The organism is Limosilactobacillus balticus, from assembly GCF_014145615.1.
Lineage (GTDB): Bacteria > Bacillota > Bacilli > Lactobacillales > Lactobacillaceae > Limosilactobacillus > Limosilactobacillus balticus.
This window is the reverse complement of the sequence record NZ_JACIVH010000076.1, coordinates 1-115,343: the sequence shown is the minus strand read 5'-3', so window position 1 is coordinate 115,343 and position 115,343 is coordinate 1. Positions and strand designations below refer to the sequence as shown.

The window sequence follows — 115,343 nt, the reverse complement described above, 5'->3', positions numbered from 1 at the left end:
GGGGTTCGTCATGCTAATGAAGGTGAAAAGTTTGTTACATTAGATGGGGATGAACAAACCTTAAAAGCAAATGATATTGTTGTAACTGTCGATGACCAACCAGTTGCTCTTGCGGGAACGATGGGTGGAGAAGGAACTGCAGTAAGTGATGATACGACAACTGTTGCCCTTGAAGCAGCCATTTTTGATCCAGTAATGGTCCGGAAGCAAGCACGGCGCTTAGATCTTCATAGTGAATCTTCAATGCGATTTGAACGAGGAATCAATTCAGCAACAGTTGAAACCGCATTGAATGAAGCAGCTGAGATGATTAAGGAGCTTGCTGGTGGCACGATTACAGCAGGAATTGTAACTGGTAGTGAAGCGCCAGCAGTTGATACCCCAATCAAACTATCCCTTGCGAAGATTAATCATGTTCTGGGCACTTCATTAACCATGGAACAAGTTACTAATATTTTTGATCGCTTGGCATTTGCTTACACTGTTGATGGTGACGATCAATTAACAGTGATTGCCCCAGCACGGCGGTGGGATATTAGCCTTGCAGCTGACCTTTATGAAGAAATTGCGCGGATTTACGGTTATGATAACTTACCATCTACTTTACCAACGATGACACGTAACCGGGGAGGACTTACGCCACGTCAACGGTTTATTCGGGCAAGTCGTCATGACCTCGAAGGAATGGGCTTAACCCAAGCAATTAGCTATTCCTTAACAACTGTTGAGAAGGCTAAGCAGTTCCAAATTAAGCCACTTGCTGAACCAATGAAACTTGATTTCCCAATGAGTTCTGATCATGTCGCTACCCGGATGAATATTATTAGCGGCTTGCTTAATGATATTGCTTATAACGTGGCGCGAAATGTTGATAACGTAGCGCTATATGAAGAAGGTCGGGTCTTCTTGCCAATGGGGGATGAACGTCCGGTAGAACAAGAACACCTTGCAGCTGCGGTTACTGGCCAAATGGTAGCTAATAGTTGGAATAAGAAAGATCAACCGGTTGATTTCTTCCAACTAAAGGGGATCGTTGAACGTTACCTTAAGAATATGGGGATTGCTGGTAAGGTTTCTTATGTCCCAACTAGTGATCGACCAGAAATGCATCCAGGACGAACCGCTGATATTATGGTTGATGACCAATTAGTTGGTTTTATTGGTCAAGTTCACCCACAAACTGCTAAGGAATATAAGATTCCCGAAACATATGTATTTGAATTAAATCTCGAATTATTACTGGCTGCACCAAAGATTGAAAATGAATATACACCTATTAGTAAGTATCCTTCAATCACTCGCGATATTGCCCTCTTGGTTGATGATGGGGTTGAAAATGCAACGATTGTCGAGGTTATTAAGCAAAAGGGTGGTGCTTACCTTAAAGATATTCACTTATTTGATGTTTATGCTGGTTCGCACCTTCCTGCCGGTAAGAAGTCATTAGCTTACACCTTAACTTATCAAGATGATAAAGGAACATTGACTGAAGACCAAGTAAACGCGGCCTTTGATAAAGTTACTGCTTACTTGCAAGATAAGGTTGATGCAGAAATTCGTTAAAAATTAAAAGGCTGGATTTTTTCGGCCTTTTTTTAGTGCAAATAATTATTTTTTACGTATTTATATTATAGGGCCAATCACTAAAGTAATAATTAGTGGTTGAAGGGCTAAAAATTTTCTGCTATTTTATTAATAGTTTGATAATAAAATAATGATATTTAATATAAAGAGGGATAAACGAAATAATGAAATCAACAACAAAGAAAATTCTTGCATCGTCGTTAGGGGTAGCTGGCGCAATGGCAATGGGCACGGTAACTGCTAAGGCTGATACAACTATTACCGTCAATGCTGGCGATAATTTGAATGGGATTGCTCAAAAGTATAATGTTAGTGCTGATGATATTGCTACTGCTAATCACCTGCAAAATAAAGAATTGATTTTTGCTGGACAAAAGCTGACAATTCCAACCAAGGATAAAAATGAAACACCTGCTAATAACGCAGAGAAAAAGGGGCAAGCTAATAAGAACAGTCAAAGTCTACAAGATTCTGTTAACAAGGCAATGTCTTATTTAGGAACCCCTTATGTTTGGGGCGGTAATAAGCCAGGTGGATTTGATTGTTCTGGTTTGGTTCAATATTGCTACGGTATTCCTCAACGAACGACGTATGAACAGCAAGCTTTAGGACCACATATTCACGATAATGTCTTAAACGCGCCATACGGGGCCCTCGTTTTTTATGGTTCTGATGATGCGCCATACCACGTCGCTATTTCACTAGGGGATGGTCGGATTATCCAAGCTCCAAATGAAAATGAAACAGTTAAAATTACTGACCAACAATACTTCCCTGGAAATTACTATGTTGTTATGCATTAATATTCACTTTTTACCTCGCCTTTAATAATTTAAATTAGTAATTATCTTGCGCATCACAAAAGAGTGCTATATACTATTTCAGATTAGAAAGTTTAATGAGGGAGACAAATTGATGAGTATTCAACAGAATAAGCGTCCAGTAGTTATTGGTGTTACAGGTGGTTCCGGTAGTGGAAAGACAACGGTAAGTAATAAAATCTATGACCAATTGCATGGGCAAGCGATCCAGATTATTAACCAAGATACTTACTATAATGATCAGTCAGATATGACAATGGATGAACGTAAAGCAGTAAATTATGATCATCCGCTTGCATTTGATACAGATTTTTTGATTAAACAGTTAACGGATTTGCGGAGTAATAAGGCTATTGAGATGCCGGTGTACGACTATACACAATATACGCGTTCTGACAAAACCGTTCATGTAGAACCGACTGATGTCATTATTTTAGAAGGAATCTTAATTCTTGATGATGAACGTTTACGGGATTTAATGGATATTAAAGTTTATGTTGATACAGATGATGATATTCGGATTATTCGTCGAATTCAACGTGATATGGTAGAGCGTGGACGGTCCCTTGATTCAATTATTACTCAGTACCTGGCTACGGTAAAACCAATGTACCATCAATTTGTTGAACCAACTAAACGCTATGCTGACATTATTGTGCCAGAAGGTGGCGAAAACCAAGTTGCAATCGACCTATTATCGACAAAAATCCGCGATATTTTAGTAAAACGTGGACACACCGAATTGCGATAGGTATTTACAAGCTGAAGTAGAAATGGTAATGTTGCACTGGATAAATTATGAGGAGTGTTTATAATGGCTGAAGAAAAAACTTTTCCAATGACCCTTGAAGGGAAGAAAAAGCTTGAAGATGAACTTGAAGAATACCGCTTGAAGCGTCGACCAGAAGTTATTAAGCGGATAAAGATTGCTCGTAGTTATGGTGATTTATCTGAAAATTCAGAATATGAATCAGCAAAAGATGAACAAGCAATGGTTGAAAGTCGAATTGCTCAAATTGAAAATATGCTTCAATATGCTGAAATTATCGATAATGAAGATGTTGATAAGGATGAAGTATCTATGGGGCGGACAATTACTATTCAAGAATTGCCAGATGAAGAACCAGAAGAATACCAAATTGTCGGTGAATCAGAATCTGATCCATTTAACGGTAAGATTTCTAATGAATCTCCAATGGCAAAAGGATTACTTGGTCACAAAGTTGGCGAAGTAGTTGAAGTTGAAGTTCCTAATGGGACAATCAAGCTAAAGATTGTCAAGGTTGATTAATTAAAATAAGAAAAGCGAGGTCGAGGAATGTGGTGAATTCCTCAATCTCGCTTTTCTTATTGGTATTATCTTTCTCCTATGCTATAGTAAAGTGTATGAAAGCGATGTCAACAAACGTAGGAGGGAAGAAAAATGAAATTGATTATTTCTGATGCTGCCAGTCAATGGTTTCGTGACGAAATGGGACTAAAACCAGGGAATGGAATAAAGTTTTACGGTAAAACTTATGGCCAAACTGAAGTCCATCATGGCTTTTCACAAGGATTTACTCGTGAAGATAAACCAGTTGAGCCGATTTTAGAGGTAAAAAAGGATGGTATTAATTACCACATTGATTCACTAGATGAATGGTTTTTTAAGGACCTTATCACTACTGTTGACTATGATTCGCAAGCAGATGGACCAGTATTTCATTTTCAACATGAAGATGGCGATATACCTGACGTAGCTGGATTTGTTAATGACGCTGATGATCATTCCGATAATAAGGCTGATGCCTCTACTGGAGCATCGCAGCATTAATTTTTTATATAGTGAAAAAGCTCTTTAGCATGCACTATCCAATGATAGTATGCTAAAGAGCTTTATTGCTAATCAAACATTGTCTTTATTTGGTGTTCTTTCTTAACCCACCACCCAGTTAAGCCGAGACTTAGAACTGTAATTATAAGTCCAAGAATGAGGAATGGTGGTCGGTAATAAAATTCAACCCGATGCTTTCCGGGACTCATTGGGATAGCCATAAACGTATTAAGTACGGTCTGGGGAGTAGTAGACTTACCATCTACCTTAACATGCCAGCCTTTAGCAGCAGGAATAGTGGTCATCAATACTCGCTGATTACGCTGGAGATTGACTGTTCCAACTATCCGATTACTACGGTATGAACTAATCTTTAATGGTGAGGCTTGAAGAGTCTTTAAACTTGCCATGAATGGTCGTTGCTTTAATTGATAGATACTAACATTTTGCATCCACAGCGTCGCCTTCTTTAGTTGCAAATTAACGATGATTTTTTGTCCTTTTTGGTCATGGGCAACGTTGATCACCACTGTATTACGGAAAGTATCATATTGGGTGAACTTCTTATTATTCATCGTAATTGTAGCATTGTCCTCAACATTTGGTCCGAGTGTTAAGTAGTAAGAGTCATTAGTTGGCGGAATAAATTCTAACTGAACGGAGGCAGGTTTAAGCAAGTTCTGCTTCCTAAAAATTGTGCCAGTAATTTGCTTAGCACTTTGAACATTATTGAATTTGACGGAATTAAAGTTTTGAACGGCAAATAATGAATGAAATGTTGGGCGTCCGGCAAGTGTTTGGAAAATCTGTGACTGATAATTTAACGGATCCATTGTAGTGCGTTGAAGGTGGAGGATGGCGGCATTAACTCCAAAGGCAATTGGAAGGGCATGTGAATTTTCCCGAAGACTAACTGCAGAAGTTGCTCCTACTAATGGATAACTATACCAATCGGGACGAAAGCCGGATAGGGGTAATGCTTGTCCGGCTGAGGTATTTCGAGCATTCATAGTATATTTGTAACCAAGAAGCGCATCGCTCACTTGGGTTCCATTAGTATAAGTAACAAAACCATCCCCATCTGGCTGCCCAATTGCGCCCATAAAGGCTGGGATTGGCGGCTCTAAGGTCGAACCAAAATGGTCACCAGAATTGAAGTCTGCTTGGAAGGGATCATCCTTCGTTCTCATGAAAGTTTTTGCAACGCGGTAGAAACCCGGGTCATGCTTCTTTAATTTTTCAACACTTTTATCAAGAGCAATAGTGTAGTTGCCAAATTCCGGTTGTGAAACATAAGAGATCTTATTAAGCGCCGTGTACCCACTCATGGAAATATCACAGACGGCAAGGAGAACAAGTAGCGCATCGTATAAGCGCGGTGAATTTGTTCGGGGAATACAAAGACAGCTAACAGCGATCAGCGCAAAGCATAAGCCAATATTTCGTTGATTGCTATTAATATACGATAAGTTAAGCGTACCAACATACCAATAAATTGCGATAATAAGTAGCGTCAGGATAATTGCACTGCGCTTTTTTATTTTGAAATCAGGTTGAAGTACTTTAGCAGCAAGATAGATGCACCAGAAGGAAAAGAGGTACGAAAAACGATAAGGGTACCAAACTGGAAACTGTCCGGCATGCCATAAAAGATCCAATGGCTCGTAACAGAATGAGAAAATAAAGAAAATTGAAATGGCTGCCCCAATCAAACGACGACGAAGGTCAAAGCGATTATTGAAAAAGTAGAGACAAGCGCCGAGCATTAATAGCATTCCAATATAAATATTGGGCTGACCACTTGGCATTTGATTAAAATTAAATGATCCAGGAACAAGCTTTCCAAGCATTTTAGGCGCAAAGTACTCAAAACGGCTGTGAATCTTGGTTTCAGTATACGTTCCCTTGCTTTGCATTAAGGCATAGAAAGTTGGCAATAAAATGACTGCTGAAATGCCCGCCGCAAGCAGCGAACTGCCGAGATATCGGAGAAAAATTACTCCCCGTTGTCGCCATGACGCCAACGCTGGTGTTTGCCAGAGGAGAAATAGGAAAGTAAAGATGGCAATCATCCAGCCCATGTAATAATTATCAATCAACATTACGGCTAGCCAAGAGATGTAAGTTCCAACACGATTTTGATAGATAAGTTTGAGAAGTCCCCAAATAATTAATGGCAAAAGGATTAAGGCGTCTTGCCAAATCATGTTCAATTGGTTGGCAATCATCCAGCCGTTCATTGAGTAGACGGTACTGAATGCTAAAATTCGCCACCCCTGTTGTAGCTCAGTTTTTTGCATCAACCAGGCAAAACTCAATCCTGCTAGGCCATAGCGGACAAGCGTAACGATGGTTATTCCAGTTGCGAGGTGCTGGGCGGGGAAAAATAATAAAATTAAGTTTAATGGACTTAGCAAATAATATGCATTAGTCCCAAACATTTCGCCACCCAGCCCTTTGCTAAACGAATAAAAGAAACTGCTAGGATGGTGGAGAATAGTATTTCTAAGGTAACTGAAAAAATCGACATATTGTTGACCGAGATCAACGGTTAATAAGCTGCTTTTACCAAAGGGGGTCATTTGACGGTACGCAAAATAGCAAGCCATCAAAATAACTGGTAACAGGAAACTTGCAATCAAAATTTTGTGTCGATATAAACGATGATGTTGATATAAAAACACAGCAAAATTCTCCTTCTCTCAATTAAATAGACACATCCACATTATCATATCCTTTTTTAAAATGATATTCATTACTATTGTTCATTAAATTTCATTAAATCATTGGAATAAATTCTTCATTTCTTATAAAATAAAGAGTATTATTTTCACGTTAGTAGTGGTAACTATCTGTTAAAGCAGGTATTTTTTGTTAAAATAGATTCACTACGATGAAGGAGAATTATAAAACTGTGAAATTCTTTGATCGAATAATGAACTTATTTGGTTCACGTACCAAAAAGCGTCAAAATGCGCAGTCGATTATTCCATTCCGGCTGAACATGCTATTATGGATTGTTGGTATTTTGCTATTAGCGTTAACTATTCGACTGTTTTACCTTCAAGTTCTGCAAGGAACATCATTTAAAGCGGAAGTAAAGCGATCAGATACGACAACGCAGACGAATAATGTACAACGGGGGATGATTTATGATTCGCAAGGAAATGTCCTTGTTGGTAATCAAACTCATCAAGCCATTACCTATACTAAAGGAGCCAATGTAACTACTGATCAGCTTTACCAGATTGCTAATCGTTTAGGGAAATATGTTTCTGTTTCTAACAAGAATTCGCGTTTAACTGATCGAAATGAAGAAGATTATTACTTGGCTGATAAAGAGCGACTTAAGAGTGTTTTGAAACATGTCAAGACTTCAGATGCAGATTCTGAAGATACTAAATATGACAAAGCTCTTGAATATCTGAGCAAACATCCTGATTCGTGGGAGCTTACGGATCAGCAAAAAAATAATGCCCGAATCTATGCGGCAATGAGTGGAGCATATTCCCTTTCGACGACTTATATTAAAGAAACGGGTGTTAGTGCTAAAGAGCTTGCAGCAGTGGGTGAACACCTGAATGAAATGCCAGGGGTAAAGATCGGAACATCTTGGACTCGTAATTACCCACAAGGTACAGATATTCAATCGTTAACAGGAACTGTCTCAACTACTGGTTTACCAAGTGATGAAGTTAACTCATTACTTGCTCAAGGATATTCTCGGAACGATAGCGTTGGACAAAGTTATCTTGAAAAGCAGTTCCAATCAACTTTAGCCGGTTCGAAGTCACAAACTGAAGTTACTACTAACGGAAATGATGTAACTAAAGAAAAGACTAAGTACCCTGGTAAGAAGGGTGATAATTTAGTTTTAACGATTAATGCTAAGTTTCAAAAGAAAGTTCAATCAATTCTAAAAAATAATTACTCCGCTGCCGGAAATCAATACTCGACGGGAGTGTACGCAGTTGTTATGAACCCTAATACTGGTGCAATCTATGCGATGGCCGGAATTGATCGTGATCCAGAAACCGGTAAAGAAACCCCAGATGAAATTGGGGCTATTAACCACCCGATTACGATGGGGTCTGTTGTAAAGCCGGCAATGGTCATGGGGGCATTAATGGATGGTGTAATTACGCCAACAAATAATACCTTAACCGATATGCCAATTAAGCTTGCTGGAACTTCATCTAAGGGATCATGGTTTAACCATGGTGGCTCAGCCAATATGGCAATTAATGCAGCAACGGCGCTCGAAGTTTCTTCCAACTCTTACATGATGCAACTACTCATGAAAGAAGCAGGAATGAAATATACACCTAATGCGCAAATTACGATGAAACCAAGCATTTTTGCTAAAGCGCGGGGTTACTTCAACATGTTTGGACTAGGGGTTAAAACTGGAATCGACTTACCTGGTGAAACAAGCGGTTATACCGGACCTGCTGACCAAAAACATATCGGTTCTGCCCTTGACTTGTCATACGGTAACTATGATGGTTATACTTTGATTCAACTTGCTCAATATATGTCGACGATTGCTAACGGTGGTAACCGGATGCGCCCATACATTGTTAAAGAAATCCGTGGTACAAAATCTAATGGTCAACTTGGGGCTGTCGAATATACAACTAAACCACAAGTTCAATTGACCATTCCTGCTTCTAAAGCTGACTTTGATGTTGTTAAGCAAGGGCTTTACCAAGTGGTCCATGGTTCTAACCGTTATGTTACTGGTAAAGCATTGGCATCTGTTAAGCCATCGGTATCTGGAAAGACGGGGACAGCTGAAACCTACTACAAGTCGCACTCAACAACTACTTTAAGTTTTGCGGGATTTGCTCCATCTGATAATCCACAAGTTGTAGTTGCCTTGGCTATTCCAGGAGCTTCAAATTCTGATGGTGGTGCTAACCTTACAATGGCAAAACAAATTTTTGAAGCATATTGGAAGACTGTTCAGAGTTCAAAGGGTTTTGGTGATTAATTAAACTGTCAAGGAAATTTCCTTAACAAACTTTGATAAATTACTAGCCAAATAGAAAAATAAATGATATAGTTGTACAAGTTAGGGTTACGATAAATAACCACGTTAAATAAAAGAAATAGTTTGGAGGTCAAAATAATGCGTGTCAACATTACACTTGAATGTACTTCATGCCACGAACGGACTTACTTAACTAGCAAGAACCGTCGTCATAACCCAGATCGTCTTGAATTAAACAAGTACTGTCCACGGGAACAAAAGGTTACATTACATCGGGAAACTAAGTAATGACCATATAAGGGAGCTGGGAGACCGGCTCTTTTTATTTATTTTTATAAAAAAACGCTTGCATAAATTCCCTCAAGCGGTGATAATAAAATTTGATACCGTTTGTTACTTCACTATAAAGGAGCGGTCATAACATAATGGCTTATTCAAAGAAAGAGTTACGACAAGCATATATTGCGCGCCTTCAACAATTAGATTTAAACACCCGTCTTTACGAAGAGAGAAAATTAGCATCTTTGCTATATGATCAACCCGAATGGACAGGAGCTAAGACAATTGCTGTTACTTTAAGTCAATCTTTTGAAATTGATACTGCACCTATTATCCTTCATGCGCGTCATAAGGGCCAACAGATTGTTGTTCCACGGACGTTGCCACATCGGAAAATGGAATTTGTTGAATTAAATGAGGATACTGATTTCGATGAGTCGTCTTTTGGTGTCTTGGAACCACATGATGGCAAAGTTTATTCTCCAGATGAGATTGATTTGATGGTTGTTCCTGGAGTAGCCTTTACCGCATCTGGTAATAGATTGGGCTTTGGTGGCGGTTATTATGATCGTTACCTAAAAAAATATAAGGGTCCTAAAATTTCAATGGCATTGACGACACAACTGGCTGAAGATAACGAATGGGAACCAGAAGAATTCGATCAGCGGATAGATAAAGTGTTGTATTTACCGGAGATATAAAAGATGCGGACACAGGGACTAAGATTAGCGCCCGTGACGCTTACCTTAATAGTTTTTCAGGTATTAGTTTATTGCTGGTTGGTTTATGCAGGTGGCTCAACTAATACAGTAACTCTCCTTAAGATGGGGGCTCGTAGTACGTCCTTAATTAAGGAGGGCGAATGGTGGCGTTTAGTATCACCTGTGTTCCTCCATGTTGGTTTATCACACTTAGTAGTCAATAGCGTTACGCTTTTATATATCGGTCGTTATATTGAAGAGTTTTTCGGTCATTGGCGAATGGTAGTTATATACTTCATCAGTGCGATTTTTGGTAATCTTGCTAGTGCTGTCTTTATGCCATCGACAATTTCGGCTGGTGCTAGTACTGCTATTTTTGGCTTGTTTGGTGCGTTTTTAATGTTAGGTGTATGCTTTCACCGTAACATTGTTGTTCGCGTCTTAAGTCGTACTTTTTTGCTATTTGTTATTATTAATATTGTGATGGATTTTTTTCTATCAGGAGTTGATCTGGTAGGACACATTGGCGGTCTATTTGGTGGTTTTTTCATTGCATTTATTGTTGGTGCTCCCATGCTAGGAACTGTTGACCGCCTAAAACGGTTTTTAAGTGGAGCTGTCTTAACGGTAAGTTTGGTAATTTTGACTCTAGAATTGAAGTGATAATTTATGGCGATCGCCTCAAGAAACTACCGCACATTATACGATGTTCAGCAATTATTAAAAGAATTCAACGTATTTGTATATGTTGGTAAGCGACTGTATGATATTGAGTTAATGGCCATTGAGCTTGATAACCTCTATCAATCAGGAGTTGTAGATAATTCAACTTATACAAAAGCAAAGATTGTTTTACGTAAAGAACATCGTGAAGAACAAACGAGAATTAAAAGGGGTAAACTGTATTAAACCTTACCCAGGAAAGGAATCATTATGGCTAAGAAATTAATTGGTGTTGACCTTGGTGGTACTACTATCAAGTTTGCAATTTTAACGGAGAACGGTGAGATTCAACAAAAGTGGTCTTTACGGACTAACATTTTGGATGAGGGTTCACACATTGTGCCAGATATCATTAACTCAATTAATCACCACCTTGATTTATACAAAATGTCTCGAGACCAATTTATTGGAATCGGAATGGGAACTCCCGGAACAATTGACCGTGAAAAGGGAACTGTTATTGGGGCCTACAACTTAAACTGGAAGACAACTCAAAACGTTAAAGAAGAGATTGAACAAGGTACTGGGATGCAATTTGCTCTTGATAACGATGCCAACGTTGCCGCACTTGGTGAACGTTGGAAGGGTGCTGGTAATGAAGGTGACGATGTTGCATTTATTACTTTAGGTACTGGTGTTGGTGGTGGACTTATCTCTAACGGTAAGCTTATCCACGGTGTTGTTGGTGCCGGTGGTGAAGTCGGTCACATGATTGTTAAGCCAGATGGATACCTTTGTACTTGTGGAAACCATGGATGTCTTGAACAATATGCATCTGCTACTGGAATTGTTCATATCGCTCAAGATAAGGCGGAAGAATATGAAGGCAACAGTCGCTTGAAGGCAATGATCGATAACGGTGACGAAATTACAGCCAAGATTGTCTTTGACCTTGCTAAGGAAAACGACTACCTTGCTAATACTGTTGTTGATGAAGTTTGCTTCTACCTTGGCTTAGCAACTGCCAACTTAAGCAACGCATTAAACCCTGAATACCTTGTTATCGGTGGTGGAGTTTCCGCAGCTGGTGAATTCCTTTTGAAGCGGGTAAAGCAAAACTTTGAAAAATTTGCCTTTCCAACCGTTCGGACTTCAACACAATTGAAGTTAGCTGAATTAGGTAATGATGCTGGTGTTATCGGCGCTGCTTCATTAGCTCGTCAGTTTGTAAACGAAGATTAATTTGTAAGGGGAAATGATCGTGGTACTTGGAGTTAGCTCTGGCTTGATGATTCTTAATGCTGTCATTATAATCATCTTGTTAGTATGGATTTTTAGCTGGGCATTTCAGACCTATCGTCGAAAGAGATATGCAACTGTCCTTAGTCAAGATGACTTTAAAAAGGGAATGCGAAAAGCACAGGTTATTGACTTGCGACAAGAAAATGACTTTAAACAAGGCCATATCCTTGGTGCACGTAACTTGCCTTATCCATATCTTCGTCAGCAATATGGCGAATTGCGGAAGGACTTGCCGGTTTACTTATATGATGAAGGCATGACATTAAGTACCCAGGCCGCTGCATTTTTAGGTAAGCATGGATACGACCATCTTTATATCTTAAAGGATGGCTATCGTGCATGGGACGGTAAGACTAAAAAGTCCAAGTATTAAGAAAAGTATCTTACATGCTTTTTATCGGGATGGTTAAGGATTCTAAACAATCATTTGTTAATGTTTGGAATCTAGCCTCTTGTAAAATTTAACCAATAAAAAAGAGGCTGGGAGAAAACTATGTTTTCTTCCAGCCTCAACTATTTTTGCGAACAATAGTAAGAAAACGCGGAACTAGCTTTGCATCGCCACAAAGCTAGTTTCCACTCCTTATTTTTGGATCTTAAATGAAATTAAAGTTGGTGTGCTGAGCGACCCTTACGGATAGCAGCGCGACGGTTTTGATCAAACTTTTCTTCTTCTTCTTCCGCTGGTTTAATAACAGTTTTATGGAAAGTAAGAACCCCGCTAGCGATGGCAGCAACTGTTGCTAAACTACCAACTAAAATACCCTTTGCTAATTGTTTCATAACATAAAACCTCCTCGAATTTCTAGGTTACCTCCATTATGCAAGAATTAATGGCGTTTTACCAGTGAGAAGGACAAGTTTTAGCATAAAATTTATAAAAATTGGAGAGTTAAGATGAATAAAGTAATTGCAATTGTCGGCCCAACCGCCGTAGGAAAAACTGCGCTATCAATAAAACTGGCACATGAATTTGACGGAGAGATAATTTCTGGTGATTCGATGCAAGTTTATCGCCATCTTGATATTGGAACGGCAAAAGTTACTCCCGAGGAAATGGGGGATGTACCGCACCATCTCATTGATACCTGCAATATTGAAGAGCGTTTTTCTGCAGCCCGTTTTAAAAAACTTGCAGACCAAAAAATAGACGAAATAGCTCAACGTAATCATTTGCCGATTATTGCAGGTGGAACTGGATTTTATCTTCAAACCTTAACTGATAATCTAGCATTGGGAAGTGACCAGTTTGATCAACAAACGCTTGAAATTCGTAACCACTGGAAAAAAGTTGCTGAAGAAAAAGGAGCTGAGTACGTTTGGGAACGATTAAACAAGTTGGATCCAGTGGCCAGTGCTCGGATCCCCAAGTCTAATACTCGCCGGGTTATCCGTGCTTTAGAGGTAATTCAAAAAACAGGTCAATTATTTTCTAACCAACCACAGTTCAAAGCAACAAATGATTTCCTCTTAATTGGCTTGACTACTGATCGCCCTGTTTTATATGACCGGATTAATAAACGAGTTGATTTGATGATTCAAAAAGGCTTATTAGAAGAAGCAAAATGGTTATTTGATCAAGGGGGAGAGGATCTGCCAGCTGGTAAGGGGATTGGGTACCATGAATTATTTCCTTATTTTCGTGGCGAGATTAGCCTTAATGAGGCGGTTGAAAAAATTAAGCAGGATTCTCGCCATTATGCTAAGCGTCAGTTAACGTGGTTTAGAAATAAAGCTGATACTCACTGGTTTGATATTTTGCGTTATCCCAATTATATTAATCAAATTAAGCAATTTATAAATGATTGGTTAAAAAAATAAAGTACGGTGAGGCAGATTTTTTTAATTAAAATAAAGCTCTTAAATAGAATTGACTTATGGCCTGTCTATTGTTATTCTAAGTCACAGTGTTAAGGAGAGAAGCAGATTTTAGATGGATTGGTATGGTCATCTATTTCTGTGGAGATTGTATGAAAGGGAATGAAATTTTATGGGTAAACACGTATTTACAAAAGATGAAGTTCGCCAAATGGTAAAGGATGAAGATATCCATTTCTTACGGGTTATGTTTACTGACTTATTAGGAACGATTAAGAGCGTTGACCTACCAGTTAGTCAGTTAGATAAATTGATGGATAACAAAATTATGTTTGACGGTTCTTCAATTGATGGATTTGTTCGGATTGAAGAAAGTGATATGTATCTTTATCCAGATATGTCCACTTGGCTTGCATTCCCTTGGGGTGCTGAACACGGTAAGGTTGCGCGGGTAATCTGCAGTGTTTACAAGACTGATGGTACTCCATTTGAAGGTGACCCACGTAATAACTTAAAGCGGGTACTTGAAGATATGCGGAAGATGGGCTTTAAAGACTTTAACATTGGGCCTGAACCAGAATTCTTCCTCTTCAAGACGGATGAAAAGGGTAACCCAACTACCAATCTTAATGATAAGGAAAATTACTTTGACATGGAACCAGCAGATCCTGGTGAAGATTGTCGTCGTGATATCGTCTTAGCGCTTGAAAAGATGGGCTTCGATGTTGAAGCAGCTCACCATGAAGTTGCTCCTGGTCAGCATGAAGTTGACTTTAAGTACTCAGATGCTTTAGAAGCGGCTGATAACATTCAAACATTTAAGTTCGTTGTTAAAACAATTGCTAAGAAGTATGGTTTCCATGCCACCTTTATGCCTAAGCCACTTTCTGGGATTAACGGTTCGGGAATGCACCTCAACATGTCATTGTTTAGTCAAGATGGTAGCAATGCTTTCTTTGATGAAAATGATAAAGACAAGCTTTCCGCAACTGCTTACCATTTCTTGGGTGGTTTGATGAAGCATGCACGAAGCTATACTGCAATTTGCAATCCAATCGTTAACTCCTATAAGCGTTTAGTTCCTGGCTATGAAGCACCAGTTTATGTTGCTTGGTCAACTTCTAACCGGTCACCACTTGTTCGAATTCCAAGTGATCGTGGAATGGGAACCCGGCTTGAATTACGGTCAGCAGATCCATCAGCTAACCCATACCTTGCAATCGCTGCTGTTCTTGAAGCTGGTTTAGACGGTTTACGAAATAACTTGCCACCAATTCATAATGTTGATGAAAACATCTATACGATGACGAAGGGCGAACGAGCTGAAAAAGATATTCGTGATTTACCAGATACTTTACACAACGCATTAAAGTCTTTAGCTGCAGATGAAGTTATCAAGAGTTCAATGGGTGAACACCTCTACAATAGCTTTATGGAAGCCAAGACACGTGAATATGCTTCATATCGTCAACACGTTTCTGACTGGGAACGTCAACACTACTTAGAACAATACTAATTAATACAATAAGTTAATAATCAATGAGAAACACTTATGCAGGATTACTTGCTAAGTGTTTTTCATGCAAAATTGACTAGTTAATTGACAAATATGCTGTTTCATATACAATTATATTTGTTGCAATAAAAGCGTGTTATTATAATATGTGTAGTACGTTTTTAAGGACTGCTAGTCGATCTAGCAACCAATTTTAAATCGGAATTATATTTCGATTAGTTACTAAAGGAGAGTCTTAGATAATGGATCAAAAGGTCAGAGTTCGGTATGCACCTAGCCCAACAGGTTTCTTGCATATCGGAAATGCTCAATCAGCATTATTTAATTATTTATTTGCACGTCACTTCGATGGAACGATGGTATTACGGATTGAAGATACCGACACTAAACGGAACGTTGAAGATGGTGAAGCTAGCCAACGTGAAAATCTTCATTGGTTAGGAATTGACTGGGATGAAGGTCCAAATAAGCCAAATCCAAAGTATGCCCCTTACCGTCAAAGTGAACGGAATAAAGAAGGTATTTACCACAAATACATTCAAGAATTATTAGACAAGGGGATTGCATACAAGGATTACTCAACAGAGGAAGAGTTAGCCGAGATGCGTGAACGGCAAAAGGCTAACAATGAACCACCTCATTATGATGGTCGTTGGTATGGTAAGAGTGAAGAAGAACAAAAGGCGGCTGAAGCAAAGGGCTTGAAGCCAACTATTCGTTTCCACTTCCCTAAAGACCATGATTACGAATGGGACGATATTGCACGTGGTCATGTTTCATTTAACTCTGACAACCTTGGTGGTGACTTCATCATTGAAAAGAGTGATGGAATGCCAACATACAACTTTGCCGTCGTAGTTGATGACCACACTATGGACATTACTCATGTTTTGCGTGGTGCTGATCACATTTCAAACACACCAAAGCAAATTGCTATCTATGAAGCATTAGGCTGGGAGCACCCAACTTTCTGTCACATTCCATTGATCTTTAATCCAAAGACTCGCAAGAAGTTAAGTAAGCGTGATAAAGATACCCTTCAATTCATTAGTGAATACAAGAAACACGGTTACCTTCATGAAGCAATCTTTAACTTTATCGCATTCTTAGGCTGGTCTCCAGTTGGTGAACGTGAAATTTACTCTAAAGAAGAGTTGATTAAGGTTTACGATCCAAAGCGGATGTCAAAGGCACCAGCATACTTTGATCAAAAGAAACTTGATTGGATGAATGCTCAATACATTAAGAGTATGTCGATTGATGAATTAACTGATCGGACAATGGAATTAATTAAAGAAGGCGAAACTGAAGAAGCTAAGCGCCTTCAAAGTATTCCAGAAGAACAATTGACTGAATTGCTTAAGAAGACAATTAAGGTTCACCAGCGGGATGTTAATAAGCTTCTTGAAGTTATTCAATATGCATGGTCATACTACACAGTTCTTGACCAATCATTCAACTATGACTTGCTTAAGGACAACGAAGACTTCGCTAATGAAGATATTTTAGCTGTTCTCAAGGGCTTAAAGGCAAAACTTGAAAACGGTGACGATGACCTTGATTACAGTCAAGCTATTAAGGAAGTAGGTAAGGACACTGGCATTAAGGGTCGCGGTTTATACTTCCCATTAAACCTTGCCTTTACTGGTTCAACTTCTGCACCACAAATCTATGAGATCATGGATATCTATTCTCGTGATACAGATATTGAATTGCTTGATCGGATGATTAAAGCATTCGAAAACTAATTTTATCAAGTTGAGCATAGGACAACAGTTAATCGATGTTGTTCTATGCTTTTTCTTTTAAACTGTCATATAATAAAATATGTAGTTAGTAAAAAAGGGGATCTTAAGTAAAATGGTTGAAATGAGTGAACATATGCGGAAGATCTTAAATGATGTTCCGACGTTGAAAGTATTTGATTTTTCTCAGTACGTTTCAAAAATTCCAGGAATTATTAAGTTTACAATTGGTGAACCTGATTTTGATACACCAGAATATATTAAGAGGGCCGGAATAGAGAGTATTGAAAACAATCGGACGCACTATGCTCCCCAACGTGGTACAGTGGGATTACGTCAAGCAATTGCCGATACATTGGCTAATAAATATGGCCTTCAGTATGATCCTACAACAGAGATTCTTGTTACAAACGGCGTAACGGAAGGGATTTCTGTTGCAATTACTGCAATTACTAATCCCGGAGATATAATTTTAGTTCCAACGCCTACTTTTTCAATCTACACGCCTGATGTAATGATTGCTGGAGGGACGCCAGTAGAAGTAGATACATCCAAGACTGGTTTTAAACTAACGCCCGCCCTTCTTAAACATTATCTAGATAAATATGGTGATCGAGTAAAGGGAGTTGTTTTCGTTAATCCTTCTAACCCGACTGGAATTGCCTATACTCAAGCAGAAATGAATGAGTTGGCAGCCTTAATTAAGGACAAGCCGATTTTTGCAATCTGTGATGAAATTTATAGTGAACTAAACTATGACGGTGAATACTCAAGCATGGCTAAAATTATGCCAGATCAGACAATCTTAGCAAATGGATTTTCTAAGTCCTATGCAATGACTGGTTGGCGAATTGGTTACCTTTGTGCACCAGCTAAAGTGACCGATCTGCTGTTCAAGGTTCATGCATTTGCTGTAACGGATATCGCGACATTTGTTCAGGACGCTGCAGAGGCCGCTCTAAAGGCTGGGGATGAAGCAACAAAGGAAATGGACGCTCAATATATTAAACGGCGTGACTATATGTATAAGCGGCTTACAGAGATGGGCTTTGAATGTAGTCAACCAATGGGTGCATTTTATATTTTTGCCAAGATTCCGTCATTCCTTAATCAGGATGATAATAAGTTAATTTATCAACTTGCCAATGAAGCCAAGGTTGCTGTAACAGCTGGATCAAACTTTGGTAAGGGTGGAGAAGGATATCTTCGCTTTAGTTATGCTACAAGTCTTGAGCAGATTAAAGAGGGGATGGACCGTCTCACAGAGTTTTGTAAGCAAGCAAAAAATAATGCCTAAAAGAAAAGAGACAGGGGTGTTAATACATCTCTGTCTCTTTAAATGTATAAGTGAATTGCTTCAAAAGAGTTATTCGCTCAGTTTCTTGGCGTCAGCATCAATCTTTGCAAAACCAGAACCATCTGGCTTCTTGCTGCCACGCTTTTCCATAGCTTTACGAGCCATTTCCTTACGTTCTTGCTTACTAAGTGCCATAAATAACTTCGCCTCTTTTTCTGAAACGCTTCAACAATAACAGTTATTAACAAAAATAAAATAACTGTTACTAATATTATAGTTCAGTCTATCAAAAATGCAATTATCATAATTGTGTACAGGAAAACTTCTAGAAAGATATTGACTTATGTAGCGTCTGTTGTTAGTATAATTAAAAATAAATTAAAATTACGTTAGAAAAGATGAGTAATTATTTTACGACCAATACAGAGAGCCATAGGAGCTGAGAAATGGCAGGAAACGAAATAATGAAGATGGTCTTTGGTTAATTGAGAGGATGAACTTAGTTTAAAAGCAAATTCTCTACGGGGTAGCAGCCGTTATCTATGCTTCTAATTTCAAGCTGAGATTAGAATTGAGGGTACTTTTGTACTGAAGACAGGGTGGTAACACGTTATTAACGTCCCTAAGAACATGATTGAGTTGTTCTTAGGGACGTTTTTCTTTTCTGGCAAAGGAGGAAGAAAATGAAACGCAAGAGAAGAACAGGATTGATTATTTTTAGTATTTTAGTAATTATTGTGGTGGTTGGGATTGGTAGTATTATTCACCAACACTTGGATAAAACTTCAACCAAAACTGTTCGTTTAGGCTTAGTAGGAACAGATTCGGAACCAGTCTGGGATAATGTTCGTAAAAGATTGAAGAAACAAGGAATCAATATTGAGTATGTTGTTTTCGATGATTATGTTCAACCAGACGTTGCGTTAAAGGAAGGTAAAATTGACATGCACTCATGTTTAACGCGTTATTATTTTGAATCATATAATAAAGAGCAAAACGCACATTTAACATCAATTGGAAATACTGTGATTTCACCATTAGGAATCTATTCCCAAAAGTATCAAAAAATTCAAGATCTTCCTGAGGGAGCAACAATTGCAATTCCTAATGAACCAACAACGCTTGGACGAGGCTTAAATGTCTTGCAGTCGGCGGGCTTGATAAGAGTAAAGAAAGGAAGTGGAATTAAGCCATCTTTAAAAGATATTGTAAGTAATCCTAAACATTTACAATTTAAAGAGGTTGATCCGGCAACGACCGCGCGAGCATTAAGTTCGGTTGATGCCTCAATTATAAATGGAAATTATGCAGTAGCAGCAAAGTTGAACCCGAAGAAGGATTCAATTTATCTTGAACCAGTTAATAAAGCTGCAAAACCATATGTTAATATTATTGCGGTTCAAGAAAAGAATAAGGATAATAAAGTATATAAGGAAATTGTAAAAGCATATCAGACGGAGCAAACTGAAAAAGCTATTAACAAGACATATAAGGGTGCACAAGAAGCAGCATGGCCAATCTATGGTCGTAATTAAGAAAGGATGATATATATGAGTTTAGACACAGCGATATTTGCAGGAGGTTGCTTTTGGTGCATGGTCCAGCCGTTTGATACTTATCCGGGAATTGAGAAAGTTGAATCAGGTTACACTGGTGGCCATGTTGTCAATCCAACCTACAAGCAGGTATGTTCTGGAACAACAGGCCATACAGAAGCAGTAAAGATTACTTTTGATCCTGATAAAATTTCATACAAAGACTTAGTAGAGATTTATTGGCACCAAACTGATCCGACTGATGCAAGTGGCCAATTCCAAGATCGGGGAGATAATTATCGTCCTGTAATTTTCGTTAAAAATGATGAGCAGCGTAAAACTGCAGAGGAATCGAAAAAGGCTTTACAGGAAAGCAGCCGTTTTGGCGATGCGAAGATTGTAACAACAATTGAAGATGCACAACCTTTCTATCCAGCAGAAGATTATCATCAAGACTTTTATAAAAAAGATCCGCAACGTTTTGCCTTAGAAGAAGCTGGTGGCCGGCAACAATTTATTGATAGGTATTGGAAATAGATAATTTGTAATAATTTATTATTTAAATGATAAATTATTATTGAAAGAAGCTGAAAAGTATAATATAATAATCGCAAATATAAAACACGAAAGCATTTCAAGTAGATCATTCAGAGAAACAACGGGTGGTGTGAGTTGTTGATCGAAACTCCGGTGCTTATAAATGTGGGTGGGTAATTCCACACGGTAGTAACCGTTATCTACTAAGAGTGTAGTAATTTATTTTGCTAAACTTGGGTGGTACCGCGGAACAAGAGCCATTTCGTCCCAAAATATTTGAGGATGAAATGGCTCTTTTGTGTAGGAGGTATTATCAGATGTTAGATATTAAAAAGATTCGTAAAGATCCTGGCTTTTTTAAGGAAAAGTTAGCTACTCGTGGAGTCAAGCCTGAGGAAATTGATGAAGTATTGAGTTTAGATGCAGTTCGACGTGAATTACTTCAACAAACAGAGAACTTAAAAGCAAAGCGTAATGAAGCCTCAGACCAAATTGGAAATGCTAAAAAAGCAAATGAAGATGCAACTGAAGCCATTGCTAAGGTTCGAGAAATTAATAACGAAATCAAAGAATTAGACGAGAAATTAGCAAAAAATGAAGAGGAATTTCATGATAAAATGTCTCGTTTACCTAACATTCCGCATGAAGGAGTCCCAGTTAGTTTAACTGAAGACGGAGCGACGGAGCTACGTAAGGTTGGAGAAATTCGTCATTTTGATTTTGAACCTAAACATCACTGGGATATTGGAGAAAACCTTGGAATTTTAGACTTTGATCGTGCAGCTAAAGTTTCAGGTGCGCGGTTTGTATACTATCTTGGAATGGGTGCACAACTAGAAAGAGCAGTTTATAACTTCATGTTAGATGAACATATGAAGGATGGATATACAGAAGTGATACCTCCATATATTGTCAAGGCTTCTGCTATGTATGGAACGGGCCAATATCCTAAATTCCGTGAAAGTGTATATAGAGTAAATGGAGAAGATATGACTCTTATTCCAACTGCAGAAGTTCCATTAACCAATTATTATTCAGGAGAAGTGATCCCTGCTAAGGAACTTCCAGTATACGTGACTGCATTAACACCATGTTATCGTTCAGAGGCGGGAGCTGCTGGGCGTGATACACGTGGACTAATTCGTATGCATCAATTTAATAAAGTTGAAATGGTTAAGTATACTCGTCCAGAAGATTCTTGGGATGAATTAGAGAGGATGACAGCTAATGGGGAAAATATCCTTAAAAAGCTTAATATACCTTATCATGTAATAACGTTAACTACAGGTGATATGAGCTTTACAGCTTCAATGACACATGATATTGAGCTTTGGATGCCGGCACAAAATAAGTATCGTGAAGTATCAAGTTGTTCTAACTGTCTTGATTTCCAAGCTCGGCGAATGCACACTCAGTTCCGTGATGAAAATGGAAAATTACAATATGTTCATACCTTAAATGGATCTGGGCTCGCTGTTGGACGTACAGTAGCTGCTATTCTTGAAAATTATCAAAATGAAGATGGTTCAGTTACAATTCCTGAAATTTTAGTTCCATACATGCATGGAGTCACAAAAATTACTAAAGAAAATGCGGTTCCATTCCGTAATAAATAGTTAAGTATTTAAATATTCTCATATTAAAAAGGCCTAGTTTTTATTAACTAGGCCTTTTTTGATAAAAAAATATCGTGATGACATTTTTTTATCGAGCTGATATAGTTATATGTGTAGTTTATAAATTTATTTGACTCAGGAGGGATAAGAATGAAAAATAACCATCGGAAGGTTGTTTTAATCGGTGATGGTGCTGTGGGGTCTTCATTCGCTTATGCATTACTTCATCAAGGAATAGTGGGAGAGTTAGCAATAATAAATCATACTTTGTCGAAAGCAGAAGGAGATGCCCTAGATTTAGAAGATGCGATTCCATACTTAGAAAACATAAAGATTTATTCTGCTGCAACCTATAATACATGTAAAGATGCCGATATAGTAGTTATCTGTGCGGGAGCGCCACAAAAGCCAGGTGAAAGTAGGTTGCAACTTGTTACTAAAAATTTTAAGATCATTACTTCTATTACAGATAAAGTAATTGCAAGTGGATTTGATGGTATTTTTATTGTAGCTGCTAATCCCGTCGATATTATGTCTTATGCTGTTTTGAAGCAATCAGGTTTTACTCCAGAACGAGTTATAGGAACAGGAACTTCTTTAGATTCAGCTAGATTAAAAATCGCATTATCAAAAAAATTTGAAATAAATCCTAAGAATGTAGATATTAATATTTTAGGAGAGCATGGTGATTCTGAATTTGCTGCTTATTCAGCTGCTAAGATTGGAGGTATACCTTTATTAAAGCTAATTTCACAAAATGGATTGACTTTAACAGACTTATACAATATTGAAAAATCTGTTAGGGATAAAGCATATCAAATTATAGATAAAAAAGGTGCTACTTATTATGGCGTTGCAACGGCAATTATGAAAATAGTTAAAGCTATTTTAAGAAATGAACATGAAATGATAACAGTTGGGTGTTATTTAAATGGACAATATGGTTATAATGATGTTTTTGTTGGAACACCAGCCATTATGGGTACTAATGGTATAGAAAGGGTTATAGAAGTACCCTTAAATAGTACTGAGAAAAACGCAATGAGAAAAACTGTTGGCACCCTTAAAAAGACTACATTGAATGCACTGAATGATTTGAATCTGGATACTAAATAAAAAAGCTTCCTAAAATGATATACCCTTAAAGTTGAAACTTGTATATTCTTACTTTGAAATTGAATAAATCTTTTTCTAGGCAACTAGATTCTGCTCATATTACAGTGGAGTTTAGTTGCCTAGTTTTATCTGAATATGGCGTTCATTATAAAAGTGAATCCGTTTGTTAATTGCTTGGCTTAATTCCTCTTGACTTATGTGACATACTTTATTAACTTATCCTTTTTGAAGCAGCTTTCGCCAAGCTCGATGTTGAGAATGCCATTCTCGATCAGTGTGAAGATGATAACCAGTAGATGTAACTATTTAGCTAATTGCTGAAGTGAGTTTAAATCAAGTTGAGCGATTCCATATTTAATTCTTATAGCAGCTAAGCTAGCTGTCCCGTCGGCATACTCTTCAACAGCTTTAATCTTAGTATTAACACTAATTTTGGTCATAAAATACCCTCAGAGCTGATTTTCAACTCTGGGAATACGGTTAAATAGAAGCTTTTTTATTTAGTGCTTGATTGTTTTACTTTATTTAAATAACGATAAATTGTTGGTATTGAACTATCAAGATATTCGGCAATGACTTTAATAGAGTCTTTTAGTAAGAAATAGCCTTCTTCATATAAATCTTTAATAAGTTCAATCTTTTGTTCTTGTTGAAAATATTTAACAGTGATACCAAGTTCTTTTTCTTTTCTTTGCACAGCATTATTAGCTAAAGAATTTACAGAATTATTGAAGTTTTCAGAGACAGTAGTTGGCTGTGGATTATTTGAATTATGATTTTTAAATTCTCCAATAGGTGCTGTCTTAACTTCAAATAATTTTCTGAACTCATCTATTTGCTTAGCGAGCTTTTCTAAAGGTTCTTGATCAATATTTATACAAAGCATCCCTACAACTTTTTTTTGCTTTCTAATAAAGAAAGTAGAAGCTCTTATATGAGGATGAATTTTAGATTTGCCAGAATAATTAGCAATATAATTTGTGTCATCACCAATTCCGTCTTTCATTATTTTTAAAACGAAATTTGAAGCAGGATCTCCAATTTTACGATTAGTTATTGTTGGGTTCTTAATATAGACAACTGCGTGATCTAAATCAGTGACATCATTTAAAACGACCTCACTATTGGGACCCAATATATCAGCTATAAAATCAGCTAGTGGAATATATCTTTTTATATAGTCTTTAATCTTCTCGTTCGACATGATTGATACTTCTTTCTTTAAATTAAAAAATATTTTATGATTAACAACTTAAAAATGATGGGGGGGGGGGAGCCATCATCCTATCTGACAAAAAATATATTAATATATGAAATTAAATTAATTAATTTTAGCTCTTTTTAATAAAAAAAGCAATTTCTATAACTGAAAATTATCACTTCGATAAATCGTTATGGATAATAAAAAATTATTTGAAAAAACTTTAACAAGAAAATGTTTATTGCCTCAAATACGATGTATTGCACGATATTAAGCTATTATCATGTGTGAGAATAAAAATTATATGTGATTAAATTTTATTAACAGCGTTTACAAGTTCACAACAACACGATATACTATTATCGTAATAATAATTTATTATCATTCTGGATTGAGACGTCACCGGTAATTAATTATTAATAAAAAATAAAGAAGGTTAAGCATATGTTATCTATTCTTATAGGTGTTGTAATGCTCTTCCTGGTTATTGCTGCAATGAGTTTGTTTACGTTTAAGGCTCCTCACGGTAAACAATCAGTAAGTGCATTATCAGGTGCTGCATGTGCCACATTCTTGCCACAAGCATTTCTTAGTTACGCAATTGGTGAGGTCTTCCATGTTCAATTTGCTGAACAAGTTGGTAATATCATGGGATCGATGGGTGGCTTGGCTGCTGGAGCGTTAGTACCATTAGCTTTTGGTATTAGTCCCGTTTTTTCAATGATTATTGGTATTTCTTTAATTAAATTTAAATTACTTCCTGCATTTATTGCTGCATATTTGATTTCTTTTCTTGTTAAAGAAATCGAAAAACGTGTTACCGGTGGACTTGATTTGATTGTAGTTATCTTAATTGCTCCATTACTTGCTAATGGAATTGCAATTTTAATTCAACCAGGAGTTATGGCAATTCTGCAAGTAATCGGAGGATCAATAAAACAAGCAGAAAACAGTAATCCATGGGTAATGGGAGCTATCTTAGGAGGAATCATTCCGTTAGTCGGAATGACTCCATTATCTTCGATGGTATTGACTAGCTTGATTAATTTACTAGGTGTTCCAATGGCTATTGGGGCTTTGGGATGTACAGGTAATTCATTCTTGAATTTCTCATTTTTCAGATTGATGAAATTTGGTGATAGAGCGACTACAATTGCTGTCACTATTGAACCTTTAACACAATTAGATATAATTTCTGCTAATCCAATTCCGATTTTTCTAACTAATTTGGTTGCAGGAGCAGTTAATGGAATTATAGTCACGGCCTTTGGATTAGTAGTTCGAGTTACTGGAATGGCTACCCCTTGGGCTGGACTAATTGTTGTGTTTGGAATGAACCCATGGTTGAAGACATTAGAAGCAGTAATTTTAATTCTTATAAATAGTACTATTTGGGCTTATATCGGTCACTGGGTATTTAGAAACTTCAAAATTCATACCGTTTCTGAAATTCGTAAAGGTGACATTGTTAAAGAAAGATAATGCTTTTATTACTGATTGTTTTAGATGATAGAAAAGAGGACTAAAAAATGAGTGCAAATTATAGAAGCGTTTTTGATATTATTGGCCCTATTATGATCGGACCATCTAGTTCACATACAGCGGGAGCTGTAGCAATTGGTCAAGCAGGAAATAAATTGTTTGGGGAAACTCCTAAGAAAGTTACTGTTCATTATTATGGATCATTTGCTCAAACTCATAGAGGACATGGTACAGATTATGCCATTGCAGCCGGAGTAATGGGCTTTGCTACAGACGATCCACGTGTGCCTAATGCTCCTGAAATTGCTAAAGAAAATGGAATAGATATTCGGTTTGTTGAAGAACCTGGAGAAAGTCCTATCCATCACCCTAATACAGCAGTCTTAGAGATGAGTGCACCGGGTAAAAAGGCTAGAATTTCAGGATGCTCAATTGGTGGTGGTGCAATCGAAATTAGAGATTTTGTATTACATGATGTTGAAGTTAAACCATCTGGTCCATTGCCGATTATTATTTTTGTAGATAAAGAAAAGAAACATGAGAATGCTATTCCTGTTACTACTGAACTTGAAAAGGTTGCTCCATTTAGTCGTAAACAAGTGTTACAGGGAGAAGACTGTGATATATATGAATACGATATAAAAAACTATATACAAGATAAAGTAGTTAAAGAATTAAAAGAAAAATTTGAAAATATTATTTGCTTATAAGGTTAATTGGGGAGTGTTCACGATGTATGACAGTATCAAAGAGATTGTAAAAGATTCAATGGACTCAGGAAAACCTATTTCGGAATTAATCATTGAGCAAGAATGTAATTTATCAGGTTTGCCACGTCATGAAGTTTGGGATAAAATGAAGCGTAATTTACAAACGATGCGTGCTGCTGTAAAAAAAGGCTCAGAAGGGGAGGGAGTATTTTCAAAAACAGGATTAACGGGAGGAGAAGCCGTTAAAATTAAAGAGTATCGCAAAAAACATCGTTCGCTTTCTGGTGATTCCATGATGGAAGCAATTCAAGATGCTATTGCTACAAATGAAGTCAATGCATCTATGGGCATAGTCTGTGCTACACCAACAGCCGGCTCTGCAGGAACTTTACCTGGTATTATTTTCATGCTTGAAAATCGATTGAAATTAGATGAAGAACAAATGGTTCGGTTTTTATTTACTGCAGGTGGCCTAGGTATGGTAATAGCAAATCACGCTGGGATAGCCGGTGCGACTGGTGGATGTCAGGCAGAAGTTGGAAGTGCTTCTGCGATGGGTGCAGCCGCGGCGGTAGAAGTTGCTGGTGGCACAGCGGAGCAAAGTTCTCAAGCGCTTGCTATGGCGATTGCAAATCTCCTAGGATTAGTTTGTGATCCCATTGCAGGGCTTGTTGAAGTTCCTTGTGTTAAGCGAAATGCAATTGGTGCAGGTAATGCATTGCTTTCTGCAGATATGGCATTAGCAGGTTGCGTAAGCGTTATTCCAGCTGATGAATGTATTGAAGCGTTAGATAAAGTAGGTCATGGACTTCCGGAAACATTAAGGGAGACAGGACTTGGCGGCTTAGCGGGAACTCCTACAGGCCAAGCAATACGTGCAAAAATATTTGGTGATAATGCTTAATTTAAGTAGGTAAGACTTATGAGAGACAAACAATCAATTAAAGATGATATTGTCCAACAATTAGCAACAGTCATTGATCCCGAACTTCATATTGATATTGTTAATTTGGGTCTTGTTTATACAATTGATCTCGATAATGATGGAATATGTTTGATTGAAATGACGCTAACGACAATGGGATGCCCGTTAACAAATGTGTTGGCTGAGATGGTAGTTAAAGCGGTAAAAGAGGTTCCAGAGGTAAAAAATGTTGATGTAGAATTTGTCTGGGAACCTGCTTGGACGATTGACCGCATGAGCCGCTTTGCTAAATTGTCGTTAGGGGTTCATTAATATTTAGATAATTGGATATGGGAAAAATAAAGGCTTTTCATAACGGAAAGTCTTTTATTTTTGCCTTTGTAAAACCAGATTCGTGCAAAAAATATAAAGTTTTTGAAAAAAATTTAAAAAGAGTGGAAAAAAGGTAGTAAAGTTATTTATTATAATAGGTAGTTATTTAGACAAGGAGCATGCTTATGGCGAGTGTAGAAACTAATAGTGATTCACTTGATGTTACTCAAGTCATCAATCAACAAATTATTACGAAAATAAAGTATTTGCGACGCTTTAATGATGCGATCTCAAACCATCGTGATCGGGAAATTTACCAATTGCTAGATAACCAGCGCTATGCTAAAGAGATTGAACATCGGGAACAACAACCAAATGATAAAGGTGTAATGAACCTAGTCGATGATTTGGCTGATCAATTAAGTAATTACCTTAGTGAAAACTTAATTAAATATTTGGGTAAAACCTACCCCTTCTTTTATTATGAAGAATACCAAACTGGCCACTACCGGATTTATTTTGGTAACTGGTGGGATCGACGTCAATTTGGTGAATTAGACGTTTTAAATGTCCGCTTTTCTTTTGACCAAACGGAATATGATAAATTACGGACAGCTTTTGAACTGGCACGTGACAATAAACGTTACAATAGTGAGCGTATTAGTAAAATTTCTAGTGAAAATGACCGTCTTCAAGATTTAATTGATCATCAACGAGAACGTGAGGAGCGAAAGGAAGCTCTTCAAGAACAGTTAAAAGAGATTAGTTCACGTTCTGGTATTTGGGAATCAAGCCGGAACAAGGAGAGTCGCCAGGAACTGGTTGAACAATTACAAAAGTTAGAGGATCAAGAAGAAGAGTCTCGTAATGCAGCCCAAACTATTAAGGATAATGAACGGGTTGTCTTGTCCTTATCAAAAGAGAATACAATTTTGAGTTACGAACAAAAGAGTATTATCGATACTTTTGGCAGCTTTGAAGATTTCGAATTAGCTAATCGCAATTTATATGCTAATTATTTAGCTAGTTTAAATGAATCAGAAGGAAAGCAGGTGGACGACGATGAGCAATAATCGAATCGTGACTTCTCCTAGTGAACGGGTCCAGGCTCTTTCTGATTCATTTAAAGATGTTTTAAGTCTTGGACAAAAGTATGTTGACCTCCTAGATCAGTTAGCTCAGACCAAGGATGCTAAGAATTTGCTATCAGCCACTAATAAACTAGCAAAAATGGATTTGGCGAACGCGTTTATTAATTTTCCACCACACTATAAAGCGGCTGATTATTATCTGATTTTTATGGATCGCCTATTAAAAATGCATGGTGATGTAGCTGTTAATGTTGCAGAAAATGAATTAAGCCATGAGTTTGAAGCAACTGTTGCGGCTATTGGCAGTGAAGCTGTTTTTAAATTTGAGGTCGATAGTCGTGGTGAGGCTGCTTTTACAGAGCAAAGTCAGCATGAACCACTTTTCTACCTAAGTTTAGAAGATAAATTAATGCAATTTAATAACCGCGCATTGGTAAATTATTTTATCGTTTATGCGCTTAAACATCATACTGACCTTGAATTACGTGATGCGGTTAAACCTTTGATTGATTTTGCTAAATACTTGCAAAAAGATCTTGATTTCACGATTGATCTAGGTATTTTAGCAACTGCTAATGATCGTCGCTTCATGTTGAATAAGCCTGAACTTCCATTAACAGTAATTGACCGCTTATTTGTTGCAACTGCTGATGAAGATTACATGTTGATAAATTTGCCACGGAACAATGGGGCTGAGTTACTATTAGATCAGGGTACAAAACTTGACATTGCTTTTGATCCGGATGATTATAGTCAAGAGTGGGCCTTCTTAGTTAAAGATTCTGATGAGCAAATTTCATTCTTTGATGTATTGCTTCATTACGACCTAGTTCGCGAATGGTATTTAGCAAACCGTTCTGCCCTGGCCGTGAGAACAGATCATATGGAGATTATTGATGAAGAATCACAAGCCACAGCAGAGATAGCAGAAGTTGACTCTCCAGAAGAAGCATCATCGACTGAATCATCAGAAGATCCAACTTCAAATGAGGAAGAATAAGTAGCAGATTTTATTGTGGAGGCATAGCAATGTTAGATATTACTAAAATGCTTCATCAAATTATCGATTTGGAATTAAAAATTGATGATGAAAAGGAATTAATGATTGGGCCAGAAACAAGAAAGCAAACAATTTTTGTTGACCTTGATATTTCGTTATCAAATATGGCTGAAGCAGCAGGGTGGTATAAGGTAGTTAATCCTAGTGAAGCAGACAAAGAAGATTTGCTAAAATCATATGTTGAATCAGTAGCGCTACTCTTATTGTATAGTGCAAAGATGCAATGGACACACTTGGTTGTACTCGATGATCAAGCCTGGCAACGGATTACGGAGGCGAAAAGATCTACAAAGTTAGCAGACCTTAATAAATCGTATTTGGCAATCAAACACTTTTTGAGTAATGCCTATTTTAATCATCAACAGGAAAGTTTCCGGCACGCTTGGCATCTTTTGCTAAAAATGGGAATTAGCGATTGGCAATTAACGCCTGATCAGATTTCCGATGCTTACCAAGCAATGATTGATCAATATTAGAATAAAAAAAGCGAGAGGTCGAGGAATTTTTCCTCGGCCTCTCGTGTTGAACGGAATATAAGATTAAGCTTTTCGATCTCGTAGGCGATTGGTAGTTGCACTATGTTTTCCAGTTTCTTGGTTACTAAGACTGCCAAACATAAATTCACCAATTACCGACGCAACCAAAATTAAAACAATAATAAAAAATGGTAGCATAATAATCACCTCAAAAAGCAATCTCTATATTCATTATTATGAAAAATGTTTATTTTTGCAACAAAAGTGTAACATATGAGGGTGTATTTAAGAAATACTTAAAAAATGAAAGTGAAAGATTAGAAAATTATCTGTAAGTTTATATTTGAGTAACTAAAAAGAGGATAGGAAACAAAAGTGTTTCCTATCCTCTTTTTACAAATAACGTTTATATGGAGCGAGCGAGACTTGAACTCGCAACCCTCGGTTTAGAAGACCGATGCTCTATCCAGTTGAGCTACCGCTCCAAACAGATTTAAGTATATAATTTTCACTACAAAGTTGTCAATGGTAATAATCTAATATAATTATTTTATTAAGATAAAACCGGCACTTTCGTTGACAAAACGCTTTCATGGCAACTATACTTTAAAACAGTAGAAGTACGAAAGTAGAAAGGACTTAAGCTGTATGATGGAAGGATGATGGTTAAATGGCTGCTAATAAGACAGACCCGCGTGTAATTAAAACACGTAATAGTCTGCGTAAAGCTCTTGTATATCTGATGAGACGTGAAAAGCTTGAAGATATTAGCGTCCAAAAGATTACTGAAACTGCCAACATCACCCGGGGAACTTTCTATCTTCACTATAAGGATAAACAAGATTTTATTCAGTCAGCAATCCAAGAGATTATTGACGATTTCTTTAACCAAGTAATGATTGATAGTAATTTTTCGAAAGAACGGACGGTAAAGGTGTTTTCACTCCGCAAAGCGTTTCAGTATATCGAAAATAACGCCGATATTTTTGATGTTCTATTAAATAATGAAAAGAATAACTTCTTTTATGAACAACTTTACAATCGGTTAGCAAATGAGATGACACACTTTAATGAGCAAGTGAACAAGAACCAACAGTTGAAAGTCCCGCTTAATTTGCAGATTTCCTTTATTGATTCAGCATTTCTTGGCTTGGTAAGTCGATGGCTAGAAGATGGCATGATTTATACTCCACGTTACATGACACAAAGCGTGGCAAAAATGTTGGATCATTTTAGTGGCGAAAATGTTTCTTTGGTTAATTTTTTTGATGGTGAATTAGAAGGAACTTTAGAAAAAATTTAGTAGCTACTACAAGATAAAGAGGCTTTGAAAAATTATCTTTTCAGAGTCTCTTTTTAGTTATAAAAGTATAGATTGTGGTTGACGAAGAGGATAATATTTGATATTATACAAACGTTGTATTTGTGAACCAACAACTACAACCGCACGTTATTAAGTCTAAAGCTTATTTAGCTGCTTAGTACGGCGAGTCTGAGATATTAAGGAGGTGCACAAAGTATGTACGCAATTATCGTTACTGGTGGTAAGCAATACAAGGTAGAAGAAGGTGCTTCTATCTATGTTGAAAAGCTTGATGCTAAGGAAGGTGACAAGGTAACTTTTGACCAAGTTATCTTTGTCGGTGGAGACGACACAAAGATCGGTACTCCTGTAGTTGATGGTGCTTCTGTTGAAGGTACTGTTGACAAGCAAGGTAAGGAAAAGAAGGTTGTTACCTTTAAGTACAAGCCTAAGAAGCACACTCACACTAAGCAAGGTCACCGTCAACCTTACACTAAGGTTACTATCAACAAGATCAACGCTTAATGTGGAGGTGAGATCATGATTCGAGCACAGTTTACTTTAGATTCGAATCAGCGGATCACTTCTTTTAAAATGACTGGGCATGCTGACTCTGGTCCATATGGGCAAGATATTGTTTGTGCTGCAGTTTCTGCATTATCTATTTCAACGGTGAACGGACTTGAACAAGTTGTTCATACGAAGCCTCATCTTAAACAAGATAATGCTAATGGTGGCTTTCTTGAAGTTACAGAATTGGATCTTGGTCATGATAGTCAGATTCTTCTCAAAACTTTGTTAAATGGATTATGTGATATCCAGGAAAGTTATCCACAAAACATTGAAGTAAAAATGTTTGATTAAAGTTCATTGCTGGAGGTGAACAACTATGATTATGGATTTGCAATTCTTCTCCCACCACAAGGGGGGTGGTTCCACTGCTAACGGTCGGAACTCAGCTGGTCGTCGTCTTGGTACTAAGGCTGCTGATGGTTCAATCGTAACTGCTGGATCAATCATCTACCGTCAACGTGGTACTCACATCAACCCAGGTGAAAACGTGGGTCGTGGTGGAGACGATACATTATACGCTAAGGTAGCCGGTGTTGTTAAGTTTGAACGCATGGGTCGCAGTAAGCGTAAGGTATCAGTTTACCCAATCGCTGAATAGTAATAAAAAGACTACTTTTCTACATGAAATAGTAGTCTTTTTATTTTTTAAATAATTTTTCGTGCTTCATTGTATGTTAATCTATAATATAAGAATATAATTAACTGATATGTTGAAGGGAGTATAACGTTTAATGACGATTGTTGATAAAGCTAAAGAAGTCCAAGAAAAAATTATTGCTGCATGCAAGCGAAGCGGTCGAGACCCTCAAGGCGTTCAATTGTTACCAGTTAGCAAAAATCATCCAGCAGCAGATATTGCAGAGCTTCACAAAGCAGGATGGGACAATTTTGGTGAGAATTATGTTCAAGAATTGGATAAAAAGCATGGTGGATTACCAGCAGACATTAACTGGTATATGATTGGCCACCTTCAACGTAATAAGGTTAAATACATTGCTAATTACGTTACAATGATTCAATCGGTTGACTCCCTTAAATTAATGAATACGATCGAAAAAGAAGGAAGAAAGCACGATCGAATAATCCCGATTTTAATTGAAGTTAATGTTGGGGAAGAAGAGAGTAAATTTGGGGTTAAGCCAACTTTGCAAGATTGCATGGAATTAGCTGAGGCAAGTCTTAAATTGCCACATATAAAGTTACGGGGCTTAATGACTAGTGCTCCTTATTATGATGATCCAGAAAAAACACGGCCGATTTTTCGCCGATTACGCGAATTGCGGGATGAGATGAATAAGCAAAATGATCAATTAAAGTTAGATGTCCTTAGCATGGGGATGACCCATGATTATGAGATAGCGGTAGAAGAAGGTTCAACTTGTGTGCGAGTTGGGACAGCTATCTTTGGTCCTCGTGATTACTCTAACCGCCAGTATTAAAGGAAATATGCTATGTCTAGAATTAAACGTCTACAGAAAAAATTTGAAAAATTATATATCGATGCATTTTTGGTAACGAATGAAAAAAATATTTATTATCTTACTGGCTTTAATCTTATGGAAGGTGATGGATGCCTCTTAATAACAAAAGATAATGCGATTATTATTACTGATGACCGGTACCAACTTGCATTAGAAGAATTTGAAAATGATGAGGTTGTGGGAATGATTACCCGTGACTATTACGGTTCACTCAATAAAATATGTCAGGGGATGAAAGTGACTGTTCTTGGATATGAAGATACAGTTACTTACGCCTTATTTGATGTGCTTGATGAGCAGATGACGACAGATCTCGTTCCTTTTCACCAACAAATTGAACGGATGCGAATGATTAAAGATAGTGATGAAGTAAATGCCTTGCGTGCTTCTGCGGACCTCCATTCAGCAGGATACCAGTATCTTTTAGAAAATGTTCATGCCGGGATGACAGAGCGCCATGTTGCGAACTTGCTTGATTTTTGGATGAAGGAGCATGGAGCAAGCGGGGCCTCTTTTCCAACAATTATTGCTAGTGGTAAAAATGCAGCCAAACCGCATGCTACAGTTTCAAAAAAAGTGATTGAAGATGGCGATGTTGTTACTGTAGATTTTGGTTACTATGTTAATGGCTATACGGCCGACATGACCAGAACGTTTGCAGTTGGTTCGATTGATCCAGAATTACGTGATGTTTATCAGATCGTCAATGAGGCTCGTGAAGCTGTAATTCAAGCTGCTCATGTTGGTCAACGAGGAGACCAACTTGACTTTGCAGGACGACAAATAATTGAAACAGCAGGTTATGGCGATGAATTCAATCATGGAATGGGGCATGGAATAGGCTTATCGGTTCATGAATTACCTGCTAGCTATGGTCCTAGTACTAAAAATGTTAAATTACGAAATAATGAAGTTATCACTGTTGAACCTGGTATCTATATTCCTGAAATTGGCGGAGTCCGGATAGAAGATGATATCTTGATTACTCACGGTGGAGTCAAGGTATTGACGAAGGCGCCTACTGACCTAATAATTGTTGGAAAATAAGATGCAACTAGCGACTCTGTATAATAATATTAATCAACAGGGGATGTCGGCAATTAGAAGTCATCAAGAACAGCTAGATAGTAACTTACTAAATCCTGATAAAGATATGCGGCGAGGACTGACGCTTACTGCTTCACTTCCTGCGCATGTTAGCCGTAATATTATGTTTTGCCTGCAAAAATTGGCTGCAATTGAACCTAACCAATATTTCTATCCTCCTGCTGACCTGCATATTACGATTATTGACCTTATTGCAGCCAGTTCAGATTTTTCGCTCTCAACATTTGAAGAGGAAAAATATAAAAACGTAGTAGGGCAGATTATTTCACAAGTAGGGCCGATTCACTGGCAGTTGGCAGGAATGATCACTAGTTCAGGAGCGCTTCTTGTAAAAGGGTATTATTCAGCCGAATTATCAACTTTACGGGAGACACTTAGGAAAGAACTGCCGTTACATGACTTGTTGCTAAAAGAACGATATCCAACAATTTCAGGACATGTGACGGTTGCACGGTATACTAGTCCTATTCAGCAGGCAGACCGTTTCTTGAAGACGTTGGAAGAATTTAAATCAATTAATTTCGGACAATTTACCGCATCTAGTCTCGATTTAGTCGTTCATGATTGGTATAATCATAATTCGCAGTTAATTTCTAAATTGTCGCTACGTTCCTAATTGACCAAGTTGTTGCAATTTGTTCGAACATAGTGCAGAATAGAAATGATTACTATAATTAAGAGAAGAAATAAATTGGAGGGCTGACGATGGCTGAAGAATCAAAGATTGTTTTAAGTAGTGAAGACAAGTCACTCGGGACAATTCAAATTTCGCCACGAGTTTTAGAAATTATTGCGGGGATTGCCGCAAGTGAAATCGATGGTGTTTCAAAGATGTATGGTTCATTTGCAAATAGCGTAAGTGAACTTTTGGGACGCTCTGATCGCCGGCGTGGGGTAAAGCTTTCCAGCAATGATGAAAAATTATCACTTGATGTGGATGTTTATGTTGAATATGGTGTCTCTGTTCCTAAAGTAGCGGCAATGATTCAAGATAAGGTCAAACAACAAATCACATTAATGACTGACCTAAAAGTAAAAGAGGTTAATGTTCATATTAAGGGAATCGTAACATCTAAAGAAGACCAACAAGTAGACCCTGATGACTTGTTTGGCGAACATCTTAATGACGAGGCTGGTGAATAAAATGAGTTTGAACCGACACATGATTCGTGAGGAGGCTTTCCAAGTTCTCTTTGCTTTGCAATCAGATCCTGAAGCTGATATTCAAACCGTGTATGAGGCAATTCCTCATCATGACGAAAAGCAAATTCCTCCTTATTTACTGACTTTGGTAAATGGGGTGCGGGAACATCAAGATCAGCTTGACGAACAAATCAATGATCTTTTGGCAAGCGGATGGACCATCAACCGTTTAGCAAAACCAGATCTAGTGATTTTGCGGCTTGCTTTATTTGAAATTCAATACGCTGAAAATGTTCCAACAGTAGTAGCGATTAACGAAGCATTGGAACTTACGAAAACATTCAGCAGCGATAAGTCACGTAAATTTATCAATGGAGCCCTTGGTAAATTTGAAAAACAAGTCAACGAAAATAATTAATCTTACTGTTAACAATAATTCTGGGGTGGAAAAGATGAAGCGATAAACTTCTGATTCCACTCCTTTTTTGCTTAGGCGCAATATTATTATGGTAGAATATAAAATGGAAATTTAACGAGGAGGAATCATTGTGACAACAATTATTGATGGTAAGGCCCTTGCTAAAAAAATCAATGCCCAGACCCAAGAACTGGTAGCACAGTTAAGAGAAAAGCAAAATATAATCCCGGGAATTGCAGTCGTAATTGCTGGTGATGATGCAGCGAGTTTAATCTATACCCGAAATAAACATAATAAGGCTATTAAGTTAGGAATCAATTCAATTTTAAAAAAATTCCCTGCTAATGTTAGCCAGGATGAGCTGCTTACTGAAATTGAAAAGTTGAATAATGATGACACAATTGATGCCATCCTTGTTCAACAACCTCTTCCTCCTCAATTGGATCCAGAAGTAATTACTAATGCTATCGTACCAGCGAAGGATGTTGATGGTCTTAATCCCTTAAACTTAGGAAAATTATTTGCTAATCAGCATGGTAATTATCCCGTAGCTTGTACACCTCGCGGAATCATGCGAATGTTAGCAGAATATAATATTGATTTACAAGGGAAAAATGCGGTCATTGTTGGCCGGAGTATTTTAGTTGGCAAGCCTCTTTTAGCTCTTTTAAATAATGCTAACGCAACTGTGACGATGGCTGGCAGAAATACTCGTGATCTTTCTGCTTTAACGAAAACAGCAGATATTTTAATTGTGGCTACTGGTGTGCCTCACCTTATCAAGGCGACAGATGTAAAACCAGGAGCAGTAGTAATCGATGTGGGGATTAATCGTTTAAGTGATGGTAAATTGACAGGGGATGTTGACTTTGAAGCGGTAAAGGCAAAAGCTCAGGCAATCACTCCTGTTCCAGGTGGCGTAGGACCGATGACAATTGCAACGTTGATGGAGCAAACAGTTGATTTAGCGCAGTGGAGGCATCATGGATAGAAGCCAGTATTTAACAGTTAGTGAATTAACTAAGTATTTGAAAATGAAATTTGACCGGGATCCCTACTTACATACGGTCTATTTAACCGGTGAGCTTTCTAATTTTCGTTTACGGCAAAAGCATCAGTATTTTAGTTTAAAAGACGATAATGCCGTGATTGATGCTGTAATGTTTGAACATCAATTTCGGAAAATTAAATTTACTCCCGAACAGGGGATGAAGGTTTGTGTAGTCGGTCATGTAAGCTTATATGAAAAAAGTGGTCGCTACCAGATTTATATTGACCGGATGGAGCCAGATGGTCTGGGATCTTTATACTTAGCTTTTGAGCAACTAAAAAAGAAATTGAGCGCTGAAGGCTTATTTAACTTGCCTAAAAAACAGATTCCAATGTTTCCGAAACGAATTGCAGTTGTTACTAGTATTGATGGGGCGGTTATCCGGGATATTAATACGACTGTTCGACGACGTTATCCAATTGCCCAAGTTGTTTTATACCCCACTGTTGTTCAAGGGGATAAGGCAGCAGCAGATATTGCTAGGCAAATTAACCGTGCCAATGACCGCGGGGATTTTGACACCCTTATTATCGGTCGTGGTGGGGGATCAATGGAAGACTTATGGCCTTTTAATGAAGAAGTGGTTGCCCGTGCAATTGCCAATAGCAAAATTCCGGTAATTTCATCTGTTGGTCACGAGACAGATACAACAATTGCCGACCTTGTAGCCGATCAACGCGCTGCCACCCCCACTGCCGCTGCTGAGTTAGCAACACCGGTAAAATTAAACGATGTGTTACTGACAATTAAAGATGATCAGAATCGGTTATTAAATACGATGCGGACCAAAATTAATTTTGACCGCCAACAATTGAATAAGCAGTTGCAAAGCTATATTTTTCAGCAACCGACAAGACTATATGAAAACTATGCACAAAAGGTTGACCAATTAACTCAACAGCTTGGTCAAACAGCGCAAAATAAAATGCAAGAAATGCGGATGAATGTAGAAAGGTTAAGCGGGCGTTTAATGGCGGCGTCTCCACTGCACCGGGTTCAACAACAAGAACAGTTAGTTAAGCAGTTACAAAAACAATTAGTTACAGCCTCACTTGCAAACCAAAATGAGAAGAAACAACAAGTGACAAGTCTTATTAAACAATTAGATTCGCTGAGCCCCCTTAAAATTATGAGTCGGGGATATACGTATGTAACAAGTGATGAAAAAGTTGTTAATCATGCCAGTCAATTAACTGTTGGGCAAAATGTTCACCTGCATTTTGATGACGGGGAAGTTCAAGCAGAAATAAAAAAGGTAAAGGAGCACTAAGATGGCAACAGAAAAACTAACATTTGAAGAACAACTAGCGCAACTACAACAGATCGTTAACCGCCTTGAACAAGGGAACGTTCCACTAGAAGAAGCCCTTCAACAATTTCAAGAAGGGATCAAGCTTTCTAAGGAATTACAAACGAAACTAACAAATGCCGAAAAGACACTTGGTCATCTAATTGACGATAATGGTGATGAAAAAGTCTACGAAAAACAAACTGATGACCCAAGTAACAACGGTGGCGGTAACCGTGGATTTGGTAGCGCTGACGAACAATAAGCAACGGAGTAAAAAAGATGAGTACACCACTGCCGATTTTGAAAGAACAGATTGAAGATTATCTCAGCCAGTCATTGGCTGCAGATGTTGATCAAGCAACATTAAAAAATTCAATGACTTATTCCCTAATGGCTGGCGGTAAGCGGCTGCGTCCGGCATTGACGCTTGCAACGATTGAGATGCTAGGGGGCACGCTTAATGATGATATGCTTCGCGCAGCATCTGCGTTGGAATTGCTTCATACATATTCATTAATTCACGATGACCTTCCAGCAATGGACAATGATGATCTACGCCGTGGAAAGCCAACTAATCACTGTAAATTTGGCGCGGGAATGGCAACTTTAGCAGGAGATGGATTATTGACGTTGGCCTTTCAGTGGGTTACCGATAACCGTCTTCCAGCTAATGTTCGGAGCCGGTTGACCCTTGAACTTGCAAAAGCTGCGGGACCCTCTGGAATGGTTGCCGGCCAAGCACGGGATATTGAAGGTGAACACCAACATTTGAATTTAAACCAGTTAAGGTATTTACACCGCCAAAAAACGGGGGCATTAATTCGCTATGCTGTTTTGGCAGGTGGGATTATGATGGATCAATCTGCTGAAATTAAACAAGAACTAGCAACATTTGGTGAAAATTATGGGTTAGCATTTCAGATCTATGATGACTTAATGGATGTCCTCAGTACTACTGAAGAGATGGGGAAAGTTGTCCATAAAGATGCTGATGAGCAGAAGAATACTTATCCAGGATTACTTGGCGTAGATGGCGCAAAGGAGCAGTTACAGATAGCTTTAACGGCTGCTGGTCAAAATCAAAAGAATCTTGAAAAACTTACTGGTAAGTCATTTGCTGGCTATGATGACTTTTTAGCATATTTTAAATAAGGAAAGAGCTTATGAAAAAAGAACGTGTAGATGTATTATTAGTTCAACAAGGGCTGTTTGACTCTCGCGAACAAGCAAAGCGGGCAGTGATGGCAGGAGAAATTCTTGGTAAAAATAATGAACGATTAGATAAACCGGGACAAAAAATTCCGATTACCACAACCCTTCACATGAAAGGTCATAAAATGCCATACGTTAGTCGCGGCGGTTTGAAACTAGCGAAAGCATTAAAGGTTTTTGATATTTCAGTTAAGGATAAAACGGTTTTAGATATTGGATCATCAACTGGTGGCTTTACTGATGTAATGTTACAAAATGGAGCGAAGTTAAGCTATGCGCTTGATGTGGGAACTAATCAATTAGTTTGGCAATTACGGGAAGATCCCCGGGTAGTTGTTATGGAGCAAACTAATTTCCGTTATAGTAAGTTAGCAGACTTTACCAGTGGTCAACCAGAATTTGCTTCGATTGATGTTTCGTTTATTTCCCTTCGTTTAATCTTGCCACCATTGGCCCAGATATTGAAAATGGGTGGTGAAGTAGTAGCTCTAATTAAGCCACAATTCGAAGCTGGGAAAGAACATGTTGGCAAAAATGGAATAATCCATGACCACAAAGTCCATCGGGCAGTTTTGGAAGAAGTGCTAACGTTTGCCCGGGAAGATCATTTTGACATCCTTGGATTAGACTACTCACCAATCAAAGGGGGACAAGGAAATATGGAATTCTTGGTTCACCTGCGCTTAAGTGAAAATCCTGGTACTCTTGCTAAAGAAGTAGATATCGATAAGGTTATTGCAGCCGCTGATAGTGATTTAAATCATAAGGAATAAATAAAGGTGACTTAATTCATGAAAAAAGCAGAACGACAACAAAAAATTCGGGAAATCATTACTAATGAGAGCATTGAGCGGCAGGAAGATCTTGTTGAGCGCCTGCGTGAAATGGGATTGACAGTTACTCAAGCGACTATTTCGCGAGACATTAAAGAAATGCAACTGATAAAGATTCCTGCTGATAATGGAGGCTATCGTTATGGCTTGCCGGCATATCATCATCAAGGACATGAAAATCAATTAGCCCAGACCCTTCAAGATAGCTTGGAACAATTAAAACGCAATGACTGTTTCTTAGCATTAACAGTTCATCCCGGGAATGGTCCGGTAGTAGCTACTTTAATTCGCAAGATGGATTTTCCAGCGGTTTTCACGACAATTGGTGATGATGGGAATGTTCTTGTAGTCTGTATGTCTCCAGAAGCGGCAATTAAATTAGAAGAAAAGCTTAATGCAATGCTCGACTAGGCGAGGTGAAAATTTTTGTTACAAGAATTGACAATTGATAATTTAGCAATTATTAAGCACTTAACCTTAACTTTTGCTGATCAAATGACTGTTCTAACGGGGGAAACTGGTGCCGGAAAGTCAATTATTATTGATGCAGTTGGCTTATTAGCCGGTGGTCGTGGTTCTCAGGAATTTATTCGTCGTGGAGAAGAAAAATTAAGTCTTCAGGGGCAATTTGCGATTCCTGCTGATCTTGAATTTGATAAACTACTTGAATCACTAGGAATTGATCATGAAGATGGTATTTTAATCGTCTCCCGTGAAATTCATCGTAATGGTCGCAATATTATTCGTGTCAATGGCCAACTAATTAATACGGCAACTCTTCGTAAAATTGGTGCAGGATTAGTTGATATTCAAGGACAAAATGAGCATCAACAATTAATGCAGCCCGAGACTCATTTAGGGATGCTTGACCAATTTGCGGCTAAAGAAGTTCAGCCGTTACTTCAAAAATACCAGGAAGAATATCAAGCCTATTCTAAACTAAAAGCTGCGGTAAATAAGAAGCAAGCGAATGAGCAACAATGGGCGCAGCGATTGGACATGCTTCGGTACCAAGTTAATGAAATTGCAGAAGCTAATCTGAAAGAAAATGAAGAAGATGAATTAATTAGTGAACGTGATCGATTGGAACACTTTCAACAAATTAATAATGCTCTTCAACTAGCTGTAACGACCTTTAATGAAGGTGAGCAGACGCCAGTTTTAGATCAAGTTGCCACGGTGATGGACTCGATTAATGCAATTGCTGAATTTGATGATGCTTATGATAACCTTAGCAAGGCTCTTAATGATGCTTATTATGCACTTCAAGATGTGGCGAATGAAGCTAGTCAGCAATTAGACATGCTTGAGTTTGATGATGAACGGTTGGCCCAAATTGAGCAACGGTTAACTACTATTGGTGATCTTGAACATAAGTATGGCGATACGTTGACAGATGTTTTGAAGTATTATGAAAAAATCAAAAAAGAGCTCGATTCGATGGAAGCCGCGGCTGATTCCAGCAGTGATTTAGAACAGCGATTAGCAGAAGCCGAAAATAGGATTCGGGAAACCGGTCGTAAGTTGAGTCAGGTAAGGCAAAAAGCTGCTCATGAACTCGGAAAAAAAGTTCATCAGCAGCTTAAAGAGCTTTACATGGAAAAAGCAGAATTTGAAGTGCACTTTGCCAATCAAAGTCGGGAACAGTTTATGCCGACGGGAATTGATCAGGTTGAATTTTATATTCGGACTAATCCAGGAGAAGCGATGGGACCATTAGCAAAGATTGCTTCTGGTGGTGAATTATCACGGGTAATGTTGGCCTTGAAGACAATCTTTGCGCAAAAGGAAGGCGTTACTAGTATCATTTTTGATGAAGTTGATACTGGAGTGAGCGGACGAGTTGCCCAAGCGATTGCTGATAAGATTCGCTTGATTGCTCAACATTCGCAGGTTTTATGTATCACGCACTTGCCACAAGTTGCAGCAGTTGCGCAACATCATTTTCTGATTAAAAAATCTGTTCATGATGATCGAACAACTACCAGAGTTACACCATTAAAAGAAGACGACCGAGTCGAAGAACTTGCGCGAATGCTCTCGGGTGAAAAGATTACTCAATTGACAAAAGAGCATGCCCAAGAATTACTTAAGATGGCAAAATAAAAAAGGAAAGTGGAAATAACCTTCTCGACAAGGCAGTTGGCTAAGCTAGAACGATAGTTAGCGTTCTATTTTAGAATCGAGCCTTGTGGTGACGCGAAGCTAGTTCCACGTTATCTTGCTACTATTCGGTAAATAAAGAGAGGATGAGGAAAAACAAAAGTTTTTTCTCATCCTCTCTTTAAATCGAATCTAATATTATAAATTTGCAATGTACCTAATTTGATCAAAGTTAACAACATAACTCACGTTTTGATTCGTAATAAGGTATCGATTACTATTTGCCAACTGAGCAATGTTACCAGTAACATTTACGGGATAGCCATCATTGTTGATCGGCATTAGCTGAAACGTTGCTTTAATCTTATCTTTGATGGCTCGTTTTAAAAATAATTGTCGTTGTTTAGCGGGTTGGGGAGTGAGCAACCCTGCTTGCTGATCGTCAGCAGGTGCTTCTTCGAAAAGATGACGAAGTTTATCACTAATAATTTGTGGCGTAAATTTAAAAATAGACTTTTGTTCAATTTGCATAATCGCGCCTCCGAACATTCGTTTGATTATAGTATACGAACATACATTCAGAAATGCAAGCAAAAAGCTCAATAATTTTTTGTTATTTAGGTGCTTGATTTCAGTGCTAATCTAGTGCATTATAGTATTAATACGATTAAATAAATAGGAGCGTTATAATGGCAAATCGTGGAATGTTAATTGTTCTTTCAGGTCCTTCCGGGGTTGGGAAGGGAACTGTTCGAAAAGCTATCTTTGATTCAAATGATAATGATTTTCAATATTCAATTTCGATGACGACTCGAAAGCCCCGTCCTGGAGAAGTTAATGGTGTTGATTATTTCTTTGTAAGCAAAGAAGAATTTGAACACCAAATTCAAACTGGTGGGATGTTAGAATATGCTAAGTATGTTGACAACTATTACGGTACCCCATTAAAATATGTTAATGAGACCTTGGATTCAGGGAAAGATGTTTTCCTTGAGATTGAAGTTAACGGAGCAATGCAAGTACGGTCTAAGTGCCCAGATGGTGTGTTTATTTTCTTAACCCCTCCTGATTTGGATGAATTAAAACAACGGTTGATTCACCGGGGAACTGATAGTATGGAAGTCATTAATAAGCGAATTCATAAAGCATTCGGCGAAATTCAAATGATGCAAAACTATGATTATGCAGTGGTTAATGACGAAGTACCAAATGCAGTTGAGAAGATTAAAGATATTATTCGTACTGAACGGCTTCGTGTTACCCGCGTAATGCCACGTTATCTTGAAATGTTAGGAGATGCCGAAAAATGATCCTTTTTCCATCAGTTGATGAATTATTAAAACATATTGATTCTCGTTATTCCTTGGTTATGCTTGCTAGTAAGCGTGCCAACGAATTAGATGCAGGCGCTGCCCCCTTGCTTGAGCATTATGATTCAAGCAAGTCAGTTGGGAAGGCCCTTGAAGAGATTTTGGCTGGAAAAGTTACGATTGATCCTGATCATACTGAAGACTTACAGGATTAAAAATAAGGTTGATAAAAATATAAGGGACTAGGGCATGATTGTCACTGGCCCCTTTTTTGCTTCTAAAAATGCTATAATCAATTAAGAAAAAACAAGTTGAGGTGACATAATGACACGAATTGCAGTGTATCTTACAGGCAGTATCGCTGCTTACAAAGGGATTGAAGTAGTACGTGGGCTGCAAAAAATGGGGCATGAGGTTCGCGTAGGAATGACTGAAGCAGCTACTAAGTTAGTCACTCCTACTACTCCCTTTGCCTTGACGAAAGTACCTGTTCTTACTGACCTATGGGACGAGCATTCAACGCCTATTCCTCATATTGAGTTAGCTGACTGGTCAGAACTGGCAGTTGTGGTACCAGCATCAGCAGATATAATTGCTAAAATGGCAACGGGGCTGGCTGATGATGCTGTTTCTACTACTTTATTAGCTACTGGTGCCCCTAAAATTGTAGTTCCGGCAATGAATAGTCATATGTGGTTGGCACCGGCAACTCAACGAAACATTACTCAGCTTGAACAAGACGGGGTTAATATTATGCCACCAGTTAACGGCAGATTAGCTGAAGGATATGCTGGGCGTGGGCGTTTGCCAGAACCAACAGCGATTTGCCAATATATAGAAGACTTTTTAGCTAGCAGTCAAGCTTTAAAGGGCCAACATGTGATTGTTACTGCTGGTGGAACACGTGAAAATATTGACCCAGTTCGTTTTATTGGTAACCGATCTTCTGGTAAAATGGGGATTGCACTTGCCAACGCCGCGGTTCATGCAGGCGCTAAGGTAACCTTGATTGCTGGTCAAGTCACCGTTCCACTTCCACAATCACCAGCGATTGAAGTTGTACGAGTAACCACAACTGAAGATTTATATACCAGTTTAAAAGAACGCTTTTCGCAAGCAAATGTTTTGTTCATGGCAGCTGCGGTTGCTGACTATCGACCAGTTGAGATAGTTGGTCATAAGATTAAGAAAAAAGATAGTGACCCACATCTTACCATTGCGCTTACTGAAACTATTGATATTTTAAAGAATATTGCAAAGATTAAGCAAAACGGTCAATATATTGTTGGATTTGCGGCAGAGACAAATGACCTCTTAGAAAATGCCAACCGCAAACTTGCTAGTAAAAATGCGGATATGATCATTGCAAACAGTGTGGCAGGAGCTACGGGGGCATTTGGTAGTGACCAGAATCAAGTGACAATCTTACAAAAAGATCAAACGCCAATTAAATTAGCTCGGCAATCTAAAACTAAAATTGCAAACGAGATTATTGAGCTAGTTAGCGCAAAATTAAAGTCAGGTGATTAAATGCCAGAGTTGGCACAGGTAGTTGTTGATGTTCCAACAATGCAAACAAATCAACCATATACTTATCAGATTCCGCCAAAGCTTGAAAAACAAATTCAGGTTGGGGTAAGGGTGATTGTACCTTTTGGAAAAGGAAAGCGGACTGTTCAAGGTTTCGTTGTTGCCTTTGACAAAGCGTCCCAGTATGAGGGAGAACTCAAACCAATTCAAGCAGTAATGGATCTTCAACCAGTAATTAATTCCGAATTAATGAATCTTAGCAAGTGGTTAGCTGATACCACTTATTCTTTTTGGATTTCTTGCTTATATACGATGTTGCCTAACTTATTAAAGGCTAAAACCACCAGAATTATTCGAATTGTGGATGAAGTAGATGAGCATATTGCTTTTGATATTTTTCATGGTCGAGACGAATTAGAGATGGCGGAGGTACAAGATAAACCTGCAATCTTAAGTGAATTGTTCAAACTGCAAAAGGAAGGAAAGATAACGATTGAATACCAAGTGGAGGATCGGGCCAAAGCTAAAACTGTAACTGGTATTCGTGCCTTACTTAATTTTGAACAACTAGAAGATGAGCGCGCATCCCTTCATGCCAATGCTCATGCTCAAAACCGTCTTCTTTCATATTTACAATCAATTGGCAGTCAAGTTGTTAAGCAAAAGGATGCTGAACATAAAACTGGTTTAAAAGCAGCCACCTTCAATCAGGGACAACAGAAGGGATGGCTAGAAAAAACACCTGTTGAAGTATATCGACAACCCTTAGCTATGCAGGGCCCTCCTGATGATGCTCATTTAGCAGCCCCCCTGCAGCTCAATGCTGATCAACAAAATGCTGTTAATCAGATTAATCAAGCAATCGACAACCATGACCCTAAAGTTTTTCTCTTGCAAGGAGTTACGGGGAGTGGCAAGACAGAAGTATACCTGCAGTCGATTGCTAATGCTCTTCACCAGGGAAAGACAGCATTAATGCTTGTGCCTGAGATTTCATTAACGCCTCAGATTGTTAACCGTGTTCGGCGACGATTTGGCTCCAAGGTTGCCGTTTTACATAGTAGCTTATCGAATGGGGAACGATATGATGAATGGCGACGGATAGAACGTGGAGAAGCGCAAGTAGTTGTTGGCGCCCGTTCAGCAATCTTTGCTCCGTTGACTAATTTAGGGTTAATCATTCTTGATGAAGAACATGAATCTAGTTATAAACAAGATGAATCACCCCGTTATCAAGCGCGGGAAGTAGCTAAATGGCGGGGAAAATATAATCAAGCACCGGTAGTCCTCGGATCAGCTACTCCTAGTCTGGAGAGTCGTGCACGAGCAGTGAAAAACGTTTATCACTTGTTGCGTCTTCCCCACCGGGTAAACAAACAGGAACTGCCGCCAATTGAAGTGGTTGATATGCGGGACGAAATTAAAAAGTACGGGGAGAGTAACTTTTCCCAGAAACTATTAACCGAATTAAACGACCGCCTACAAAAGAACGAACAAAGTATTTTAATGCTAAATCGACGGGGATTTTCATCATTTATGATGTGCCGTGATTGTGGAAATGTTTTAAAATGTCCTAATTGTGATATTTCCTTGACGCTCCACATGGATACGCGGACGATGAAATGTCACTATTGTGGTCATGAAGAACCAATCCCCCGTGAATGTCCGAATTGCCATAGCCATCAGATTCGCTATTATGGAACTGGAACGGAGAAAGTTGAACAGGAATTACATCAGTTATTGCCCCAGGCCCGAATCATTCGTATGGACGTTGATACAACCCGACGGAAGGGAATGCATGCAAAGCTATTACGACAGTTTGGTCAACACCAAGCGGATATCTTATTGGGGACCCAGATGATCGCAAAGGGGCTTGATTTTCCAAATGTTACCTTAGTAGGAGTGTTAAATGCTGATACTGGGCTGGGCTTACCAGATTTTCGTGCTAGTGAACGGACCTTTGATTTGCTAAGTCAAGTTAGCGGTCGGGCTGGTCGGGCAAATAAGCAGGGAAAAGTTATTATCCAGACATATAACCCTGACCATTATGCTATTCAAGATGCAAAAACACATGATTATGAAAAATTCTTTGACCAAGAAATGATGTTGCGAAGGCAAGCCAGTTATCCGCCATACTATTACACGGTTCGTTTGATGGCTAGCCACCCTGAAGAAGCCAAAGCAGCCCGGGCAATGGCAGATATCTATGGTCGCCTAAAACAGGGGTTATTATCTTCAACAGTCATTCTTGGCCCCACTCCCCGCGCAATTGCCCGGATGAAGCGGCGTTACTATTACCAAATTGTAATCAAATATAAAAAGGATCCGTACTTACATCAGTTGTTGTTTGATATTCTCCAAGATACGCAAAGCCGCGGTTTTAAGGATGTCCAAGTCAGTATTGATCCTGATCCACAGTATTTTATGTAAAAGAAAGGATGTTATTAATGTCAACATCAGTCGTTTTTATGGGAACACCAGAGTTTGCTGTTCCGATTTTACAAAGTTTAATTGATAATCCAGAATACGATGTTCAAGCAGTTCTTACCCAGCCGGACCACCATATCGGCCGAAAGCGTACTCTTCATAAATCGCCAGTTAAAGAGTTAGCTGAACAATACAACATTGAAGTCTTACAACCAGCTAAACTCAGCAAAAGTCCTGAAATGGAGAAAATTATTAGTTTACAGCCTGACTTAATGATTACTGCTGCCTATGGGCAATTCCTTCCAACAAAGTTATTGGCAGCTGCTAAGATTGCAGCAATCAATGTCCACGGTTCATTACTGCCAAAGTATCGTGGAGGGGCTCCAATTCAATATTCCATTATTAATGGTGACAAAGAAACCGGCGTCTCCATTATGTACATGGTTAAGAAGATGGATGCGGGAGATATTATTTCACAAAGGTCTATTCCGATTGAAGATACTGATGATAGTGGCACTATGTTTAAAAAGCTTAGTTTGTTAGGAAGAGACTTACTTTCAGAAACGTTGCCTAAGCTTATTAGCGGGGATGTTAATCCAGTTGCTCAAGATCCTGATAAAGTAGTCTTTTCTCCCAATATTACTAGTGAACAAGAACAGATTGATTTCCACCTTCCAGCACGTTTAATTGATGCTAAGGTGCGAGGATTGCGGCCAGCTCCTCTTGGTAACATGATTATTGATGGATTACGGACAAAAATTTATGATGTGACCCCATTAGAAGAAAAAACAGCCCTTGAACCAGGAAAAGTGGTACGGGTTACAAAGCATCAATTAGTAATTGCTGCTGGAGATGGAACAACATACCAGATTAATAAGTTAAAGCCGGCAGGGAAAAAGGCAATGGATATTACTTCTTACCTTAATGGACATAAAAATATTACAGAGGGAGGCCAAGTTGTAAGTGAAGACTAAATTTCAACCGCAAAATGCACGTGAATTAGCTTTAGTGGCGCTTGAAGGGGTTGTCGAAAATGGTGCATACTCAAACTTGCAGGTTGACCAGTTATTAAAAAAGTACCCGTTGGCAGATAAAGATCGCCGTTTGGCAACTAATATTATTTATGGTGTTTTGCAGCATAAACTTACCCTTGAGTATTGGTTAAATTCGTTTGTGCAGGGGAAACGGCTTGATCCTTGGGTAAAGACACTTCTCCTATCTGCACTTTACCAGTATCATTATTTAGAACGAGTTCCAGATTGGGCTGTAACTGACGAAAGCATTGAAATAGCTAAACGCCGGGGAAATCCAGGTATTCGAAAGTTTGTTACTGGTGTTTTACATGCCGTTTTGCGGAAAGGATTACCTGACTTGCATCAAATAAATGAACGTGATTTACGGCTGAGTATCGAAAACAGTGTGCCGCGGTGGCTGGTCAATGAGCTAACTGCCGAATATGGTGAAGGAGATACTGAAAAAATACTTCAATCAATTAATGAGCCGGCTCATCAGGTAATTAGAGTTAACACCGTCAAAACTGACCTTCAGACCGTCAAACAAACTTTGGATGCTGCTGGAATTGAATATCAAGAAAGCCGTGTTGCTCAAAATGCTTTAGTAATTACTAAAGGTGAAATTATCAGTTCCGATCTCTTCAAAAATGGCGAAATTACTATTCAAGACGAAAGTGCCATGTTAGCCGTGGAAAGTATGCATGTTGAGCCGGGAGATAAAGTACTTGACGCTTGTGCAGCTCCGGGTGGAAAGACTGTTCAAATAGCAGAAACCCTCACTAATGAAGACGGCCATGTTGATGCACTTGATATTCACCAACATAAGGTTAAATTGATTGAAAAAAATGCCCGTCGACTAGGAGTTGAAAAGCGCGTTACTGCTCATGCCCTTGATGCACGGGAAGTTGATCAACTTTTTGATGATGAAAGTTTTGACAAGGTTTTAGTTGACGCACCTTGTAGTGGGATCGGGCTTTTACGCCGGAAACCAGAGATTCGTTATACAAAGACGCTAAGTGGTAGCAAACAATTACATAAGATTCAATTAGCAATTTTAAATGCGGTTGCCGCGAAAGTTAAAAAAGGCGGTATAATCACATACAGCACGTGCACAATTTTACGACAAGAAAATGATGATACTGTTCAAGCATTTCTAGCTGAACATCCAGAATTTGCGTTAGTAAAAACAAAAACTGCACGAAAAGTTAAGGATAGTCGTCACTCACCAACCTTAACTATTTTACCGAGTGACTTTGATTCTGATGGCTTCTTCATCAGTAGCCTTAAGAAGGGAATATAGTAAATTAATGAAAGTTGCTTATCAAACAGATATCGGCCACCAACGAAAGCAAAACCAAGACCGAGTTGCTGTGTTTGCTAATAAACTAGGTAATCAATTAATGGTGATTGCTGATGGAATTGGTGGCAATCGTAGTGGAGATATCGCTGCAGAGCAAACCGTTGCCACTTTGGGGAGCCAGTTTAAAAAACGGCCCCCGCAAACTTCGATGGAAGGAATCCGCTGGTTTACTCGTGAAACTCAATTAATCAATAATAAAATCTTAGCGCAATCCCAACGTAACCTTCGTTTGCAGGGGATGGGAACAACAATGGTCGCTGCTATTACATTTAAAGATGCAGTCGTGGTTGCTAATATTGGCGATAGTCGAGGATATATCCTTCATCAAAACCTGTTAACGCAGATTACAGTAGACCATTCATTAGTTAATGAATTGGTCAAAACCGGAGATATATCAGAAGATGAAGCACTGAAGTTACCCCAGAGCAATATAATTACAAGAGCAATTGGAATCTCACCGGATGCACAAGTTGATGTAAATCGCTTTGAATTAAATGAGGGTGATCAACTGTTAATGTGTTCTGATGGCTTGTTTAAGACTGTTTCTAAGGAGCGGATCATCAAGGTGCTTGAATTGCAGATTCCGCTAGAAGAGAAATGTGCTCAACTTATAAAAATGGCAAATGATGCAGGCGGACCAGATAATATTACCGTTTTAATTGGGATTAATAGTAACCAGGAGGGATAGAAAATGAATCCTGGATATGAAATTGGTCACCGATATCGGATAATTCGGTCACTTGGTGAAGGTGGAATGGCCAATGTTTACTTGGCACATGATATAGTTCTTGATCGGGACGTTTCTGTTAAACTCTTGCGTCTTGACTTGCGGGACGATCCAAATACTAAACGACGATTTCATCGGGAAGCAATGGCCGCGACGCAGTTAAATGATCCTCACATTGTTGGTATTTATGATGTTGGCGAGGATCATGGTCTGCAATATATGGTAATGCAATATGTAAAGGGAACAGACCTTAAAGCATATATAAAAAAGCACTATCCAATTCCACTTCCACAAGTTATTGATATTATGGAACAGGTGCTTTCGGCAGTTGCGACCGCCCATGCTCATGGGATTATCCATCGGGACTTAAAACCACAAAATATCTTAATTGATGAAAATAAAAATGTTAAAATTACTGATTTTGGAATTGCAGTTGCTGTATCGCAAGACTCATTAACGCAAACTAATACCTTGATGGGTTCAGTCCACTACCTATCTCCAGAACAAGCGCGAGGAAGCATTGCTACTAAGCAATCGGACATCTATTCACTAGGAATTATCTTGTTTGAACTTTTAACAGGAAAGGTTCCATTTGAAGGAGAAACAGCTGTCTCAATTGCATTAAAGCATTTCCGTGAAGAAATTCCTTCTGTCCGTAAACAGAATAAAGAAATTCCTCAAGCACTCGAAAACGTAATAATTAAAGCGACGGCAAAGGAACCAGCCGAGCGGTATAATTCAGTTAATGAAATGGCGGCTGATTTAAAAACTGTCCTTGATCCACAAAGAGCTAATGAGCCGCGGTTAAAGATCCAACAAGATGATAATGGAGAAACTAAGGTGTTAGATATTAAACACTTAAAAGCTGATGATTACCAATCAAAGAAGTCAACTGATTCGCAAACCGTTGAGTCATCAGCCAAACCGCAAAAGTGGAAAAAATATGGGATTATTAGCGGTACGCTTGGTATAATTACACTGATTGCAGTCTGTAGCTGGTGGTTCTTGATCCGTCAAGTAATCATCCCTGATGTAGAAGGAATGACGGTACTAAAGGCAGAACAACGATTGCACCAGCAAAATTTGCGGATCGGTAAGATTACTCGGGTAAATAGTCAGGCAGTGGATAAAAATCGAATTGTTTCAACCAATCCTGACGTCAGCCATAAGATCCGTGTTAGTACTCCCGTCAATTTAATGGTTAGTACAGGAGTTAAGCAATTGCAAATGGCTGATTACGTTGGTGAAGACTACTCTTCAGTAGCGGCCAACCTTCGTCGCAAGGGATTTCAAGTTCATCAAGAACAAGTGTATTCGGATGATATCGATAAGGGACAGATTATCAGGCAAAACCACAAAAAAGGTACGATTGTTAAGCCTGCTACTAACACAATTATTTTTCGGGTAAGTGCAGGGAAAGAACCAATCAAGATTCCAAACTTTAAGAATCAGGATATTAGTGCTGTTCAACAGTTTGCAAATAAAAATAATTTACAATTGACAACTCAAGAGAAAAAATCAAAAATAATTGCGACTAACCATGTGATTAATCAGACGCCACGAGCTGGTTCGACATTAAATCATGGTGATACGTTAACGGTTTCCATTGCTAATTCTGGTAACCAAACGAAGACGACAAATATTCAGATTAACATTCCATTTGATGGAAATGGTGGACAACGTGAAAACCGGGTGCAGGTATATATTAGAGATGCTAACCATAATTTAACGATGGAGTATCAAGATATTACAATTAACCAAGAGACAACAATTAATGTACCGTTTACCCTTAAACAAGGACAAACAGGTGCATATCGCGTTGTTCGCAATGGCCGAACGATTATGAGTGCAACAAATATTACTGGATAATGGAGGTGCAGTTTGAAAACAGGAATAATCCAACAATCATTAAGTGGCTTTTATGATGTAATTGCAGATGAAAAGATTTATCGGACAAGAGCACGGGGAAACTTCCGTCAACGAAAGATTAAGCCAGTAGTTGGCGACCACGTTGAATTTAGCGCTGAAAATCAGCAGGAAGGGTATTTATTAAAAATCTTACCCCGCCGCAATCAGTTGGTGCGGCCACCTGTTGCTAATGTTGATATGGCAGTTGTCGTAACCTCAGCTAAAGAACCAGCATTTTCCGCTAACCTTTTAGATCGGCAATTGATTGCTTTAGAAGCACAGGATGTTACTCCTTTAATTTATTTCTCAAAGACTGACTTACTGACAGACGAGGAATACCAACACCTTCTGCCGACAATTGAAGGCTATCGTAAAATTGGCTACCAGGTTTATGCGGCTCGTGAGCCTTTCAATCCTGATCAATTAGCAAATTTGATGGAAGAATTAAAGGGAAATATTGTAACAATGATGGGTCAGACAGGAGCAGGGAAGTCAACTTTGCTTAACCATATGGCCCCCCAATTAAAATTAGCGACGGGCGAAATTTCCCAAGCACTTCAACGAGGACGGCATACAACGCGAAAAGTAAGCTTACTAGATGTTAACGGCGCTCTGATAGCCGACACCCCTGGCTTTTCATCGTATGAAACATTTGATATGACAGTGAATGATTTGCCGCATTTGTTCCCTGAAATGGCTAAGATTTCAGCCACTTGTAAGTTTCGGGGGTGCCTTCACATAAAAGAGCCACAATGTGCTGTGAAGGAAGCAGTAAACAATGGTATAATCATGAAGAGTCGGTATGATGATTATCTTCAGTTCCATGAATTGATTGCTAATCAAAAACCAAATTATAAGAAATGAGGGAATTAGGATGATTAAAGTTGCACCATCGATTTTAAGTGCAGATTATGTAAATTTACAAAAGGATATTGAAAAGGTAGAAAAGGCCGGTGCACCATACTTACATATTGATGTTATGGATGGTACCTTTGTTCCAAGTATTTCTTACGGACCAGGTTTTGTTAAGGCTATTCGGCCAATTACCAACATGGTATTAGATGTGCACTTGATGGTTGAAAGTCCAGAACACATTTTGCCAATGTTCATTGATGCTGGCGCTGATATTATTGGTGTTCAAGTAGAAGCTACTCAACACATTCATCGTGCTCTTCAAATTATTAAAAACGGTGGAGTAAAAGCCGAAGTTGTTATTAACCCAGGTACACCAGTTGCAATGATTGAACCGGTATTACATATGGTTGATCAAGTCTTAGTAATGACTGTTAACCCTGGTTTTGGTGGTCAAAAATTCTTACCAGAAACTGTTGACAAGATTGCCCAATTAAACGCAATTAAGGAAGAAAAAGGCTACAATTTCGATATTGAAGTAGACGGTGGAGTTAATGACAAGACCGTTGTAGATTGCTACAAAGCTGGTGCTACGGTAGCAGTTGCGGGTTCATATGTCTTTAACGCTGAAGATCCTGCTGAACGAATCGAGGCTCTTGAAGAAGCTACTAAGTAATTAGGCACATTAAGTAAAAAACGAAAATGGATCTTCTAGTTCGGATTTGTCTGAATATTGAAGGTCTATTTTTTTAGGAGTGAAAAATGAGAGTAAATGTACTAGTTGGCGGTCCGCTTGAAATGGTTCCAACCGAGTTGATCTTGCAACGTAAAGATGAAAAATGGATTGGGGTCGACCGGGGTGCTTTAAGATTATTAAAGTGGGGCATTAAGCCTGTCTTGACAATTGGGGACTTTGATTCTATTACTGGGGAAGAATTGCAAGGGTTAGAAGATAAAATTACTCGGATAGAAACTTATCCTCCTGAAAAAGATTATACTGATACGCAATTAGGAGTGAAATTTGCAATTCAAGAACAGGCTGATGAAATTGAAATTTTTGGCGCAACAGGAGGACGCTTAGACCATTTATTAGCTAACCTCTTTCTTCCACTGCAGAGTGAATTTAAGCCATATTTAACCCGGATTAAGATTATTGATTGTCAAAATGTCGTCACTTATTACTTGCCAGGGGATTACACGATTTCTCGTCTCCCACATAAAAAATACCTGGCCTTTGTTAATCTTACTCCTGTTCGAGGCCTTACATTGGAAGATGAAAAGTATCCATTACAAAATTGGAATAGTCAAATTCCGTTTTCCTGGACAAGTAATGAATTTACGGCTGATGAAAATCATTTTTCATTTGAAAGTGGAATTGTTTCTGTAATTCAGTGTAATGACCGATTGAAATAGGATTTTGCTATAAAAATACCCTGTCAAGGAAAATTACTTGAAAGAAAACTATTGCATTGTCGCGATGCCTATGGTAGATTAATTAGGTGAGTTACATCGCAGTTTTGCGTAAACGAAAAAATTATGAAGCAAAGAGGAGGGTATCACCAATGGCTAAAGATTTTATCAACGGTAAACGGACGCAATTTGGTAACAAGCGTTCTCACGCCCTTAACTCAAGTCGGCGTAGCTGGAAGCCTAACTTGCAAAAGGTAACCATTTTGGTTAATGGTAAGCCTAAGAAGGTATACGTTTCAGCACGTACACTGAAGTCAGGTAAAGTGACTCGGGTTTAATTAAAATGATGCCGTCCATCTTGGGCGGCTTATTTTTTACGTTAATTGATTAACCCCATTGATCGATTGCAAAAATATCCATCAGTTACTTTTTTAGTGAAATATGCTATGGTATGATGGTATTGATTTAATTGTGAATTTTAGTATCATAGGATTCTAAAATCAATTGGTAATTTTATAAGGAGGCCATGACGATGGCAGTAAAAATCAAAACTAAGTCAGGTACAATTGACATTGATAACGATGTGATTTCATCAGTTGTTGGTGGGGCTGCTACTGATAACTACGGTGTTGTTGGAATGGCAAGCCGAAACCCCCTCCGTGATGGGGTTAACCAAATTCTTCGTCGTGAAAATTTTGCGCGCGGCGTTGTTGTTCGGCAGCAAGATAATGGTGTAGCTGTTGATGTTAATATTATTGTAGGCTATGGCACAAAGATCTCAGAAGTATCAAAGAGTGTCCAAGCAAAGGTAAAGTATAATCTTGAAACAATGCTCGGTATTACGGCAAATTCAGTTAATGTATGTGTCCAAGGTGTACGGACACTAGAAGATTAAGCGAGCATTGGGGAGGAATTTCGAATTGGCTGTAACAAAAATTACAAACCTTGAATTCGGTAAAATGGTCCAGGCGGCCGCCGATAAACTTGGTAAGAACGCTGAATTTATTAATTCATTAAATGTTTTTCCAGTTCCAGATGGAGACACCGGGACAAACATGACTTCTTCAATGGCAAGCGGTGCCAAGTACGAACGTAACGAAACCAGTAAGAAGGTTGGCGACTTGAGTGCAGCATTGGCAAAAGGCCTTTTGATGGGAGCACGAGGAAACTCTGGAGTTATTTTATCGCAGATCTTCCGTGGCTTTGCAAAGGCAACAGAAGGCATGGATGTTTTATCGGCTGCTGACTTTGTTAATGCTTATGCTAATGGTGCGAAGACAGCTTATAAGGCTGTGATGAAGCCTACAGAAGGTACCATTTTAACGGTTGTTCGTGAATCTGCTCAAGAAGGTCTTAATAAGATTAAAGAAACTGATGATCTTGTTGAGATTATGCACGCTATTTATGAAGCAGGTGAAGAAGCACTTAAAAAGACACCAGATTTATTACCAGTCTTAAAAGAGGTTGGGGTTGTGGATTCAGGTGGTCAAGGACTCGTCTTTGTACTTCAAGCTTTTGACGAAGCTTTGAGTGGTCGCATAGATAAAAGTGATGATTATAAGCCTGATAATGCTGAAATTGATGAGATGGTTCACGCCATGGATCACCAAAGCGTTCAAGGAAAGCTTAATCCTGAAGATATCAAGTATACTTACTGTACTCAAATGTTGGTACGCCTTGGTAAGGGTAAGCAAGTGACCCAAAAGTTTGACTATGATACGTTCTATAATTATCTAGCGGACTTAGGTGATAGTTTACTTGTTCTAAATGATGATCAAGTTGTGCGGGTTCATGTTCACACTGAACACCCTGGTAAAGTATTAACTTGGGGTCAGCAATTCGGTGATTTACAGACAATTGAAATTCATAACATGGTTTGGCAACAAGAAGAAATCATGGAAAAGGATGAAGAAGACACTGACAGTGAGTCGCCAATTGAGAAGGCAAAAGCAGCTGCAGAAGCTAAAAAGGACCTCCAGACAGCTGTTATTGCTGTAGCTTCAGGAGAAGGAATTGCAAAATTATTAAAGAGTTTGGGTGTTACCCACATCATTACGGGTGGTCAAACAATGAACCCAAGTACTCAAGATATCCTCGATGCCATTAACAATAGTGGTGCTAAGCAAGCTCTTGTTTTGCCAAATAACGGCAACATCTTTATGACTGCTGATCAAGCTGCCGAGGTTGCTGACATTCCAACAAAGGTTGTTCACAGCAAGACGATTGCTCAAGCGATGAGTGCTTTGCTTGAATATAATCCAGAAGCATCTTTAGATGAAAATCAAGCGAATATGGAAGCTAATACAGGGATGGTTGCGAGTGGAGCGGTTACTAATGCTGTTCGGGATACAACAATTGACGGTCGTGAAATCAAGAAAGATGATTACATGGGAATTGTTGATGGTAAAATCGTCACCACTGATCCGGAGCTTAAAGAAGCCGCTATTAAGATGGTTAAAGCCATGCTTGATGAGGATAGTGAAATTGTAACAATCCTATATGGAGCTGGTGGTGATCAAAAAACTGCTGAAGAGATTAAAGCAGCAGTTGAAGAAGTAGATGATGAATTAGATATTCAGATTTACGATGGTGGCCAACCAGTTTATCCATACCTGATTTCGGTTGAATAGAGTTACATTAAATTAATTTCTATAGGGGTGGGTTAATAAAGGATTACTTTTATTCCCACTCCTATTTTGATTACTGGTTGTGTTAAAAAGAGGTGAAAGATGTGCGGAGTTTAACGGATTCAGTCGCCAATTTAAAAGGGGTTGGTCCTAAGCGAGTAGCAGATCTAGCCACACTTGGAATAGATACTGTTGAAGATTTATTGACATATTATCCCACCCGTTATAACGATTTCACGCCTACAGATATTGAAAGTGCCAAGGATAAACAGAAAATTACTCTTCAAGGAGTAGTGGTGTCGGAACCACTCTTGGTCCGCTATGGCTATCGGCGCAACCGGCTTACTTTTCGAATGCAGGTAGGTAATGAGGTAGTAGTCGCGACCTTTTTTAATCAGCCCTATATCAAAAAACAAATTGAATTAAATCAACAAGTAACTGTAATGGGCAAGTGGGATGCACCCCGCTGTCAAGTAACGGGAAATAAGCTTCTTAAGGAAAAGGCTGATGATCGCAATGAATATGGTGCTGTCTATGCAGTAAATAAGCATATTCGCCAAAATGTCCTCCAAAGCTTTATTCGTCAAGCCTATGAGGAATATGCTAATATCATTCCAACGTATTTACCGGAGACGATTCGTCAACGATACCGGTTAATGGATCGCCGACAAATGATTAGGGAGATTCACTTTCCACAAACTCAAGCAACTGCAAAAGCCGCTCGCCGAACAGCAGCTTACGAAGAATTTTTCCTGCTTCAGTTACGATTGCAGGCAATTCGTCGTGCGCACCGTCAAGAAGATGGAGATCGGATCTTATATCATAATGATGAGCTGAAAGAATTTATTGGCGGACTCCCATTTGAACTAACTGATGCTCAAAAACGGGTTGTCAATGAAATTTGCCGTGATATGCGTCAACCATACCAAATGAATCGATTGTTGCAGGGAGATGTTGGTTCTGGAAAGACAATTGTGGCGGCCATTGCTGTTTATGCAGCTATTACTGCGGGCTATCAAGCAACTTTAATGGCGCCGACAGAAATTCTGGCAGGACAACATGCCGAGAAATTAGCAAAAATTTTTGAAGGAACACATGTCCAAGTTGCTCTCCTTACTGGTTCATTGACTGCTAAGCAACATCGAGAATTACTGACGGCGATGAAGCGGGGAGATGTCAATCTCATTGTTGGAACCCACGCGCTAATTCAAGATGGTGTCGAGTATGCTAATCTTGGTCTAGTAATTACCGATGAACAACACCGTTTTGGGGTCAACCAACGTCAACAACTTCGTGAAAAAGGCGAACATCCTGATGTATTAGCCATGACAGCAACCCCAATTCCTCGGACACTAGCGATCACTAATTATGGTGAAATGGATGTTTCGATAATTGACCAACTGCCAGCTGGTCGAAAACCAATTCAAACAAAATGGTTGCAGTCTAACCAACATGCTGCAGCAATCCATTTTTTGCGTGAACAATTAAAACAGGGGGCACAGGCATATGTTGTGAGTCCTCTGATTGAAGAATCCGCAGCTTTAGATGTACAAAACGCGACAGATCTTTATAATCAGCTGTCAGCTGATCTTGAACCAACTTATAAAGTAGGATTACTTCACGGACGAATGGGGACGGAAGAAAAAGATGAGGCAATGCGTCAGTTTAAATCTGGTGAGCTTCAAGTTTTAGTTGCAACCACGGTTATTGAAGTTGGGGTTGATAACCCCAATGCAACGGTAATGGTTATATATGATGCTGATCGCTTTGGTCTCGCACAGCTTCATCAATTACGTGGTCGTGTTGGTCGTGGCGATCGGCAGAGCTATTGTTTATTGATTGCGGATCCGAAAACTGATGAAGGAAAAGCCCGGATGAAAACGATGGTTGCTACTGATGATGGATTTAAGATAGCTGAGCAAGACTTGAAACTACGCGGATCTGGAGACGTCTTAGGAAAGAAACAATCGGGGATGCCAGAATTTAAGGTAGGTGATCCGGTTGCTGATTTAAAGATGTTGCAAATTGCCCGTGCCGATGCTGGAAACCTGTTAGGAATGCCCAATTGGGATCAAGTCGATGAAAACCAGCCACTTGTTTTATATTTAAAGCGTCATGAACTGGAGACGCACTTTGATTAATATGAGGAGGAGATTTTATGAAAATTGCTGTTGATGCAATGGGTGGAGATAACGCTCCCCAAGTAATTATTGAAGGGGTGGAAGAGGCCCGAGACCTTTACCCCGACCTAGAATTTGACCTTTATGGAAATCCAGATAAGGTTAAGCCCTTAATAAAAAATAATGAGCGGCTTAATATTGTCGCTACCAGTGAAGAAATTTCAATGGGTGAGGAACCAGTCCGGGCGATCCGGCGAAAAAAAGATTCGTCAATCGTTCGCGCAGCAACAGCAGTTAAAGAAGGCAAAGCTGATGCCTTCTTTTCTGCGGGAAACACCGGAGCAATTTTAGCGGCCGGCCTCTTTATTGTTGGCCGTATTAAAGGAATTGATCGTCCTGGCCTCACTAGTATTTTGCCAATTGCCAAGCCGGGTGCTAGTCGACACAATTTTGTCTACCTTGATACTGGTGCAAATGCGGAAAGTAAAGGGAAAAATTTGGAACAATATGCCTACCTTGGTAAATTCTATGCCGAAAATGTATTGGGAGTTGCTAATCCCCGGATTGCATTATTAAATAATGGTGCGGAAGAAGATAAGGGTGATAAATTGCATAAAGAAGTGTGGCAAATTCTCAATAGCAAAGCTGATCTGAATTTTGTTGGTAACATTGAATCCGGTGACCTTCTTTTTGGTAAAGCAGATGTTGTTGTAAGTGATGGATGGACGGCAAATGCAGCCTTGAAAGCTACTGAAGGAACCGCCAAGATGATGATGACGTTAATTAAAGATGGAATCTTACATGGTGGTCTCCGTGCTAAGTTAGGCTACCTCATGCTAAAGCCAGTTTTCCATCAAATTGGACAAAAAATGAATGCTTCAACTTATGGTGGGGCGGTCTTATTAGGACTTAAGGCACCAGTTGTTAAAACTCATGGATCTTCTGATGCTTTAGCAGTGAAAAATACAATTAGTCAAATTAGAACGATGCTCAAAACGGGTGTGATTGAAAAAACAGTTGAATTTTTCGATAACACCGAAAATCTAGACAATTCTAAGAAAAACGAATAGAATAAGTAGCGAACTAGTAAAGAGAGGTTAATAATAATGGCTGATAATAAGAAAACAGAAATCTTTAATAAGGTTTCAGAGATTGTTGCTGACCATTTTGATGTTGATCGGGCTAAGATTACTGATGATTTGAACTTAAAGACAGATTTGGATGCTGATTCAATTGATTTTGTTGAATTTGTTCTCGAATTAGAGGATACGTTTGGCGAAGAAATTAATGATGAAGATGCTGAAAAGTTAAGTACGATCGGTGAAGTTGTTGATTATATTGCAGAACATACTGCTAACTAATCGAACTGTTTAATTATTAAGGTAGAAAAGTAAGGGGCTGAGAAAAGGCGAAAGTTTTTTCACGGCCTTTAATTTTTTTGAATATTATTAAATTTACCTGCGGAATAGCGGGTTGTTTAGTATAATAGGCCTTAGACATTTTTTATAATTTTAAGTCAAAAACGAAAGGAATTTTTTATGATCGAAGAATTACAAGACTACCTGGCCAAGGAATTTAATATTCATTTTGATAATCCTGCTTTATTAGCAGAAGCTTTTACTCAAGCCTCATATGTAAATGAACATCCTAACCAAGGATTAAAATATTACGAACGGATTGAATTTCTTGGCGATGCTGTGTTGGAACTGATCGTTTCAGAATATATTTATAAACGTTTCCCTGAATTGCCGCAGGGAAAACTTACCCGCTTAAGAGCGGCAATGGTATGCGAGGATAGTTTTTCTAAATTTGCCAAGGAATGCCACTTTGATCAATACATTCGCTTGGGGCATGGTGAGGAAATGGCCGGCGCAAGAGAACGTCCAGGCCTGCTATGTGATATTTTTGAATCATTCATTGGCGCTCTCTATTTAGATCAAGGTCGGCCAGCAGTTGAAAAATTTGTTCAGCGGGTTATCTTTCCTAAGCTTGATATGGGCTGGTTTGATCATGCGGTTGATGCTAAGACTAGTCTTCAAGAATTTCTCCAACGCGACGGTGATATTGCCATTGAATATCATTTAGTAGAGGAAAGCGGAACAGAAAACGACCCTGAATTTAAAGTAAACGTTACTGCTAATGGTGACGTTATCGGTGAAGGAAAGGGTTCATCGAAGAAGCATGCTGAAATGCAAGCAGCACAACAGGCACTTGATAATATGAGAAATAAAAATAAATAGTAAGTAGGAATAACTGATGCAATTATTGTCTTTAACTTTGGACGGCTTCAAGTCCTTTGCCCAAAAAACAACAATTAAATTTGAACCCGGGATGACAGGGATTGTTGGTCCAAACGGTAGTGGAAAGAGTAATATTATCGAAGCTATTCAATGGGTAATGGGTGAACAGTCGGCTCATCATTTACGGGGAGATCGGATGGCTGATGTTATCTTTAATGGGTCATCAGATCGTAAACCCTTAAACCGGGCCCTAGTTTCGATTACGCTAGATAATAGTGACCATTATTTAGCTAGTGAATTTACGGAACTCACTATTACTCGTAAAATATACCGCAATGGTGATAGTGAGTACTTAATCAATGATCAAAACGTCCGCCTAAAGGACATTACAGATTTATTCATTGATTCTGGATTAGGCCGAGAATCCTTTTCTATTATTTCCCAGGGACGGATTGAAGAAATTTTTAACGGTAAACCAATTGATCGGCGGGGAATTATTGAAACTGTCGCGGGAGTTGCTAAGTATAAAAAGAACAAAGAAACGGCTGAAAAGCGGCTTACTACGACGATGGAAAACCTCAACCGGGTAAATGACATTATTAGTGAGCTAGAAAAGCAGATTGAACCCCTGGAAGAACAAAGTGCGATTGCTCAAGATTACTTGGAACAAAAGAAACAATTTGATGTGCTTGATCGGACACAAACAGTTCGTCATTATGATGAGTACTATGAAAAGTTAACCAAATTGAGTACCAAGCTCGATCAAGCGGGTGCGATGGTAAAAGACTATCAAGGACAAGCAGGTCATGATCAGCAGCAACTTGATAACTTGAAGCAAAAACGCCAACAACTAAACGCAACTAAGGATCGGCTCCAAGCAATCATCTTAAATCAAACGGAGGCAATTGCTAAGTATGAAAATCAGCAATCGGTTTCCAGTGTTCGTCGCGAGCAGCGTGAAAATGAACAGCGACGGTTAACTGCCCAACAGGCTGAACTCAATGCACGGTTAAAAGAGGTTAAGACAAGCCAACAGGCAAATGACCAGCAATTGACTAAGCAAAAAGCGCTGATTAATAGTCAGCAAGCTGAGTTTGAAGCGGCAAGAAAGATGAGTAGTGGTGAACGGATCGCTGCCCTGAAACAGCAAGTGGAGGATTTACGTAACCAACAAGTTAGTTTGATGCAGGAAAGAACAACGATTCACAATCAGCAATCTTTCTTGTCCCGTAATCATGAACAGGCGATGAGTCTTCAACGACAAAATGTCGAGGAACTTGACGCTACTAAGAACCAGCTTGCAGAGATTAATCAAGAATTTAACCGCTGCCAACAAGAAGCTGCCAATACTAAGAAAGACCTGCAGACGGTCAGCGAAAAATTAAACGCGGCTCAAGATCACCGTGAAAAACTCAATTACGAGTATCAAACCAAACAACGTGCTTGGTATGAAGCATTAGGGGATGTGCGGTCGCTTAAGTCACGAATTAACGCTTACCAGGCAATGGCTGATGAATATAGTGGCTATTACCGGGGAGTTCAAGAGGTTCTTCGGCAACGGCAACAATTTCCTGGATTAGCTGGAGCAGTCAGCGAATTATTTGATGTTCCTGCTAAGTACACGCAAGCGATTGAAACAGTATTAGGAAGTCAGCTTCAGCAATTAGTTGTTGATCGGCAAGCTACTGCCAAAGTAATTATTAACTTCTTGATTAAGACTCGTGCTGGCCGGGTAACTATTTTGCCACTCGATACGCTTAGTCACCGACGATCATTAAGTATTTGGTCGCAACTAACTAGTCTCCCTGGTTTTTTGGGTCGGGCCCCAGAACTTATTAAATTTGATCAAAAGTTTCAGATCATTGCTGACCACTTACTAGGAACAACAGTTATTGCTGACAACCTTGATCATGCGACTGAGATTGCTCGCGCAGGTCGTCATATGGTACGGGTAGTAACTCTTGATGGTCAGTTGATCAATGCTAGTGGAGCGATGACGGGGGGAGCCACTCGTAATCAACGAACGGGACTCTTAAGTCAAAAGCAAATGGCTAAGCAACTAGAAGAGGAACTAAAAAATCAGGAACAGCTTGCAGCAAGCTTAGAGCAAAAAATTGCTAAACTACAACAAGCACAAAAGGCGAATGAACAAGTAGTAGCTAATTATCAGCAACAAGTTCAGACTTTACAAGGTAAGTTTCATGAACAAGAAAGCAATTGTCAGTTGATCTCAAGTAAGCATGACACACTTACTAATCGGGTACAAATTTTAGAAACCCAAAATAAACAGCAAGATACTCAACATCAGGATTACGAATCACAAGTTCAGCAAAATAATGAACAAGCTGATAAAGTAAACCAAGAATTGATGCAAGTTGTTGCAAAGATTAAGCAAATCCTTACCCAGATTGATGAATTACAGAATGATGAGTCAAACCAGGCACGACAACTAGCACAAATGCAACAGAAAATTGCGGTGGCCGAAGAACGACTTCAACAATACCAACGCCAAAGTCAAGAGTATAACCGGCAACGGCGAGAAGTTGAGGAAAGTTTAGAAAAGGTTACGATTGCAATCGCTGAGCTGACGACTCAATCAGCTAGTCAATCAACCAGTGAGAAATCAACACAGACGGCCTTAAAAGATGCTAAAGAAGAACAAGCAAAAGCTAAAGTACAACTGGAAGATAATGCAGCTGCGCTTGAAGACCTTGAACAAAAGCTGTCACAAGCCGAAGCACATTATAACCGTCTGCAGGAACTTCAGCGGGCAGCCCTTGATGATCGTAATAACTTAAATGAGGAGCGTGTGAAATATGAATCAATGGTTGATCAAGCTCTTAATCGATTATCTGAGCAATATGCCATGACTATTGATGAGGCTCGCCAACAGATGAGTGACTTGGATGAAGCGACCTTGGCGACTCGGTTGAAGCTATTAAAGCGGGGATTGGACGATCTTGGTCAGGTTAATGTGGGAGCAATTGAAGAATATGAGCGCGTTCGTGAACGGTACGATTTCTTAAAGGGTCAACAAGATGACTTGCTTGCCTCACGAGCTCAGCTTAATCAGACGATGGGTGAGATGGATGCCCAAGTAAAGAAACGGTTTATTACGACCTTTAATCAGGTTTCACAGATGTTTGACGAGACGTTCCAGCAAATTTTCTCTGGTGGTCATGCTAAACTTGTCTTAACCGACCCTCATGACCTATTAACAACCGGGGTCGATATTATGGCCCAGCCACCAGGAAAGAAAAATCAGCACCTTTCATTGTTATCAGGTGGGGAACGGGCATTAACGGCGATCACCTTATTATTCGCTATTTTAAAGGTTCGCCCAGTTCCATTTGCAATTCTTGATGAACCAGAGGCTGCCTTGGATGAGGTTAATGTACAACGTTTTGCCCATTACCTCAGCAAATTTGGTACTGAAGGTCCACAATTTATCGTCATTACCCACCGGAAGGGAACGATGATGGATGCCGATGTGTTGTACGGGGTTACAATGCAAGAATCAGGAGTTTCAAAAATGGTATCAGTGGATGTTGTTGATACTTTACAAGAGAGTGATAATTAACTAATTTAGGAGGCTTCAAGTATGGGATTATTTGATATTTTCCGTCGTCATAAGAAAAAAGAAGAGGAAAAAAAGCCTGATAGTTCAAGTGCGGCTGTTCAATCTGAAATCGCGCATGAAGATGAATCAGCAGATACGACAAGTGCGGCGCCAGCTTCTGCACCAATTCATCCGGAACCGATAAATATTCCTCCTGCCGATAGCTATGAGGAAAAGATTAACCCGGATGGAACTCGCGAAACGCTTCATAACGGGGTTAAAGAGGAAAAAGAAGAGGGGACTAATGAGGAGAGTCACTCAGAAGAGGTAGCAGATTCAAGTATTTCTGAAGAAGAAGTACCATCATCTAGTACTCCTAATGAGACTACTTCTGCAGAAGAGTCGGCCTCGTCTAGTACTTCTGTAACTAAAGAGGCAGTTGAACCGACTGAACCTGTTGCAGAAGAAAAAACAGTTGAAGAACCAGTGATAACAACCGAAGAGAAACCGGCAGAAGATTCTTCGGCTGCTGAAGAATCAAATGAGACTGATAATTCTGAAGAAAATGATGGTGATGAGGAGCAACAACCTTCTCCTGAACCAGAAGAGGATCAAGAAACTGAGACGACGGTTAAGAAATATGATCGTGGGCTTGAGAAGTCCCGAACAGGCTTTGGAGCACGATTGAATAAGTTCTTGGCTAATTTCCGGCATGTTGACGAAGATTTCTTTGATGACCTTGAAGACATGTTGATTGAATCTGATGTCGGTTATGATATGGCAATGAAACTCAGTGATGAATTGCGGGAAGAAGTAAAACTGCAAAATGCTAAGAACAAGCAGGATGTTTCAAACGTCATTATTGAAAAAATGGTCGAACTTTACGATGAAGCTGGTCAAGACGAAAATCCGGACTTAACGATGGCAAAGGAAGGCCCAACTGTTATTATGTTTGTCGGTGTTAACGGTGCCGGAAAAACAACAACGATTGGTAAGATGGCCGCCCTCTTTAAGAATCAAGGTAAGAAAGTTCTTCTGGCTGCCGCTGATACATTCCGGGCTGGGGCCACTGAACAATTAGATGTGTGGGCAAAACGTGACGGTGTGGACATCGTTACCGGACCGGAAAACGGTGATCCAGCGGCTGTTGTTTTTGATGCAGTAAAACGGGCAAAAGATGAAAACTATGACATCTTGTTTGTCGATACTGCTGGTCGGCTCCAAAATAAGGTTAACTTGATGAAGGAGTTAGCTAAGATGAAACGAATCCTTACTCGTGAAATCCCAGATGCTCCTCATGAAGTGTTGTTAGTCTTAGATGCAACGACTGGGCAAAACGCGCTTAACCAGGCTAAACTATTTAAGGAAAGTACCGATGTAACGGGAATTGTTTTAACAAAATTAGACGGAACTGCTCGGGGGGGAATTGTCCTTGCCATCCGTAATGAACTCCACCTACCAGTTAAGTATGTAGGGCTTGGTGAAAAGGTAGACGACCTCCAGAAATTTGATGCTGGCGACTTTGTTTATGGCCTGTTCAAGGGATTAGTCGAAGTTGACTAGGCAGGTGTGACGAAATGGAAATTGAAAAGAATTATCGGATAAATTCATTATTTGAGTTTTACCAACCCTTATTAACCAAAAAACAAAATGATTATTTAGAGCTTTATTACGGGGATGACTACTCATTAGGCGAAATTGCCGAGAATTTCCATGTTAGTCGTCAAGCCGTATATGATAATATAAAGCGCACAGAAAGCATATTAGAAGATTACGAGGCCAAATTGCATTTATATGCGGAATTTCAAGTTCGTAATCAACAGGCGGATCGAATTCAACGATACGTCCGGGAAAACTATCCAGATGATGCAACGCTTAATCATTTAGTAAATCATTTGGAAAGCTTGGAGGAAGAATAAAATGGCATTTGAAGGTTTAACAGATCGTCTGCAAAAGGCGATGGAAAAATTACGACGCAAACCCAAAGTTACGGAAGCTGATCTGCGGGAAACGATGCGTGAGATTCGGCTTGCCCTTTTAGAAGCCGATGTTAACTTTAAAGTTGTAAAAGATTTTGTAAAGACTGTCCGGGAAAAAGCAGCCGGGGCGGAAGTATTGAAAGGGTTAAATCCAGCCCAACAAATCGTTAAAATTGTTAATGATGAATTGACAAAACTAATGGGGGAAGAGGCAGTCCCTCTTAACAAAGCACCGCACATTCCAACTGTTATCATGATGGTTGGTCTTCAAGGGGCAGGTAAGACGACCACTGCCGGTAAATTAGCATTACGGTTAAAGAATGAAAATCACGCCCGGCCGATGTTTATTGCTGCTGACGTTTACCGGCCCGCTGCTATTACTCAGTTACAACAAGTCGCTGATCAGATCGATGTTCCTGTTTTTGAAAAGGGGACAGACGTTGACCCTGTTGAAATTGTTCGTGAAGGGATGGAAGTAGCCAAGAAAAATCATAATGATTATGTCATTATTGATACTGCTGGTCGGCTCCAAATTGATGAACAATTAATGGATGAGCTTGCAAACATTAAAGAACTAGTAAATCCGAATGAAATTTTGCTTGTTATTGATTCGATGACTGGTCAAAATGCAGTAAATACTGCTCAAGGGTTCGATGATAAACTTGATATCACTGGGGTGATCTTAACCAAGTTAGATGGTGATACCCGTGGTGGTGCTGCCATGTCAATTCGAGCAGTTACAGGTAAGCCGATCAAGTTTGTCGGTGAGGGTGAAAAGATGGAGGATCTTGATGTCTTCCACCCCGATCGAATGGCTTCACGGATTTTGGGTATGGGGGACATGATGACCCTAATTGAAAAGGCCCAAAAGAATTTTGATGAAGAACAAGCCCAAGAAACAATGGATAAAATGCGTGAAAACACATTTGACTATAATGATTTCTTGGCACAAATGGACCAGGTTACCAAGATGGGACCGTTGGAAAACATTATTAAGATGATGCCAGGGATGGCTAATAACCCGGCCTTGAAGAATCTTAATTTGGATCCTAAACAATTTGCTCATATCCGGGCCATTGTTCTTTCAATGACACCAGAAGAACGTGAAAATCCTGATTTAATGAATCCTAGTCGTCGTCGCCGTTTAGCAGCAGGTGCGGGACGACCAATTGTTGAAGTTAACCGGATGATTAAGCAATTTAACCAAATGCGTAAGATGATGAAGCAGGTTACAAACGGTAACTTCAATGGAATGCAAAATATGTTTGGTGGCCAAATGCCAGGTGGTAAGATGGGACAAATGGCCATGAACCGTATGGCGCGAAAGATGAAAAAAGACAAGCAAAAACGCATTAAAAAGCTTCGCAAATTACGAAAGAAAAAATAATTTCAAAAAATTTAAGCCTGTCAAGAAAAAATACTTTACATTCTATTTGAACACTGGTATATTATTATCTGTTAAAAGAAATCAGGGAGGTGCAGAGAATGTCTGTTAAAATTCGTTTAAAGCGCATGGGTTCAAAGAAGCGTCCATTCTACCGGATCGTTGTAGCTGACTCACGTGCCCCACGTGATGGTCGTTTTATTACTTCAGTAGGTACTTACAACCCATTGACTACTCCTAAGGAAGTCAAGTTTGATGAAGACGCTGTTATGGAATGGTTACAAAAGGGTGCTCAACCTTCAGATACTGTTCGTAACATGCTTCAAGCAGCTGGCGTTATGAAGAAGTACCACGAAGCAAAGTACGCTAAGAAGTAGTGATAATCAGTCATGGCTGAGACAGATATTGAGTCGTTAATTCGTAGTTTAGTTATTCCGCTATTGAAGCAGCCACAGGCATTGTCAATTACCCAAAAAGATGATGGACGTTATCATCGTTATATAATTGATGTTGCTCCCAATGATGTTGGCCGTCTAATTGGCCGACAGGGACACGTTGCCGCAGCATTGCGAACAATAGTCGAGGGTACTCAATCTCGGCGGGCTAACTCTAAGCGAGTCCGGTTATTAATTAATGACCATCGTCACTAAATTTAAAACTCCCACACTAATCTGTGGGAGTTTTTGTCTTTTCAGGAGGAATTTATGGAATATTATAATGTTGGTAAAATTGTAAATACTCATGGTGTTCGTGGAGAAGTGCGTGTATTAGCAACTACTGATTTTATTGATGAACGATTTGCCAAGGGAAATACCTTGTACTTACAACAATCAGGAGAACCTTTACCATTGACGATCGAAAGTGCTCGACAACATAAGGGCTTCGTTCTTGTTAAGTTTGTCGGCTACGATAATATCAATGATGTTGAACAATTCCGTGACCACGAATTAATGGTCAGTGCTGATGATCAACAGCCCTTAGACGATGGTCAATATTACTACCACCAGATTATTGGATTAGACGTCGAAACAACAGATGGCCGTCATCTGGGTAAAATTAAGGAAATTCTATCCCCTGGTGCGAATGATGTGTGGGTTGTTGAACGTCCGGAAAAACGGGATTTATTATTACCAGTGATTGATGATGTTGTTAAAAACGTTGATCTTAATAAAAATCTTGTAACAGTCGAATTAATGGAAGGACTTGAATAATGAGGATTGATATTTTAAGCTTGTTCCCCAATATGTTTCAAGCAACAATGGGGGAATCCATTATCGGGAAAGCACAAGATAATGGATTTATCGACATTAATGTGACCGATTTTCGTCAATATACTACCGATAAGCATAATCATGTTGACGATGCGCCATTTGGTGGGGGAGCGGGGATGCTTCTTCAAGCGCAACCGATTTTTGACGCAATGGATGCAATTCATGAACAAACGAAAGATCAGTATTCAAAGGGACGGGTTATTTTAATGGATCCCGCTGGTCGAAAGTTTGATCAAGCCTACGCCAAAGAGTTAGCCCAAGAAGATCACTTAACATTTATCTGCGGACATTATGAAGGATACGATGAACGAATTCGTAATTTAGTTACCGATGAAGCATCGCTTGGGGACTATGTATTAACAGGTGGAGAATTAGCAGCGATGGTGATGATTGATGCAACCGTCCGCTTTGTTCCTGGTGTCCTCGGCAATATGTCTTCACCAATGGGAGACTCATTTAGTAACGGTTTGCTAGAATATCCGCAATATACACGTCCGGCAGATTTTCGAGGAATGAAGGTACCGGAAGTTCTTACGAGTGGAAATCATCAGAAAATTAAAGAATGGCGGATGCGTGAATCGCTACGACGGACTCTTCACCGTCGACCAGACCTTTTAAAAACTGCTAAGCTCAGTCGGGAACAACAACTAATGTTAGAAGATATTAAGCTGGATGAAGATCCAACTGTTCCAGACTAAGGTGACGTGAATGAAAAAATTAATTAAACGATTATTTCTTAAGCAAAATCCGCGCGTTTATGAAGAAAAGGATGCGCAATTAACTCCTAGTTTACGAACAAGAGACTTAATTGGACTAGGAACTGGGATGGTAGTGGGCACGGCTATCTTTACTTTGCCAGGGATTGTTGCCGCTGAGCATACGGGTCCCGCGGTTCCATTGGCCTTCATTGTAGCCGCAATTGGTGCAGGATTATCGGCATTAGCCTATGCGGAAACGTCCTCAGTACTGCCTTTTGCTGGTTCCGCTTTTTCCTGGATCAATGTTTTGTTTGGTGAATTCTTTGGCTGGATTGCTGGCTGGGCCCTTTTAGCTGAGTATTTTATTTCAGTCGCCTTTGTTGCGTCTGGGTGGTCAGCTTATATGCAAGGCTTTCTCGGCAGCTTTGGGATTAATTTGCCCCATGCTTTAACTGGTGGCTTTGATCCACATACAGGGTCTTATATTGATATTCTGGCCGCCTTTGCAATTCTAATCGTTGGAATCTTAATTTCCCGCGGTGTCCATCAGGTTAGCCGGATTGAAAATATTATTGTTAGTGTAAAGCTATTGGTTATTTTAATGTTTATCGTTGTGGGCGCAACTGCAATTCATCCCCAAAACTATGTCCCATTTCTCCCCGCTCATCAACCAGGTACCACTTTTGGAGGCTGGCAGGGGATATTAGCTGGGACTGCGCAGATCTTTATTGCCTATGTCGGCTTTGATGCGATTGCAGCTAATACAGCTGAAACGATTAACCCGCAAAAGACAATGCCACGAGGATTGATCGGGACACTCTTACTAGGAACAGGCTTCTTTATTGCAGTTTCGCTCGTATTAGTGGGGATGTTTAAATATAGCCGTTATGCAAATAATGCGGAACCAGCAGCCTGGGCTTTAAGACAGTCTGGGCACTATATTACGGCGAACTTGCTTTCCGTTGTAGCGATTGTTGGTATTTTCTCGGCATTAATCGCAATTCTCTTAGCTTCCTCTCGACTAATTTATGCTTTTGGACGGGATGGATTACTACCAAAATCACTCGGACAAATCGATGATAAGCACGTCCCTAATCACGCATTATGGATGATTACTTTCCTGGCTATGATCTTGGGTTCTGTTTTCCCATTTACGTTCTTGGCAACCCTTGTTTCTGCGGGAACCCTGGTCGCATTTATTTTTGTTTCTCTGGGGATTTATGCTTTGCGTCCGCGGGAAGGGGTAGATTTGCCTGAAGCTCAGTTTAAGATGCCATTATATCCAGTACTTCCAGCTGTATCAGCAATCTTTTCAGCTGTGATCTTCTGGGGCCTAAATACTGATGCAAAAATTTTAATGGTTGGTTGGTTTGTGATTGGTTTGTTAATTTACTTTATCTATGGGATTCGTCATTCAATCATTAATAAAGAAACCCACTAATTTACCCTTGAAAGACAGCTGAAAACAATGTATAGTAGTTATTGGCTGTTTAGCTGTGAATAACGGTATTCCGCTGCCCGTCATACAGGACATGAATGTCGGCGAAAGGAAAGAAATATATTATGCGTCAAAATAAGTTAATCGAAAAGATTACTGCTAGTCAATTACGGGATGATATTCCAGAATTCCGTGCCGGTGATACTGTTCGTGTTCACGCTCGGATCGTTGAAGGTTCACGTGAACGTATTCAAATGTTCGAAGGTGTTGTTATCAAGCGCCACGGTGCTGGTATCAGTGCTACTTACACTGTACGTAAGATCAGTAACGGTGTAGGTGTTGAACGTACTTTCCCAGTTCACTCACCACGTGTTGACAAGATTGATGTTCTTCGTTACGGTCGTGTACGTCGTGCTAAGCTTTACTACTTACGTGAACGTACTGGTAAGGCTACTCGTATCGCTGAACGTCGTCGCGACAACTAGTAGTGCGGAACCCTTGTGTATCAAGGGTTCTTTTTTGTTTTAAATTAAAAAACTCACTACAATCATGATTGCAGTAAGTAGTCAAAGTAAATTAATTTTAAAAACCATTTTTCATCAATTGGGATGGAAGATTTTGATAGGTAGTGAGTTCGGTGATTAATTTAGTTCTTTAAATCGAAAAAGTCTCCCATTTCCTTTAAACTGTGGTCTTCTTTTGAACGGCCTTTATTAATAACGGCTGTTTGAATTTGGTGATAGAAAGTAAGCGCTTCTTCGTATGCTTCCTTATAAACCCTTAATTTGTCTTGAGTGGTAAGGTCCGGTGAACTTTGCACACAAGCTAAAGCAAACTTAGCAGGGTCGATTCGATACTTGGTTAAGTCCATTTCTTTCACTTCCTTTCCTTAGCAATAATTATAACAGCGGTGATAGATAAATACTGTTAAGAAGGCTTGCGTGAAATTTTCTTATTGCGTAGCTAGTTCTTTTATCTTATAGTTAAGACTAGAATTATCACTTGATGAGGTGACATGTGATGAATTACGAGGATCTGTTTCAAAAAATTGATAAGTGGGCGCATGAACGCGGGATTGACCACGCGGATCCACGTGTCGAATTTATGAAGATGGCAGAAGAGCTTGGCGAACTTTCTAGTGCGTATAATAAGGAAAATCAGGCTAAGCTTATCGATAGCATTGGTGACTTACAGATTGCACTGCTAATCTTTTGTAAATTAGTAGGCGTTGACCATCAACAAGCGCTTACCGCAGCTTATCAAGAAATTGCAAAGCGAACGGGTAAGACAACTGCCGATGGGGTATTCATCAAAGAAAGCGACCTTAAATCAAGAAATAAAAAGGAGAAATAGCTGTGAAATTTATTTCGTGGAACATTGATTCAATTAATGCAGCACTAACTGGAACCTCTGTACGGGCAGGGGAAACGCGGGAAGTATTAAAAAAGATTGCGGCAATGAAGCCAGATGTCATCGCCATTCAAGAGACTAAGCTATCAAAGAATGGCCCAACCAAGAAGCATTTGATGATTTTACAAGAATTATTCCCCAATTATGAAGTGGCATGGCGAAGTTCCGTTGAACCAGCACGGAAGGGGTATGCTGGGACCATGTACCTTTATTTAGCCCAATATGAGCCGAAAGTAACTTATCCTAAAATTAATGCACCAGAACCAATGGACGATGAGGGAAGAATCATTACCCTCGAATTCCCAGACTTTTATGTTACAGAAGTATATACACCAAATTCCGGTAATGGGCTTAAGCGGTTAGATGAACGACAAACATGGGATGATTGTTACCGGGACTACTTGCGTGAACTTGACCAACAAAAACCGGTAATCGCTAGTGGTGACTTTAATGTAGCTCATGAGGAGATTGATTTAGCCCATCCAGCGACCAACCATCATTCAGCTGGCTTTACTGATGAAGAACGTACGCATTTCTCAAAACTATTAGCTGCTGGCTTTACCGATAGTTTCCGGCACCTTCACCCCGACGAAAAGGGAGTTTATTCTTGGTGGGCACAACGGGTAATTACTAGTAAACAAAATAACTCTGGCTGGAGAATTGATTACTGGTTAGTCAGTGACCGGCTTGCTGATAAGATTACAGAAGCGGGGATGATCGATAGTGGAGAACGTCGCGATCATACGCCAATTATTCTAGAAATCGATCTTTAAATGAAAATAAGAGATTTGGAGCACCGACTTTGTCCCAAATCTCTTATTTTGTTATTTATTCCAAATAATATGGTGGTTATCATTCTTGGCAGTGTGGCCAATTACTTTTCCATTCAAGTAAACAGTAGTTGGGCAGCCTTTTTGAATATCTTTTTCAGATAACTTCTTAAGGTCGTTGTCTGCTAATGTGCCATACACACCATTTTGCAAATCTTGAATCAAAAGTGAACGACGGGCTTTAGATAATTGATAGATATCATTATTAACATCAATTTTAATCTTGTTGTCCCGCGAATAGGTAATATCCTTGATTGAAGAAAAGCCTTTGAATGTTTTGTCATTCTGTTCATATTGTTGACAGTTGCCTAAATAATCAGCAATATAACGGTTGGCTAAATCATTCTTTTCCTTTGTCATCTCAGCAGCATAGGCAACACTGGTTGATTGAAAAAAGGTAGTGCTAAGTCCAGTACTAGTTCCAACAGTAATACCGGCAAGAGCAAGGATAAGGCCTTTAGAAATTTTATTCATAATGTAAATCTCCTCATCAATAAATATCGTCCTCTTAATTATGATCATTTTAAGGGAAATAAACAAGGAAAAATAATTAAGAAAAAGATCAGTCAATTGAACTATCACCTCTATCTTCAAACTAGTGTATAATATTTACTAAACCTATTACTAAAAGAGGTGAAAAATAATGGCGACAATTAAAGAAATCGCGAAAAAGTCAGGGTACTCACCAGCAACGGTTTCGCGTCTTTTGAATAATGACCAAAATTTATCGATCAGTCCAAGTACCCGTAATAAGATAATGACGGTGGCTAACGAGCTTGGCTATTGGAATGATCATAAAAAGAATTCTCAGCAGCAACCAATTCGTCCTAATCTTGCTTTATTGTATCGGGTAAGCGGTAAAGAACAACTGCAAGATGAATATTTTACGTTTTTGCGAAATGCAATTATTAAAGAAGTCGATGAGGCGGGAGCACAGGTTGAGATCTTTAGTAATATCAAAGATTTAATTGCGGCGGCTGATTCGTTCCAAGGATTTATTGGCGTGGGGGCAGACCGGGTAACGCAAGACCAGCTTATCGAACTTCACCAATATTTACCGCATGGGGTTTTTGTTGATATTAATCCGATGCCGCAATTATTTGATTCTGTCCAGCCTAATCTTGAATTAACGATTCAGGATGCACTTCACCGTCTCACCCAAGCAGGCTATGAACGAATCGGTTTTATTGGTGGCAAAGGTCTTAACCTTAATAATGTCCAACAAGCTGATGCCCGTGAAATAGCCTTTCGTGAATTTACAGGGATGCAAGGGATAAAAGAAGCGCCATTATATGTGAATGGGCCTTTTAATGTAAAAAACGGTTATCAACTTGGTAAACGAGTCCTTGAGCAAAGCGGTGATAATTTACCGGAAGCTTTTATTATTGCCTCTGATACGTTAAGCGTTGGTGTTCTCCAAGCTTTCAATGAAGCAGGGGTAATTGTGCCACGTGATACGGTCGTGATAAGTATTAATAACAGTGAAGTTGCTAAGTATGTTTCACCGCCGTTAACGTCTTACAATATCAATCAAGAAACGCTTAGCCGGATGGCACTTAACCTTCTCCAAGATTTAATAACCCATCCCCAGCGTCCGCACGTTCATCTGACAGTAAATACCGATATTGTTTTTCGGAAAAGCTTTCCCGAAGAAAATAAGTAGCTAATCAGTATTCGTAGCAACGTTTCGTAGATTAGCTATTTTTTATATCCGTTTAGTAATGTTTTTACTTTTTAAATAAATATTTACTAAAAACAACTAAAGAATTATAATATATTTGTAAGCGATTGCAGAAAGTTGTAGTTTGGAGGTTGTAAATATGACACATAGCCATAAGCTCACGGGAAAACAGCTTGTTTCTCGTGCTTCGTTTTGCTTTGGTAATTTGGGGCACTCCGCATTTTATGGAGTAATGAGTACTTACTTTATTATCTTTGTAACAAGTGGAATGTTCGCAGGACTAAGTAAATCGGTTGCTAATAAACTAATTGGTTTGATTACCGGTTTGATTGTTTCTGTCCGAATTTTGGAGTTATTAATTGATCCATTATTAGGAAATATTGTTGATAATACGAAAACCCGGTGGGGAAAATTTAAGCCGTGGATTTTAATGGGAAATATTGTTAGTGCGATTTTATTGTTGATCCTCTTTACCGGAATCTTTGGCTTAGCAAAATATAATTGGGTTCTTTTTGCCATTCTATTTGTTATTATTTTCATTACGTTTGATATTTTCTACTCATTTTCTGATGTTTCATATTGGGGAATGGTACCCGCTTTAAGTGAAGATTCTGAAGAGCGGGGTGTTTATACTGCTCTAGGTGCCTTTGCGGGAACCCTTGGCTGGAATGGATTAACGATTATCGTGGTCCCGATTGTAACAACCTTTACTTATTTAGCTACTGGTCAACATCGCCAAGGGCCTGCTGGTTGGTTTGCTTTTGCTGCCATCATTTCGGCATTAGCTGTTATCTGTGCTGTGGTTGTTTGTGTTGGGACGAAAGAAAATTACAATGTGATCCGTAAGTCGGCTCAAGATAAGACAACTATTCGCGAAGTCTTTTCGGCAATTTTTCATAATGATCAAATCTTATGGCCAAGTTTGGCATATTTACTTTATTCATGTGCCTATGTTGTAACTAATGGTGTCCTTTTCTACCTTTACAAGTTTGTTATTGGTAAACCTGGTGAATTCTGGATTGTTGGGGTTATCGCGACAATTATCGGTTTTTGTACTAGTCCTCTTTATCCTATTTTGAATAAATTTATTCCGCGGAAATGGCTATTCATTGGTGGCCAAGTCTGCATGAGTTTAGCATATTTAATCTTTATTTTTGCCCGCTCTAATGTTTTAATGATGGACTTTGGATTAGTCTTGTTTAACATTAATTTTGCCCAATTGGTAACAGTTTTAACATTAACGGATGCAATTGAATATGGCCAATTAAAGTCTGGGCAACGAAATGAAGCGGTAGTTCTTGCTGTGCGACCAATGATTGATAAATTAACAGGGGCGATCTCAAATGGACTTGTCGGTTATATCGCAATCGCGGCCGGAATGACGGGGAGCGCAACTGCTGCTGACATGACAGGTCATGATATTCGGACTTTTGATAGCATGGCCTTTTATATCCCGCTGGTATTAGCTGTTTTGTCAATTTTTGTCTTCCTTTTTAAGGTGAAATTGAGTGAAGAAGTTCATGCGGAAGTAGTTGAAAAATTAAAGGACAAATTAGCACAAGGAGAACTGACAAGTGAAGCGTTGCCATCATCAACTGGTCTTAAAGAAGAAACGATTTATGCGCCAACAGATGGAGAATTAGTCGCCATGAAAGAAGTTGTCGATCGTGATGGTCAACCGTTCCCCGGCAAAGGCTTTGCAATTAAGCCAACAGGTGATAAATTGTATGCCCCATTTGACGGAAAGATTAACTTTACGTTTGGCACCCGTCATGCGTTTGGCATTACTTCTGACAAAGGATTAGAAATAATTGTTCATATTGGTGTCGGGACCGTAAATATGCGTGGTGCAGGATTCAATGCTCATTATGATGACGGCCAAGTCGTTAAAAAGGGACAGCTACTCTTTGATTTTGATCGTGAATTGATTAGACAAAGCGGATATGAAGATTGGGTAATTACTTTCTTTGCGCAACCGCATAATATTGAAGCAGCTAATGGCTTTACTCCCGGAAAGACCGTTAAACATGGCGATAAGGTAGTAACAGTAGAATTTAAATAAGGTGAGAAAATGATAAAGAGAGAATTACCTCATTTCTTATATGGTGGCGACTATAATCCCGAACAGTGGCCAGAAGAAACGTGGGTTGAAGATATTAAAGTATTTAAACAGGCAGATATAAATTCCGCCACGATCAATGTTTTTTCATGGGCTTTGCTTGAACCGCAGGAGGGAAAATACGATTTTACCAAGCTTGATAAGATTATCAAAGAATTAACGGCGGCTGATTTTGATATTGTTCTTGCTACCTCAACCGCCGCGATGCCCGCTTGGATGTTCAAAAAATATCCAGATGTTGCGCGGGTTGACTACCAAGGACGCCGCCATGTATTTGGTGCTCGGCATAACTTTTGTCCAAGTAGTCAAAACTATCGACGTTTAGCTAAAAATCTTGTTGAACAGCTTGCTAAAAGGTATGGCGATAATCCGCATATTGTTGTTTGGCATGTTAATAATGAATATGGTGGCAATTGTTATTGTGAAGAATGCCAAACAGAATTTCGGCAATGGCTAACGGCACGCTATCAAACTTTGGATAACCTTAACGATGCCTGGAACATGAACGTTTGGAGTCATACAATTCATGATTGGGATGAGATTGTTGTACCCAATGAACTTGGTGATGCTTGGGGCCCAGAAGGATCAGAAATAATTGTCGCCGGCCTTTCAATTGATTATTTACGTTTTCAATCGACCCAAATGCTTGATTTATTTAAAATGGAAAAGCAAATCATCGAAAAATATGATCCAACGACCTTAGTCACTACTAACTTTCATGGTCTGCCCAATAAAATGATTGATTATCAGCAGTGGGCGAGTGCGCAAGACATCATATCATATGATAGTTATCCGGCTTATGATGCGCCGTTTTATCAACCAGCATTCCTATATGATTTGATGCGTTCCTTAAAACACCAGCCGTTTATGTTGATGGAGTCGACACCATCCCAAGTTAATTGGCAACCATATAGCCCATTAAAACGTCCAGGACAGATGGCGGCCACTGAATTACAGGCAGTTGCGCATGGTGCGGATACCGTTCAATTTTTCCAGTTGAAGCAGGCACTGGGCGGATCAGAAAAGTTTCATGGTGCCGTGATTAGTCACGCCAACCGGACTGATACCCGGGCATTTAAGGAAGTGGCGAAATTAGGTCATGATTTAAGAAAAGTGGGCCCGGTTATTAAGAATTCTCAGACTAAAGCGCGGGTGGCCCTTATCTTTGACTGGAGTAATTTCTGGTCTTTTGAGTATGTCGATGGTATTACTCAGGACCTAAAATATGTACCAATTATTCTTGATTATTACCGGCAATTTTATGAGCTAAATATTCCGACTGATGTAATTTCCGTTGACGATGATTTTAGCCAATATGATCTTATAGTCGCCCCCGTTCTTTACATGATTAAGGATGGCTTAGGCAAAAAAATTACGGATTATGTTGCTAACGGTGGTAATTTTATTACTAGTTTTATGTCCGGAATGGTAAAAGAATCCGATAATATTTATCCAGGCGGTTATCCTGGACCATTAAAAGATGTAATGGGGCTGTGGGTTGAAGAAAGTGATGCAATCTTACCCGATAAAGATATTAAATTAGCAATGACGACTGGGGATGAATTAACGGGACATTTGATAGCGGACTTAATTCGCCTTAATGGAGCCCATGTCTTGGCTAAATACGCTAGTGAATTTTACGCTGGGACTCCCGCGGTAACCGAGAATACCTATTCAAAGGGGAAAGCATGGTATGTTGGTAGTCGCCTTGACCATGCTAGTCTCCGTAAGATCATTATGCATATTGTTGATGATATGCACCTTTCTGCGTTAGTTAAAGAGCCAACAGAATTGGAGATAACGAAACGCCAAAATTCAGCAGGTCAGGATATTTACTTTGTCCTTAATATGGGAAAGAGTAAACAGCCATTGCCAGTAGAATTTCAAAAGGGTTATCGAGACCTTTTGACTGACACTTCACCTGAAACGATGCTTGATTCGTGGGATGTTGAGATCTTGGTTCAAGAATAAAAAAAGATAAGACTGAGAAATGGAATTTCCTTAGGCTTATCTTTTTTAATTTACTCTCGTCAATAACTTCTTTGCTACCAACTTCAACATCTTTCGAGTATGCTTATCTGCTAATTCATCGATTTCGTTTTGCGCTTTTTGTGTAAACTTAGTAGCAATCTCTTGTGCCTGTTTAACACCGCCATGAGTGACAACAATCTTTTGGACTTTTTCCATATCTTCAATCGTCATTTGGCGTTTCTTGGCAAGTAACGGTTCTAATTCATGACGATGATTTTGTAAGGTTAAAAGAAGGGGGAGGGAGTAAACACCGGTTGCTAAATCCTCCAAAACGGGCTTGTTAAGACGTTCATCCCCTGAATAATCAAGGATATCATCTAATATCTGGAAGCTAATCCCAATGTTTTGGCCAATTCGTTTGGCTAAATTGATGGTCCGATGATCGGCATGACCAAAATAGGCTCCTTCTTCAGCGGCAAGACTAAAAATGGCAGCCGTTTTGCCGTTTACATTGCGATAATAATCGAGTAATGATTGATCAAGATCAAAGCGATTATCCATTTGTCCTAGTTCTCCAGTAAGAATTCTGCGCATCGTCCGAGCATTTCGTGTCAAGTAGGCTGACCCGGTCATTGTTTCTACGAGGAGATCAAAGAAGATAGTAAAAAGGAAGTCTCCAGTATAGACAGCCGTATCTTTACCAAAGGCGGCTTGGACACTGACAGCTCCACGACGCTTAGGTGAATCATCAATAATATCGTCATGGATCAAAGTAGCCATGTGTAAAACCTCAAGTGAAGCAGCAATTTTAATTAATTTTTCTTGCTCCGCTACAGTTTGATGATTGATATTTGCAAATAAAAGGAAAAACACTGGACGAAGATATTTACCACCATTTGAAGCCATCTGTTGCAAGGCGTCGTGTAGCTGGGTGTTTTTAATTGTAATCCGGTCATTAATTATTTGATTTACTTTACCTAGAGCGTTATTAATCGCCGGATAGGTATGGAAAAAATGTTGTTTCATTAATCGATAATTCCTTTGTTATGGTGTACCATCTATATTGTACCGAACAACTAAGGAATTATGAAAGGAAAATTTACTAAATGTCGTTAAATGTTTTTTTAGAATTAGTAGAAATTAAGGCCAAAACTGCCAGTATCTTACCGATGCTCCTCGGGGTTTGCCTTAGTGTCTATTATTATCATTCACTAAACCTAATGAATTCAGTTCTGTTTTTCATTGCAATGCTATTATTCAATATGGCAGTTGATATGATGGATAATTATAATGATTATAACCATGCTATTGATACCGTTGATTATAAGAAAAATACGAACATTATTGGACGGGAGAATATTTCGCCGCGCTTAGTTCTCGGCCTTTTGCTTACCTTTAGTGTAGTAGCTGGCTTAATTGGCATCTATTTAGTTACCCGTGTTGGCCTGCCGCTATTATGGATGGGGATTTTTTGTTTTGCGATCGGCATTCTTTACTCTTCTGGTCCGTTCCCTTTATCAGGATTACCAGTTGGCGAATTTGCTTCGGGATTTACAATGGGGTTCATGATTACCCTTATTTCTGTCTTTATTAATGTTGGCCCGCAGTTTACATGGTCCTGGTCAAGCATCGGGGTGGTCTTTCTCGTTGCTTTACCAGATGAATTATGGATTTCCAACCTACTCTTAGCAAATAATATTTGTGATGCGGGTGAAGATGAAGATAATCACCGTCATACGGTTATTCACTTTATTGGGCAGAAAAATGGTCTATACGCGTTTGCTATTAAGAATGTTTTAGCATTTTTAACTATTATTTTCGCCGTGGTTCTTCATTTCGCACCATGGACAGTCTTGTTAACCTTATTGATCATTCCATTTGTGGTTAAGCAAACACGGCTGCTATTTGCTAAACAAGTTAAGAAAGAGACATTCCCATGTGCAGTTAAAATATTATTAATTGGGTCATTGGTGCAAGTCGTAACGTTTGCAATTGGGCTGATTTAAAATAAAGCAGAGTTAAATGAATTTTATTCAAAGGTTTCATTTAACTCTGCTTTTTCTAAAAGGAGCGAGATAGTCATGAATGACTTTCACCTCGCTCCCTTTTACTTATCGCCAAAGTGTAATGCAGCTGCGCCAAAGTTCAATGGTTGATAATGGACTTCCTTAAATCCAACTGCCTTCATCATCCGCGCAAGTTGATGGGCGGAAACGAATTGTTGGCTGGTTTTCTTTAAATATTGATAATCGCGGTAATGTCCACCAGCTAATGAAGCCATCAATGGAAAGGCTGAAAAGTAAGCTTTCCAGCCGACTTTAATAATTGAATTAGTCGGTTGAGACATTTCCAAGCTGACGAATTGACCACCAGGCTTGAGGACCCGGTAAATCTCACTGAGCGCCTTATCTGCATCTGGGACATTTCGTAAGCCAAAGCCGATGGTGACGATATCAAAACTATTGTCATCAAACGGGAGCGCCATGGCATCCCCCTGGACCAAGAAAAGGTTACCAATCGTTTTTGTCTTTTCTTTAGCGATCTCCAACATTTCTTTATTAAAATCAAGCCCAGTTACTCGTCCGTTAGAGATCCGCTTAGCCAGCGCGATGGCGAGATCCCCGGTTCCGCAGCAGACGTCTAAGGCGTTATCAGTAGGCTTAATTTGAAGCTGGTTAAAAAGTTCGTGCCGCCATATTTTCTGTGTTCCTAGACTAATCACATTGTTTAATAAGTCGTAGCGGGGAGCAACCCGGGAAAATAAGTTATTTACTTCGTGTTCATTTAATAATTTATTTGTTTGAACCATGATTTTCTCTTTTCTGTAAATTATTCTGTAAGCTGCTTCTTTGGCCTAACCAACATAACCAAGATAAAGTTAAGTAGGAGAGTCAAACCAGTAATGATAAAGACCATTTCATAACTAGAAATCCCAGAAATGAATGATCCCAGAATTGATCCTAACACCGCACCGGCAGCCTGGAAGGATTGATTATAACTAAAGATCCGACCGAATGCTTCAGTGGGGACATCAAGAGTTAGGACCGTTTGGGTAGCAGGCATTAACGCCGCATTTGCTAAACCAAGCAAGAATCGCCAGAATGCCAAAGCCCATGGAGATTTAGTAATGGTCATTGGAATAAAGAGGATGAACGCCGTAAGAATCCCAATCTGCAATACTTTCTCTGGTCCAATCCGGTCCATCGTGTGACCAACCTTTGAAGCGGCAAGTAACGTTCCTAAGCCGGGCGTAGCAGCAACAATCCCAGCGACAAATGCAATATTACCGTGCCCGCCCATTAATTGCCGAACGTACAAACTGATAATTGGATCAATCGACATTGTAGAAGAGGTAACGATCATTGTGGTTAAGAACATAACGAAGATCAATGGAGGATTATCTAGATTATGAATAATTTCTTTCATTGGTTTCATGGCATCTTTTTTAATTGGGGTAAAGTGTTCTACCGTCAATAGCCACGTACTGAGAAAGACACAAAACATTAGTGCTCCGGTGATGAAGAATGGGATTCGGTACCCAAACAATCCTGATAAGAAACCACCAAGTAAAGGACCAACCAGATTGCCGGCTACCCCAGCAGTGGTCATCGCTGCCATTACCCACCCTGATTTATTATGGGGTGTTTCGCCGGCCATTAAAGCAGTAGCGTTATTAATGTAACCAGAAAAGACTCCTTGAAGGAACCGCATGCCGATAATCATCCAGACACTTTGAGCAAACCCAATTGCACAGATTGTACAAGCCATTACTCCCGATGCACGCATACACATCAGTTTTCGTCCTTTACGATCAGCCAGACTGCCCCAGAATGGTGAAACAATGGCTTGACTAATGAAGGTCACACCAAATGCTAGTCCTGAATAGATGTTGAGCTGAAAACGCGTAAAGTTTCCTAATTCTGCAATAAAAAGTGAAATAAACGGCATCGTCATCGAGTAGCCCATCCCGGTGATGAACGCGCCGAGCCAAAGGGTGTAAAAAGTTCGGTGCCAACCGTGAGGAAATTTTCCTCTTGCGACTTCCGAATCCATTTCAATTATCATCTCCTAAAATGATTTGTTCATAAAACTATATTGTAACAAAATAATTTGTAATGTGGGAATCCCTTCCGAAAATACAAATTAATTTAGCATTCCTTTTCGAAAATTTGCTAATATATTAATGAAGGTAAGAAAGGGGAAATCATCTGTGAAAAAGAGGATTGCAGTCTTTTCAGATACGCATGGAAATCTAACAGCGTTGCAAGCAATGTATCGCGATAGCATAGCACAACATGTTGATGAATATTGGTTTATTGGTGATTTACTAATGCCGGGTCCAAGTGTAAAACCAATTTGGGAAATTTTACAAGAAATGAAGCCGACAGTAATTGTACGAGGAAATTGGGATGACCTAGTTGTGCGTGGTGCTCGCGGAATGATGGATATGGAACGTCCTTCCCACATTTACTTTGCACGGTTAGCCCAGTATGTTGCAGAATATGCCCCTGACGGAATGGTTGATAAAATTGCAAGTTGGCCGATGCACGTGACGAAACGTGTGGGCCCGCTTAATTTTGGTATTTCCCATAATTTACCTTGGCTTAATATGGGCCAAGACCTTTTTCCCACGCAAGCTAGTGAAAACTTTGATAAGCTGTTTAATGTCGCTGGTGAACCAGTTGATATTGCCATTTATGCTCATGTTCACCATGATCTTTTGCGATATGGGAGTGATGAACGCATGGTTTTAAACCCAGGAGCAGTCGGTGAGCCATTCAACCACTGGCAACCTCTCCAGCGTGATTTGCGGGCCCATTATCTAATTCTTGAAGTCGATGATCTTGGGTTAGCTGAAACCAGCTTCCGCCATATTGGATATAGTCGCGATCAGGAAAAACAACTTGCAGATAAGAGTGATTTGCCGTACCGTGACCTTTACAAGAAGATGATGGTGACGGGGCGTGCTTATACTCATGATGATGATCTCTTAACTGAATATAATAATCAATATAATTATGCTGACGAATACCGTAAATACGCGAAAAAACTAAATGGTTAAGAAAAGTCAAAAAGCAGTGCAAAATCCTTGTATTTTTTGTAAGTATCAGCGATAATATTAAAATGAAAAGAGTTCGCAGATGTTTTAATTTTAAATAGTAATTGTATAGTAGACAAAGTTTTTAATATAAAAGGAGAACTACTTAATGGCAAAAAAGTCAAAGATTGCTAAATTACATCACCAAGAAGCTTTAGTAAAGAAATACGCTGAAAAGCGCAAAGAATTAAAGGCGAAGGGCGACTACATCGGTTTATCCAAGCTCCCTCGTAACTCTAGCGCGGTTCGTCTTCACAATCGTGATCGTTACGATGGCCGACCACATGCCTACATGCGTAAGTTTGGAATGTCACGGATTAAATTCCGTGAACTAGCACACAAGGGTCAAATCCCTGGTGTTCGTAAGGCTAGTTGGTAAGTTAAATCATATTTATAAGGAGTTGTCGAGAAATATTCTTCTCGATAACTCCTTTTTTGAATAATGGACGAAAATTAAGACTAATAATAGCTTGATTACTCTTTGTTCAAACTGTCAAGCTCGTAAATTTTTCGATAATCTTCTAAAAAAATTGACATTTTAGCTTCGTTCGCGGTCAATAACTGCTATACTAAGAATAGTAGACGAGTAAAGTCGGGCGGTGGAAATCTAATGAACGAAAAAGTAGTTTTTGATCAACTAAGTAAAGATGTAGCTGATCAAGTACGTGTAAGGCAAACATATAAATACTTTAATGGGACTGATCGTTCTAAGGGCCTTTATGATGAAGCTATTAGAATGGGGGAGGATATCCTTCAAGAGCATAGAGAAGGATATAATGAACCACAAGCAATGGTCGACCTTGTTGATCAAGCAATCTATAACTCACGAAAAGCATTAAATGGTCAGCAAACTGATAAGCATTCTTTGAAGATGCAATTATCACGAGCAGGTCAGTTCTTACGGAGCCAGGAGTTTACTGGTTTACCTATTAAGACACAACAATACTGGGAACGTGAGATTGCAGCAGCCCATAATATTGAAGTGGCTTCAAATACTGATCAAGCCTTAGCTAACAAGACAGCTATTAAGGTTGCAACAATGTTTGATACAATGGAACAGATGCGACCACAATTAATGAAGGAGGCTGCTCAGCAACGGGCAGCACGGGCTAAAAAGGCCATGGCGGCACGGAAAGAGGCTGAAAAAGAACGGCAAAAGCGTGAAGCAATTCTCGCTAAGCAAAAGGCTCTCGCTGAAAAAGCTGCCAAAGAAGAGCGAAAAGAAGAAAAGAAACCAAAGAAAAAATCTGGTGGTCATCGCGGCTTCTGGTCATTTCTTGGCTTTCATAAAAAGAAAAAGTAATTATAATGAAGAGGTTGAGAAAAACTTGCGTTTTCTTTCAACCTCTATTTTTATTTTTTTAAGGGAACAACAACATGAAAAATAACTATAAAAGTGTTTTTGACATTATTGGACCGGTAATGATTGGTCCTTCTAGTTCGCATACTGCGGGAGCGGTCAAGATTGGTCGAGTCGCAAATAAGCTTTTTGGTACGGTTCCACCTAAAGTAACCGTTCACTATTATGGGTCTTTTGCTCAGACGCATCGTGGTCATGGCACAGACTATGCGATTGCGGCGGGACTGTTAGGATTTTCACCAGACGATTCGCGGGTTCCAGCGGCGCCAATGATTGCTCGCCAAGGAGGAATGGATCTTCGTTTTGTTGAAGAAGCGGGTGAAAGTCCAATTCACCATCCCAACACAGCTATTCTTCAAATGATTGGGGATAAGACAAAAGTAACGGTTGCTGGTTGTTCGATCGGTGGTGGAGCAATTGAAATAAGGGCAATTAGCCTCGATGGTGTTGATATTTTGCCGGCTGGACCATTGCCGATTGTTATTTTCCGTGATTATAGTAAGCAGATGGCCAATGCGTTGGCAATTAATGCTGATTTAGAAGAAAAAGCACCATTTACCCGACGCCAAGTATTACGGGCAGATGATTGTGATATCTACGTCTATGATATTAAGAAACCGATGCAACCAGCGACGATTGCTTATTTTGAGAAGCAGTATCCGACTGTAATTTGTCTTTAGGAGAAGAATGATGTACCAAAGTGTTAAAGATTTAGTTCAAACTGCAGAGACGCAGCGAAAACCGCTATCAGAACTAGTAATCGCGGCAGAATGTCATGAATCCGGTCTTAATCGAGAAGAAGTTTGGCAACGGATGCGAGCGAACTTACTGACAATGCGGGCTGCAATTAAGCAGGGTGAAAATGAGCTGGGAGTTCGATCGAAAACTGGTCTAACTGGAGGCGAGGCGATTAAGCTGAAGAAATATCGTGCGAAAGGAAAGACTCTCTCCGGTGATGTCATGATGGCTGCTGTGGAAAATGCGATTGCAACGAACGAGGTTAACGCAGCAATGGGAGTCATCTGTGCAACTCCGACTGCCGGTTCATCAGGTACCCTTCCTGGCGCTCTCTTTATGTTGGAACAACGATTAGGGCTTAATGAAGACCAGATAATTCGCTTTTTATTTACTGCTGGTGGTTTGGGCTTAATTATTGCCAATCATGCGGGAATTGCTGGTGCGACAGGTGGCTGTCAAGAAGAAGTTGGTTCAGCATCAGCAATGACTGCCGCGGCGGCTGTTGAAGCAGCAGGTGGTACTCCCGAACAAAGCAGTCAAGCACTAGCAATTGCTCTTAGTAACTTATTAGGCTTGGTATGTGATCCGATTGCTGGCCTAGTAGAAATCCCTTGTGTTAAACGAAATGCAATTGGGGCCGGAAACGCATTGATTGCGGCGGATATGGCACTTGCTGGTTGTACGAGTATGATCCCGGCCGATGAATGTATTTCTGCACTTGATAAGGTTGGTCGATCAATGCCAGTTGAATTACGGGAGACAGGTCTCGGTGGACTAGCTGGAACGCCAACTGGACAGGCTATTAAGACGAAAATCTTCGGTAAAGAAATTTGATCTTTTTTAGAATTATTCTAAAATCACTTGCAAATTAGCATAAAAAGATTATACTAAGAATTGTAGTTAAGAATGATTCTAATTTAAGGAGAGGATATACATGAACTTTGTAGGACATGAAATTGAAGATTTTAAGGTAAATGCTTATCATGATGGTGAAACAACCGCAGTATCAAAGAAAGATGTTTTAGGTAAGTGGAGTATTTTCTTCTTCTACCCAGCTGACTTCTCATTTGTTTGTCCAACTGAATTGGAAGCTTTACAAGACAAGTACGAAGACTTCAAGAAAGCCAATGCTGAGATTTACTCCGTTTCTGAGGATACCGAATTTGTCCACAAAGCATGGGCTCAAGCTTCTGACAAGATTGGCAAGATTAAGTATCCAATGCTTGCTGACCCAGCTGGTAAGTTAGCCCGGATGTTTGATGTACTTGATGAAGATGCTGGTCAAGCATACCGGGGAGTCTTCATTGTTGATCCTGATGGTATTATCCAATCCTACACAATTAACAATATGGGAATTGGTCGGAGTGCTGATGAGATTTTACGGACACTCCAAGCTGCCCAATTCGTTCGTGAACATGGTGACCGTGTCTGCCCAGCAAACTGGAAGCCAGGTCAGGATTCAATTAAGCCAAGCCTTGATTTAGTTGGTAAGCTTTAATTTGGTGAGCTAAATGGCAGAACAACATTTATATGATTTAATCATCGTTGGTGCTGGGCCAGCGGGATTATCTGCTGGCTTATATGCTGGACGTGCGACGTTGGATACATTGATTTTAGAAGGAGATACTGTCGGCGGTCAGGTAACAACGACCTCGGTAGTTTATAACTATCCAGCTGTCGAAAAGGTTGACGGGACCCAATTGATGAACCAGATGCAAAGCCAAGTCGCTAGCTTTGGGGTTGAAATTCAACATGATGCCGTTGAAAAATTTGATCTTACTGGTGAAGTTAAGACATTGATTGGCAAGAGTGGGCAAAAATATACTGCCCGAAGCGTAATTATTGCGACTGGTGCTAATCCTAAAAAAGTTGGTTTTCCTGGTGAAAATGAATTTCGTGGTCGAGGAATTGCCTACTGCTCAACTTGTGATGGTGAGCTCTTTACCGGCCTCCAAGTATTTGTTGTCGGTGGTGGATATGCGGCCGCTGAAGAAGCTGACTATTTGAGTCGCTTTGCCAAGCACGTTACTGTTTTAGTTCGCGGTGATCATTTTGCATGTCCTGTATTGACGGCTAAACGCGCCTTAGATAATCCGAAAGTTAGTGTGGAATACAATACTGAGGTAAAGGAAGTTAGTGGGGATGATTACCTTACCACTGCTACCTTGGTGAATAACAAGACTGGTGAAGAGACGGTTTATCATGTCAATGACGGTGACCAGACATTTGGGATGTTCATTTATATTGGTACGCAACCCGCAACGAAAGCATTAGCTAATATCCTTGATTTGGATGATCGGGGCTATATCATGACGGATGAAAATGGTAAGACAAACATCGATGGCGTTTACGCTGCGGGGGATGTTATCCATAAAAATCTTCGTCAGATCGTGACTGCTGCATCTGATGGGGCGGTTGCTTCCACTGCTGCAGAACGATACATTATTATGCAAAAGGAAAAGCAAGGTATCCCCATTCATGCAGAAACGAATAAAAAGCCTGCTAAGACCGTGGGGCAAACGAGTGAACTTAACCAACAGGAAAATACGACACCGCATGAAGGAAACTGGCTACCAGCCGAGATTGACCAACAATTACAGCCAATCTTTGCCCGTTTAACCAAGGATATTAAACTCCAAGTGTTAACTAATGGGACAGATCTTAGTAATCAGTTAGCAAGCTTTGTTGAAGAATTTGCATCTCTTGATAAGCATTTGCAGATGGAGACTAAGCCGGCACCAGCAGACGTAAAGTACTTGCCACAACTACGCCTACTTGATGCGGATGGTAATGATACTGGCTTACACTATGCGGGGATTCCAACTGGGCACGAATTAAACTCCTTGGTTCTAGGTGTCTACAACGTTGCCGGTCCCGGACAAACGATTGCGCCAGAAATGGTAGAACGAATTAAGGAACTTGCCCCAACTAAGATTCGGATTGGTGTTTCCTTAACTTGTCATTTCTGTCCTGACGTTGTTGCCGCTTGTCAACGAATGGCTTCTCTAAATGCGGGAATTACTGCCACGATGATTGATCTGCAACACTTCCCGGAATTACGGAAAGAAAAGAAGATCATGAGTGTTCCAGCAACAATGATTGATGATGATCCAGTTATTTTTGGTAGTCAATCATTGGAAGAACTAGTTGACGCTGTTGAAAAACATCATCAAAATTAAGATTAAACGAGGATTTGAAGAAGTGAAAGCTCTTCACTCCTCGTTTTCCTTTTAGTTAGATAAAATTATATAGATTAACTAATTGCTGTTTTGTAGAAAAAAGACATTTATATCGAGTGATAAATATAAAGGCAGTCAATAATTAACAATTAATGCTTGAACTTTCTATTAATGACAATCGAAATTAAAATTTGGCATTTATGAAATATGGAATAAAAGTCTTTATTTATCAGCGTTAAGGAAGACTAAAATGCCTAAAAGGGCCTCAAAACGGCAAAAAACATCAACTTATGTATTGAAATTTATTTAAATCCTGTTATTCTATAAGTGTAGATAAGTTATAAAATTTATCACATGGTAATTATTATAACAATGCAGAGAGCAAGGGTTTATTGCAATGGCTTAACACTTATGCAATGCTTGCTTAATTACTTACGGTAATACTCGATGCATTGTCTAAAAAAACTGCCTTACAATAGTGGTGTTGTAAGGCAGTTTTTTTGTATCTTAATTTTAAATCATTTATCAACTTGTAATTATAATTGGATTGTTTTATTATGTTTGTAAATTGATGCTTAAGCCACATCTACCAACCATCGATCAATGGAATTGATTTGTAAAATTTTTACTAGATCTGTTCTACTTGATTAATAGTTAACCTTTTTATTAAAGGGTTGATCAGTAAAATTTTAATGATTAATTTAGGAGGAGTTCGTATTGACTGCAAAGAATAATCAAGTTGAACGGTTGACAAAGAATATACCGCTAACGCAGCACTTTGCCTTGCGCAAGCTTAGTGTTGTTATTGGGAACAAGTATTGCTCTCGGCCTTAATGGTGAGATCGCCCAAGCTGATACAAATTCTAATCGAATAACGCCCCAGTCGGTTGTTGCTCAAACTACATTACCAGCTGTTGTTTCCACAAATGATAGCCAATCAAACGTCAAGACAACGGCATCAACTAGTGAGAAAATAGGACCAACGACACCGGTTGATGAAGCAGCCTACACTGTGACAAATGTTAAAGCAACATCTGAACAGGGAAACGGGACTGATCATACTGGACGAACGGATTTGGCATTTGCTCTTGACCTTGATATTGCTAACCATGAAATCAAATCGGGAAATTACATTAATGTTTCAATGGGAACTAATAAAAAATGCTCAATATTGTAATAGATTTTTAGAATAGTACATTTATAGTTTCAGCATATTTCAGATTCAATCATTGAAAATCATACATATTAGACTAACAAATTCGTAATGCTTGATAAGCTACTTAAGTTATGAGAAAAAGCAATCTGTTATTGGTTATCCACGTACCAGTGGGGCAGGTAATAGTTTGCTTTTTAATTTGCTTTCTACAAAAATTAAAACTTTCACAAAAAACTATTTACATTTTTTAGAAATTCTTTATAATTTTTACTTGGAAAATTTATCATTTGATATTTTAGCCACAACTAAAACCGAGGGGAATTTTAGCTATGACCAAAATAAAAAGTAAATTATTGGTTAGTACAACCGTTTTAGCAAGCCTTGCTCTGTATAATCAGACGATTAATGCTGACACGACTCAACCCAATGAGACACCAGTAATTCAAGCTACTGATACGCAACAAGCGGCTCAAGCTCCTAAAGTTGTTGATGTCCAAGTAAGTGGGGAGCCGAATACAGACACAGTCGGCACGGAAGTATTTGACCCTGTTACCGTCACTGTAAAAACGGATCATTTTACCAATGATAACTTGTTAACCAAAGATGGGTTAGGTTGAACGGATGAGACGGAAGTACAGCCAATTAAGGGTACGACTACCGGAACGATTAATAATCCACGTTATTGGGGCCAAAATAATCCGACAGAACCAGTATCAGCTTATACCTTTAATAATGGCGATTCTGGGCGGATTACTAATATTGGTGAAACTCTGGCCGGCACTAAGCTCGACTTAATTTATACCGTTGAAGATAGTGATAAAGATGATTGGATGGCTTACTCTGGTTTTGGCCATGATGGGCGGACCAAGGGATTAGCATTTACTGGGGAGCAATATATCAAGGGATCAAGTAATAATTCCATCGTTGCCTTATATAATGGAGCCAATTATATCGATATCAAATATCAGATTGTTCGTCATGATACCTTTATTGAACAACCGGTCCTTGTCTCATTTATTACCACAGATATTGATGTTGGACAAGGGGTCGCGACTGATCTTGCCAACCTCGCTTTAATTATTCCAAAAGAAACTAATCTGAGTATTAAAGATGGTGTCATTTATGATGGTAGTCATACGGGACCCTATCATTATGGTGCTGACTTAAACGGGGCAAATGGGTTGCCATACGGCGGATACTTGGGAGTGGCCTACCTTAGCAGGTTTAACTATACCTTCTTTGCGCCGGCACCAGCTAATGATGACATTTATAAGTTCGCCACGGGGGTTCGATATGACTTATTCGGGTCCGCCCTGCAAACTAAGCTGGTGATTAACCGGCAAACTCACTTGACTGTTAAATACGTTGATGATGAAGGAAAAGAAATCCAACCAGCAACCAGGGTTACTGGCACGAATGACTTTCCACAAGTCCCAGGAGCACCAACGATCAAAGACTATCAATTAACTGATACGAAGACTAATATTATTTCACCAGATGAAGAAGAAATTATTTATCAATACCTGCCAGAGTATCATTTAACGGTCGAATACCTTGATGAGCAGGGAAATAGTTTGAGTTCTCACCAGGAGCTAACGGCGGTTAAAGGGGCGTTGGTTCAGTTAGAAGCAGTCCCTGTTGAAGGATATCAGCTCCCAACGATGCAAAGTGTAATTGTGAGTCAAAATGACACGATTAAGTTTATTTACAGTAAGCAGCAACTTCAAACTCGAGTAGAATACGTTGACGAGCAAGGTAATGCTTTGAGCGAGCCGCAAGAAATTACTAGTAGCTATGGCAGCCGGATTACCTTACAGCCAGTGCAAATCACTGGTTTTAACACGCCAGAAGCCAAGACGGTTGAGGTGACGGCTAATCAAACAATCCGTTTAGTTTATGTTCGGAAAACCTTCCCGATTACGGTACAGTATGTTGATGAAGAAGGTAACTTGCTGGATGAAAATAAGCAACTCACTGCGCTGTTTGATACTGAAATTACCCTGCAGCCGAGTGAAATTACAGGGTACCTCACACCTGTTTTACAGACAGTCCGGGTAACGGGAGCTACAACTATTAAATTTGTTTATTCTAGGCAAGAACTCCCTATCCAAATAGAATTCGTGGATCAAGACGGGCGAGCATTACAAAGTCCAGAAACAATTACTGCTAGGTATGGTGAAAAATTATCCTTAGAGCCAGTCGTGATTGATGGCTATACGGCACCAGGAGGACAAGAACTAACGGTAGAAAAAGCTGACAAGGTAACCTTTGTATACCACCGAATTAATCGTCCTGCCAATGCCACGTTCAATCCGCAGCCGCCATCGAGGCGCTCACCTGTTCCTGTACGGGTAGTCCGGCAGGCAACGACTCGCCGATCAGCACCAGTAGTTATGCGGAGTCAACCAACGATCGTTAGAAATGTGGTGCGTCCGCAAGCAATCACTCGTCCAGTATATCGGTCAACTGTTCAAGTCCAAGGCCGCCCAATTACAGCTCGTCCAGTTCCTAAATTACCGACTGTCAATACTAGAATTTATAACCCAACGAAACGAGTCAATAAGCAAGTGCAAAAGAAAAAGCAAACTGATTGGTTCGAGAAAAATACGGGAATGGATAAACAGGATCAAAAAGTTTTCTTTGATGTTCTAAAAGCAATTGATAAGGATGGAAAGAAGCGTGGCTTGAGTCAGCAACAGCGAAATCAAGAAATGGCATATTATATTGCGGGAGTGAGTTATGCAGGGAATGATTTTGCAGGGCTATTACAACGATCAACATCGCGAATTTCAAAATATAATTATAATAATTTAAAGAAAATAGTTGGTAATTCTAAAGCTAGTTATTTTTTAAATGTAGTAGTAAAAGGCAGAAATCAACATAAAGTTGACTTCCCTCACTTAATGGTTGCTCTTGCAGGTGCCAAAGAACAACATCTGATTCCTAAAACAATTCAAACCATTACAACTTTTCCAGACCAAATTCGTTCATTAATTTATTTTGCACTATACCGTAAAAATTTGACTAATACTCATGGTTTACCTACCAATATTGAGCAATGGTTATTTGCTAATGGTTTTTATGGTGATAAGATTGCAGACCATAACATTAGTAAGGAAGATCTACATGCTGATCTCGATAGCTACTTTTTAGTTAACGCTAAAGGATCAATGGTACATGCCTTATGGCAACTATACAATTCCGATCCCCAAGCGCTTGCTCGAAAACGTCAATTACAAGAAAAAGGTATGGCTGAAAGAACTCAACAGACTAGAACCGCTAAAGTAGGAACAATTATAGTTGGAGCCTTGAGTTTAAGCACATTAGGGCTTGGAATTGTTGATTACATGAAAAATCGTCGAAAGGCAAAAGAATCGGCTAAAAAACAAGTTCAAAATGTAGTTAATGGCCTTAAGAAAGACGGAAAAGTAATTGCGAATGATATTAAAGTTGTTTATCAAAATCAACGTCGAACAATTAACAATACAATTCGTACACTTCCGCAAAGAATGACGCAAGCAGCTCGGAGACAAGTACAAACGGTGCAACGAGCAGCTACTAAAGCAATTAATAATGTAAAAAGAGTTGTGAGACCGATTGTTAAACCTGTCCAACGGTTTGTTCAACGAATTACCAGACCTGTTATTCAACGAGTCAATAGAACGGTAACGACTATTCGGCAAATGCCACAACGAATTACTCGTTCAGTACGAAGAGTTACCCGAGCAGTTCAACGAACTTATCGTAAGGTAACGAGAAGTGTATCAAGGACAGTGAAGAGAACTGTAAGTCGAGTTAAACGTTTCTTTAGAAGGAGACGATAAAAAATGAGAAAAGTAATAATTATAATTATTAGTGTAGTGGTAGGGTTATTTATATTAATTAGGATTCCAATTAATTTGCGAAGTAATGCCTATTACTATGCAACGCATATGCCACGTAACAGTAAGCAGTATCCGTTTGTGCCAGTCTTACTAGGACATCGATTGCCGTCAAACTATGTGCCAGGATATGAAATAAAAAACATTGGCTCAACAAGAGGCCCGCTTATTATGGAAATAGATAAAAAAAATGTAAAAGCAGATGGTGATATATTAAAAATTTCAGAACACTTTATTACATATATACCAAAGAAAGCAAATTATTATAATCGATATACAATCTTTATTACTGAAGACGGAAGTTATGATGGATATGAAAAAGGAAAAAATATTCCAGTTTACAGTAAAAAACTAACAGTCAATCATTTAAACAGGGTTCAAAAAGAAATTAAACAAAATACTCCAAAGCCTAAAGTAAATTTACAATGGATTTGGAATATATGGTTTAAAATTCATTATCGTTAAAAGAAGCAGCAAGTCTTTCCAACACGGATGAGACTTGCTATATTTTTTAGTAACTATAAAGCGTTAAGCCTTACGATAGGCTTTGGGATGGTTGATTACATAAAAAATCGTCGAAAGACAAAGGAATCAGCTAAGAAACAGGTTCAAGATGCAGTTAATAGCTTTAAGAAAGATGGAAAAATAATTGCGAATGATATTAAAGTTGTTCATCAGAATCAGCGTCGGGCATTTAACAATACAATTCGTCCACTTCCGCAAAGAATGACGCAAGCTGCCCGAAGACAAGTCCAAGCAGTGTGACGGGTAGCGACAAAAGCTATTAATAGTGTAAAAAAAGCTGTGAAACCGATTGTGAGACCCGTTCAACGATTTGTCCAGCGGGTTACTAGACCAGTTATCCGACGAGTCAATAGGGCGGTAACAACTGTTCGGCGAACACCACAACGCATTACCCGGACGGTACGAAGAGTAACTCAAACAGTAAGACGAACTTATCGTAAAGTAACGAGAAGCGTATCGAGGACAGTGAAGAGAACTGTAAGTCGAGTTAAACGTTTCTTTAGGAGGAGACGATAAAAGATGAAAAAAGTAATCATTATAATTACTAGTGTAGTGGTAGGGTTATTTATTTTAATTAGAATTCCCATTAATTTACAAAGTAATGCTTATTATTATGCGACTCACATGCCACATAAAAGTAATCAGTATCCATTTGTGCCAATATTGTCAGGTCATTATTTACCGGAAAACTATGTTCCCGGGTACCATACAAAAAATACAGGGTCTACGAGGGGACCAATCTTGATGAAAATAACGAGAGAAGGTATTAGAAAAAAACATGATATTTTACAAATTAAAGGAGGATCAGCTTTCTATGCTTTGAGTACTTCTGAAATAATGGTTGGTAACAGCTATGATTTGTATTTCTTTAATCATAACAATGGAACAGTTGATAGTGAAAATAGTAAAAATATGCCAAACTATTCCAGAAAACTGATTTATGATGAGTTAAACAATATTCAAAATGAGATTAAACAAAATACTCCTAAGCCTAAAGTAAATCTACAATGGATTTGGAACGTATGGTTTAAGATTCATTATCGATAGAATAAATAAGCAGCAAGTCTTTCCAACACGGATGAGTTTAGTAACTATAAAGCGTTAAGCCTTACGATAGGCTTTGGGATGGTTGATTACATAAAAAATCGTCGAAAGACAAAGAAATCAGCTAAGAAACAGGTTCAAGATGCAGTTAATAGCTTCAAGCAAGATGGAAAAATAATTGTGAATGATATTAAAGTTGTTCATCAGAATCAGTGCGGGCATTTAACAATGTAAAAAGAGTTGTGAAATCGATTGTTCGGCCAGTTTAACACTTTGCTCAATGGTAGAACGTTCGAAGTTAAATATAATAACTAGTCGAGTGCTTGTTACGACGATGGGGATTGCAACTGCCGTATTGCTAGCATGGCGCAACTGGCGAACTGTAAAGCAGGGAGCTAAAGTTGCAGCTCAAGCTATAATGCATCCAGCTAAAACGATAAAGAAAGTAGTACAAAAAGCCAGAGCAGGTGTAGCTCATGTGAAAAGGCAAGCTACCAAACTTTATACGGCCACGAAACGTATTATTACTCACCCAATAAGAACTGGTAGACAGATTTATCGAAAAACAGTTAACGCTGTTAAAAGAGTGTATAAGAAATACACCCCAAGGCCGATTAAACGATTTAATAGTGCAGTGAAGCGAACTGTAACTAAAAGATATAACTCAGCCCGTAAATCAGTTTCAAGATTCGTAAAAAACACTAGAACGAGAGTTAAAAAGTTCTTTAGGAGGAAGAGACGATGAAAAAATGGCTAATTATATTGGGAATAGCTTTTATAGTGCAAATTCCCTTTAATCTTCATTACCATGCTTACTATTATGCTACCCATATGAAAAATAATAATAGTAAGTATTATAGATTTGTACCATTATTGGGAAATAATTACTTACCTGATAACTATGTTCCTAGTTACCAAGTAATTCATCAAAATTTGCGAGAAGCAACTTTGAATGAAGTTAAGAAAACTGAAAAGAACGGGGATAGTTTTAGACTAATGCCAGAATTGGTGGAATATAAGCCGAAAAATAGTAAGAAGGTTTCCTATATTATTTTAAGTAGCGATGGGAAATTAGTTGATACAAAAAAAGAATTAAAACATGAAAAAAAGCTTACAAGTATTTGAATAATGTAGAAAATGAAATTAAAAAGAATTCGCGGCGGCCAATTATCAATCTCCAATGGGTCTGGAATGTATGGTATCGGGTATCGAATTAGGAGAAAATAAATGAAAAAGAAAGCAATCTGGATAACCATAATCGTTTTGAGCATATTATTCATTTTACAAATACCATTTAATTTTCATCATAATACTTATTATTATGCAACTCATACCCAGCAACAAAAGAATCGCTACCCTTTTGTTACACTGTTAGATTCGAATTACCTTCCTGCAAGTTATGTCCCTGGCTATAATGTGGAAAATGATGATAAACGAGGAAGTTATACAGTAAGTATTAACAAGAAACGAATTCACACAGAACAGGATATAGTTGAACTTAATGGTGCTCATATACGTTACAGCAAAGATTACAATGACCCAAATTATTATTTAAATAATTTGGCAAGCTTTTCTTTTTCCGAAAATGGGGTAATTAACGAATACTATAAAATTGGAAACCCGCCAAAGAATGCTAAACAAGAGATGAAACATGCTTTAGAACAAATACAGTCTGAGATTAAACAAAATTCAGAAAAGCCTTTGATCAATCTACAATGGCTATGGAACTTATGGTTTAGGCTTCCTAGTCAATACCGTTAAAGGGGATAAAGCAAATCAGAGAACGGAAAAAGCAAGGTTTATAATCGTTATTATTGCATACAGATGGCTATTATTATGTGCTTTAGAAATGCAGAAAGTCTCATCCATGTTGAGGTTTACTGCATTTGTTTTCTGAGTATAGGGCTTGGAATTATTGATTACATGAAAAATCGTCGAAAGGCAAAAGAATCGGCTAAAAAACAAGTTCAAAATGCAGTTAATGGCCTTAAGAAAGATGGAAAGGTAATTGCGAATGATATTAAAGTTGTTCATCAAAATCAACGCCGAACAATTAACAATACAATTCGTACACTTCCGCAAAGAATGACGCAAGCAGCTCGGAGACAAGTACAAACGGTACAACGAGCAGCTACCAAAGTAATTAATAGTGTAAAAAGAGTTGCGAGACCGATTGTTAAACCTGTCCAACGGTTTGTTCAACGAATTACCAGACCTGTTATTCGACGAGGCAACAGAACGGTAACGACTATTCGGCAAATGCCACAACGAATTACTCATTCAGTACGAAGAGTTACCCGAGCAGTTCAACGAACTTATCGTAAGGTAACGAGAAGCGTATCGAGGACAGTGAAGAGAACTGTAAATCGAGTTAAACGTTTCTTTAGAAGGAGACGATAAAAAATGAAAAAAGTAATAATTATAATTATTAGTGTAGTGGTAGGGTTATTTATATTGATTAGGATTCCGATTAATTTGCGAAGTAATGCCTATTATTATGCAACGCATATGCCACATAATAGAAAGCAGTATCCGTTTATTCCAGTTTTACTAGGACATTGGTTGCCAGCACGTTATACTCCTGGCTATGAAACAAGAAATACTGGCTCAACACGTGGACCACTTATAATAAGGCTCACAAAAGATAATCTTCAAAGAAAGGGCGATTTTTTAGAAATTGATGAATATGCGGCTGTCTACTCCTTAACCCGTGCTGACCAAATGACTGATGATAATTATGGCCTATACTTTTCTAATAGCGGTAAAGTAAAACAAGAAATTAAACAAAATATGCCAAACTATTCCAGAAAACTTATTTATGATGAGTTGGATTATGTTCAAAAAGAAATTAAACAAAATACCCCAAAGCCTAAAGTAAATCTACAATGGATCTGGAATATATGGTTTAAAATTCATTATCGTTAAAATAAGCAGCAAGTCTTTCTAACACGGATGAGACTTGCTGCCTTTCTAGGTACGTCCGGCATGGGTGTTAGCTAGGCGGTGAAAGTCCGCTATGGGCCGCAGTAGTCGGAACCATGAGCTGAGGGACAGGGGTGTCCACTGTGAGATGGAATCTGAAGGAATTCACCGAAAAATGCGTGGGTGGCTTCAGTACTACTCAATTGGGAAACTAACTGACTTTATTCAACGCCTTGACAAGTGGTTGAGGACCCGAATAAGGCAGTATATCTGGAAGCAATGGAAGAAGTTTAAAACTAAGGTAACTAATTTACAGAAACCGGGACTGTCTCAGCATGATGCATATGTCTTCGCTAGTACCCCTTACGGGTACTAGCGAACTGCACACAGTAAGACCTTGAGCTACTCTCTAACTAATAGAAAACTGGAACGACTCGGACTTATGAATATGTCCAAGACGCTCCAGTCAATTCAAAAGTGATTAAGTTATCGAACCGCCGTATACGGAACCATACGTACGGTGGTGTGAGAGGTCGATAATTGAATTAATCAATTATCTCCTACTCGATTTTTAAAATAGAGAACAGAAGTGTTGAATAATTATTTATCGATACTTAAGAGAAGGGGGACAAAACTTGTAACATACCATGGTATGAAAGAGTGTATAATATAATTATCTTAATATAATTGTTATTTTAATGATAAAAAGGTTGTAGGAATAAATAATTTTTGGAGGAATCATCGTTGACAGTCCATATTACAAATCTTTATGGTCAGAGCTTTCAAAGCACAGCTCAAATAGCACAAAATCAAATAGCTAAAATAGGTCGCGAACTTGGCTTTAACGAACTCGGAATTTACAATTATAATTGGCCAGGTGAACCACAAGGACAGTTAAGTTCGCGTTTTGATGGTATTATTGCATCTGTTTCAGCAAATGATACTATTATCTTTCAATCACCAAGTTGGAATTCAATTGAGTGGGATCAAGCTTTTATTGATCATCTTGCTCCTTATAATGTTAAAAAAATTATTTTTATTCATGATATTATTCCATTGATGTTTGAATCAAATCGTTACCTAATGCCACAATTTATTAATTATTATAATAAAGCTGATGTAATTATCGCTGCTTCTCAACAAATGATTGATTTTTTGCGGGATCAGGGATTAATGGTAAAAAAAACTGTAATTCAACATATGTGGGACCATCCAACTAATGTTGATTTGACTTTTACTCCTCAAAATTCAAAGGTTATTAACTTTGCAGGAAATCCACAAAAATTTGAACTAATTAATCACTGGCAATATCCATCACCTTTATATGTTTTTGCTAAGCCTCAAAAAATAAGCGAATATGATAACATAAAATTTATGGGATGGCAATCAGATGCGTTGTTATTAGCAAAACTAAGGCAAAATGGTGGATTTGGACTTGTATGGTCTAATGAGCCTTATACAATGAACTATATGAACATGAATGCAAATCATAAACTAAGCTCATATTTAGCAGCTGGTATTCCAGTAATTGTTAATAAATCTTTGGCAGAAAGTGAAACGATATTACGCAAAGGCTTAGGAATTGTGGCTGATAACTTAGATGAAGCAATCGAAAAGGTACAAGGGATAGGCGATCAGTCTTATAATGAAATGATTCAACGAGTTAATGACTTTGCTGTATTAGTTCGTAACGGCTATTTTGCTAAAAAAGCATTAACAGAAGCAATATTTAAATTACATTATCAATAAAAAAGCTGATGAGGAAAAAGTGATACAAAGAATACAATTAAATAATTTATTAAAACGTTTAGGAACTACATTCTTTATCTTAATCATTTATATTTTGGGTTGTACGATTCCATTACCATTAGTTAATATTTCGACAACTTTTCGGCAGGTATTAGCTAATAGTTCTCTAGGGATTATGAGTTTTATGAGTGGGGGTAACTTACAGCGATTATCGTTATTTTCAGTTGGGTTGAACCCATTAATGATTGCAATGATGATTATTCAGTTGCTAACGATGATGCGCCTATTCTACTTTGATACATTTTCAATAAAACAAACGATGAGAATACAGCAATGGTTAACTTTAATTTTTGCAATTATTCAATCGTTAGCTATTACTTTAATGCTAAAGCTTACGACAAATTTCTTTACGGGTTTGGCGGTAACGTTAATGTTGACTGCTGGGAGCTTATTTGTAGTATGGCTAGGGAATATGAATACGAAATTTGGCATTGGTGGAACAATAACGATTATCCTTTTTAACATTATTTCTGGTACCCTGCCTAATTTATTATCATCAATTGGAAAAATAGTGGGTCAGTCTTATGGATATCTTTGGTTGGCATTGGTAGTGCTTGCAAGCTTTGGACTTTTAATTTTTTGGATTTCTTTTAATCGTGCTTATTATCCGATTAGGATGGTCAATACAATGATAAGCAGTCATGATGAGCCGATAATTCTTCCTCTAGGCCTTAATATGGGAGCGATGATGACTTATATGGTTGGGATGTCATTGCTAATGATTCCAACGCTATTAGCAAATATTTTAGGTCCACAGTCTTTATTTGCTAACCCTTATTTTGAAATTGTACTTAGTGGAATATTAGCTTTTGCACTATTTTACTTCTTTACGTTTGTACAATTTGATCCTAAAGAACATGCCAAAATAATGTTACATAATAATAATTACATTATTGGCATTCGCCCTGGTGAACCGACGAAAAAATATTTACAGCGTCTATTAATTCACGTATCTTTTTGGGGAGCGCTTTTGAATGCTATCCAATTAAGCTTTGGTTTATTAGGATCTCGTATTCTGGGAGATTTCGCTGGATTAGCAATTTTACCAATGAATATTATAATGATTGTAATGTTTATGCAGGGAATAAAAGATCAATTATTAATGTTATTGTTCCCATTAAGATACGCACATTTAATGAAGGATGAGTGATTATGGATTATTTAGTTCCTGCTTGGCATGAGTTGTCAGAAGATTGGGCTCATACTATTCCTAAACTTGAATTTGATGATGCAGTTAGTCATATCAAAGTATTTCAAACTAACCAAAAGCCCTTTTCACTAATAATTACTGATTATCAGCCACAATTATCAACCAAATTAAATCAACTAACGATCTCACCAGCACAAATTTTTAGTACTTTTGATTATCTACAAGGAGTTCATCATGTTGATAGTCAAATTGTTGATTACCGTGATTTCAATTGGCCAACTGGAGCTTACTATGATTTTACAAACTTTCGAATAATCGTGATGGTCAAAGAAAATCCTTATGCCAAAGTAATTTTTGATACACAAGGTAAAATCCTTTGGGTGGACTATCTGGAAAAGGATAAGATAAGTCGGCGATTACTACTTGATAGTCGCGGCTTTATTTCGCGAGAAGAATTATTTGAAAATGGCCAGCCATATCAATATATTTATTATGACGAACAGGGGTATTGGCGATTTAAACATGATGTGAAATCTGATCAAGTTGAAATTAATAAGCGCTTTTCAGGATTAACAAATCACTTACACTATGAGCATTTAAATGATTTACTCACAGAAGTTGTTATTAAGCAGGTTTTAAGTAAGTTTAATGTGGACCGAGATAATTTGATTGTTACGATGGATGATCAAGCGGTAATCGACCCAAAAACTTATTCATCTTATCAACCAATTTTCTCCTTAAGTCGTTGGCATACGTATCGTGAAAGTCTTGATGCACTAAAGAATCAAAAACTAATTTTAGTTGCAGATAATAATGAAACAAAAAATAATATAAAAAAACAAACTAATATGGATGCAACAATAATTCCACTATTTCAGTCTCGTTTTAATTTGGGCCATAGTCAACGTTCGGATCAAGAGCGAATAGGTCTTTTTATTGAGTCAATGGCAAAAGATGAGATTGATAAAGTGTTGGAATTACTTTATCAGCGATTACTAAAAAATCCTAAAACAACAGCATTGACGGTAATGAGTTATAGTACTGAAAAATTCCAACAAGCTCAGCAAGCTCTTGAAAATTTGAAAAAGACTCATCAGGGTGAGTTTATCTTAGCTAGCGAGGAACAAAATGAAGTTGAAGAACTTTTGACGAAGCAAATTGATATTCCTAAACTAACTATTGATACAAAAAGAATTAGTACTCCTGCTGAAGCGGGGCGACAATTGGACTCTTTACGGATCTTAATTGACTGGGGAAACCAATTAGACGAATTTTTACAAATTTCGGCCATTAGTACAGGTATCCCGCAACTATATCGTCAGGCAAATGATCAAGTTAAAGATTATCAGAATGGATTAATTTGTCCTAAAATCAGTGATATCAATAAGGGATTAGACTATTATTTAGGTAGCCTTAAGCATTGGAATGAAGCTCTTATTTACAACATTCAACTGATGAACCAGTTATCAGCGGCAGAATTACAAAAGAAGTGGGAAAAAGTTTTAACGAAATGAGGTGAGTCTTCATGAATGTCTTACAGTTAGGTGCACAAAACTGGGCAGATAAATATAAAATTCCAAATGAAATAAAATGGACTTATAATACCTATCCTCATGCAGGGATACAAAAGTTCGATTTAGTAATAATTACGGAAGGGGTTCAGTTAGAGGATGATTTGTGGAGAAAGCTTCAATGGCAAGTCCCTCCTTATTGTGTTTTGTACTCTCCATTTGCTGAAAAGGACCTTAGTAAAGCCGGCTTAAATTTTATTAAATGTCAAGAAGCACGTCAGATTGTTGAAGAACCTCAAGAATTAATTAATCAATTGCCGGTCAGATTTTTTCATGGACAATCTGGAATGCGGCTTGCACCAACTAAATTATTATTAAATAATCCAGTAGGGGCATTTGTAGATGATGGTCACCTTACATTAAAAATTAAGGCTAATGAATGGACTAATTTAGGTAGTTATCAGCAAAATATTTATATTGATCCTCAACGGTTATTTAAATTTAGTCTTGAATATAATCGGCAAACTAATGTTAAAGTTCGTTTACGAGTTATTGTTCAGCCAGGTGCAGGAGATGGCAATCCTAAGGACCAATATTTCCTTAATTTTTCGAAGAATAATGAAGAACAAGAACTACCAATTAAACTAAAAGATGTTCCACGATATGCTAATGTTAGTCTTGAAGTTCTCGGAAAAGGAGAATTAACATTAGGTGTTTTGCATGCACGTTGGTCACGAAAAGATTATGGTGAATTTTTTACAGGAGGGAAACGCCTTGTTGATTCGGTAACTGGCGAAGATATTGCATATTATTTTAATCCGGGTGATTTGCGACCACCATTACATGTTTATTTTTCTGGAGCACGTGGTTTAGAGGGGTTTGAAGCATATCCTCTATTTAGACGTAACCATACTCCAGCCTTACTGTTTACGGATCCACGCTTAGCAGTGGGACAGTTTTATACGGGTGAAAAAATTGAAAGCCAGATCAAAACTACAATTATTAGAACGTTGAGGAAATTAGGCTTTAGTCGGCAACAATTAGTATTGAATGGAATTTCAATGGGAACGTATCCGGCAATTAAACTTGGTGCGCAACTATCTCCTTATGCAATTAATGTTGCTAAGCCAACTGTTAATTTAGGTCAGGTTGCTTTACGAGCACGTCTAGAGCGACCAGACGAATTTGATACAATTTTTGATATAGATCGGCAATTAGTATCTTCTTTAAATTCTGAGCAACTTGAGCAATTAGATACAAAATTTTGGGAATTAATGAATCAAACCGACTTAACTAAGACGCGGATATATGTTGGGTATATGAAAAATGATGATTATGATAATTTGGCAATAAAAAGAATGCAGGAAAACGCGGTCATTCAAAACGCACGATTGTTTGTTAGTAAAGGATTTCCTGGACGACATAATGATAATCGTGCAGTTGTTCAATGGTTTGTTAGCCGCCTTACAGAAATAAATAATGCTTTTGGACGAGGAGAATAAAAATGCAATATTTTGTTAATCAAGGCTATTGGGAACCAACAAATGCTTATTCTGCGGGTTCAGATATTAAAATAAATTCTGATGATAGTGTTTCATTTCATAATTCTCTCATGGCACCTGGAAAAGTAATCATGAACTGGAATTCTGTAAATTCATACCAGGCAACTAAGTTAGTTCCACAATTACCAATTCTCCGTAATAATCATAAATATCGCTTAAATGTGAATACAAAAGTGGCGCCGATTTATTCATTAATTATTCGGTTAACCTTTTTTGACGCGCAAGAACACGAAATTAATCATATCGAGTTTCAGCAACGATCAATTGAATTTGTTTATCCACCAGAAGCGGTGCAGTATCGACTAGAATTGATTAACAATGGCCTTACTGATTTAACTTTTCAACGGTTTGAAATTTGTGATGCAGACCTTCCAGTAAGCGTTAATGAGGATGTTTGGTTTCACGAGCCAATAAATGAAGCTGTAAAGGGAAAGCTCAATCTACTTTTAATTGCTGACAATAAAAGAGTTCGCAAAACATATCCAGATTTAAAAAAGTATGAAGATTATAAAATGCAGCCGATTAGTGTTGCATGGCAATCCTCAGCTGATGTAGTAGCAATTTTAAAACAATGGTTAATTTCGAAGCGAATTTATGATGCTAATGTTATTAGTACTAATCCTAAGCTAGATCGAGTAGTATTAGAGTTAAAGATGGAACTTTCCACAATCAAGGCGGTTATTACTAATCAGACTGACCCGCAATCGCAAATTGCTGATGTGATTTATCCGTTATTGCCCCCTACTACTTGGAGTTCCCCGGTATTGGTTAATCCAGACTGGCCAATTATCTTTTCGATTATTCAAGAAATAAATTTAAAAGAGGGATAAAATATGACGCACCCTAATTTTAGGTTACAAAAGGTAAAACGTACGCTTGCTAAAGTAAATGCCCTGGCAAGTGAAATGCGAGGGATGAGCGATGAAGAACTCAAACATCAAACTGCTCTATTAAAAAAAGAATTAGCTAATGGTAAAACCGTTGATGATATCTTGCCACGCGCTTTTGCGACCATTCGGGAAGCAGACTACCGGATTTTAGGGATGTTTCCTTATGACGTCCAAGTTATGGGTGCAATTGTCTTAAATCAAGGAAATATTGCGGAAATGAAGACCGGGGAAGGTAAAACTTTAACAGCGACGATGCCCTTATATTTGAATGCTTTAACTGGAAAAGGAGCTTTCTTATTAACTCCTAATAATTACTTAGCGCAACGAGATAAAGAGCAATTGCAGCCAGTCTATGAGTGGTTAGGGTTAACTGTAAGTCTTGGCTTTACAAATAGTGATCAAAAACCATCACCACAAGTAAAAAGAGAGTGGTATAACTCTGATATTGTTTATACGACAGCTAGTAGTCTAGCATTTGATTACTTATTTAATAATTTAGCAACGCGACTTGATGATCAATATCTACGACCGTTTAATTATGTCATTATCGATGAAGTTGACGCAATTTTACTTGATGAAGCGACGTCGCCTTTTGTGGTATCAAGTATGCCAATGGTTCAATCAAATTTATATCGGTTGACAGATAATTTTATTCACACTCTTCAACCTGAAATTGATTATAAACTGAATGAAGATCAAACTGCAGTCTGGCTTACATTACACGGCATTAGACAAGCACAGCGTTTCTTTCGTATTACTGATCTTTTTGCAAGTGAATATCGGGAAGTATACCGTCACATTATTCTTGCCTTACGTGCTCACTTTATTATGGAGAATGGTCATGATTATTTAGTTAGTGAAGGGAAGGTTGTTCTACTTGATGAGGCAAATGGTCGGCTAAAAAGAGGGGTAAAGGTCAGTACAGGGTTGCATCAAGCACTCGAAGCAAAAGAACATGTTGATATTACGCCTAACCAACAAGTAGCAGCTTCAATTACCTTTCCTAGTCTGTTTGGTTTGTTTAATAAAATCGCTGGAATGAGTGGAACCGCCAAAAGTGATGAGCAAGAATTCTTTGAAGTATATAAGATGCGCGTAATTCAAATCCCAACGCGAAAGAAAATACTTCGTAAAGATTATCCGGAACAAATTTATTTAACAACTCGCCAAAAATTAATTCATGCCCTTAATGAGACTCTTCAACTTCATCGCGAAGGTCGACCAGTATTATTAGTTGCTGGATCAGTTGAAAATTCAGAAATCATTTCTGAATTGTTATTGGATCAAGGAATTCCCCATAATGTCTTAAATGCTTTTAACGTTGCACGAGAAGCTGACATTATAAAAGATGCTGGACAAAAGGGAGCGGTGACGGTTGCTACTAATATGGCTGGTCGCGGAACTGACATCAAGCTCGGGACCGGAGTTAAAGAATTAGGTGGACTTGCGGTAATTGGGACGGAAATGTTACCAACGCGAGTGAAAATGCAGTTAGCTGGGCGAGCTGGTCGGCAGGGTGATCCTGGTTCGAGTAAGTTTTATATTTCATTAGAAGATAGCTATCTTGCCAAGAATAGTACCAAACGGTTCAAAAATTATTATCGTCAATTACAAAAGAAAAAGACTGATAGACAGTTGCGTAGCCCACGCTTAAAAATGAGTATCACAATGTTAAATGACCGGGTAGCTGCTAATCAGCAAATGGCACGTAGCAATGTTAATAAAAATGAAGCTGCATTAAAAATTCAACGTAAGTATCTTTATGATCGCCGTGATGAGCTAATGCGAACCGCTCATTTAGAAAAAAATGTTGGAAAATGGTTAAGCAGAGGAATTTCACTTTATCTTGATGAAAAAGTAGAATGGACTGCGTTAGAACTACGGCATTTAATGAACCAACATTTCACTTATGATGTTGTTAATTTACCCGATAATTTAGAATTAAGCCACGAAAAAATACAAAAATACTTAGAACAATTTTGTCAAAGGGTATTAGAACAGAAGGCGAAAGTATTAATCAATAGTGAACAATTAAACCAATTTTATCGTTCAGCTTTATTAAATGCACTTGATAGTAGTTGGACTGATCAGATGGCTTATTTAGCTAAATTATCAGCGATCGTTCAGCCATGGGCAACTGCACAACGGGACCCTAAATTTGTGTATCAAGAAAAAGCTTACCAAGCATTTGCAAAGATGTTTGATACGGTAGCGGAAAAGGTAGTTGATAATTTAATGCTAAGTATTATTCGATTGGATAAAGCTAATAATTTAATTGTTTATTTTAATTGATGATGGAGGAAAATATGACCGTATACAATATTAATTTAGGAATTGGCTGGGCCAGTAGTGGTGTCGAGTATGCTCAGTCATATCGTGCACAAGCATTTCGCAATATTGATATTTCAGCTAAGTTTATTTTTTCTGATCTAATTTTAGGAAACAATATTGCTGATTTAACAGCTAATCTGGGTTTTGATGATGATCAGATTATCTGGCTTTACAACTTTTTTACTGATATTAAAATTGCTCCATCAACCTTTTTACTCGATACCTTTGTTAAGCAAAATCATCTTGAGCAACGAAATTTTATCCTTCAGCCAGATAATGGCATGAAAGAGTTGCAGTATAAATCTGCAAAAGAAAAACTCACGATCGTGCCACGCTACAATGATCGTGAGAAAGGAACAATTGACCAGGTTACTTATGTCGTTAACAATCAACTAATTAAACGTGATTTCTATTCATATACGAAATATGCAACAGAATATTATAGTGGGGATACTCATGATAATCACGTTGTTTTTCGGGAATTTTATAATGGAGATGGGACGATTGCGTATACCCAACATTTAGATGGGGAGGGGCACGAACTATTTGAATTTCCTAATCAAAACTATTATTCAAAAACTGACCTTTATCGCGAAATGCTTCTGAAATTAAATTTTAAACCCGATGATATAATCATTCTTGACCGAATGGATGAAGATAAGCAATTAGTTAATGGTCAATTAATTTTTGAGCATCATTTACCAGCAAAATTGGTTATTCCTGTTCATGCTGACCACTATGACAAGCATTATACAAATGAGCACCAAGTATTATGGAATAATTTCTATGAATATCAATTTACACATTATCGTGATGTGTCCGCCTATGTCGTTGCCACTGATCGGCAAAGGGAATTGCTAACTAGTCAGCAAAAACATTTTAACCACGCTAAACCACAAATCAATACTATCCCGGTTGGTAGTTTAGAACACTTGGTAAAGCCAGAAAAGCCCCGTAAAACACATTCTTTAATTACTGCTTCTCGATTAGCCAACGAAAAACATATTGATTGGGTAATTGAAGCAACAGTTGTGGCACATAAAACAGTTTCTGACCTAACCTTGGATATTTACGGTGAGGGTGGTGAACGGAGTCGTTTGCAAGACTTGATCACAAAAAATAATGCTGATTCCTATATTAAATTAATGGGACAACAGGATCTAAAGAACGTTTACCAAAAGTATGAAACATATATTGCGGGCTCAACTAGTGAGGGTTTTGGATTAAGTTTAATGGAAGCAGTTGGTTCAGGTTTATCGATGATCGGGTTTGATGTTCCGTATGGTAATCAGACCTTCATTGCTGATCAACAAAATGGTTACTTACTGCCATATACTGAAGATTGGAGTAATTCACGTAAAGAACAATTACTAGCTGAAGCAATTGTTAAAAACTTTACTGAAGCGGACTTAGCATCTTTCCATGAAAAATCATATTCATTAGCTGAGTCATATTTGACTAAGAATGTTGCTAAACGATGGCAGCAATTGATAGGGGAGTTACAGCATGCTTAATTTATTTGATAACTTTGATCAAGCTTCATTTGATTTTCTTCGTTCTCAACGAACTGCTCAAATTAAAATCCCAACGGTCGTAATCAATGATGATGGATTTTTACCACCCGAAGTTGAGTCACCAATTAAGTATTGGGGTAACTATAACGTAAATAAAAAGCCCTTATATTTTGACCATCTTTCCTTACCTCGTTATTGGCGGATTTTAAGTACAGCAGCTCAGGGACAGATATATGATCTTGATAAGAAACGGGCAGATATTATATACCAAGCTACTGATAATACTCGGCAAGTAAAAGAAGTTCGCTGGTTGAATAATAATGGGCAAGTTAGCTGGATTGACCATTATAATCGTTATGGTTATCGTTTTGCACAAACTTATTACCGAAACGAACAGCCAGCATGGCGAAAATATTATGATAAAAAGGACCGTGTCTTTCTTGAATGGAATCTTATTGCTGGGGATTTCTTTCTAGATGTTGATGGAGGCTATCATTTTCCATCATTGATTGAACTTGTTAAATATTATCTTCAGACACGTCGTTTTAAACTTGATCATATTTTTTATAATACTTTAAACCAAGGGTTAAGTGTTTCACTGAACTTACCTGCAGATGGTAGTGATACTTTATTTTGGCATGAACCGCTAATCGGGGATGAATTGCCAGGTAACATGAAATTTTTAATGGAAAATAGTACACGGACTAAACATATTATTTTTCAACGATACACAGATTGGCAACGAATCGGCGCTAACCTAAAAAATAATAACGTTGACTTTGGATTCCTCGGGACTATATACCCGCATCCACGTGCTAATCAGCTGCGCCCCCAAGCTTTGATTCTTACTAATTCGGATGAGATAGTTGAATTATCAACGCTTATTAAGAGTTTGCCTAATGTTAAGTTTCATATTGCAGCCGTTACTGAAATGTCGAGTAAATTGTTAGCTTATCAACAGTATGAAAATGTCGAATTGTATCCTAATATCAGTTCAGCTCGGGTTAAACAATTGATTGCGGATTGTGATATTTATTTAGATATTAATCGTCAAAACGAAATTTTGGATGCTGTTCGTGGCGCTTTTGAGCAAAATATGCTGATTGTCGGTTTTGGTGAAACACTCCATGAACCACAATTCGTTAATCCTCAGAATGTGTTTAAAGTAAAAGAGGTCCAGAAAATGAGTAAACATATTATGGCAGCCTTGCTAAAACCGTCATTGATGAAGGAACTTATTGATACGCAGCGTCAACTAGCTAGTGAGGTTAGTGTACAAGATTATCAAAGAATGATTGGAGCCTTGCAAAGTGAATAAAAAAGAAGAGCATGACCAACCACAATCGCTTATTCAACAGGATGCTTTGAAACGTTTAGAAAAAGTAGAGGAAGAGAAGCGACAACCTTATAAAAAGAAAAAAGAACCAATTAACTTTCGTTCCGTCTTTATGACTTTACTTTTAATTCTAGTTATTGGAATGATGTTAATAGGATATTTTATTCGTTAGTAAAGGATCAAGAAGCGAAAATTTGTTTTTTGATCTTTTTAAATACATATTTTTAATGATTATATATTCATAATTGCACTTGCTAGATGTTAAATAAAATTATCGAATAATTACAGCAGGAGGCTAAGACGATGTTGATAATAAAATTAATGTTTCACTAAAAATTTATTTATTTTGAGGGAGCAGAGGTGTACAATCATTGATAATAATTTTGCTTGTCATTAGATTGATACATATGCTGATGATTATAGAGGGGTGGTTTATCTATGGCAAAAAACAAGAAAGGACAAGAAGACAAAAGTAAAGTAAAATTATATAAAACTAAACATGGGTGGTTTAGTGCATTAACACGTTTCTTTAAATTATTTTCTTTTAGGTCAAAGAAAGAAGTTAAGGCAACTGATTTTAATGATTTAGACTCATTAAAGAATATGCATACTTCTGACACGACGGATGTCTATAAAAAAGGGGCAGCAACAGTCGCAACCTTACTTGGGATTGGAGCAACTGGAGTAGCCAATCCAACTGAAGCTCATGCGGCTACGACTACCGTTGATCAAAGTTCTCAAGTAATTGGCTCTGGTTTAACATCTACTAGTACTTCAACGTCAAATAGTACATCGACTAGTCAATCAAAGACTTCTACAAGCGAATCAACAACAAGTACCTCAAATATTAATTCTGGCTCAATATCAGGTAGTACCTCAACCAGCCAATCAAAGACTTCTACAAGTGAATCGACAACAAGTACCTCAAATATTAACTCTGGTTCAACATCGACTAGCACTTCAACTGCATCTTCACAATCGGCATCAACTAGTACTAGTGTAATTTCATCTAGTATGAGTGGTTCGCTTGCTAATAGTGATACTTCATTATCTTCTAATGATGATTTTGAAACATTTACAAAGGAAAATTCTAATAGTACTGTCTTATCAGTAAATCAAAGTCTTTCATTACGGACAACGACTAAGAATATTACTAATGGGACGATTGCATTATTTAATTCTAGTTTTATTCAAACGAACAAAACTGAAGAAAAAGGTACTGTTAATGTAAGCACTGCCGATGAGTTTATTAATGCTATTAAAGATAGTAATATTAGTACTATCAAATTAACGGCTAATATTGATTTAGGAAACTCAGATATAGGGGATTGTAAAATTACGCCACATAATTTTACAATTGATGGAAGTAATGGAACTGGCAAATATGAACTAAATATTGGAAATAATTGTATTTGGCTTCATAATAATACTTCAACACAATATACGACGATCATTAAATCTGTAAAACTTTATACTGCTAATCAACGTGGTGGGTTTGCCATGACTAATCCAGTTCTTATGACTAAAGGTGCTGAGTATACATTAATTTATGATGATGTAGATGCTACAGGTGGAACTGCTGTTTTCGCAGATACAAATGCTGGCTTAAAAGTATTTGAAGTTCGTGGAAATACGACTATTAATGGTGTGAATTCGTATCAGTATAATGGAAACACTTATACAACTGAACAATCTGACGTTGATGGGTATCAAACCTTAATTTATAGTGGAAATGATTTAAAAGTTGATGATGGTGCTAGTTTAATTATTAATAATAGTATTACGCCATTTGATATTGCAATGCTGGGTAATCATATCGAGCATGTTGTATCAGTTGGTAACAATGCTAATTTGACAATAAATAATACTTATAACTATAGAGGCATATGGCCATGGTATTACGCTGCAAATATTGCGTTAACTAAGGGAACTGCTAGTTTTGTTGCTGGTGAAAACTCAAATATTAATCTGAATACTAGTGGTACAAATCTTTACTTCTTAAAGGGCTCTAATAATACTGTTACCTTTAATCAAGGAACGAACGCTACATTATCAGGTAACCGTAACTTCTACTTTGGTAATTCCAACAATACTATTAATATTAATGATCCCGCTCATTTAACTTTAAATACAACAACTGGTACAACTTTCTCTACAGATTATTCTGTTACGGTAAATGCTAATAATACCAATGTTGTTGTAACAAATAATGGAGTAACTAGCGACTCAAATTACTTTGGAAATAACCAAAGTACTGTTAATGGCACCAGTTATGCAATTGGCGCCACTACTGGTGAACAAAATAATGGAAATGCACCAGTACAAACGGTAATGGCAGATATTAATCAGAATGGTACTACTAGGG

116 protein-coding genes, 1 tRNA gene, 2 pseudogenes and 1 other annotated feature (1 of these 120 running past the window's edge) are annotated in these 115,343 nt (G+C 38.6%); of the genes and pseudogenes, 106 read left to right on the top strand and 13 right to left on the bottom strand.

Annotated elements, in window-relative coordinates; all coding sequences use genetic code 11:
- From pheT to H5S10_RS10035, 5 genes are all read left to right on the top strand, one after another.
- A protein-coding gene (pheT, locus tag H5S10_RS10055) for a phenylalanine--tRNA ligase subunit beta (protein ID WP_182589440.1) crosses the window boundary here: on the top strand, window positions 1-1,563 show its 3' portion. It extends 855 nt beyond the left edge of the window; 1,563 of the gene's 2,418 nt are visible here — the last part of the coding sequence; its start codon lies off the left edge, out of view; its stop codon occupies window positions 1,561-1,563.
- 185 nt (window positions 1,564-1,748) lie between these two features.
- Window positions 1,749-2,387, top strand: a complete 639-nt coding sequence (locus H5S10_RS10050; RefSeq protein WP_182589439.1) for a C40 family peptidase — start codon at window positions 1,749-1,751, stop codon at window positions 2,385-2,387.
- Window positions 2,388-2,499: 112 nt separating this feature from the next.
- A complete protein-coding gene (gene udk, locus H5S10_RS10045) occupies window positions 2,500-3,156 on the top strand; it encodes a uridine kinase (protein ID WP_003668449.1) in 657 nt (218 codons plus the stop codon).
- A gap of 63 nt (window positions 3,157-3,219) precedes the next feature.
- Window positions 3,220-3,696: a transcription elongation factor GreA gene (gene greA, locus H5S10_RS10040; protein ID WP_003664064.1), complete on the top strand. Its 477-nt coding sequence runs from the start codon at window positions 3,220-3,222 to the stop codon at window positions 3,694-3,696.
- Window positions 3,697-3,828: 132 nt separating this feature from the next.
- Window positions 3,829-4,218, top strand: a complete 390-nt coding sequence (locus H5S10_RS10035; RefSeq protein ID WP_134989215.1) for a HesB/YadR/YfhF family protein — start codon at window positions 3,829-3,831, stop codon at window positions 4,216-4,218.
- Window positions 4,219-4,286: 68 nt separating this feature from the next.
- On the opposite strand, the gene H5S10_RS10030 is transcribed toward H5S10_RS10035, so the two are convergent.
- Window positions 4,287-6,902 carry a YfhO family protein gene (locus H5S10_RS10030; protein ID WP_182589438.1) on the bottom strand — a complete coding sequence of 872 codons (2,616 nt, stop codon included), beginning with the start codon at window positions 6,900-6,902 and terminating at the stop codon, window positions 4,287-4,289.
- A 209-nt stretch (window positions 6,903-7,111) separates the two neighbouring features.
- Here H5S10_RS10030 and H5S10_RS10025 point away from each other — a divergent pair, with 209 nt between their 5' ends.
- From H5S10_RS10025 to H5S10_RS09995, 7 genes are all read left to right on the top strand, one after another.
- A complete protein-coding gene (locus H5S10_RS10025; RefSeq protein ID WP_182586921.1) occupies window positions 7,112-9,211 on the top strand; it encodes a peptidoglycan D,D-transpeptidase FtsI family protein in 2,100 nt (699 codons plus the stop codon).
- Window positions 9,212-9,349: 138 nt separating this feature from the next.
- The gene (rpmG, locus tag H5S10_RS10020) at window positions 9,350-9,499 is read left to right on the top strand and encodes a 50S ribosomal protein L33 (protein ID WP_003664049.1); all 150 of its coding nucleotides are present in this window, start codon (window positions 9,350-9,352) and stop codon (window positions 9,497-9,499) included.
- A 137-nt stretch (window positions 9,500-9,636) separates the two neighbouring features.
- On the top strand, window positions 9,637-10,191 hold the full coding sequence (locus tag H5S10_RS10015) for a 5-formyltetrahydrofolate cyclo-ligase (RefSeq protein ID WP_182586922.1): 555 nt from the start codon (window positions 9,637-9,639) through the stop codon (window positions 10,189-10,191).
- Window positions 10,192-10,194: 3 nt separating this feature from the next.
- Window positions 10,195-10,854: a rhomboid family intramembrane serine protease gene (locus H5S10_RS10010; protein ID WP_182586923.1), complete on the top strand. Its 660-nt coding sequence runs from the start codon at window positions 10,195-10,197 to the stop codon at window positions 10,852-10,854.
- A 6-nt stretch (window positions 10,855-10,860) separates the two neighbouring features.
- A complete protein-coding gene (locus H5S10_RS10005; RefSeq protein WP_003668441.1) occupies window positions 10,861-11,100 on the top strand; it encodes a YqgQ family protein in 240 nt (79 codons plus the stop codon).
- Window positions 11,101-11,124: 24 nt separating this feature from the next.
- The gene (locus H5S10_RS10000) at window positions 11,125-12,096 is read left to right on the top strand and encodes an ROK family glucokinase (RefSeq protein WP_182586924.1); all 972 of its coding nucleotides are present in this window, start codon (window positions 11,125-11,127) and stop codon (window positions 12,094-12,096) included.
- A gap of 13 nt (window positions 12,097-12,109) precedes the next feature.
- On the top strand, window positions 12,110-12,529 hold the full coding sequence (locus tag H5S10_RS09995; RefSeq protein ID WP_035153134.1) for a rhodanese-like domain-containing protein: 420 nt from the start codon (window positions 12,110-12,112) through the stop codon (window positions 12,527-12,529).
- A gap of 233 nt (window positions 12,530-12,762) precedes the next feature.
- Here H5S10_RS09995 and H5S10_RS09990 read toward each other — a convergent pair whose 3' ends face one another.
- Complete coding sequence (locus H5S10_RS09990; RefSeq protein ID WP_003664039.1) at window positions 12,763-12,939, bottom strand: DUF3042 family protein; 177 nt, start codon at window positions 12,937-12,939, stop codon at window positions 12,763-12,765.
- 114 nt (window positions 12,940-13,053) lie between these two features.
- Here H5S10_RS09990 and miaA point away from each other — a divergent pair, with 114 nt between their 5' ends.
- From miaA to H5S10_RS09970, 4 genes are all read left to right on the top strand, one after another.
- Window positions 13,054-13,977 (top strand): tRNA (adenosine(37)-N6)-dimethylallyltransferase MiaA, encoded by a 924-nt coding sequence (gene miaA / locus H5S10_RS09985; RefSeq protein WP_182589437.1) that lies wholly within the window; start codon window positions 13,054-13,056, stop codon window positions 13,975-13,977.
- A 169-nt stretch (window positions 13,978-14,146) separates the two neighbouring features.
- A complete protein-coding gene (gene glnA / locus H5S10_RS09980; RefSeq protein ID WP_182586926.1) occupies window positions 14,147-15,490 on the top strand; it encodes a type I glutamate--ammonia ligase in 1,344 nt (447 codons plus the stop codon).
- A gap of 242 nt (window positions 15,491-15,732) precedes the next feature.
- Window positions 15,733-17,238, top strand: coding sequence for a glutamate--tRNA ligase (gene gltX, locus H5S10_RS09975; RefSeq protein ID WP_182589436.1), 1,506 nt, complete (start codon window positions 15,733-15,735; stop codon window positions 17,236-17,238).
- Between the two features lie 112 nt (window positions 17,239-17,350).
- Window positions 17,351-18,532: an aminotransferase class I/II-fold pyridoxal phosphate-dependent enzyme gene (locus tag H5S10_RS09970; protein ID WP_182589435.1), complete on the top strand. Its 1,182-nt coding sequence runs from the start codon at window positions 17,351-17,353 to the stop codon at window positions 18,530-18,532.
- 69 nt (window positions 18,533-18,601) lie between these two features.
- Here the strand turns inward: H5S10_RS09970 and H5S10_RS10455 are convergent, their stop codons facing one another.
- Window positions 18,602-18,727: a hypothetical protein gene (locus H5S10_RS10455; protein ID WP_003664033.1), complete on the bottom strand. Its 126-nt coding sequence runs from the start codon at window positions 18,725-18,727 to the stop codon at window positions 18,602-18,604.
- 488 nt (window positions 18,728-19,215) lie between these two features.
- On the opposite strand from H5S10_RS10455, the gene H5S10_RS09965 reads away from it, so the two are divergent.
- The 4 genes from H5S10_RS09965 to H5S10_RS09950 all read left to right on the top strand — a co-directional run bounded on the left by H5S10_RS09965 (window position 19,216) and on the right by H5S10_RS09950 (window position 23,336).
- Complete coding sequence (locus tag H5S10_RS09965) at window positions 19,216-20,067, top strand: MetQ/NlpA family ABC transporter substrate-binding protein (RefSeq protein ID WP_182589434.1); 852 nt, start codon at window positions 19,216-19,218, stop codon at window positions 20,065-20,067.
- Between the two features lie 15 nt (window positions 20,068-20,082).
- On the top strand, window positions 20,083-20,604 hold the full coding sequence (msrA, locus tag H5S10_RS09960; protein WP_182589433.1) for a peptide-methionine (S)-S-oxide reductase MsrA: 522 nt from the start codon (window positions 20,083-20,085) through the stop codon (window positions 20,602-20,604).
- Between the two features lie 317 nt (window positions 20,605-20,921).
- Complete coding sequence (serS, locus tag H5S10_RS09955; protein WP_182589432.1) at window positions 20,922-22,220, top strand: serine--tRNA ligase; 1,299 nt, start codon at window positions 20,922-20,924, stop codon at window positions 22,218-22,220.
- Between the two features lie 150 nt (window positions 22,221-22,370).
- Window positions 22,371-23,336, top strand: a complete 966-nt coding sequence (locus tag H5S10_RS09950; protein ID WP_182589431.1) for an L-lactate dehydrogenase — start codon at window positions 22,371-22,373, stop codon at window positions 23,334-23,336.
- Between the two features lie 332 nt (window positions 23,337-23,668).
- Here H5S10_RS09950 and H5S10_RS10605 read toward each other — a convergent pair.
- Window positions 23,669-23,776, bottom strand: a pseudogene (locus H5S10_RS10605) (helix-turn-helix domain-containing protein); the annotation flags it as partial.
- Window positions 23,777-23,832: 56 nt separating this feature from the next.
- Complete coding sequence (locus H5S10_RS09940) at window positions 23,833-24,540, bottom strand: helix-turn-helix transcriptional regulator (RefSeq protein ID WP_182589429.1); 708 nt, start codon at window positions 24,538-24,540, stop codon at window positions 23,833-23,835.
- Between the two features lie 441 nt (window positions 24,541-24,981).
- Here H5S10_RS09940 and H5S10_RS09935 point away from each other — a divergent pair, with 441 nt between their 5' ends.
- The 7 genes from H5S10_RS09935 (at window position 24,982) to H5S10_RS09905 (ending at window position 30,593) form a co-directional block, all read left to right on the top strand.
- Entirely contained in the window at window positions 24,982-26,019 is a 1,038-nt protein-coding gene (locus tag H5S10_RS09935; protein WP_052040484.1) for a PTS sugar transporter subunit IIC, read from the top strand.
- Between the two features lie 47 nt (window positions 26,020-26,066).
- The gene (locus H5S10_RS09930; RefSeq protein WP_035156897.1) at window positions 26,067-26,729 is read left to right on the top strand and encodes a serine dehydratase beta chain; all 663 of its coding nucleotides are present in this window, start codon (window positions 26,067-26,069) and stop codon (window positions 26,727-26,729) included.
- A gap of 22 nt (window positions 26,730-26,751) precedes the next feature.
- A complete protein-coding gene (gene sdaAA, locus H5S10_RS09925; RefSeq protein ID WP_035156895.1) occupies window positions 26,752-27,633 on the top strand; it encodes an L-serine ammonia-lyase, iron-sulfur-dependent, subunit alpha in 882 nt (293 codons plus the stop codon).
- Window positions 27,634-27,651: 18 nt separating this feature from the next.
- Complete coding sequence (locus H5S10_RS09920; RefSeq protein WP_035156894.1) at window positions 27,652-27,966, top strand: metal-sulfur cluster assembly factor; 315 nt, start codon at window positions 27,652-27,654, stop codon at window positions 27,964-27,966.
- Between the two features lie 185 nt (window positions 27,967-28,151).
- Window positions 28,152-29,039, top strand: coding sequence for an exonuclease SbcC (locus H5S10_RS09915; protein ID WP_182589428.1), 888 nt, complete (start codon window positions 28,152-28,154; stop codon window positions 29,037-29,039).
- On the top strand, window positions 29,029-30,057 hold the full coding sequence (locus H5S10_RS09910; protein ID WP_035156892.1) for a hypothetical protein: 1,029 nt from the start codon (window positions 29,029-29,031) through the stop codon (window positions 30,055-30,057). Before H5S10_RS09915 ends, H5S10_RS09910 begins: the two co-directional genes overlap by 11 nt.
- 29 nt (window positions 30,058-30,086) lie before the next feature.
- Window positions 30,087-30,593: a hypothetical protein gene (locus H5S10_RS09905; protein ID WP_182586932.1), complete on the top strand. Its 507-nt coding sequence runs from the start codon at window positions 30,087-30,089 to the stop codon at window positions 30,591-30,593.
- A gap of 63 nt (window positions 30,594-30,656) precedes the next feature.
- Here the strand turns inward: H5S10_RS09905 and H5S10_RS10450 are convergent, their stop codons facing one another.
- Together H5S10_RS10450 and H5S10_RS09900 are read right to left on the bottom strand one after the other, a co-directional pair.
- Window positions 30,657-30,791 (bottom strand): hypothetical protein, encoded by a 135-nt coding sequence (locus H5S10_RS10450; RefSeq protein ID WP_259409267.1) that lies wholly within the window; start codon window positions 30,789-30,791, stop codon window positions 30,657-30,659.
- 213 nt (window positions 30,792-31,004) lie between these two features.
- Window positions 31,005-31,078 (bottom strand) — tRNA-Arg (locus tag H5S10_RS09900).
- A 185-nt stretch (window positions 31,079-31,263) separates the two neighbouring features.
- Between H5S10_RS09900 and H5S10_RS09895 the strand changes: the two genes are divergently transcribed.
- From H5S10_RS09895 to recN, 16 genes are all read left to right on the top strand, one after another.
- Window positions 31,264-31,896 (top strand): TetR/AcrR family transcriptional regulator, encoded by a 633-nt coding sequence (locus H5S10_RS09895; protein WP_182587630.1) that lies wholly within the window; start codon window positions 31,264-31,266, stop codon window positions 31,894-31,896.
- A 128-nt stretch (window positions 31,897-32,024) separates the two neighbouring features.
- Window positions 32,025-32,097: a sequence feature (ribosomal protein L21 leader region), on the top strand.
- 15 nt (window positions 32,098-32,112) lie between these two features.
- Window positions 32,113-32,421: a 50S ribosomal protein L21 gene (gene rplU, locus H5S10_RS09890; protein ID WP_003664009.1), complete on the top strand. Its 309-nt coding sequence runs from the start codon at window positions 32,113-32,115 to the stop codon at window positions 32,419-32,421.
- A gap of 15 nt (window positions 32,422-32,436) precedes the next feature.
- The gene (locus H5S10_RS09885; protein WP_003664008.1) at window positions 32,437-32,760 is read left to right on the top strand and encodes a ribosomal-processing cysteine protease Prp; all 324 of its coding nucleotides are present in this window, start codon (window positions 32,437-32,439) and stop codon (window positions 32,758-32,760) included.
- Window positions 32,761-32,785: 25 nt separating this feature from the next.
- Complete coding sequence (rpmA, locus tag H5S10_RS09880; RefSeq protein ID WP_019252495.1) at window positions 32,786-33,067, top strand: 50S ribosomal protein L27; 282 nt, start codon at window positions 32,786-32,788, stop codon at window positions 33,065-33,067.
- A 133-nt stretch (window positions 33,068-33,200) separates the two neighbouring features.
- Complete coding sequence (locus H5S10_RS09875) at window positions 33,201-33,908, top strand: YggS family pyridoxal phosphate-dependent enzyme (protein WP_182589427.1); 708 nt, start codon at window positions 33,201-33,203, stop codon at window positions 33,906-33,908.
- 12 nt (window positions 33,909-33,920) lie between these two features.
- Window positions 33,921-34,997, top strand: a complete 1,077-nt coding sequence (locus tag H5S10_RS09870) for a M24 family metallopeptidase (RefSeq protein WP_182589426.1) — start codon at window positions 33,921-33,923, stop codon at window positions 34,995-34,997.
- Between the two features lies 1 nt (window position 34,998).
- The gene (locus H5S10_RS09865) at window positions 34,999-35,673 is read left to right on the top strand and encodes a 2'-5' RNA ligase family protein (RefSeq protein WP_182589425.1); all 675 of its coding nucleotides are present in this window, start codon (window positions 34,999-35,001) and stop codon (window positions 35,671-35,673) included.
- Between the two features lie 89 nt (window positions 35,674-35,762).
- On the top strand, window positions 35,763-36,200 hold the full coding sequence (locus tag H5S10_RS09860; RefSeq protein WP_065867462.1) for an Asp23/Gls24 family envelope stress response protein: 438 nt from the start codon (window positions 35,763-35,765) through the stop codon (window positions 36,198-36,200).
- A gap of 1 nt (window position 36,201) precedes the next feature.
- Window positions 36,202-36,618: a transcription antitermination factor NusB gene (nusB, locus tag H5S10_RS09855; protein ID WP_003663865.1), complete on the top strand. Its 417-nt coding sequence runs from the start codon at window positions 36,202-36,204 to the stop codon at window positions 36,616-36,618.
- Between the two features lie 130 nt (window positions 36,619-36,748).
- A complete protein-coding gene (locus H5S10_RS09850) occupies window positions 36,749-37,609 on the top strand; it encodes a bifunctional 5,10-methylenetetrahydrofolate dehydrogenase/5,10-methenyltetrahydrofolate cyclohydrolase (RefSeq protein WP_182587617.1) in 861 nt (286 codons plus the stop codon).
- Window positions 37,602-38,939 (top strand): exodeoxyribonuclease VII large subunit, encoded by a 1,338-nt coding sequence (xseA, locus tag H5S10_RS09845; protein ID WP_182587614.1) that lies wholly within the window; start codon window positions 37,602-37,604, stop codon window positions 38,937-38,939. Before H5S10_RS09850 ends, xseA begins: the two co-directional genes overlap by 8 nt.
- Before the next feature lies 1 nt (window position 38,940).
- Window positions 38,941-39,222: an exodeoxyribonuclease VII small subunit gene (locus tag H5S10_RS09840; protein ID WP_182577904.1), complete on the top strand. Its 282-nt coding sequence runs from the start codon at window positions 38,941-38,943 to the stop codon at window positions 39,220-39,222.
- A gap of 17 nt (window positions 39,223-39,239) precedes the next feature.
- Entirely contained in the window at window positions 39,240-40,112 is an 873-nt protein-coding gene (locus H5S10_RS09835; protein WP_182587611.1) for a polyprenyl synthetase family protein, read from the top strand.
- Window positions 40,113-40,123: 11 nt separating this feature from the next.
- Window positions 40,124-40,945: a TlyA family RNA methyltransferase gene (locus H5S10_RS09830; protein WP_182587609.1), complete on the top strand. Its 822-nt coding sequence runs from the start codon at window positions 40,124-40,126 to the stop codon at window positions 40,943-40,945.
- An 18-nt stretch (window positions 40,946-40,963) separates the two neighbouring features.
- A complete protein-coding gene (locus H5S10_RS09825; RefSeq protein ID WP_182589424.1) occupies window positions 40,964-41,416 on the top strand; it encodes an arginine repressor in 453 nt (150 codons plus the stop codon).
- A gap of 15 nt (window positions 41,417-41,431) precedes the next feature.
- Window positions 41,432-43,111 carry a DNA repair protein RecN gene (gene recN, locus H5S10_RS09820; protein WP_182589423.1) on the top strand — a complete coding sequence of 560 codons (1,680 nt, stop codon included), beginning with the start codon at window positions 41,432-41,434 and terminating at the stop codon, window positions 43,109-43,111.
- Window positions 43,112-43,306: 195 nt separating this feature from the next.
- On the opposite strand, the gene H5S10_RS09815 is transcribed toward recN, so the two are convergent.
- Window positions 43,307-43,657, bottom strand: coding sequence for a hypothetical protein (locus H5S10_RS09815; protein WP_019253997.1), 351 nt, complete (start codon window positions 43,655-43,657; stop codon window positions 43,307-43,309).
- Window positions 43,658-43,797: 140 nt separating this feature from the next.
- Between H5S10_RS09815 and gmk the strand changes: the two genes are divergently transcribed.
- From gmk to rplS, 28 genes are all read left to right on the top strand, one after another.
- Complete coding sequence (gene gmk, locus H5S10_RS09810) at window positions 43,798-44,418, top strand: guanylate kinase (protein ID WP_003663856.1); 621 nt, start codon at window positions 43,798-43,800, stop codon at window positions 44,416-44,418.
- Window positions 44,415-44,633 carry a DNA-directed RNA polymerase subunit omega gene (rpoZ, locus tag H5S10_RS09805; protein WP_003663855.1) on the top strand — a complete coding sequence of 73 codons (219 nt, stop codon included), beginning with the start codon at window positions 44,415-44,417 and terminating at the stop codon, window positions 44,631-44,633. The genes gmk and rpoZ overlap by 4 nt, the downstream gene beginning before the upstream one ends.
- Before the next feature lie 109 nt (window positions 44,634-44,742).
- Window positions 44,743-45,948, top strand: coding sequence for a bifunctional phosphopantothenoylcysteine decarboxylase/phosphopantothenate--cysteine ligase CoaBC (coaBC, locus tag H5S10_RS09800; protein WP_182589422.1), 1,206 nt, complete (start codon window positions 44,743-44,745; stop codon window positions 45,946-45,948).
- Complete coding sequence (gene priA, locus H5S10_RS09795; protein WP_182589421.1) at window positions 45,949-48,378, top strand: primosomal protein N'; 2,430 nt, start codon at window positions 45,949-45,951, stop codon at window positions 48,376-48,378. It abuts the gene before it with no gap.
- 17 nt (window positions 48,379-48,395) lie between these two features.
- On the top strand, window positions 48,396-49,349 hold the full coding sequence (gene fmt / locus H5S10_RS09790; RefSeq protein ID WP_182589420.1) for a methionyl-tRNA formyltransferase: 954 nt from the start codon (window positions 48,396-48,398) through the stop codon (window positions 49,347-49,349).
- Window positions 49,339-50,688 (top strand): 16S rRNA (cytosine(967)-C(5))-methyltransferase RsmB, encoded by a 1,350-nt coding sequence (rsmB, locus tag H5S10_RS09785; protein WP_182589419.1) that lies wholly within the window; start codon window positions 49,339-49,341, stop codon window positions 50,686-50,688. The genes fmt and rsmB overlap by 11 nt, the downstream gene beginning before the upstream one ends.
- A gap of 7 nt (window positions 50,689-50,695) precedes the next feature.
- Window positions 50,696-51,436, top strand: coding sequence for a Stp1/IreP family PP2C-type Ser/Thr phosphatase (locus tag H5S10_RS09780; RefSeq protein WP_182589418.1), 741 nt, complete (start codon window positions 50,696-50,698; stop codon window positions 51,434-51,436).
- A 3-nt stretch (window positions 51,437-51,439) separates the two neighbouring features.
- A complete protein-coding gene (gene pknB, locus H5S10_RS09775; RefSeq protein ID WP_182587592.1) occupies window positions 51,440-53,344 on the top strand; it encodes a Stk1 family PASTA domain-containing Ser/Thr kinase in 1,905 nt (634 codons plus the stop codon).
- Window positions 53,345-53,356: 12 nt separating this feature from the next.
- Complete coding sequence (gene rsgA, locus H5S10_RS09770) at window positions 53,357-54,247, top strand: ribosome small subunit-dependent GTPase A (RefSeq protein ID WP_182587590.1); 891 nt, start codon at window positions 53,357-53,359, stop codon at window positions 54,245-54,247.
- Window positions 54,248-54,257: 10 nt separating this feature from the next.
- Window positions 54,258-54,911 (top strand): ribulose-phosphate 3-epimerase, encoded by a 654-nt coding sequence (gene rpe / locus H5S10_RS09765; protein WP_182589417.1) that lies wholly within the window; start codon window positions 54,258-54,260, stop codon window positions 54,909-54,911.
- 86 nt (window positions 54,912-54,997) lie between these two features.
- Window positions 54,998-55,648, top strand: coding sequence for a thiamine diphosphokinase (locus tag H5S10_RS09760; protein WP_182589416.1), 651 nt, complete (start codon window positions 54,998-55,000; stop codon window positions 55,646-55,648).
- A gap of 149 nt (window positions 55,649-55,797) precedes the next feature.
- Complete coding sequence (rpmB, locus tag H5S10_RS09755; protein WP_003663833.1) at window positions 55,798-55,983, top strand: 50S ribosomal protein L28; 186 nt, start codon at window positions 55,798-55,800, stop codon at window positions 55,981-55,983.
- 194 nt (window positions 55,984-56,177) lie between these two features.
- Complete coding sequence (locus H5S10_RS09750) at window positions 56,178-56,540, top strand: Asp23/Gls24 family envelope stress response protein (protein ID WP_003663831.1); 363 nt, start codon at window positions 56,178-56,180, stop codon at window positions 56,538-56,540.
- A 25-nt stretch (window positions 56,541-56,565) separates the two neighbouring features.
- Window positions 56,566-58,275, top strand: coding sequence for a DAK2 domain-containing protein (locus tag H5S10_RS09745; RefSeq protein ID WP_182589415.1), 1,710 nt, complete (start codon window positions 56,566-56,568; stop codon window positions 58,273-58,275).
- A 101-nt stretch (window positions 58,276-58,376) separates the two neighbouring features.
- Complete coding sequence (gene recG / locus H5S10_RS09740) at window positions 58,377-60,413, top strand: ATP-dependent DNA helicase RecG (protein WP_182589414.1); 2,037 nt, start codon at window positions 58,377-58,379, stop codon at window positions 60,411-60,413.
- Window positions 60,414-60,430: 17 nt separating this feature from the next.
- A complete protein-coding gene (gene plsX, locus H5S10_RS09735) occupies window positions 60,431-61,462 on the top strand; it encodes a phosphate acyltransferase PlsX (protein WP_182589413.1) in 1,032 nt (343 codons plus the stop codon).
- Window positions 61,463-61,498: 36 nt separating this feature from the next.
- Complete coding sequence (gene acpP / locus H5S10_RS09730) at window positions 61,499-61,753, top strand: acyl carrier protein (protein ID WP_003663823.1); 255 nt, start codon at window positions 61,499-61,501, stop codon at window positions 61,751-61,753.
- Between the two features lie 177 nt (window positions 61,754-61,930).
- A complete protein-coding gene (gene rnc, locus H5S10_RS09725) occupies window positions 61,931-62,632 on the top strand; it encodes a ribonuclease III (RefSeq protein ID WP_003663822.1) in 702 nt (233 codons plus the stop codon).
- A 16-nt stretch (window positions 62,633-62,648) separates the two neighbouring features.
- Window positions 62,649-66,212: a chromosome segregation protein SMC gene (gene smc, locus H5S10_RS09720; RefSeq protein WP_182589412.1), complete on the top strand. Its 3,564-nt coding sequence runs from the start codon at window positions 62,649-62,651 to the stop codon at window positions 66,210-66,212.
- A 21-nt stretch (window positions 66,213-66,233) separates the two neighbouring features.
- Window positions 66,234-67,754: a signal recognition particle-docking protein FtsY gene (gene ftsY / locus H5S10_RS09715; protein ID WP_182589411.1), complete on the top strand. Its 1,521-nt coding sequence runs from the start codon at window positions 66,234-66,236 to the stop codon at window positions 67,752-67,754.
- A gap of 14 nt (window positions 67,755-67,768) precedes the next feature.
- Window positions 67,769-68,110, top strand: a complete 342-nt coding sequence (locus tag H5S10_RS09710) for a putative DNA-binding protein (RefSeq protein ID WP_003663818.1) — start codon at window positions 67,769-67,771, stop codon at window positions 68,108-68,110.
- A 1-nt stretch (window position 68,111) separates the two neighbouring features.
- Window positions 68,112-69,557, top strand: coding sequence for a signal recognition particle protein (ffh, locus tag H5S10_RS09705; RefSeq protein ID WP_019252466.1), 1,446 nt, complete (start codon window positions 68,112-68,114; stop codon window positions 69,555-69,557).
- Window positions 69,558-69,655: 98 nt separating this feature from the next.
- Window positions 69,656-69,931, top strand: coding sequence for a 30S ribosomal protein S16 (gene rpsP, locus H5S10_RS09700; RefSeq protein WP_003663816.1), 276 nt, complete (start codon window positions 69,656-69,658; stop codon window positions 69,929-69,931).
- 12 nt (window positions 69,932-69,943) lie between these two features.
- Window positions 69,944-70,204: a KH domain-containing protein gene (locus H5S10_RS09695; protein WP_003668367.1), complete on the top strand. Its 261-nt coding sequence runs from the start codon at window positions 69,944-69,946 to the stop codon at window positions 70,202-70,204.
- A 54-nt stretch (window positions 70,205-70,258) separates the two neighbouring features.
- Complete coding sequence (rimM, locus tag H5S10_RS09690) at window positions 70,259-70,765, top strand: ribosome maturation factor RimM (protein WP_182589410.1); 507 nt, start codon at window positions 70,259-70,261, stop codon at window positions 70,763-70,765.
- Window positions 70,765-71,523, top strand: a complete 759-nt coding sequence (gene trmD, locus H5S10_RS09685) for a tRNA (guanosine(37)-N1)-methyltransferase TrmD (RefSeq protein WP_003663813.1) — start codon at window positions 70,765-70,767, stop codon at window positions 71,521-71,523. The genes rimM and trmD overlap by 1 nt, the downstream gene beginning before the upstream one ends.
- Before the next feature lie 10 nt (window positions 71,524-71,533).
- Window positions 71,534-72,964 carry an APC family permease gene (locus H5S10_RS09680; RefSeq protein WP_182587547.1) on the top strand — a complete coding sequence of 477 codons (1,431 nt, stop codon included), beginning with the start codon at window positions 71,534-71,536 and terminating at the stop codon, window positions 72,962-72,964.
- A gap of 122 nt (window positions 72,965-73,086) precedes the next feature.
- Window positions 73,087-73,446 (top strand): 50S ribosomal protein L19, encoded by a 360-nt coding sequence (gene rplS, locus H5S10_RS09675; RefSeq protein ID WP_003675625.1) that lies wholly within the window; start codon window positions 73,087-73,089, stop codon window positions 73,444-73,446.
- A gap of 161 nt (window positions 73,447-73,607) precedes the next feature.
- On the opposite strand, the gene H5S10_RS09670 is transcribed toward rplS, so the two are convergent.
- Window positions 73,608-73,832, bottom strand: a complete 225-nt coding sequence (locus H5S10_RS09670; RefSeq protein WP_003665689.1) for a hypothetical protein — start codon at window positions 73,830-73,832, stop codon at window positions 73,608-73,610.
- 149 nt (window positions 73,833-73,981) lie between these two features.
- Here H5S10_RS09670 and H5S10_RS09665 point away from each other — a divergent pair, with 149 nt between their 5' ends.
- Both H5S10_RS09665 and H5S10_RS09660 read left to right on the top strand, forming a co-directional pair.
- On the top strand, window positions 73,982-74,314 hold the full coding sequence (locus tag H5S10_RS09665) for a MazG-like family protein (protein WP_182587664.1): 333 nt from the start codon (window positions 73,982-73,984) through the stop codon (window positions 74,312-74,314).
- A 2-nt stretch (window positions 74,315-74,316) separates the two neighbouring features.
- Entirely contained in the window at window positions 74,317-75,144 is an 828-nt protein-coding gene (locus H5S10_RS09660) for an exodeoxyribonuclease III (protein ID WP_182587544.1), read from the top strand.
- 51 nt (window positions 75,145-75,195) lie between these two features.
- On the opposite strand, the gene H5S10_RS09655 is transcribed toward H5S10_RS09660, so the two are convergent.
- Window positions 75,196-75,675 carry a hypothetical protein gene (locus tag H5S10_RS09655; RefSeq protein ID WP_094500867.1) on the bottom strand — a complete coding sequence of 160 codons (480 nt, stop codon included), beginning with the start codon at window positions 75,673-75,675 and terminating at the stop codon, window positions 75,196-75,198.
- Between the two features lie 169 nt (window positions 75,676-75,844).
- Between H5S10_RS09655 and H5S10_RS09650 the strand changes: the two genes are divergently transcribed.
- The 3 genes from H5S10_RS09650 to H5S10_RS09640 all read left to right on the top strand — a co-directional run bounded on the left by H5S10_RS09650 (window position 75,845) and on the right by H5S10_RS09640 (window position 80,972).
- The gene (locus H5S10_RS09650) at window positions 75,845-76,864 is read left to right on the top strand and encodes a LacI family DNA-binding transcriptional regulator (RefSeq protein ID WP_182589409.1); all 1,020 of its coding nucleotides are present in this window, start codon (window positions 75,845-75,847) and stop codon (window positions 76,862-76,864) included.
- Between the two features lie 157 nt (window positions 76,865-77,021).
- Window positions 77,022-78,944 (top strand): PTS sugar transporter subunit IIA, encoded by a 1,923-nt coding sequence (locus tag H5S10_RS09645; RefSeq protein WP_182589408.1) that lies wholly within the window; start codon window positions 77,022-77,024, stop codon window positions 78,942-78,944.
- A 9-nt stretch (window positions 78,945-78,953) separates the two neighbouring features.
- Window positions 78,954-80,972, top strand: a complete 2,019-nt coding sequence (locus H5S10_RS09640) for a beta-galactosidase (RefSeq protein ID WP_182589407.1) — start codon at window positions 78,954-78,956, stop codon at window positions 80,970-80,972.
- Between the two features lie 45 nt (window positions 80,973-81,017).
- On the opposite strand, the gene H5S10_RS09635 is transcribed toward H5S10_RS09640, so the two are convergent.
- Window positions 81,018-81,998 carry a polyprenyl synthetase family protein gene (locus H5S10_RS09635; protein ID WP_182589406.1) on the bottom strand — a complete coding sequence of 327 codons (981 nt, stop codon included), beginning with the start codon at window positions 81,996-81,998 and terminating at the stop codon, window positions 81,018-81,020.
- 80 nt (window positions 81,999-82,078) lie between these two features.
- Between H5S10_RS09635 and H5S10_RS09630 the strand changes: the two genes are divergently transcribed.
- Window positions 82,079-82,978, top strand: coding sequence for a prenyltransferase (locus tag H5S10_RS09630; protein ID WP_182589405.1), 900 nt, complete (start codon window positions 82,079-82,081; stop codon window positions 82,976-82,978).
- A gap of 101 nt (window positions 82,979-83,079) precedes the next feature.
- On the opposite strand, the gene ubiE is transcribed toward H5S10_RS09630, so the two are convergent.
- Together ubiE and H5S10_RS09620 are read right to left on the bottom strand one after the other, a co-directional pair.
- Window positions 83,080-83,781 carry a bifunctional demethylmenaquinone methyltransferase/2-methoxy-6-polyprenyl-1,4-benzoquinol methylase UbiE gene (gene ubiE, locus H5S10_RS09625; RefSeq protein ID WP_182589404.1) on the bottom strand — a complete coding sequence of 234 codons (702 nt, stop codon included), beginning with the start codon at window positions 83,779-83,781 and terminating at the stop codon, window positions 83,080-83,082.
- Between the two features lie 20 nt (window positions 83,782-83,801).
- Window positions 83,802-85,037, bottom strand: a complete 1,236-nt coding sequence (locus H5S10_RS09620; protein WP_182589403.1) for an MFS transporter — start codon at window positions 85,035-85,037, stop codon at window positions 83,802-83,804.
- 118 nt (window positions 85,038-85,155) lie between these two features.
- Here H5S10_RS09620 and H5S10_RS09615 point away from each other — a divergent pair, with 118 nt between their 5' ends.
- The 29 genes and pseudogenes from H5S10_RS09615 to H5S10_RS10350 form a co-directional block, all read left to right on the top strand.
- A complete protein-coding gene (locus tag H5S10_RS09615) occupies window positions 85,156-86,034 on the top strand; it encodes a metallophosphoesterase family protein (protein WP_182589402.1) in 879 nt (292 codons plus the stop codon).
- A gap of 145 nt (window positions 86,035-86,179) precedes the next feature.
- The gene (gene rpsN, locus H5S10_RS09610; protein ID WP_003667006.1) at window positions 86,180-86,449 is read left to right on the top strand and encodes a 30S ribosomal protein S14; all 270 of its coding nucleotides are present in this window, start codon (window positions 86,180-86,182) and stop codon (window positions 86,447-86,449) included.
- Between the two features lie 231 nt (window positions 86,450-86,680).
- The gene (locus H5S10_RS09605) at window positions 86,681-87,373 is read left to right on the top strand and encodes a hypothetical protein (RefSeq protein ID WP_182589401.1); all 693 of its coding nucleotides are present in this window, start codon (window positions 86,681-86,683) and stop codon (window positions 87,371-87,373) included.
- A 74-nt stretch (window positions 87,374-87,447) separates the two neighbouring features.
- Window positions 87,448-88,110 carry a serine dehydratase beta chain gene (locus H5S10_RS09600; protein ID WP_182589400.1) on the top strand — a complete coding sequence of 221 codons (663 nt, stop codon included), beginning with the start codon at window positions 87,448-87,450 and terminating at the stop codon, window positions 88,108-88,110.
- A 10-nt stretch (window positions 88,111-88,120) separates the two neighbouring features.
- Window positions 88,121-89,002, top strand: coding sequence for an L-serine ammonia-lyase, iron-sulfur-dependent, subunit alpha (gene sdaAA, locus H5S10_RS09595; protein WP_182589399.1), 882 nt, complete (start codon window positions 88,121-88,123; stop codon window positions 89,000-89,002).
- A 100-nt stretch (window positions 89,003-89,102) separates the two neighbouring features.
- Window positions 89,103-89,666 (top strand): alkyl hydroperoxide reductase subunit C, encoded by a 564-nt coding sequence (gene ahpC / locus H5S10_RS09590; RefSeq protein ID WP_182589398.1) that lies wholly within the window; start codon window positions 89,103-89,105, stop codon window positions 89,664-89,666.
- Between the two features lie 13 nt (window positions 89,667-89,679).
- Window positions 89,680-91,347 (top strand): FAD-dependent oxidoreductase, encoded by a 1,668-nt coding sequence (locus H5S10_RS09585; protein ID WP_182589397.1) that lies wholly within the window; start codon window positions 89,680-89,682, stop codon window positions 91,345-91,347.
- 796 nt (window positions 91,348-92,143) lie between these two features.
- Window positions 92,144-92,524 carry a hypothetical protein gene (locus tag H5S10_RS09580; protein ID WP_233446405.1) on the top strand — a complete coding sequence of 127 codons (381 nt, stop codon included), beginning with the start codon at window positions 92,144-92,146 and terminating at the stop codon, window positions 92,522-92,524.
- Window positions 92,525-92,832: 308 nt separating this feature from the next.
- Window positions 92,833-93,120 carry a hypothetical protein gene (locus tag H5S10_RS10360; RefSeq protein ID WP_231795914.1) on the top strand — a complete coding sequence of 96 codons (288 nt, stop codon included), beginning with the start codon at window positions 92,833-92,835 and terminating at the stop codon, window positions 93,118-93,120.
- 213 nt (window positions 93,121-93,333) lie between these two features.
- Window positions 93,334-96,327: a MucBP domain-containing protein gene (locus H5S10_RS10355; protein WP_231795916.1), complete on the top strand. Its 2,994-nt coding sequence runs from the start codon at window positions 93,334-93,336 to the stop codon at window positions 96,325-96,327.
- A gap of 3 nt (window positions 96,328-96,330) precedes the next feature.
- Entirely contained in the window at window positions 96,331-96,849 is a 519-nt protein-coding gene (locus tag H5S10_RS09565) for a hypothetical protein (RefSeq protein ID WP_182589396.1), read from the top strand.
- Window positions 96,850-96,936: 87 nt separating this feature from the next.
- The gene (locus tag H5S10_RS09560; protein WP_182589395.1) at window positions 96,937-97,149 is read left to right on the top strand and encodes a hypothetical protein; all 213 of its coding nucleotides are present in this window, start codon (window positions 96,937-96,939) and stop codon (window positions 97,147-97,149) included.
- Window positions 97,150-97,428: 279 nt separating this feature from the next.
- Window positions 97,429-97,956, top strand: a complete 528-nt coding sequence (locus tag H5S10_RS09555; RefSeq protein WP_182589394.1) for a hypothetical protein — start codon at window positions 97,429-97,431, stop codon at window positions 97,954-97,956.
- 78 nt (window positions 97,957-98,034) lie between these two features.
- The gene (locus H5S10_RS09550) at window positions 98,035-98,187 is read left to right on the top strand and encodes a hypothetical protein (protein WP_182589393.1); all 153 of its coding nucleotides are present in this window, start codon (window positions 98,035-98,037) and stop codon (window positions 98,185-98,187) included.
- A gap of 507 nt (window positions 98,188-98,694) precedes the next feature.
- A complete protein-coding gene (locus H5S10_RS09545) occupies window positions 98,695-99,078 on the top strand; it encodes a hypothetical protein (RefSeq protein WP_182589392.1) in 384 nt (127 codons plus the stop codon).
- 102 nt (window positions 99,079-99,180) lie between these two features.
- Window positions 99,181-99,714 carry a hypothetical protein gene (locus tag H5S10_RS09540; RefSeq protein WP_182589391.1) on the top strand — a complete coding sequence of 178 codons (534 nt, stop codon included), beginning with the start codon at window positions 99,181-99,183 and terminating at the stop codon, window positions 99,712-99,714.
- 162 nt (window positions 99,715-99,876) lie between these two features.
- A complete protein-coding gene (locus H5S10_RS09535; RefSeq protein WP_182589390.1) occupies window positions 99,877-100,353 on the top strand; it encodes a hypothetical protein in 477 nt (158 codons plus the stop codon).
- 3 nt (window positions 100,354-100,356) lie between these two features.
- Complete coding sequence (locus tag H5S10_RS09530; protein ID WP_182589389.1) at window positions 100,357-100,878, top strand: hypothetical protein; 522 nt, start codon at window positions 100,357-100,359, stop codon at window positions 100,876-100,878.
- A 121-nt stretch (window positions 100,879-100,999) separates the two neighbouring features.
- Window positions 101,000-101,356 (top strand): annotated as a pseudogene (locus H5S10_RS09525) (group II intron maturase-specific domain-containing protein); the annotation flags it as partial.
- Window positions 101,357-101,619: 263 nt separating this feature from the next.
- Complete coding sequence (locus H5S10_RS09520; protein ID WP_182589388.1) at window positions 101,620-102,624, top strand: sugar transferase; 1,005 nt, start codon at window positions 101,620-101,622, stop codon at window positions 102,622-102,624.
- Window positions 102,625-102,643: 19 nt separating this feature from the next.
- Window positions 102,644-103,834, top strand: a complete 1,191-nt coding sequence (gene secY2, locus H5S10_RS09515) for an accessory Sec system protein translocase subunit SecY2 (protein ID WP_182589387.1) — start codon at window positions 102,644-102,646, stop codon at window positions 103,832-103,834.
- 2 nt (window positions 103,835-103,836) lie between these two features.
- Complete coding sequence (gene asp1 / locus H5S10_RS09510; protein WP_182589386.1) at window positions 103,837-105,348, top strand: accessory Sec system protein Asp1; 1,512 nt, start codon at window positions 103,837-103,839, stop codon at window positions 105,346-105,348.
- An 11-nt stretch (window positions 105,349-105,359) separates the two neighbouring features.
- A complete protein-coding gene (gene asp2, locus H5S10_RS09505) occupies window positions 105,360-106,847 on the top strand; it encodes an accessory Sec system protein Asp2 (RefSeq protein ID WP_182589385.1) in 1,488 nt (495 codons plus the stop codon).
- A gap of 2 nt (window positions 106,848-106,849) precedes the next feature.
- Window positions 106,850-107,737, top strand: a complete 888-nt coding sequence (gene asp3, locus H5S10_RS09500; RefSeq protein ID WP_182589384.1) for an accessory Sec system protein Asp3 — start codon at window positions 106,850-106,852, stop codon at window positions 107,735-107,737.
- A 3-nt stretch (window positions 107,738-107,740) separates the two neighbouring features.
- Complete coding sequence (gene secA2, locus H5S10_RS09495) at window positions 107,741-110,089, top strand: accessory Sec system translocase SecA2 (protein ID WP_182589383.1); 2,349 nt, start codon at window positions 107,741-107,743, stop codon at window positions 110,087-110,089.
- A gap of 14 nt (window positions 110,090-110,103) precedes the next feature.
- A complete protein-coding gene (gene gtfA, locus H5S10_RS09490) occupies window positions 110,104-111,642 on the top strand; it encodes an accessory Sec system glycosyltransferase GtfA (protein WP_182589382.1) in 1,539 nt (512 codons plus the stop codon).
- A complete protein-coding gene (gtfB, locus tag H5S10_RS09485) occupies window positions 111,635-112,960 on the top strand; it encodes an accessory Sec system glycosylation chaperone GtfB (protein ID WP_182589381.1) in 1,326 nt (441 codons plus the stop codon). The genes gtfA and gtfB overlap by 8 nt, the downstream gene beginning before the upstream one ends.
- Window positions 112,953-113,150: a hypothetical protein gene (locus H5S10_RS09480; RefSeq protein ID WP_182587463.1), complete on the top strand. Its 198-nt coding sequence runs from the start codon at window positions 112,953-112,955 to the stop codon at window positions 113,148-113,150. Before gtfB ends, H5S10_RS09480 begins: the two co-directional genes overlap by 8 nt.
- A 266-nt stretch (window positions 113,151-113,416) precedes the next feature.
- A partial coding sequence (locus H5S10_RS10350; RefSeq protein ID WP_231795918.1) for a serine-rich glycoprotein adhesin occupies window positions 113,417-115,343 on the top strand: 1,927 nt, incomplete at its 3' end.

Coding starts and splice junctions, on each gene's coding strand:
- fmt (WP_182589420.1), top strand. CDS start 48,396: ATGTCAACATCAGTCGTTTTTATGGGAACACCAGAGTTTGCTGTTCCG.
- H5S10_RS09950 (WP_182589431.1), top strand. CDS start 22,371: ATGAAAAATAACCATCGGAAGGTTGTTTTAATCGGTGATGGTGCTGTG.
- H5S10_RS09930 (WP_035156897.1), top strand. CDS start 26,067: ATGAGTGCAAATTATAGAAGCGTTTTTGATATTATTGGCCCTATTATG.
- H5S10_RS09535 (WP_182589390.1), top strand. CDS start 99,877: ATGAAAAATCGTCGAAAGGCAAAAGAATCGGCTAAAAAACAAGTTCAA.
- H5S10_RS09630 (WP_182589405.1), top strand. CDS start 82,079: ATGTCGTTAAATGTTTTTTTAGAATTAGTAGAAATTAAGGCCAAAACT.
- smc (WP_182589412.1), top strand. CDS start 62,649: ATGCAATTATTGTCTTTAACTTTGGACGGCTTCAAGTCCTTTGCCCAA.
- ffh (WP_019252466.1), top strand. CDS start 68,112: ATGGCATTTGAAGGTTTAACAGATCGTCTGCAAAAGGCGATGGAAAAA.
- priA (WP_182589421.1), top strand. CDS start 45,949: ATGCCAGAGTTGGCACAGGTAGTTGTTGATGTTCCAACAATGCAAACA.
- H5S10_RS09540 (WP_182589391.1), top strand. CDS start 99,181: ATGAAAAAGAAAGCAATCTGGATAACCATAATCGTTTTGAGCATATTA.
- H5S10_RS09555 (WP_182589394.1), top strand. CDS start 97,429: ATGAAAAAAGTAATCATTATAATTACTAGTGTAGTGGTAGGGTTATTT.
- greA (WP_003664064.1), top strand. CDS start 3,220: ATGGCTGAAGAAAAAACTTTTCCAATGACCCTTGAAGGGAAGAAAAAG.
- nusB (WP_003663865.1), top strand. CDS start 36,202: ATGAGTTTGAACCGACACATGATTCGTGAGGAGGCTTTCCAAGTTCTC.
- H5S10_RS09530 (WP_182589389.1), top strand. CDS start 100,357: ATGAAAAAAGTAATAATTATAATTATTAGTGTAGTGGTAGGGTTATTT.
- H5S10_RS09665 (WP_182587664.1), top strand. CDS start 73,982: ATGAATTACGAGGATCTGTTTCAAAAAATTGATAAGTGGGCGCATGAA.
- H5S10_RS10050 (WP_182589439.1), top strand. CDS start 1,749: ATGAAATCAACAACAAAGAAAATTCTTGCATCGTCGTTAGGGGTAGCT.
- H5S10_RS09565 (WP_182589396.1), top strand. CDS start 96,331: ATGAGAAAAGTAATAATTATAATTATTAGTGTAGTGGTAGGGTTATTT.
- msrA (WP_182589433.1), top strand. CDS start 20,083: ATGAGTTTAGACACAGCGATATTTGCAGGAGGTTGCTTTTGGTGCATG.
- glnA (WP_182586926.1), top strand. CDS start 14,147: ATGGGTAAACACGTATTTACAAAAGATGAAGTTCGCCAAATGGTAAAG.
- rplU (WP_003664009.1), top strand. CDS start 32,113: ATGTACGCAATTATCGTTACTGGTGGTAAGCAATACAAGGTAGAAGAA.
- H5S10_RS10455 (WP_003664033.1), bottom strand. CDS start 18,727: ATGGCACTTAGTAAGCAAGAACGTAAGGAAATGGCTCGTAAAGCTATG.
- H5S10_RS09605 (WP_182589401.1), top strand. CDS start 86,681: ATGAACGAAAAAGTAGTTTTTGATCAACTAAGTAAAGATGTAGCTGAT.
- rplS (WP_003675625.1), top strand. CDS start 73,087: ATGCGTCAAAATAAGTTAATCGAAAAGATTACTGCTAGTCAATTACGG.
- H5S10_RS09920 (WP_035156894.1), top strand. CDS start 27,652: ATGAGAGACAAACAATCAATTAAAGATGATATTGTCCAACAATTAGCA.
- H5S10_RS10015 (WP_182586922.1), top strand. CDS start 9,637: ATGGCTTATTCAAAGAAAGAGTTACGACAAGCATATATTGCGCGCCTT.
- sdaAA (WP_035156895.1), top strand. CDS start 26,752: ATGTATGACAGTATCAAAGAGATTGTAAAAGATTCAATGGACTCAGGA.
- gtfB (WP_182589381.1), top strand. CDS start 111,635: ATGCTTAATTTATTTGATAACTTTGATCAAGCTTCATTTGATTTTCTT.
- H5S10_RS09905 (WP_182586932.1), top strand. CDS start 30,087: ATGTTAGATATTACTAAAATGCTTCATCAAATTATCGATTTGGAATTA.
- H5S10_RS09910 (WP_035156892.1), top strand. CDS start 29,029: ATGAGCAATAATCGAATCGTGACTTCTCCTAGTGAACGGGTCCAGGCT.
- gltX (WP_182589436.1), top strand. CDS start 15,733: ATGGATCAAAAGGTCAGAGTTCGGTATGCACCTAGCCCAACAGGTTTC.
- udk (WP_003668449.1), top strand. CDS start 2,500: ATGAGTATTCAACAGAATAAGCGTCCAGTAGTTATTGGTGTTACAGGT.
- H5S10_RS09620 (WP_182589403.1), bottom strand. CDS start 85,037: ATGATAATTGAAATGGATTCGGAAGTCGCAAGAGGAAAATTTCCTCAC.
- H5S10_RS09935 (WP_052040484.1), top strand. CDS start 24,982: ATGTTATCTATTCTTATAGGTGTTGTAATGCTCTTCCTGGTTATTGCT.
- rimM (WP_182589410.1), top strand. CDS start 70,259: ATGGAATATTATAATGTTGGTAAAATTGTAAATACTCATGGTGTTCGT.
- ubiE (WP_182589404.1), bottom strand. CDS start 83,781: ATGGTTCAAACAAATAAATTATTAAATGAACACGAAGTAAATAACTTA.
- H5S10_RS10005 (WP_003668441.1), top strand. CDS start 10,861: ATGGCGATCGCCTCAAGAAACTACCGCACATTATACGATGTTCAGCAA.
- H5S10_RS09990 (WP_003664039.1), bottom strand. CDS start 12,939: ATGAAACAATTAGCAAAGGGTATTTTAGTTGGTAGTTTAGCAACAGTT.
- rpmG (WP_003664049.1), top strand. CDS start 9,350: ATGCGTGTCAACATTACACTTGAATGTACTTCATGCCACGAACGGACT.
- acpP (WP_003663823.1), top strand. CDS start 61,499: ATGGCTGATAATAAGAAAACAGAAATCTTTAATAAGGTTTCAGAGATT.
- H5S10_RS09780 (WP_182589418.1), top strand. CDS start 50,696: ATGAAAGTTGCTTATCAAACAGATATCGGCCACCAACGAAAGCAAAAC.
- gtfA (WP_182589382.1), top strand. CDS start 110,104: ATGACCGTATACAATATTAATTTAGGAATTGGCTGGGCCAGTAGTGGT.
- H5S10_RS09965 (WP_182589434.1), top strand. CDS start 19,216: ATGAAACGCAAGAGAAGAACAGGATTGATTATTTTTAGTATTTTAGTA.
- rnc (WP_003663822.1), top strand. CDS start 61,931: ATGATCGAAGAATTACAAGACTACCTGGCCAAGGAATTTAATATTCAT.
- ftsY (WP_182589411.1), top strand. CDS start 66,234: ATGGGATTATTTGATATTTTCCGTCGTCATAAGAAAAAAGAAGAGGAA.
- ahpC (WP_182589398.1), top strand. CDS start 89,103: ATGAACTTTGTAGGACATGAAATTGAAGATTTTAAGGTAAATGCTTAT.
- H5S10_RS09830 (WP_182587609.1), top strand. CDS start 40,124: ATGAAAAAAGAACGTGTAGATGTATTATTAGTTCAACAAGGGCTGTTT.
- H5S10_RS10035 (WP_134989215.1), top strand. CDS start 3,829: ATGAAATTGATTATTTCTGATGCTGCCAGTCAATGGTTTCGTGACGAA.
- H5S10_RS09970 (WP_182589435.1), top strand. CDS start 17,351: ATGGTTGAAATGAGTGAACATATGCGGAAGATCTTAAATGATGTTCCG.
- H5S10_RS09680 (WP_182587547.1), top strand. CDS start 71,534: ATGAAAAAATTAATTAAACGATTATTTCTTAAGCAAAATCCGCGCGTT.
- H5S10_RS10010 (WP_182586923.1), top strand. CDS start 10,195: ATGCGGACACAGGGACTAAGATTAGCGCCCGTGACGCTTACCTTAATA.
- serS (WP_182589432.1), top strand. CDS start 20,922: ATGTTAGATATTAAAAAGATTCGTAAAGATCCTGGCTTTTTTAAGGAA.
- rpoZ (WP_003663855.1), top strand. CDS start 44,415: ATGATCCTTTTTCCATCAGTTGATGAATTATTAAAACATATTGATTCT.
- H5S10_RS10360 (WP_231795914.1), top strand. CDS start 92,833: ATGACCAAAATAAAAAGTAAATTATTGGTTAGTACAACCGTTTTAGCA.
- H5S10_RS09645 (WP_182589408.1), top strand. CDS start 77,022: ATGACACATAGCCATAAGCTCACGGGAAAACAGCTTGTTTCTCGTGCT.
- H5S10_RS09815 (WP_019253997.1), bottom strand. CDS start 43,657: ATGTTCGGAGGCGCGATTATGCAAATTGAACAAAAGTCTATTTTTAAA.
- H5S10_RS09915 (WP_182589428.1), top strand. CDS start 28,152: ATGGCGAGTGTAGAAACTAATAGTGATTCACTTGATGTTACTCAAGTC.
- trmD (WP_003663813.1), top strand. CDS start 70,765: ATGAGGATTGATATTTTAAGCTTGTTCCCCAATATGTTTCAAGCAACA.
- H5S10_RS09640 (WP_182589407.1), top strand. CDS start 78,954: ATGATAAAGAGAGAATTACCTCATTTCTTATATGGTGGCGACTATAAT.
- H5S10_RS09710 (WP_003663818.1), top strand. CDS start 67,769: ATGGAAATTGAAAAGAATTATCGGATAAATTCATTATTTGAGTTTTAC.
- H5S10_RS09695 (WP_003668367.1), top strand. CDS start 69,944: ATGGCTGAGACAGATATTGAGTCGTTAATTCGTAGTTTAGTTATTCCG.
- sdaAA (WP_182589399.1), top strand. CDS start 88,121: ATGTACCAAAGTGTTAAAGATTTAGTTCAAACTGCAGAGACGCAGCGA.
- H5S10_RS09860 (WP_065867462.1), top strand. CDS start 35,763: ATGGCTGAAGAATCAAAGATTGTTTTAAGTAGTGAAGACAAGTCACTC.
- H5S10_RS09865 (WP_182589425.1), top strand. CDS start 34,999: ATGCAACTAGCGACTCTGTATAATAATATTAATCAACAGGGGATGTCG.
- H5S10_RS09760 (WP_182589416.1), top strand. CDS start 54,998: ATGAGAGTAAATGTACTAGTTGGCGGTCCGCTTGAAATGGTTCCAACC.
- H5S10_RS09825 (WP_182589424.1), top strand. CDS start 40,964: ATGAAAAAAGCAGAACGACAACAAAAAATTCGGGAAATCATTACTAAT.
- H5S10_RS09835 (WP_182587611.1), top strand. CDS start 39,240: ATGAGTACACCACTGCCGATTTTGAAAGAACAGATTGAAGATTATCTC.
- H5S10_RS10355 (WP_231795916.1), top strand. CDS start 93,334: ATGGCTTACTCTGGTTTTGGCCATGATGGGCGGACCAAGGGATTAGCA.
- H5S10_RS09995 (WP_035153134.1), top strand. CDS start 12,110: ATGATCGTGGTACTTGGAGTTAGCTCTGGCTTGATGATTCTTAATGCT.
- H5S10_RS09670 (WP_003665689.1), bottom strand. CDS start 73,832: ATGGACTTAACCAAGTATCGAATCGACCCTGCTAAGTTTGCTTTAGCT.
- miaA (WP_182589437.1), top strand. CDS start 13,054: ATGAATAAAGTAATTGCAATTGTCGGCCCAACCGCCGTAGGAAAAACT.
- H5S10_RS10450 (WP_259409267.1), bottom strand. CDS start 30,791: ATGCTACCATTTTTTATTATTGTTTTAATTTTGGTTGCGTCGGTAATT.
- H5S10_RS09560 (WP_182589395.1), top strand. CDS start 96,937: ATGGTTGATTACATAAAAAATCGTCGAAAGACAAAGGAATCAGCTAAG.
- rpsP (WP_003663816.1), top strand. CDS start 69,656: ATGTCTGTTAAAATTCGTTTAAAGCGCATGGGTTCAAAGAAGCGTCCA.
- H5S10_RS09895 (WP_182587630.1), top strand. CDS start 31,264: ATGGCTGCTAATAAGACAGACCCGCGTGTAATTAAAACACGTAATAGT.
- rpsN (WP_003667006.1), top strand. CDS start 86,180: ATGGCAAAAAAGTCAAAGATTGCTAAATTACATCACCAAGAAGCTTTA.
- plsX (WP_182589413.1), top strand. CDS start 60,431: ATGAAAATTGCTGTTGATGCAATGGGTGGAGATAACGCTCCCCAAGTA.
- H5S10_RS09840 (WP_182577904.1), top strand. CDS start 38,941: ATGGCAACAGAAAAACTAACATTTGAAGAACAACTAGCGCAACTACAA.
- H5S10_RS09615 (WP_182589402.1), top strand. CDS start 85,156: ATGAAGGTAAGAAAGGGGAAATCATCTGTGAAAAAGAGGATTGCAGTC.
- H5S10_RS09875 (WP_182589427.1), top strand. CDS start 33,201: ATGACGATTGTTGATAAAGCTAAAGAAGTCCAAGAAAAAATTATTGCT.
- H5S10_RS09650 (WP_182589409.1), top strand. CDS start 75,845: ATGGCGACAATTAAAGAAATCGCGAAAAAGTCAGGGTACTCACCAGCA.
- asp2 (WP_182589385.1), top strand. CDS start 105,360: ATGAATGTCTTACAGTTAGGTGCACAAAACTGGGCAGATAAATATAAA.
- rpe (WP_182589417.1), top strand. CDS start 54,258: ATGATTAAAGTTGCACCATCGATTTTAAGTGCAGATTATGTAAATTTA.
- H5S10_RS09600 (WP_182589400.1), top strand. CDS start 87,448: ATGAAAAATAACTATAAAAGTGTTTTTGACATTATTGGACCGGTAATG.
- H5S10_RS09545 (WP_182589392.1), top strand. CDS start 98,695: ATGAAAAAATGGCTAATTATATTGGGAATAGCTTTTATAGTGCAAATT.
- gmk (WP_003663856.1), top strand. CDS start 43,798: ATGGCAAATCGTGGAATGTTAATTGTTCTTTCAGGTCCTTCCGGGGTT.
- H5S10_RS10025 (WP_182586921.1), top strand. CDS start 7,112: ATGAAGGAGAATTATAAAACTGTGAAATTCTTTGATCGAATAATGAAC.
- asp1 (WP_182589386.1), top strand. CDS start 103,837: ATGGATTATTTAGTTCCTGCTTGGCATGAGTTGTCAGAAGATTGGGCT.
- H5S10_RS09655 (WP_094500867.1), bottom strand. CDS start 75,675: ATGAATAAAATTTCTAAAGGCCTTATCCTTGCTCTTGCCGGTATTACT.
- H5S10_RS09585 (WP_182589397.1), top strand. CDS start 89,680: ATGGCAGAACAACATTTATATGATTTAATCATCGTTGGTGCTGGGCCA.
- rpmB (WP_003663833.1), top strand. CDS start 55,798: ATGGCTAAAGATTTTATCAACGGTAAACGGACGCAATTTGGTAACAAG.
- rpmA (WP_019252495.1), top strand. CDS start 32,786: ATGATTATGGATTTGCAATTCTTCTCCCACCACAAGGGGGGTGGTTCC.
- H5S10_RS09885 (WP_003664008.1), top strand. CDS start 32,437: ATGATTCGAGCACAGTTTACTTTAGATTCGAATCAGCGGATCACTTCT.
- coaBC (WP_182589422.1), top strand. CDS start 44,743: ATGACACGAATTGCAGTGTATCTTACAGGCAGTATCGCTGCTTACAAA.
- H5S10_RS09750 (WP_003663831.1), top strand. CDS start 56,178: ATGGCAGTAAAAATCAAAACTAAGTCAGGTACAATTGACATTGATAAC.
- H5S10_RS09635 (WP_182589406.1), bottom strand. CDS start 81,998: ATGAAACAACATTTTTTCCATACCTATCCGGCGATTAATAACGCTCTA.
- H5S10_RS09940 (WP_182589429.1), bottom strand. CDS start 24,540: ATGTCGAACGAGAAGATTAAAGACTATATAAAAAGATATATTCCACTA.
- H5S10_RS09550 (WP_182589393.1), top strand. CDS start 98,035: ATGGTTGATTACATAAAAAATCGTCGAAAGACAAAGAAATCAGCTAAG.
- asp3 (WP_182589384.1), top strand. CDS start 106,850: ATGCAATATTTTGTTAATCAAGGCTATTGGGAACCAACAAATGCTTAT.
- secA2 (WP_182589383.1), top strand. CDS start 107,741: ATGACGCACCCTAATTTTAGGTTACAAAAGGTAAAACGTACGCTTGCT.
- H5S10_RS10000 (WP_182586924.1), top strand. CDS start 11,125: ATGGCTAAGAAATTAATTGGTGTTGACCTTGGTGGTACTACTATCAAG.
- pknB (WP_182587592.1), top strand. CDS start 51,440: ATGAATCCTGGATATGAAATTGGTCACCGATATCGGATAATTCGGTCA.
- xseA (WP_182587614.1), top strand. CDS start 37,602: ATGGATAGAAGCCAGTATTTAACAGTTAGTGAATTAACTAAGTATTTG.
- H5S10_RS09870 (WP_182589426.1), top strand. CDS start 33,921: ATGTCTAGAATTAAACGTCTACAGAAAAAATTTGAAAAATTATATATC.